The organism is Streptomyces iakyrus (assembly GCF_000717055.1).
Taxonomy (GTDB): domain Bacteria; phylum Actinomycetota; class Actinomycetes; order Streptomycetales; family Streptomycetaceae; genus Streptomyces; species Streptomyces iakyrus.
On sequence record NZ_JNXI01000022.1, the window covers coordinates 1 to 115,343 of the forward strand.

At 71.4% G+C, this 115,343-nt stretch carries 96 protein-coding genes and 1 pseudogene (1 of these 97 running past the window's edge); 39 read left to right on the top strand and 58 right to left on the bottom strand.

Translation table 11 applies throughout. The features are described 5' to 3' along the window. Positions 1-324 precede the first annotated feature (324 nt). On the bottom strand, positions 325-702 hold the full coding sequence (locus tag OO68_RS46385; RefSeq protein WP_157852768.1) for a hypothetical protein: 378 nt from the start codon (positions 700-702) through the stop codon (positions 325-327). 752 nt (positions 703-1,454) lie between these two features. Between OO68_RS46385 and OO68_RS31175 the strand changes: the two genes are divergently transcribed. Then, positions 1,455-2,417 carry a hypothetical protein gene (locus OO68_RS31175; protein ID WP_033312540.1) on the top strand — a complete coding sequence of 321 codons (963 nt, stop codon included), beginning with the start codon at positions 1,455-1,457 and terminating at the stop codon, positions 2,415-2,417. A gap of 186 nt (positions 2,418-2,603) precedes the next feature. On the opposite strand, the gene OO68_RS31180 is transcribed toward OO68_RS31175, so the two are convergent. From OO68_RS31180 to OO68_RS31190, 3 genes are all read right to left on the bottom strand, one after another. Continuing rightward, complete coding sequence (locus OO68_RS31180; RefSeq protein ID WP_033312541.1) at positions 2,604-3,374, bottom strand: IS5/IS1182 family transposase; 771 nt, start codon at positions 3,372-3,374, stop codon at positions 2,604-2,606. Further along, on the bottom strand, positions 3,362-3,652 hold the full coding sequence (locus OO68_RS31185) for a hypothetical protein (protein ID WP_033312542.1): 291 nt from the start codon (positions 3,650-3,652) through the stop codon (positions 3,362-3,364). The genes OO68_RS31180 and OO68_RS31185 overlap by 13 nt, the downstream gene beginning before the upstream one ends. A 990-nt stretch (positions 3,653-4,642) precedes the next feature. After that, positions 4,643-5,455: a site-2 protease family protein gene (locus tag OO68_RS31190; RefSeq protein WP_051814877.1), complete on the bottom strand. Its 813-nt coding sequence runs from the start codon at positions 5,453-5,455 to the stop codon at positions 4,643-4,645. A gap of 104 nt (positions 5,456-5,559) precedes the next feature. Here OO68_RS31190 and OO68_RS31195 point away from each other — a divergent pair, with 104 nt between their 5' ends. After that, positions 5,560-6,315 carry a DUF6578 domain-containing protein gene (locus OO68_RS31195; protein ID WP_245237235.1) on the top strand — a complete coding sequence of 252 codons (756 nt, stop codon included), beginning with the start codon at positions 5,560-5,562 and terminating at the stop codon, positions 6,313-6,315. A gap of 783 nt (positions 6,316-7,098) precedes the next feature. Further along, on the top strand, positions 7,099-10,362 hold the full coding sequence (locus OO68_RS31200; protein WP_245237237.1) for an ATP-binding protein: 3,264 nt from the start codon (positions 7,099-7,101) through the stop codon (positions 10,360-10,362). Positions 10,363-10,394: 32 nt separating this feature from the next. Here OO68_RS31200 and OO68_RS31205 read toward each other — a convergent pair whose 3' ends face one another. From OO68_RS31205 to panB, 3 genes are all read right to left on the bottom strand, one after another. Beyond that, positions 10,395-11,210 carry an ABC transporter permease gene (locus tag OO68_RS31205; RefSeq protein ID WP_033312544.1) on the bottom strand — a complete coding sequence of 272 codons (816 nt, stop codon included), beginning with the start codon at positions 11,208-11,210 and terminating at the stop codon, positions 10,395-10,397. Beyond that, positions 11,207-12,226: an ATP-binding cassette domain-containing protein gene (locus OO68_RS31210; protein WP_033312545.1), complete on the bottom strand. Its 1,020-nt coding sequence runs from the start codon at positions 12,224-12,226 to the stop codon at positions 11,207-11,209. The genes OO68_RS31205 and OO68_RS31210 overlap by 4 nt, the downstream gene beginning before the upstream one ends. 145 nt (positions 12,227-12,371) lie before the next feature. Then, positions 12,372-13,247 carry a 3-methyl-2-oxobutanoate hydroxymethyltransferase gene (gene panB, locus OO68_RS31215; protein WP_033312546.1) on the bottom strand — a complete coding sequence of 292 codons (876 nt, stop codon included), beginning with the start codon at positions 13,245-13,247 and terminating at the stop codon, positions 12,372-12,374. 212 nt (positions 13,248-13,459) lie between these two features. Between panB and OO68_RS31220 the strand changes: the two genes are divergently transcribed. From OO68_RS31220 to OO68_RS31235, 4 genes are all read left to right on the top strand, one after another. After that, the gene (locus OO68_RS31220) at positions 13,460-15,061 is read left to right on the top strand and encodes an MFS transporter (RefSeq protein WP_033312547.1); all 1,602 of its coding nucleotides are present in this window, start codon (positions 13,460-13,462) and stop codon (positions 15,059-15,061) included. A 70-nt stretch (positions 15,062-15,131) separates the two neighbouring features. Beyond that, complete coding sequence (locus OO68_RS31225; protein WP_033312548.1) at positions 15,132-15,770, top strand: TetR/AcrR family transcriptional regulator; 639 nt, start codon at positions 15,132-15,134, stop codon at positions 15,768-15,770. A 179-nt stretch (positions 15,771-15,949) separates the two neighbouring features. Then, the gene (locus OO68_RS31230; RefSeq protein ID WP_033312549.1) at positions 15,950-17,002 is read left to right on the top strand and encodes an endonuclease/exonuclease/phosphatase family protein; all 1,053 of its coding nucleotides are present in this window, start codon (positions 15,950-15,952) and stop codon (positions 17,000-17,002) included. A 136-nt stretch (positions 17,003-17,138) separates the two neighbouring features. Then, positions 17,139-18,356 (top strand): MFS transporter, encoded by a 1,218-nt coding sequence (locus OO68_RS31235; RefSeq protein WP_033312550.1) that lies wholly within the window; start codon positions 17,139-17,141, stop codon positions 18,354-18,356. 111 nt (positions 18,357-18,467) lie between these two features. Here the strand turns inward: OO68_RS31235 and OO68_RS31240 are convergent, their stop codons facing one another. The 7 genes from OO68_RS31240 to OO68_RS31270 form a co-directional block, all read right to left on the bottom strand. Then, positions 18,468-19,178, bottom strand: a complete 711-nt coding sequence (locus OO68_RS31240; protein ID WP_078625567.1) for an HAD-IA family hydrolase — start codon at positions 19,176-19,178, stop codon at positions 18,468-18,470. A 73-nt stretch (positions 19,179-19,251) separates the two neighbouring features. Next, positions 19,252-19,662, bottom strand: coding sequence for a VOC family protein (locus OO68_RS31245; protein WP_033312551.1), 411 nt, complete (start codon positions 19,660-19,662; stop codon positions 19,252-19,254). Continuing rightward, positions 19,659-19,961 (bottom strand): ArsR/SmtB family transcription factor, encoded by a 303-nt coding sequence (locus OO68_RS31250; RefSeq protein ID WP_033312552.1) that lies wholly within the window; start codon positions 19,959-19,961, stop codon positions 19,659-19,661. The genes OO68_RS31245 and OO68_RS31250 overlap by 4 nt, the downstream gene beginning before the upstream one ends. Positions 19,962-20,016: 55 nt before the next feature. Further along, on the bottom strand, positions 20,017-21,771 hold the full coding sequence (locus tag OO68_RS31255) for an NAD+ synthase (RefSeq protein WP_033312553.1): 1,755 nt from the start codon (positions 21,769-21,771) through the stop codon (positions 20,017-20,019). 79 nt (positions 21,772-21,850) lie between these two features. Then, a complete protein-coding gene (locus tag OO68_RS31260) occupies positions 21,851-23,794 on the bottom strand; it encodes a S53 family peptidase (RefSeq protein WP_033312554.1) in 1,944 nt (647 codons plus the stop codon). 168 nt (positions 23,795-23,962) lie between these two features. Next, a complete protein-coding gene (locus OO68_RS31265; protein WP_033312555.1) occupies positions 23,963-24,583 on the bottom strand; it encodes a DUF305 domain-containing protein in 621 nt (206 codons plus the stop codon). Further along, on the bottom strand, positions 24,580-25,248 hold the full coding sequence (locus OO68_RS31270) for a thioredoxin-like domain-containing protein (RefSeq protein WP_033312556.1): 669 nt from the start codon (positions 25,246-25,248) through the stop codon (positions 24,580-24,582). Before OO68_RS31270 ends, OO68_RS31265 begins: the two co-directional genes overlap by 4 nt. A gap of 196 nt (positions 25,249-25,444) precedes the next feature. On the opposite strand from OO68_RS31270, the gene OO68_RS31275 reads away from it, so the two are divergent. Further along, positions 25,445-25,912: an RrF2 family transcriptional regulator gene (locus OO68_RS31275; protein WP_033312557.1), complete on the top strand. Its 468-nt coding sequence runs from the start codon at positions 25,445-25,447 to the stop codon at positions 25,910-25,912. Here the strand turns inward: OO68_RS31275 and OO68_RS31280 are convergent. Then, a complete protein-coding gene (locus OO68_RS31280) occupies positions 25,909-27,096 on the bottom strand; it encodes a globin domain-containing protein (protein ID WP_033312558.1) in 1,188 nt (395 codons plus the stop codon). The genes OO68_RS31275 and OO68_RS31280 overlap by 4 nt on opposite strands. Before the next feature lie 296 nt (positions 27,097-27,392). On the opposite strand from OO68_RS31280, the gene glnA2 reads away from it, so the two are divergent. Further along, positions 27,393-28,754 carry a gamma-glutamylpolyamine synthetase GlnA2 gene (gene glnA2 / locus OO68_RS31285; RefSeq protein WP_033312643.1) on the top strand — a complete coding sequence of 454 codons (1,362 nt, stop codon included), beginning with the start codon at positions 27,393-27,395 and terminating at the stop codon, positions 28,752-28,754. Between the two features lie 905 nt (positions 28,755-29,659). Here the strand turns inward: glnA2 and OO68_RS31290 are convergent. Next, positions 29,660-30,283 (bottom strand): SMI1/KNR4 family protein, encoded by a 624-nt coding sequence (locus tag OO68_RS31290; RefSeq protein WP_245237238.1) that lies wholly within the window; start codon positions 30,281-30,283, stop codon positions 29,660-29,662. Positions 30,284-30,447: 164 nt separating this feature from the next. Between OO68_RS31290 and OO68_RS47855 the strand changes: the two are divergent. Next, positions 30,448-30,635: pseudogene (locus tag OO68_RS47855) on the top strand (transposase family protein); the annotation flags it as partial. A gap of 206 nt (positions 30,636-30,841) precedes the next feature. Here OO68_RS47855 and OO68_RS31295 read toward each other — a convergent pair. Both OO68_RS31295 and OO68_RS31300 read right to left on the bottom strand, forming a co-directional pair. Further along, a complete protein-coding gene (locus OO68_RS31295) occupies positions 30,842-31,465 on the bottom strand; it encodes a VOC family protein (protein ID WP_033312559.1) in 624 nt (207 codons plus the stop codon). A gap of 66 nt (positions 31,466-31,531) precedes the next feature. Next, complete coding sequence (locus tag OO68_RS31300) at positions 31,532-31,978, bottom strand: VOC family protein (protein WP_033312645.1); 447 nt, start codon at positions 31,976-31,978, stop codon at positions 31,532-31,534. Between the two features lie 336 nt (positions 31,979-32,314). Here OO68_RS31300 and OO68_RS31305 point away from each other — a divergent pair, with 336 nt between their 5' ends. Next, a complete protein-coding gene (locus tag OO68_RS31305) occupies positions 32,315-35,323 on the top strand; it encodes a bifunctional [glutamine synthetase] adenylyltransferase/[glutamine synthetase]-adenylyl-L-tyrosine phosphorylase (protein WP_033312560.1) in 3,009 nt (1,002 codons plus the stop codon). Here OO68_RS31305 and OO68_RS31310 read toward each other — a convergent pair. Both OO68_RS31310 and OO68_RS31315 read right to left on the bottom strand, forming a co-directional pair. After that, complete coding sequence (locus OO68_RS31310) at positions 35,302-36,201, bottom strand: phosphatase PAP2 family protein (protein ID WP_033312561.1); 900 nt, start codon at positions 36,199-36,201, stop codon at positions 35,302-35,304. The two genes, OO68_RS31305 and OO68_RS31310, sit on opposite strands and share 22 nt — an antisense overlap. Positions 36,202-36,294: 93 nt before the next feature. Further along, positions 36,295-37,329, bottom strand: coding sequence for a LacI family DNA-binding transcriptional regulator (locus OO68_RS31315; protein ID WP_033312562.1), 1,035 nt, complete (start codon positions 37,327-37,329; stop codon positions 36,295-36,297). Positions 37,330-37,719: 390 nt separating this feature from the next. On the opposite strand from OO68_RS31315, the gene OO68_RS31320 reads away from it, so the two are divergent. The 8 genes from OO68_RS31320 (at position 37,720) to OO68_RS31355 (ending at position 52,100) form a co-directional block, all read left to right on the top strand. Further along, positions 37,720-38,988, top strand: a complete 1,269-nt coding sequence (locus OO68_RS31320; RefSeq protein WP_033312563.1) for an extracellular solute-binding protein — start codon at positions 37,720-37,722, stop codon at positions 38,986-38,988. A 125-nt stretch (positions 38,989-39,113) separates the two neighbouring features. Continuing rightward, entirely contained in the window at positions 39,114-40,118 is a 1,005-nt protein-coding gene (locus OO68_RS31325; protein WP_033312564.1) for a carbohydrate ABC transporter permease, read from the top strand. Positions 40,119-40,132: 14 nt separating this feature from the next. Continuing rightward, the gene (locus tag OO68_RS31330) at positions 40,133-41,041 is read left to right on the top strand and encodes a sugar ABC transporter permease (RefSeq protein ID WP_033312565.1); all 909 of its coding nucleotides are present in this window, start codon (positions 40,133-40,135) and stop codon (positions 41,039-41,041) included. 217 nt (positions 41,042-41,258) lie between these two features. Further along, positions 41,259-42,959 (top strand): glycoside hydrolase family 13 protein, encoded by a 1,701-nt coding sequence (locus tag OO68_RS31335; protein ID WP_033312566.1) that lies wholly within the window; start codon positions 41,259-41,261, stop codon positions 42,957-42,959. Positions 42,960-43,078: 119 nt separating this feature from the next. After that, on the top strand, positions 43,079-44,452 hold the full coding sequence (locus OO68_RS31340; RefSeq protein WP_033312567.1) for an alpha-amylase: 1,374 nt from the start codon (positions 43,079-43,081) through the stop codon (positions 44,450-44,452). Positions 44,453-44,632: 180 nt separating this feature from the next. Continuing rightward, positions 44,633-50,029 carry a pullulanase-type alpha-1,6-glucosidase gene (gene pulA / locus OO68_RS31345; protein ID WP_033312568.1) on the top strand — a complete coding sequence of 1,799 codons (5,397 nt, stop codon included), beginning with the start codon at positions 44,633-44,635 and terminating at the stop codon, positions 50,027-50,029. Positions 50,030-50,108: 79 nt separating this feature from the next. Beyond that, positions 50,109-51,713 carry a fused response regulator/phosphatase gene (locus OO68_RS31350; protein ID WP_033312569.1) on the top strand — a complete coding sequence of 535 codons (1,605 nt, stop codon included), beginning with the start codon at positions 50,109-50,111 and terminating at the stop codon, positions 51,711-51,713. A 30-nt stretch (positions 51,714-51,743) separates the two neighbouring features. Beyond that, positions 51,744-52,100, top strand: a complete 357-nt coding sequence (locus tag OO68_RS31355; RefSeq protein WP_033312570.1) for a 5-carboxymethyl-2-hydroxymuconate Delta-isomerase — start codon at positions 51,744-51,746, stop codon at positions 52,098-52,100. Positions 52,101-52,106: 6 nt separating this feature from the next. Here the strand turns inward: OO68_RS31355 and OO68_RS31360 are convergent, their stop codons facing one another. The 3 genes from OO68_RS31360 to OO68_RS31370 form a co-directional block, all read right to left on the bottom strand. Next, complete coding sequence (locus OO68_RS31360; protein WP_078625568.1) at positions 52,107-52,796, bottom strand: TetR/AcrR family transcriptional regulator; 690 nt, start codon at positions 52,794-52,796, stop codon at positions 52,107-52,109. A 94-nt stretch (positions 52,797-52,890) separates the two neighbouring features. Continuing rightward, entirely contained in the window at positions 52,891-54,813 is a 1,923-nt protein-coding gene (locus OO68_RS31365; protein WP_033312572.1) for a hypothetical protein, read from the bottom strand. A 48-nt stretch (positions 54,814-54,861) separates the two neighbouring features. Beyond that, positions 54,862-55,389 (bottom strand): tetratricopeptide repeat protein, encoded by a 528-nt coding sequence (locus OO68_RS31370; RefSeq protein ID WP_033312573.1) that lies wholly within the window; start codon positions 55,387-55,389, stop codon positions 54,862-54,864. A 161-nt stretch (positions 55,390-55,550) separates the two neighbouring features. Between OO68_RS31370 and OO68_RS31375 the strand changes: the two genes are divergently transcribed. Beyond that, the gene (locus tag OO68_RS31375; protein WP_078625570.1) at positions 55,551-56,006 is read left to right on the top strand and encodes a hypothetical protein; all 456 of its coding nucleotides are present in this window, start codon (positions 55,551-55,553) and stop codon (positions 56,004-56,006) included. 75 nt (positions 56,007-56,081) lie between these two features. Here OO68_RS31375 and OO68_RS31380 read toward each other — a convergent pair whose 3' ends face one another. The 8 genes from OO68_RS31380 to OO68_RS31415 form a co-directional block, all read right to left on the bottom strand. Further along, positions 56,082-57,638 carry a DUF1996 domain-containing protein gene (locus tag OO68_RS31380; RefSeq protein WP_033312574.1) on the bottom strand — a complete coding sequence of 519 codons (1,557 nt, stop codon included), beginning with the start codon at positions 57,636-57,638 and terminating at the stop codon, positions 56,082-56,084. A 203-nt stretch (positions 57,639-57,841) separates the two neighbouring features. Next, on the bottom strand, positions 57,842-58,495 hold the full coding sequence (locus OO68_RS31385) for a LuxR C-terminal-related transcriptional regulator (protein ID WP_033312575.1): 654 nt from the start codon (positions 58,493-58,495) through the stop codon (positions 57,842-57,844). Continuing rightward, on the bottom strand, positions 58,486-59,745 hold the full coding sequence (locus OO68_RS31390; protein ID WP_033312576.1) for a sensor histidine kinase: 1,260 nt from the start codon (positions 59,743-59,745) through the stop codon (positions 58,486-58,488). The genes OO68_RS31385 and OO68_RS31390 overlap by 10 nt, the downstream gene beginning before the upstream one ends. 89 nt (positions 59,746-59,834) lie before the next feature. Further along, positions 59,835-60,845, bottom strand: a complete 1,011-nt coding sequence (locus OO68_RS31395; RefSeq protein WP_033312577.1) for an NAD-dependent epimerase/dehydratase family protein — start codon at positions 60,843-60,845, stop codon at positions 59,835-59,837. Positions 60,846-60,928: 83 nt separating this feature from the next. Beyond that, the gene (locus OO68_RS31400) at positions 60,929-61,528 is read right to left on the bottom strand and encodes a winged helix-turn-helix domain-containing protein (protein WP_033312578.1); all 600 of its coding nucleotides are present in this window, start codon (positions 61,526-61,528) and stop codon (positions 60,929-60,931) included. Positions 61,529-61,938: 410 nt separating this feature from the next. Beyond that, positions 61,939-62,970 (bottom strand): glutamine synthetase, encoded by a 1,032-nt coding sequence (gene glnII, locus OO68_RS31405; protein WP_033312579.1) that lies wholly within the window; start codon positions 62,968-62,970, stop codon positions 61,939-61,941. Between the two features lie 302 nt (positions 62,971-63,272). Continuing rightward, on the bottom strand, positions 63,273-63,959 hold the full coding sequence (locus OO68_RS31410) for an SCO2207 family protein (protein WP_033312580.1): 687 nt from the start codon (positions 63,957-63,959) through the stop codon (positions 63,273-63,275). Between the two features lie 118 nt (positions 63,960-64,077). Next, positions 64,078-64,437: an arsenate reductase family protein gene (locus OO68_RS31415; protein WP_033312581.1), complete on the bottom strand. Its 360-nt coding sequence runs from the start codon at positions 64,435-64,437 to the stop codon at positions 64,078-64,080. 227 nt (positions 64,438-64,664) lie between these two features. Between OO68_RS31415 and OO68_RS31420 the strand changes: the two genes are divergently transcribed. Then, entirely contained in the window at positions 64,665-64,979 is a 315-nt protein-coding gene (locus tag OO68_RS31420; protein WP_033312582.1) for a hypothetical protein, read from the top strand. 281 nt (positions 64,980-65,260) lie between these two features. Here the strand turns inward: OO68_RS31420 and OO68_RS31425 are convergent, their stop codons facing one another. The 6 genes from OO68_RS31425 to glnA all read right to left on the bottom strand — a co-directional run bounded on the left by OO68_RS31425 (position 65,261) and on the right by glnA (position 70,742). Beyond that, positions 65,261-66,883 carry an alpha/beta fold hydrolase gene (locus OO68_RS31425; RefSeq protein ID WP_033312583.1) on the bottom strand — a complete coding sequence of 541 codons (1,623 nt, stop codon included), beginning with the start codon at positions 66,881-66,883 and terminating at the stop codon, positions 65,261-65,263. 56 nt (positions 66,884-66,939) lie between these two features. Beyond that, positions 66,940-67,524 (bottom strand): PspA-associated protein PspAB, encoded by a 585-nt coding sequence (pspAB, locus tag OO68_RS31430; RefSeq protein ID WP_033312584.1) that lies wholly within the window; start codon positions 67,522-67,524, stop codon positions 66,940-66,942. Between the two features lie 7 nt (positions 67,525-67,531). Then, positions 67,532-68,449, bottom strand: a complete 918-nt coding sequence (gene htpX / locus OO68_RS31435; RefSeq protein WP_033312585.1) for a zinc metalloprotease HtpX — start codon at positions 68,447-68,449, stop codon at positions 67,532-67,534. A gap of 97 nt (positions 68,450-68,546) precedes the next feature. Continuing rightward, on the bottom strand, positions 68,547-68,918 hold the full coding sequence (locus OO68_RS43205; RefSeq protein WP_033312586.1) for a cupin domain-containing protein: 372 nt from the start codon (positions 68,916-68,918) through the stop codon (positions 68,547-68,549). 40 nt (positions 68,919-68,958) lie between these two features. Further along, positions 68,959-69,222 carry an SCO2583/SCO2584 N-terminal domain-containing protein gene (locus tag OO68_RS31445; RefSeq protein ID WP_033312587.1) on the bottom strand — a complete coding sequence of 88 codons (264 nt, stop codon included), beginning with the start codon at positions 69,220-69,222 and terminating at the stop codon, positions 68,959-68,961. Positions 69,223-69,332: 110 nt separating this feature from the next. Further along, a complete protein-coding gene (gene glnA / locus OO68_RS31450) occupies positions 69,333-70,742 on the bottom strand; it encodes a type I glutamate--ammonia ligase (protein WP_033312588.1) in 1,410 nt (469 codons plus the stop codon). A 210-nt stretch (positions 70,743-70,952) separates the two neighbouring features. Here glnA and OO68_RS31455 point away from each other — a divergent pair, with 210 nt between their 5' ends. After that, positions 70,953-71,420: an RDD family protein gene (locus OO68_RS31455; RefSeq protein WP_033312589.1), complete on the top strand. Its 468-nt coding sequence runs from the start codon at positions 70,953-70,955 to the stop codon at positions 71,418-71,420. Positions 71,421-71,499: 79 nt separating this feature from the next. Here OO68_RS31455 and OO68_RS31460 read toward each other — a convergent pair whose 3' ends face one another. From OO68_RS31460 to lipB, 4 genes are all read right to left on the bottom strand, one after another. Beyond that, entirely contained in the window at positions 71,500-72,201 is a 702-nt protein-coding gene (locus OO68_RS31460; protein ID WP_033312590.1) for a DUF4191 domain-containing protein, read from the bottom strand. Between the two features lie 75 nt (positions 72,202-72,276). Beyond that, the gene (locus OO68_RS31465) at positions 72,277-72,480 is read right to left on the bottom strand and encodes an SCO2195 family GlnR-regulated protein (protein WP_030837456.1); all 204 of its coding nucleotides are present in this window, start codon (positions 72,478-72,480) and stop codon (positions 72,277-72,279) included. Between the two features lie 262 nt (positions 72,481-72,742). Next, complete coding sequence (gene lipA / locus OO68_RS31470; protein WP_033312591.1) at positions 72,743-73,732, bottom strand: lipoyl synthase; 990 nt, start codon at positions 73,730-73,732, stop codon at positions 72,743-72,745. A gap of 101 nt (positions 73,733-73,833) precedes the next feature. Next, positions 73,834-74,634 carry a lipoyl(octanoyl) transferase LipB gene (lipB, locus tag OO68_RS31475; RefSeq protein WP_033312592.1) on the bottom strand — a complete coding sequence of 267 codons (801 nt, stop codon included), beginning with the start codon at positions 74,632-74,634 and terminating at the stop codon, positions 73,834-73,836. Positions 74,635-74,872: 238 nt separating this feature from the next. On the opposite strand from lipB, the gene OO68_RS31480 reads away from it, so the two are divergent. After that, positions 74,873-76,351 (top strand): NsdA family TPR-like regulatory protein, encoded by a 1,479-nt coding sequence (locus OO68_RS31480; RefSeq protein WP_033312593.1) that lies wholly within the window; start codon positions 74,873-74,875, stop codon positions 76,349-76,351. An 88-nt stretch (positions 76,352-76,439) separates the two neighbouring features. Here the strand turns inward: OO68_RS31480 and OO68_RS31485 are convergent, their stop codons facing one another. Together OO68_RS31485 and OO68_RS31490 are read right to left on the bottom strand one after the other, a co-directional pair. After that, positions 76,440-77,846 (bottom strand): NAD(P)/FAD-dependent oxidoreductase, encoded by a 1,407-nt coding sequence (locus tag OO68_RS31485; RefSeq protein WP_033312594.1) that lies wholly within the window; start codon positions 77,844-77,846, stop codon positions 76,440-76,442. Positions 77,847-78,160: 314 nt separating this feature from the next. Beyond that, the gene (locus OO68_RS31490) at positions 78,161-79,063 is read right to left on the bottom strand and encodes a TIGR01777 family oxidoreductase (RefSeq protein WP_078625571.1); all 903 of its coding nucleotides are present in this window, start codon (positions 79,061-79,063) and stop codon (positions 78,161-78,163) included. Between the two features lie 71 nt (positions 79,064-79,134). On the opposite strand from OO68_RS31490, the gene OO68_RS31495 reads away from it, so the two are divergent. Next, entirely contained in the window at positions 79,135-79,632 is a 498-nt protein-coding gene (locus OO68_RS31495; RefSeq protein ID WP_033312596.1) for a GNAT family N-acetyltransferase, read from the top strand. A 7-nt stretch (positions 79,633-79,639) separates the two neighbouring features. Here OO68_RS31495 and OO68_RS31500 read toward each other — a convergent pair whose 3' ends face one another. Beyond that, positions 79,640-80,824, bottom strand: coding sequence for a MarP family serine protease (locus tag OO68_RS31500; RefSeq protein ID WP_033312597.1), 1,185 nt, complete (start codon positions 80,822-80,824; stop codon positions 79,640-79,642). 191 nt (positions 80,825-81,015) lie between these two features. Here OO68_RS31500 and OO68_RS31505 point away from each other — a divergent pair, with 191 nt between their 5' ends. Beyond that, positions 81,016-81,879 (top strand): peptidoglycan recognition protein family protein, encoded by an 864-nt coding sequence (locus OO68_RS31505; protein ID WP_245237241.1) that lies wholly within the window; start codon positions 81,016-81,018, stop codon positions 81,877-81,879. A gap of 17 nt (positions 81,880-81,896) precedes the next feature. Here the strand turns inward: OO68_RS31505 and OO68_RS31510 are convergent, their stop codons facing one another. From OO68_RS31510 to OO68_RS31540, 7 genes are all read right to left on the bottom strand, one after another. Beyond that, complete coding sequence (locus OO68_RS31510) at positions 81,897-82,418, bottom strand: DUF4240 domain-containing protein (protein WP_209442640.1); 522 nt, start codon at positions 82,416-82,418, stop codon at positions 81,897-81,899. A 53-nt stretch (positions 82,419-82,471) separates the two neighbouring features. Next, on the bottom strand, positions 82,472-83,458 hold the full coding sequence (locus OO68_RS31515; RefSeq protein ID WP_033312599.1) for a helix-turn-helix transcriptional regulator: 987 nt from the start codon (positions 83,456-83,458) through the stop codon (positions 82,472-82,474). A 54-nt stretch (positions 83,459-83,512) separates the two neighbouring features. Then, entirely contained in the window at positions 83,513-86,215 is a 2,703-nt protein-coding gene (aceE, locus tag OO68_RS31520; RefSeq protein WP_033312600.1) for a pyruvate dehydrogenase (acetyl-transferring), homodimeric type, read from the bottom strand. A gap of 267 nt (positions 86,216-86,482) precedes the next feature. Beyond that, positions 86,483-87,106 carry a GntR family transcriptional regulator gene (locus tag OO68_RS31525; protein WP_033312601.1) on the bottom strand — a complete coding sequence of 208 codons (624 nt, stop codon included), beginning with the start codon at positions 87,104-87,106 and terminating at the stop codon, positions 86,483-86,485. A 375-nt stretch (positions 87,107-87,481) separates the two neighbouring features. Then, entirely contained in the window at positions 87,482-89,278 is a 1,797-nt protein-coding gene (sucB, locus tag OO68_RS31530) for a 2-oxoglutarate dehydrogenase, E2 component, dihydrolipoamide succinyltransferase (protein WP_033312602.1), read from the bottom strand. A gap of 63 nt (positions 89,279-89,341) precedes the next feature. Continuing rightward, on the bottom strand, positions 89,342-90,730 hold the full coding sequence (gene lpdA / locus OO68_RS31535; protein ID WP_033312603.1) for a dihydrolipoyl dehydrogenase: 1,389 nt from the start codon (positions 90,728-90,730) through the stop codon (positions 89,342-89,344). Positions 90,731-91,011: 281 nt separating this feature from the next. Beyond that, positions 91,012-92,538, bottom strand: coding sequence for a leucyl aminopeptidase (locus OO68_RS31540; RefSeq protein ID WP_033312604.1), 1,527 nt, complete (start codon positions 92,536-92,538; stop codon positions 91,012-91,014). Positions 92,539-93,096: 558 nt separating this feature from the next. Between OO68_RS31540 and OO68_RS31545 the strand changes: the two genes are divergently transcribed. The 5 genes from OO68_RS31545 to OO68_RS31565 all read left to right on the top strand — a co-directional run bounded on the left by OO68_RS31545 (position 93,097) and on the right by OO68_RS31565 (position 99,724). Further along, positions 93,097-95,130, top strand: a complete 2,034-nt coding sequence (locus OO68_RS31545) for a hypothetical protein (RefSeq protein WP_033312605.1) — start codon at positions 93,097-93,099, stop codon at positions 95,128-95,130. 109 nt (positions 95,131-95,239) lie between these two features. Further along, the gene (gene pelF / locus OO68_RS31550) at positions 95,240-96,790 is read left to right on the top strand and encodes a GT4 family glycosyltransferase PelF (protein WP_051814879.1); all 1,551 of its coding nucleotides are present in this window, start codon (positions 95,240-95,242) and stop codon (positions 96,788-96,790) included. Beyond that, the gene (locus OO68_RS47215; protein ID WP_033312607.1) at positions 96,787-98,301 is read left to right on the top strand and encodes a hypothetical protein; all 1,515 of its coding nucleotides are present in this window, start codon (positions 96,787-96,789) and stop codon (positions 98,299-98,301) included. The genes pelF and OO68_RS47215 overlap by 4 nt, the downstream gene beginning before the upstream one ends. Next, complete coding sequence (locus OO68_RS31560) at positions 98,298-98,948, top strand: spherulation-specific family 4 protein (protein WP_033312608.1); 651 nt, start codon at positions 98,298-98,300, stop codon at positions 98,946-98,948. Before OO68_RS47215 ends, OO68_RS31560 begins: the two co-directional genes overlap by 4 nt. Then, positions 98,945-99,724, top strand: coding sequence for an endo alpha-1,4 polygalactosaminidase (locus tag OO68_RS31565; protein WP_033312609.1), 780 nt, complete (start codon positions 98,945-98,947; stop codon positions 99,722-99,724). The genes OO68_RS31560 and OO68_RS31565 overlap by 4 nt, the downstream gene beginning before the upstream one ends. Here the strand turns inward: OO68_RS31565 and OO68_RS31570 are convergent. Together OO68_RS31570 and OO68_RS31575 are read right to left on the bottom strand one after the other, a co-directional pair. Then, positions 99,684-100,295, bottom strand: coding sequence for an RDD family protein (locus OO68_RS31570; RefSeq protein ID WP_033312610.1), 612 nt, complete (start codon positions 100,293-100,295; stop codon positions 99,684-99,686). The two genes, OO68_RS31565 and OO68_RS31570, sit on opposite strands and share 41 nt — an antisense overlap. Before the next feature lie 81 nt (positions 100,296-100,376). Beyond that, entirely contained in the window at positions 100,377-101,159 is a 783-nt protein-coding gene (locus OO68_RS31575) for an adenosylcobinamide-GDP ribazoletransferase (protein WP_033312611.1), read from the bottom strand. A 60-nt stretch (positions 101,160-101,219) separates the two neighbouring features. On the opposite strand from OO68_RS31575, the gene OO68_RS31580 reads away from it, so the two are divergent. Continuing rightward, positions 101,220-101,981 (top strand): hypothetical protein, encoded by a 762-nt coding sequence (locus OO68_RS31580; protein WP_033312612.1) that lies wholly within the window; start codon positions 101,220-101,222, stop codon positions 101,979-101,981. On the opposite strand, the gene OO68_RS47220 is transcribed toward OO68_RS31580, so the two are convergent. Together OO68_RS47220 and cobT are read right to left on the bottom strand one after the other, a co-directional pair. Further along, a complete protein-coding gene (locus OO68_RS47220; protein WP_033312613.1) occupies positions 101,921-102,619 on the bottom strand; it encodes a hypothetical protein in 699 nt (232 codons plus the stop codon). The genes OO68_RS31580 and OO68_RS47220 overlap by 61 nt on opposite strands. Before the next feature lie 134 nt (positions 102,620-102,753). After that, a complete protein-coding gene (cobT, locus tag OO68_RS31590; RefSeq protein WP_033312614.1) occupies positions 102,754-103,854 on the bottom strand; it encodes a nicotinate-nucleotide--dimethylbenzimidazole phosphoribosyltransferase in 1,101 nt (366 codons plus the stop codon). Between the two features lie 184 nt (positions 103,855-104,038). On the opposite strand from cobT, the gene OO68_RS31595 reads away from it, so the two are divergent. Further along, a complete protein-coding gene (locus tag OO68_RS31595; RefSeq protein ID WP_033312615.1) occupies positions 104,039-105,085 on the top strand; it encodes a class I SAM-dependent methyltransferase in 1,047 nt (348 codons plus the stop codon). A 187-nt stretch (positions 105,086-105,272) separates the two neighbouring features. Here OO68_RS31595 and OO68_RS31600 read toward each other — a convergent pair whose 3' ends face one another. Further along, a complete protein-coding gene (locus tag OO68_RS31600; RefSeq protein WP_033312616.1) occupies positions 105,273-106,472 on the bottom strand; it encodes a bifunctional adenosylcobinamide kinase/adenosylcobinamide-phosphate guanylyltransferase in 1,200 nt (399 codons plus the stop codon). A gap of 226 nt (positions 106,473-106,698) precedes the next feature. Here OO68_RS31600 and OO68_RS31605 point away from each other — a divergent pair, with 226 nt between their 5' ends. Further along, positions 106,699-106,911 (top strand): hypothetical protein, encoded by a 213-nt coding sequence (locus tag OO68_RS31605; RefSeq protein ID WP_033312617.1) that lies wholly within the window; start codon positions 106,699-106,701, stop codon positions 106,909-106,911. Positions 106,912-106,956: 45 nt separating this feature from the next. On the opposite strand, the gene OO68_RS31610 is transcribed toward OO68_RS31605, so the two are convergent. Together OO68_RS31610 and OO68_RS31615 are read right to left on the bottom strand one after the other, a co-directional pair. Beyond that, positions 106,957-107,658, bottom strand: a complete 702-nt coding sequence (locus OO68_RS31610) for a class I SAM-dependent methyltransferase (protein ID WP_033312618.1) — start codon at positions 107,656-107,658, stop codon at positions 106,957-106,959. Positions 107,659-107,741: 83 nt separating this feature from the next. After that, positions 107,742-108,341 (bottom strand): DUF3043 domain-containing protein, encoded by a 600-nt coding sequence (locus OO68_RS31615; RefSeq protein WP_033312619.1) that lies wholly within the window; start codon positions 108,339-108,341, stop codon positions 107,742-107,744. Positions 108,342-108,658: 317 nt separating this feature from the next. Here OO68_RS31615 and OO68_RS31620 point away from each other — a divergent pair, with 317 nt between their 5' ends. The 6 genes from OO68_RS31620 to OO68_RS31645 form a co-directional block, all read left to right on the top strand. Further along, positions 108,659-109,444, top strand: a complete 786-nt coding sequence (locus OO68_RS31620) for a PspA/IM30 family protein (protein WP_268839730.1) — start codon at positions 108,659-108,661, stop codon at positions 109,442-109,444. Positions 109,445-109,467: 23 nt separating this feature from the next. Further along, positions 109,468-109,746 carry a PspA-associated protein PspAA gene (pspAA, locus tag OO68_RS31625; protein ID WP_033312620.1) on the top strand — a complete coding sequence of 93 codons (279 nt, stop codon included), beginning with the start codon at positions 109,468-109,470 and terminating at the stop codon, positions 109,744-109,746. 94 nt (positions 109,747-109,840) lie between these two features. Beyond that, positions 109,841-111,058, top strand: coding sequence for a sensor histidine kinase (locus tag OO68_RS31630; protein ID WP_033312621.1), 1,218 nt, complete (start codon positions 109,841-109,843; stop codon positions 111,056-111,058). Continuing rightward, positions 111,055-111,738: a response regulator gene (locus OO68_RS31635; protein WP_033312622.1), complete on the top strand. Its 684-nt coding sequence runs from the start codon at positions 111,055-111,057 to the stop codon at positions 111,736-111,738. The genes OO68_RS31630 and OO68_RS31635 overlap by 4 nt, the downstream gene beginning before the upstream one ends. 160 nt (positions 111,739-111,898) lie before the next feature. Beyond that, positions 111,899-115,018: an efflux RND transporter permease subunit gene (locus tag OO68_RS31640; RefSeq protein ID WP_033312623.1), complete on the top strand. Its 3,120-nt coding sequence runs from the start codon at positions 111,899-111,901 to the stop codon at positions 115,016-115,018. Positions 115,019-115,284: 266 nt separating this feature from the next. After that, on the top strand, positions 115,285-115,343 hold the beginning of the coding sequence (locus OO68_RS31645) for a cytochrome P450 (protein ID WP_051814880.1). 1,177 nt of this gene lie beyond the right edge of the window; 59 of the gene's 1,236 nt are visible here — the first part of the coding sequence; it begins with the start codon at positions 115,285-115,287; the stop codon falls past the right edge of the window.

A 115,343-nucleotide genomic window follows, 5' to 3' on the forward strand; every position in this document is an offset into this window, starting at 1 on the left:
CCGCTGAAACAGTTCCCACAGCCCGTCCGGAACCAGACGTCCCACCCACTCCATCACGGCAGACAGCCTAGTGATCAAGCCAGTTGAGACGACCTCTAAATGGGACCGATAGCCCGCCCGGAGCGATTAGCACCGTCCCAGCACCAGTGCGATGACCAGCATGGAGAAGGACGTCGCCACGCTCCGGGCGCTCGATGCCGCCGGCGATGACGGTCATGACCCACCCGATCCTCTGCTCATCGACAGCATTTACGGAGCAGGTCAGCCCGCGAACTGATGCCCCCACCGCACAGTCGCAGGTGAGTCAGGCACCTCAGCGCGCGGCTATATCCAGAACAGACTGACCCTCACGGGGAGGGGGGTATTCCACTGAATGTGGCCGACTACGATCGCTTCACCGTTGCGTGGAACGACGTTCGATACGTGCATAGTCGGACCACCCCATGTCGGGGTTCCGGCTGCATTGACCTGGGTGATCGATGCAAAGCACCTGCTGCCCGGGTTGAGGGAAGCGTCGCCCTGGATGGTGCGCACATAGATGCCATGAGCTGAGAAGAATCCCACACTGGCCCCTTGGAGGGAAATGGCCCCTGCCTCAGGTCCGCCGGAATCCGCCGGTTCAGGGTTCATCACGAACTCTTCGGTTGCTTGCGTTGGAATGTCATTCCCCGCATTCTCGAAGGCCGTCAACTTCCTGGTCACGTCGGCAGTTCTCGTTCACACGACAGCAGTTGAGCTGCCCTCGGTGTCGGGCACGGAGGCATGCATCCGGAAGTTGATGCGTATATCGGATGGTTGACGCGGCAAATATTGTGTCGCGTCCGAGAGAACTCTTTCATCCTACGCTCGGCCTTAACGGCCTGCAAAACTTGGACTCGCACCTAGGAATGTCTACTAAAGCAACCATCATGCTTGCGTGGGGAAGTCGTGGGCTTCAGAGCAAGTGGATCACCCGGAAACCAGGGGTCGAATTCCGTAGCGCGCCCTACCGACGCTTCCCCCCGAAGGGGACTGCATCTAAGGCATGTCCAGTAACTGATCTTCAGGTCGGCTGGGCGCGTTCTGTGATGTCTCCTCCACCCGTCGTACATCTCTTGCATCCGCTCCCGGTAGTAGTCCCCGTGGAGACGAAGCGGCCAGGAAGGCTCCTCAGCTTCATTCCCTGCTATCGAGGACATGCACGGGCGACGGCGTGCCCTCGTCGTAGCCAACCCAACAATAGAACGTACAACAATGTCTTGTTCAACATACCCAGCATCTGCACCGCCCGCGAGTGACCTGCCGAGTAACAGACCCTCAGCACATGCGGAAGGCAACGGAACTGCCTAGACTTGGAATTGCGACGCCTTCAGGAATCCTCGCCTTACGACCTCCGTATCTACGGTTGCCGCATCAAGAGGCGCACTCGCATCGGGGGGGGGCATTCAACGCCTCAGTTTAAGGAAGTACGTGCCATGGACACGCACGTTAGCCGGATCACCAACGCGCACCACCCCATCCCTGCAGAGGTCATCGAAGGGATGGACCGCTACCACGAGCAGCGGGAACTGGAAGATCGGCAGCAGCAGGAACTTGTCGAACTGGCCCGCCCTCAGAAGGATGAGATGGAGTACAGCGCAAGCGTTACCGCCGCTGCACTCCAAGCCCTCGGGATTGACCCGAGGGACCATCAAGAGAAAACCGAGGAGTGGAACGCCAGGCGGCGCAATGCCCTGGAGGAACACTTCGCATCGGAGGAGTCGCCGGAGTTTGGTCCTTGGCATCCCGGTGTCGTGTTCGCGAGCCCTCAGCCGCATGCCGCGGATCATTACTTCTGGGAGGCCACCGGATGGTTGTGGGCAAACCCTCCGTTCGGCGGCGAATGGCAAGCAAATGGGGGGCACTTCCGTGGTAAGTACACATATGACGGCGCCTCAATGGTCAACCGCTGGTACGGGGCGAGGTGGCTTCTGGAACTCCACTCCAACAGGATCCCGGCGTCCTCGATCGGGAAATGGAGGTCCAGCCCCTATGTAGGACTCCACGGAAACCTGCTGGGATACGTGGGAAACGGAACCATCTTCTCGGGAGACCGCTGGTCGAAGTGCTGGTTGCACACACGGCAGACTCTCTTCCACTTCCCGTTCGGGCCGCAAGTGAACGACCGTCGTATCATCGTCGAGAGGAAGGACGTTCAGAATCTGATCTTCATTGAACGATCTCTCGCCGATCCCGGATACCTCTACACCAAAACACTCCCGGGAACGCTGTACATGCCTTCCCTCGAGTTCTACAAGAGCCAACTGTTCCTGGGTTACAGCATCTGGGCGGAACTTGAAGTCCTCTTCCACGTACAGTTGGAAGGTGACAGCCTGTTCTGGATCAACAACGGCGATGTTCTGCTGCAAACCTTCCAATGGCCTCTGATGCCCTTGTGATCCTGGCAGCGCGACACTTCCCCCATCGCGCCAAAAGTCGCCGATCAGGCCGGGCTGGTGCCGGGCTTGAGACAAGGCCGGGCCGCGGGTTTTACGGTCGGTGAGTTCTACGCCGGCGGCGCTCGCCAAGGTCGTCTTCGACGACGAAGCCGGCCTTCGTGATCAGCTGCTGTCCGTTCTCCTTGCCTATCGGCCGAGTACGAGGTTGTGCAGGTGGGCGATCCCGCTCATGGCGTGATGAACGCCGTCGCCCTTCAATCGGCAGTCACGGAGGATCTTCCAGGTCTTCATGCCGGCCAAGGTGTGCTCGACACGGGCGCGGACCTGGCGGTGGGGAGTGTTGTCCTCTTCCTTCCATGCCGGCAGTTCGCGGTGCCCGAGTTCGCGGCGGTGCGGGATGACCAGGCCGGTGTCCCGGTAGCCGCCGTCGGCGATCACGGTGGTCCGGCCGACGGCGTCCTTGGCTCCGGACAGTGCCCACGCCTTGCAGTCGTTGCGGTTGCCGGGCAACGGTCGCCCGACCATGACGACGCGTCGGGTGTCGGCGTCGATGACGACCTGGTGGTTGGTGGAGTATCGGTAGTTCTTCGACCGCTCGGCGACCGTGTGGTCGCGGGTGGGGACCAGGGTTCCGTCCACGATGAGCACGGTGTCCCTGCGGAACCGTCTGCGGGGCTTGAGCGCGAGCAGAGGGCCGAGATGGCTGATGATGCGGTCGGCCGCCGACTTCGAGACGCCGAACAGTGGTGCGAGCTGCCGTAGCGTCAAGTTGGTGCGCCAGTATGCCGTGACCAGCAGCACCCGGTCCTCCAGCGGCAGGCTCCACGGCCGGCCCCTGCGGACCGCATCAGCTCCTTCACGCCGCAACTGTGTCACCAACGTGCCAAAACAGCGGGGGCTCAGGCCAGTGAACGGGGCTATCCAGGAAGGCTCCGACGCCGTAATCACACCAGACACCGCAAGATCTTTTCACGGGCCGCAGCGCGGCCTGCGGGCAGTCGGGATGGATATCGTCGCGGTTCCACAGCCCTGAGCAGGGACTCGCGGTCGTCCACGCTGATCAGTCCGTCCGGAAGGGTTCCCTCCTCCAGCAACGCGCGCAGGTCGAAAGCGTGTGCGGCGAAGGCGGCCCTGCACCACTCGCGTTCCGGGTGATCGCAGTCTTTCCCGAACAGCAGCACCTGGCGTTCATCGTCGGCCTCGACGGGCAGAGACAGATCCGCGGCGAGGACCAAGAGTGCTATCGGACCGCACCGCGATGTCAGGGATAGCTGCCAGGCGGATCAGGAAGGGCGGGACGGTCGGCATCACGGCGCTGACGTGGAAGACGCTGTTCATCAGGACGTTCTCCAGTACGGGCAGAGCCACGGGGCCGGCTACCTCATCCAGAAGACCACGGAGCATGACCGGGATCCCGGCAGGGCACCCGGGAATCCGCTACCAGTCGACATCCGTGCAGCCCAGCAGCGCGGGGTGGCCGCATGCAGATCGCTCCATCTGTGGATATTCGCGGAGGAACCGGGCAACGGCAGCCTCCTTGACTGCCGCGTCCATCACACACATCTCTCTGCCCTGCTCCCACGACTTCGCCCCGAACGGCGTCCGCGAAACTGTTCCCGGGGCGGGCGCCGAACGCAAGTACCAGGCCAGTAGCCGCCACTTCCCGCCCTGGGGTAGTGGCGCCCCAGCCCAGCACTGATTCCGGGACAGCCCTTAGGCGGGCGCGCTCATGAGTGACGAGCTCGACGAACAAGTCGGTATGTGCGGCATCACCACGAAGTTACCGGCGGGACCCAGGTGCCCAGGGTCGGGTGCCGACCGATCCGGCACCGTCGTGACGTGTTTTGAGGAGCCCCACGGCGACGAGGACGAGCACGTAGGACTCGTCGCCAACAACGGGTCGCCGGTTGGCGTGTACTGCTGGTGATACCCCCATAGACCCGCGGACCGGGCGCCCGTGCGCGCGGCTCGCGGAGGGCGCGGCGGGGGTTGGGTGTGCCGGTGAGGTCGGCCGAGCTCAGCCCCCGCTAGCGTCCGGAACTCCTCGTCCCCGGACCGTCGCAGAGACGGGGACGAGGCGCCGCCCGACTCGTCACTTCCATTCGCCGGAAGTGCGGGCGGCACTCCCCATCCTTCGGTGTCCCCGCGCCGGATGGGGGAACAGCCCCGCTCACCTCCCGGCCCCCGTGGAGGAGAGCGGGGCTTCTTCGTTTTCGCAGGTCAGGTCAGGGTGTGCAGCCGATGTTAGGGCCGCCATCGCGCAGGAAGCTGAATACATAGTTGTATAGGTACTGACCGCAGTACGTCTCGAAGTCGCTGATGCCGAGGGACTTCAGGATCGTGTCGATCACGTCGAAGAAGACGCCGTTCACCGCCGGGAGCCACAGCAGCGCGAACACGAACAGCAGGCCGAACGGCGCGAACGGCTCCACCTGGCGCCGGATGCCGTACGACAGCCAGGGCTCGATGACGCCGTAGCCGTCCAGGCCCGGCACCGGAAGGAAGTTCAGCAGCGCCGCCGTCACCTGGAGCAGCGCGAGGAAGGCGAGGGCGAACCGGAAGTCGCTCGGCACGCCGTCCAGGGCGTCCAGCCAGAACGGGGCGGTGCAGACGACGGCGAACAGCACGTTCGTCAGCGGGCCCGCCGCCGAGATCAGACTGTGCTTCCAGCGCCCCTGGATCCGACCCCGCTCGATGAACACGGCGCCGCCCGGCAGGCCGATGCCGCCCATGATCACGAAGATCACCGGGAGCACGATGCTGAGCAGGGCGTGCGTGTACTTCAGCGGGTTGAGGGTCAGATAGCCCTTCTCGCCGATGGAGATGTCGCCGCTGTGCAGGGCGGTGCGGGCGTGCGCGTACTCGTGCAGGCACAGCGAGACGATCCACGCCGCCGTCACGAACAGGAACACGGCGACGCCGGGCTGCTCGGCGAACCCGGTCCAGGTCGCCCATCCCGTGACCGCCGTCACGGCGACGATCCCGACGAACACGGGACTGGTCCGCCGCTCGCTGTGGCGGGTAGTGGCGGTGGTCATGGGGCTCCCTGCACTCGTCGACACCGGGTGGGACGGCCCGACGGTACCGGGCACAGGTGAAAAACGTCTCGCGCGGGGCGGTCGGTTCCGGGGAGGGTGGGGGCATGGGGCTGTGGCACGTGGTCTACGAGGACTGGCAGATGGAGTGCTGCGGCACGCCGTTCTCGGTCGGGGACGAGGTGAGCTGGCCGCTGCTGCTCCTGGATGCGGACACCGTGCTGGGCGGCGGCTGGCACGACCAGCTCACCGAGGTCGCCGGGCCCGTGGAGGACGTGGGCGGCGTGCGGGTGCTGCGGGAGGGGGCGGGCCTCCCGGCTGCCCCGGGGACGGATCTCGACACCGGGCAGGACCGGCGCCCGGAGCCGGGGGGCCGGACCCGGTCGGCCGGGCTGCTCTCCGTCGAGCGGCACGGCGCGCGGTGGCCCGAGGCCGGCGGGACGGTACGGGCCGTGCAGGTGCTCACCCAGACCTGGACGGAGACCGCGCCCGGGTCGCGCTCCTACGAGCCCGTGGCGGGAGAGCGCCGGCTACGACTGGTCGACCGGTGCCCGAAGCGGTTCAGGGAGACCGAGGCGGAGCGGGCGGCCGACGGGCGGGGACGGCGCTCGCGCGAGTCGGGGGTGCTGGTGACCCTGGACGTGCCGGGCACGGACTCCCGCCTCTCCCACGCCGTCCGCGAGGCCCGGGGCCTGCCCCGGCAGGGGGCCGAGCCGGGCGCGGAGACCCGGGGCATCCCGGCGGCGGATCTGACGGTCCTGCTGGAGAGCCTGAGCACCCCCCGGAAACGAACCCGCTCTGCCGCCGGCCGGCCGAAGGCCCCGAACCCCGTCACACGAGCCGGACCGGACGAGGACCGGTGACGCGCCGCTGTTCCACACCCGTCGCCCGGCCCGGAGCCCGCCGCTCCGACCGGGTCCGTCTCCGTCTGCCATCCCGGCCGACGGTGCGGGGTACCGCCGATGGGCCCGGCGCCCTTGTGCCGGGTTCCGGGGGGCCGTGTCGGGTGGGGGTTGGTGGGCCGGGCGGTTCTGTGCCGGGTTCTGGGTGTCCTGGTCGGTCGTGGCGGGTGCGGCTTGATGGCCTCGGCGGCTCTGTGCAGGTTCCCGGGCGTCTTGGTCGGTCGTGCCGGGTGTGGCCTGATGGCCCCGGCGTCCTCGTGCCGTTCTCCGGGCGCGCTGGTCAGTCATGTCCTGTACGGCCTGGCGTCCACGCGCCGGACGCCGGACGCCCCTGGTCGGTCGTGCGCCTGGTGCCGCTCGACGGCCCCGGCGTCTTCGTGCCGGCCCCTGGGCGTCCCGGCCGGTCGTGTCCGGTGCGGCCCGGCGTCCTCGTGCCGGACGCCGGAGGCCCCCGGCCGGCTGTCCGCCCGGTGCCGCCCGATCCCTGCGCCTCTGTGGCGGGCTCGGGGCGGCCTGGTCGGCCGTGCGGCGCGGCAGACGCCCCGGTGCCCCCGTGGCGGGCTCTGCGTGCCCTGGTCCGCGTGCGGCGCGTCCGTGCCGGTCCCCGGATGTCCGGTCCTCGGACGTCCCAGCCCGCCGTGTCACGCCGCCCGTGACCCCGGCGGCCCCGCGCCGGCCCCCCGACGCCCCGCCGCGCCGTCAACCGCCGTGACCCGCCCCCGTGACACCGGAGACAATGAGCCCGTGCACTACCGCATCCTCGGCACCACGCAGGCGCTCCGCAGTGACGGGTCGGTCGTTCCGGTCGGTGGGGCGCGGTTGCGTGCGTTGCTGACCGTGCTCGCGCTGCGGGCCGGGCGGACCGTGCCCGTGGGGCTGCTCGTCGACGAGGTGTGGTGCGGGCAGCCGCCCGCCGACGCGCCGGGGGCGTTGCAGGCGCTGGTCGGGCGGTTGCGGCGGGCGCTCGGGGCGGGCGCTGTCGCCTCCGTCGAGGGCGGGTACCGGCTCGCGGCCACGCCCGACGACGTTGACCTGCACCGGTTCGAGCGGCTGGCGGGCGAAGGGCTGCGGGCGCTGGCCGACGGCGATCCCGCCAAGGCCGCCGTGGTCCTCGACGACGCCCTCGCCCTGTGGCGCGGCCCCGCTCTCGCCGACCTGCCCGACCGCGTCGCCGAGGCGGCCCGCCTGGACACCCGCCGCCTGGACGTGCTCCGGGCCCGGCACGCGGCCGCCCTCGCCCTGGGCCAGGCCGAGCAGTCCCTGCCGGAGCTGACCGCCCTGTGCGACGGCCACCCCCTGGACGAGCCCCTCCAGGCCCTGCGTCTGCGCGCCCTGCGGGACGCCGGCCGTGCGGCGGAGGCGCTGGACGCCTTCGAGGAGGTCCGGCGCCTGCTCGCCGACCGCCTCGGCGCCGACCCGGGGCCGGAACTTCGGTCCCTGCACGCGGAGTTGCTGCGACTGGACGACACGCCCGTGCCCGTGCCGGCCCGGCTCGCCGGCAACCTCCGGGCCCGCCTCACCTCCTTCATCGGCCGGGAGACCGACATCGAGACCATTCGCGGGGATCTCGCGGAGGCCCGGCTGGTCACCCTGCTCGGCCCCGGCGGCGCCGGGAAGACCAGGCTGTCGCAGGAGACCGCGGAGACCGTGCGCGAGGCCATGCCCGGCGGCGTGTGGCTGGCCGAACTCGCCCCCGTCGACGACCCGGACGCCGTACCGGAGGCCGTGCTCACCGCCGTCGGCGCCCGGGAGACCGTGCTGTACGGCGCCGGCGCCGAGGGCATCCGAGCCGCCGTCGCCGACCGGCTCGACGACCCGGTCGAGCGGCTCGCCGAGCACTGCTCCCGGCCCCGCATGCTGCTGATCCTCGACAACTGCGAGCACGTCGTCGACGCCGCCGCCCGGCTCACCGAGGAGCTGCTGGCGCGCTGCCCGGACCTCACCGTCCTGGCCACCAGCCGTGAACCCCTCGGCGTCCCGGGCGAGTTGCTGCGGCCGGTGGAGCCGCTGCCCGAGCCGGTGGCGCTGCGGCTGCTGGCCGACCGGGGCGCGGCGGCCCGGCCCGGCTTCCGGATCGAGGACGACCCAAGGGCGTGCGCCGAGATCTGCCGGCGCCTCGACGGCCTGCCGCTGGCCATCGAACTGGCCGCCGCCCGGCTGCGGATGCTCACCCCCCGCCAGATCGCCGACCGGCTGGACGACCGCTTCCGTCTCCTCACCTCCGGCAGCCGCACCGTCCTGCCCCGCCAGCAGACCCTCAGAGCGGTCGTCGACTGGTCCTGGGACCTGCTCGACGAGGAGGAACGCGACGTCCTGCGGCGGCTGTCGGTGTTCGCCGGCGGCTGCGACCTGCCCGCCGCCGAGGCCGTGTGCGGACCGGCCGCCCTGGAGGCCCTCGGCTCCCTCGTCGACCGCTCCCTGGTCGTGGCCGCCCCGCCGGACGGGTCCGCCGACGGGGAGATGCGCTACCGGCTGCTGGAGACCGTCGCCGAGTACGCCGCCGAGCGGCTGGACGAGTCCGGGAGGCGCGCCGAGACCGAGCGGGCCCATCTGACGTACTTTCGTGAACTGGCCCGCGTCACCGACCCGTTGCTGCGCGGGCCCGGCCAGCTCGCCGCCATCCACCGGCTGGAGCGCGAGTACGAGAATGTGCGCACCGCGCTGCGGCACGCCGTCGCCCTGCGCGACGAGCAGGAGGCGCTGTGCCTGGCCCTGTCCCTCGTCTGGTACTGGCAGATGCGCGACCTGCGCATCGAGGCGCGCAACTGGTGCCGTGAGGTGATGGTGCTCGGCCCGGACCCCTTCAGCGAGCCCGTCCGCCCCGCCACCGCGGTGTGGCAGCGCTGCACCGACGCCCCGCCCCCGATGACCGGCGAGGTTCTGTGGGAGGCCCGGCGCGGTATCCACCTCGCCCATCTCGCCTGCATGGACACCGAGCTGGACGCCTGGCAGAACCCGGACTCCCAGCGGAAGCTGCGGGCCATCGCCGCGACGTACGAGCCCGGTCTGCCGCAGAACTGCCGGCTCCCCGGCCTGCTCTGGTTCTTCGCCGTGATGCTGACCGGCGACATGGACCGGCTGCGCGTCATCATCGACGCGTCCATCCGCACCTGCCGCCAGACCCCGGGTTTCGACTGGGAGCTCGCCTCCGGCCTGCAGATGCGGGCCAACTTCCTCGCCAACCGCACCGACTGGGCCGGTGACGCCGCCCACGACGCCGACGAGTCGCTGGAGATCTACCGGCGCCTCGGTGACGCCTGGGGCACCGCCGAGGCCCTCTCCGCCCGCGCCGAGGCCCACGAGCGCAAGGGCCACTACGCCCTGGCGGCCGCCGACTACGAGGCGGCCATCGCCCACGCCGAACACCTCGGCGCCCGCGCCCAGGCGGCGGTGCTCAGCGCCCGGCTGGGCAGCGCGCTGCTGGAGGCGGGCGACGGCGAACGCGGCGAGCGGCTGCTGCGCGAGGTGATCGCCCAGCGCGAGGACTCGCACAGCGAGGCCATGCCCGCCGCCCGTCTGTTCCTCGCCGGCTGGCTCGGCCTGACGGGCCGTACCGCGGAGGCACGCGAGCAACTGAGCCGGCTGCGGCAGGACTTCCGTATCGCCCACTTCATCGTCTTCGACGCCTTCATCCTCGGTGCGGAGGCCTGGCTGGACGCCGCCGACGGCCGGTACGAGGAGTGCCTGCACCTGATCCGCAAGGCACTGGAGCGGGCCGCCGATCCGCTGTCCACGGCCATCGCGCCGTACATGCGCTCGGGGTACCTGATCATCGGCGCCTGGGCCCTGGCCGGTCTCGACGGCGGAGGGCGCGCCGAGGACGCGGCCCGCTGTCTGGGCGCTTTCGACGCCCTGCTGCCGCCCGGGCACACCCCCCAGCGGCAGGAGCGCGAGACCCGCGAGCGCACCGAGCGGCAGGCCCGGGCGCTGCTCGGCGACCCGGCCTACGAGGCCGCGTACGCGGCGGGCGGTGGCCTCTCCCTCGACGAGGCCACCGCCCTGCTCTGAAAGGACCCGTGAGGCGAGATCCGCCCGCCCGGTCAGTTCTTCGTGCGGAACTTGTGGATCGCGACGGGCGCCATCACGGCCGTGATCGCCACCGACCAGCCGAGCGTCACCCACAGGTCGTGCGCGACCGGCCCGCCCACCATCAGCCCGCGTGCGGCGTCCGCGAGGGTCGACAGCGGGTTGTAGTCGGTGAACGCCTGGAGCCAGCCCGGCATCGACGTGGTCGGCGCGAAGATCGACGAGCCGAACTGCAGCGGGAACAGCACCAGGAAGCCCATCGCCTGCACGGACTGCGCGTTCTTCAGGATCACGCCGAGGGTGAGGAACACCCACATGATCGACGAGGCGAACGCCGTGGACAGGGCCACGGTCGCGAACAGTCCCGGCCAGTTCGTGATCTCGAACCCGACGGCCACGGCGACGATCATCAGCACGGCGGTCGCGAACAGCATCCGCAGCAGTTCCACCGAGATCTTCGCGAACAGCACCGAGCCGCGCCCGATCGGCAGGGACCGGAAACGGTCCATGACGCCGGAGTTGAAGTCCTGGCTGAAGCCGGTGCCCACGCCCTGGGACAGCGTCATGCTCATCATCGCGATCATGCCCGGGATCACGTACTGCACGTACCGGTCCTGCCCGCCGCCCAGCGCCTGCCCGATCGAGCCGCCGAAGACGAACACGAACAGCAGGGTGAAGATGACCGGCATCAGCAGCGCGTCGGCCATCGACTCCGGGTCCTTGCGGATCCACAGCAGGTTGCGGCGGATCAGGGCCCCGGTGTGGCGCAGATGGCCGCGCAGCGGGATACGGGCGTCCGTGGCGGCGTCGTTGACGGTGACGGCGCTCATACGGCGGCCTCCTGAAGGTCTTCGGCGGGCATGGCGTCCTGCGGGGCACTGGCACGGTGGCCGGTGAGGGACAGGAACACCTCGTCCAGGCTGGGCAGTTCGGTGGTGATGGAGGAGAGCGTGATGCCGCGCGCGGTGACCGCGCCGACCACCGCCGTCAGCTGCTCGTCGCTGAGGATCGGCACGAGGACGTCGCCCCGGTCGCTGTCGACGGTGGTGGTGGCGAGCCCGGTGATCCCCAGCTCGTCCAGCGTGCCGGCGAGGGGCCGCAGCTGGGTGGGATCGGCCGGGCGGATCCGCAGCGCACGGCCGCCGACCTTCGCCTTCAGCGCCTCGATCGCGCCCCCGGCGATGACCTGGCCGCGGTCGACGACCGTCAGCTCGGAGGCGAGCTGCTCGGCCTCCTCCATGTACTGGGTGGTGAGCAGCACGGTGACCCCGTCGCCGACCATGCGCTTGACCTCGTCCCACACCTCGTTGCGGGTGCGGGGGTCGAGGCCGGTGGTCGGCTCGTCGAGGAAGAGCACGGCCGGCCGGCCGATCATCGACGCGGCCAGGTCCAGCCGGCGCCGCATGCCCCCGGAGTACGTCGCCGCCGGCCGCTTGGCCGCCTCGGTCAGCGAGAAGCGCTCCAGCAGCCCGTCGGCACGGGCCCGGGCCTCCTTGCGGGGCAGATCGAGCAGCCGCCCGATCATGTACAGGTTCTCCCAGCCCGAGAGCTTCTCGTCCACGGACGCGTACTGGCCCGTGAGCCCGATCACCCGCCGCAGCTGCCGGGGCTGCCGTACGACGTCGTACCCGGCCACGGTGGCCTGCCCCGAGTCGGCCTGCAGCAGGGTGGACAGGATCCGCACCAGGGTGGTCTTCCCGGCCCCGTTCGGTCCGAGGACCCCCATCACGGTGCCCTCCCGCACCTCCAGGTCGACCCCGTCCAGTGCCTTGGTCTCCCCGTAGTGCTTCACCAGCCCCCGCACGGTGACAGCGGCGCCGCTGGTCTGTGTGTCGATTCGCGTCATGGGACAGACGGTTCCAGGACCCACCGACAAACCACCGACAGGCCGCCGACACCGGCTGTCGGTGGTCCCGGCGAAAGGGGACAGCCCGTCGACTGGGGGAGATCGACGGGCTGTCCGTGGTACCGCTGTGGCTCTCTGTGATGTCCTAGTGGACGGAGTTCTCCTCCTGCGGGAACGTTCCGCCGACCACGTCCTCGGCGAACGCCTTCACCGCGTCGCCCATGACCTCACGCAGGTTCGCGTACTGCTTCACGAACTTCGGCACCCGCCCGCCGGTCAGACCCAGCATGTCCGTCCACACCAGCACCTGCGCGTCGGTCTCGGGGCCCGCCCCGATCCCGACGGTCGGGATGTGCAGCACCCGCGTCACCTCGGCGGCCAGCTCCGCGGGGACCAGCTCCAGCACCACCGCGAACGCGCCCGCGTCCTGCACGGCCTTCGCGTCCCGCAGCAGCTGCTGGGCCGCCTCCTCGCCGCGGCCCTGCACGCGGTAGCCCATGGCGTTGACCGACTGCGGGGTCAGGCCGATGTGCGCCATCACCGGGATGCCGGACTCGACGAGCAGCCGGATCTGGTCGTGCGACCGCTCGCCCCCCTCCAGCTTCACGGCCTGCACGCCCGCCTCCTTCACCAGCCGGGTCGCCGAGCGCAGCGCCTGCACCGGACCCTCCTGGTAGGAGCCGAAGGGCAGGTCGCCGACGATCAGGGCGCGCGAGGTGCCCCGTACGACCGCCGCCGACAGCATCGTCATCTCGTCGAGGGTGACGGGCACGGTCGTCTCGTACCCGAGGTGGCAGTTGCCCGCCGAGTCGCCGACGAGCATCACCGGGATGCCGGCCTCGTCGAAGACGGACGCGGTCATCGCGTCGTAGGCGGTGAGCATCGGCCACTTCTCGCCGCGCTCCTTGGCGGCGGCGATGTCCCGCACGGTGATACGGCGGGTGCCCTTGCCCCCGTACAGCGCCCTGCCGCTGCCGGAGGGCTTCATCTGAGCAGTCTGGGCAGCCGGAAGCTGCGTCATGGCACGGCTCCTAACACGTCATCTCGAGGCGCCCTGACGGCGTCCCCGGACCACGTCCATGGTGGCACCTCGTGCCATCGAGGGCTAGGGGAGCCCCTGTGAGTTCCGTCCGCGCGTCCGCGAGGGCCCGGAGGCGGATGCCGCGTAAGATCCCGGTAAGAGAATTCCAATACGAGACGGTCTCGTATCGAAATGCTTCTAGGCTCGGTGCCATGACTACTCCTGCCGAACCGGCCGCCCCCACCGGCCCGCGCGTGCCCGAAGCGGTGCACCGGCGCCGCTGGGCGATCCTCGGCGTGCTGATGCTGAGCCTGCTGATCGTCGTGCTCGACAACTCGATCCTGAACGTCGCCATCAAGACGATCTCCACCCCGGCCCCCACCGGCCTCGGCGCCACGCAGAGCCAACTGGAGTGGGCGATCAACGCCTACACCCTCGTCTTCGCCGGCCTGCTGTTCACCGCCGGACTGCTCGGCGACCGGCTGGGCCGCAAGAAGGTGCTGCTCGGCGGTCTCGCCGTGTTCGGCATCGGCTCGGCGCTCGCCGCGTTCTCCGGCTCGCCGGGCCAGCTGATCACCTTCCGGGCCGTGATGGGCCTGGGCGCCGCGTTCGTGATGCCCGCCACCCTGGCCGTCCTCATGAACGTCTTCGAGCGTGAGGAGCAGCCCAAGGCCATCGGCATCTGGGCGGGCGGCGTCGGCCTCGCCGTCGCCATCGGCCCGATCACCGGCGGTGTCCTGCTGGACCACTTCTGGTGGGGCTCGGTCTTCCTCGTCAACGTGCCGATCGTGCTGCTCGGGCTTGCGCTGATGCTCTGGCTGGTGCCCGACTCGCGCGATCCGAACCCGGGCCGGGTGGACCCCGTCGGTGTCGTGCTGTCCGTCGTCGGCCTGGTCCTGCTCGTCTACGGCATCATCAAGGGCGGCCAGCTCGCCGACTTCACCGACGCGACCGTCCTCGCGACCATCGGCGCCGGCCTCGCCGTGCTCGTCGCCTTCGTCGTGTTCGAGAAGCGCAGCGACCATCCGTCGATAGACGTCACGTACTTCAAGAGCAAGGTCTTCTCGGCCGCCATCGCCGCCGTCGCGCTGGTCTTCTTCGCTCTGATGGGCGTGACCTTCTTCTCCGTCTTCTACACGCAGAGCGTGCGCGGCTACTCGCCGCTGCAGACCGGTCTGCTGATGCTGCCGCTGGCCGCCGCCCAGTTGATCTTTGCGCCGCGCGCCCGGCTGGTCGTCGACCGCTTCGGCAACCGGGTGACGACCACGGCCGGCATGGCCGTCATCGCCGCCATGCTGGCCGCCTTCGCCACCCTGGACGGGGACACGCCCATCTGGATCCTGGAAGTGATCTTCTTCCTCATGGGTGCCGGCATGGCGCACATCATGACGCCGGTCAGCGTCGTCATCATGCAGGCCCTGCCCCGCGAGAAGGCCGGCTCCGCCTCCGCGCTCAGCAACACCTTCCGGCAGGTCGGCGGCGCCCTCGGCATCGCCGTCCTCGGTTCGGTGCTGTCCACGGCGTACCGCACGGGCATCGAGGACAAGCTCGGCGTCCTGCCCCCGGGGCTGCGGCACACCGCCGGGGAGTCCATCGAGGCCACCCTCGGCGTCGCGGGCAAGCTGGGCCCGCGGGGCGAGTCCCTCGTCGCCCCGGCCTACGACGCGTTCCTGCACGCGATGCACGTCACCGCCCTGTGGGGCGCGGGGGTCGCCCTGATCGGCGCGGTCGTCGTGGCGCTGTTCCTGCCGGGCAGGCCGCCGTCGCCCCAGCGGGCGCAGGGGGACAAGGAGTTGTCGCACACGGGTTCGTAGACCTGCGGGAGAATTCACTCCCCGCGCAGCCGGGAACGGTCTCCACCCCCGTCAGGAAGGACGCAGCGACGTGAGCCTCGCCGAACGGCACACCCCGCCCGACGGTCCCGCGAGGGGCCGCCCCAGAAGCGAGGCCGTCGAGCGCGCCATCATCGAGGGCGTGATGAGGCTCCTGGAGGAGGGCGTGCCCCTCGCGGAGCTGTCCATCGAGCGCATCGCCCGTACCGCGGGCGTCGGCAAGGCCACCATCTACCGCCGCTGGAGCGGCAAGGAGGAACTCTTCGTCGACGTCGTACGCGCCGCCGAACCCCCCGACCCGCCGCTCCCCGGCACCTCCATGCGCGACGACCTCGTCGTCCTGCTGGAACAGGTGCGCCGGCGCGGCCTGGCCAACCGCTCCTCGGCGATCCTGCACAGCGTGCAGGCCCAGATGAAGAGCAGCCCGAAACTCTGGGCGGCATACCACGCCACCGTCGTCGCCCCGCGCCGCCGGCTCGGCCTGGAAGTCCTGCGCCGCGGCCAGGAGAACGGCGAACTGCGCACGGACCTCGACCTCGAACTGCTGAACGACATATTCGTCGGCCCGATGCTCCTGCGCGCCGTGCTGCACACCGACGCCGACCTCCCCGACGACCTCGCCGACCAGGTCGTCGACACCCTCCTCGAAGGCCTACGCCCCGTCAGTTCCCAGTCCCAGCGGCCCGGGTGAGTGTGCGCGTTTCGTCACAGACGGCGCTTTCGGCGGGCGGGACCGGAACTCTCCTCGGGGGCTCGGACGTCATCGCCCCCGTACGGCCGTCGCAGGACGGCGGGAACGGAACGGATCATCCCCTAGGGTCGTAAGGACACGGGGGCGATGGTGTGCACGGCAGGCAGTGAGGCGACGGTATGGCGCAGCAGGCGTACATGACGGAGACGGACAACGGCGGCTCGGGGCCCGAGCACCGGGGAACCCGGCTTCGGCGCCTGTTCGACCGGCTGGCGGGCCCCTGGCGGGGCGACCCGCGGATCTGGCGGCGCGGACTGGTGGTCGCGGCGTGCGCGGTCCTGCTGGCCCTGGTCATGGTGCTGCACTCGCGCATCCCGAACACCATCGGCAACCTGGGCAGTCTCACCGAGACGTTCCTGCCCTGGCTGGGGCTCCTCGTCCCGGTGCTGCTCGTCCTCGCCCTGGTCCGCAAGTCCGCGACCGCGCTGATCGCGGTGGTGCTGCCGTCCGTGGTCTGGCTGAACCTCTTCGGCGGCCAGCTCAGCGACAAGACCGCGACCGGCGGCGACCTCACGGTGGTCACGCACAACGTCAACGCCGACAACCCCGACCCGGCCGGCACCGCCCGTGACGTGGCCGCCTCCGGCGCGGACGTGCTGGCCCTGGAGGAGCTGACGCCCACCGCCGTCCCGACGTACGAGAAGGCGCTGGCGCCGACGTACCGCTACCACTCCGTGCAGGGCACGGTCGGCGTGTGGAGCAAGTACCCGCTGAGCGGCGTGCGGGACGTCGACCTCGACATGGGCTGGACACGCGCGATGCGCGCCACCGTGACCGCACCGTCCGGGCAGGTCGCGGTCTACGTCGCCCATCTGCCGTCGGTGCGCGTGAAGATGGAGGCCGGCTTCACGGCCCGCCAGCGCGACCGGAGCGCCGACTACCTCGGCGAGGCCATCGCCCACGAACCGCTGAAGAACGTCGTCCTGCTCGGTGACCTGAACGGCACGATGAACGACCGAGCGCTCAACGCCGTCACCTCCCAGATGCGTTCCACGCAGGGCGCGGCCGGCAACGGGTTCGGCTTCAGCTGGCCGGCGTCGTTCCCGATGGCGCGCATCGACCAGATCATGGTGCGGGGCCTGAAGCCGGAGAGCTCGTGGACCCTCCCGCAGACGGGCAGCGACCATCTCCCGGTCGCGGCTCGTGTGAGGGTCACCACAAGCGGTTCCTGAAACCCGCTGGTCAGGACAGTTCCGTCAGAAATCCGCAACCTCGGCGTCACCGCGCGGAATAGTGCGCCTGCGAGACTTTGTTCCATACTTGAACATACGCGTACGGATCTCCAAGCAAGTCTCGAAAGGCTCCTTCATGCCCCTGGCCCTGCTCGCCCTTGCCGTGGGCGCCTTCGGCATCGGTACGACCGAGTTCGTGATGATGGGTCTGCTGCCCGACGTCGCGGACGACCTGAACATCTCGATACCCAGCGCCGGCCACCTGGTGTCGGCGTACGCGCTGGGCGTCGTCATCGGCGCCCCGCTGCTGGCCGCGGTCACCGCCAGGATGTCCCGGCGCACGGTCCTGATCGGCCTGATGGGACTGTTCGTCGTGGGCAACGCCCTGTCGGCCCTCGCGCCCGACAACGGCTGGCTGCTGGCCGCCCGTTTCCTGAGCGGTCTGCCGCACGGCGCCTTCTTCGGCGTGGGCGCCGTCGTCGCGACGAACATGGTCGCCCCCGAACGCAAGGCGCGTTCGGTCTCCCTGATGTTCCTCGGCCTGACGGTCGCGAACGTCGCGGGCGTGCCGGTCGCGACCCTGATGGGCCAGCACCTCGGCTGGAGGGCGACCTTCCTCGGCGTCAGCGCCATCGGCCTGGCGGCGATCGCCGCGCTCGCGTTCCTCATCCCGCACGACCACGAGCACACCACCGCCAAGGGCCTGCGCGGTGAACTCGCCGCCCTGCGCTCCCTGCCGGTCTGGCTGTCGCTCGGCACGACCGTCGCGGGTTTCGGTGCGCTCTTCGCCGCCTACAGCTACATCACGCCGATGCTCACGGACGCCGCCGGCTACGCCGACGCCAGCGTCACCCTGCTGCTGGCGCTGTTCGGCGTCGGCGCGACCGCCGGCAACCTGCTGGGCGGCCGCCTGGCCGACCACTCCCTGCGCGGCACGCTGTTCGGCGGCCTCACCGCGCTGGTTGCGGTCCTGGCGCTGTTCCCGCTGCTGATGCGCACGGAGCTCACGGCCGCCGTGGCCGTGACCCTGCTCGGCATGGCGGCCTTCGCCACCGGCTCCCCGCTCCAGCTGATGGTCATGGAGAAGGCCTCCTCGGCCCCCTCCCTGGCCTCCTCGGCCAACCAGGCCGCCTTCAACCTGGCCAACGCCGGCGGCGCCTGGATCGGCGGCCTCGCGCTGGCCGCGGGCTTCGGCGTCACCTCCCCGGCCCTGGCCGGTGTGGCCCTGGCCGTCCTCGGCCTGGCCGTGGCGTCGCTGGCCTACGCGGTGGACCGGCGCCGGGCTCCGGTCGCCGGGCGCGAGCGGATCGTGGCGAGCCACGTCCCGCAGGAGGCCGAAGCGGTGCACCTCTGACGGCTCCCGGCACACGGCGGCCCGCGGGACCCGGTCCCGCGGGCCGCCGTTCGTTTTGACCGGGGCGCGAGGCGGGCGCGCTACCCGAACCCTTGCCCAGTGCTCCACCCTTCAGGGTGGGGGTGTAGGGCATCCTCGCTCCAGAGGCCCGGAGGGCCTCAGATCCATGGCACGATCGCCTTGTCCGGCAACGTAGTTGTCGGACCTACCGCCCGACTGGCGGGACGTCAAGCCTGTGGAGACCACGTAAGACCACCCCTCACCGGGCGGCAGAGGCCGATGAAGCAGGAACCCAAGGGGGCACCGCGATGGGCCGGCGCTGTCGAGGGCGAGCCGGTAGACCTCGGGCGCCGGCTTGTAGGCCGCGACGGCCTCTGCCGACAGCGCCCGGTGCCAGCGCAGCCCGGCATGCGCGTTGAGGTGCAGCAGGGCCGTCCGGCCGGCGTTGGACAGCCCCATCACGGGGTACCGCCGCGAGAGCCGCTCCAGCCCGGCGACGGAGTCGCCCCACGCGGGCAGCCGCCGCCCCGCCGTGGCGAGACGCGCGACGGCCCCCGGGTCGGTCACCCCCGCGTGCCGGGCCACCAGCCGGGCGGCCTCGGCGTCGAGCACCTCCGTGCTCGCGTAGGGGCGTTGCCCCTGCTGGACGCGTTCCTGCTCCCGCTCGCAGTGCCGCCGCCACAGGGCGACGAGCTCGTCGGTGGCCGTCGGGCCGGACGGGCCGGTCGCTTCCCGTACCGCCGATCGAAGTCCGCCGGGTTCGTCGACCATGGTGCCCAGGACGTCGAAGACGACGACCTCGATGTCGCGGATCGCCGCCATGTGTTCTCCCGTGCCGGCCAGATGTGTCACCACGTGAGCAGGTGACGATGGTGGCATCGGGAGTCGTCACCGGTCAAGATGGTGACGACATCTCCTCCGGCTGGGTCGCGATCTGGATCAGGTTGCCGCAGGTGTCGTCGAAGACGGCCGTGGTGACGGGGCCCATCTCCAGGGGCTCCTGGGTGAAGCGGACGCCGAGGCCGCTCAGGCGCTCGTACTCGGCCCGGACGTCGCTGACGGCGAACTGGGCGAGCGGAATGCCGTCGGCGGCGAGCGCGTCGCGGTAGGGCTTGACGGCCGGGTGGCCGGCGGGCTCCAGGAGCAGTTCCGTGCCGCCGGGCTCCTCGGGGGAGACGACGGTCAGCCACCGGTCCGTCTCGCCGACGGGGACGTCGTACTTCTTCACGAAGCCGAGGACCTCGGTGTAGAAGCGCAGGGCTTTGGCCTGGTCGTCGACGAAGACGCTGGTCAGATGGATCCTCATGACGGGCTCTCTTCCGGTCCGGAGGGGGCGGGCGCCGGCCACCGCTCGGTGATCTGCCGGAGTGGGGCCGTGTTCAGGTCGTGGAACTTGTAGCGGCCCTCCCGCCTCGTCTCCACGAGCCCGGCGGCCTCCAGCACCGCGAGGTGCTGGGAGACCCCCTGGCGTGAGATGCCGAGCCGGTGCTTCATGCTCAGCCGCGAGCAGATCTCGAACAGTGTCTGCCCGGACTGCTCCGCGAGCTCGTCGAGGATGGTGCGACGGGTGGGGTCGGCCAAGGCTTTGAAGAGGTCGTCGGCCACGACCTCAGGATAGGCAAGTGTCCGCTTGCCTATCAAGCCCTCCGGACCCCGACCGTCAGAGCGACTCCCGCCACCCGTTCGTGATCGGCAGCCGCCGGTCCTTCCCGAAGCCCTTCGGGGAGATCTTCGTGCCCGGCGGGTACTGGCGCCGCTTGTACTCGGCCGTGTCGACCATGCGCAGCGTCTTCGCGACCAGCGCCGCGTCGAACCCGGCCGCCACGATCTCGTCGGCTCCCCGGTCCCGGTCGACGTACAGCTCCAGGATCGCGTCGAGCACCGGGTAGTCGGGCAGCGAGTCCGTGTCCACCTGGCCCGGGCGCAGTTCCGCGCTCGGGGGCTTGCTGATGGAGTTCTCGGGGATGGGCGGGGTCTGGCCGCGTTCCCGGGCGGCCCGGTTGCGCCACTCGGCGAGGCGGAAGACCGACGTCTTGTAGACGTCCTTGATCGGGCCGTACGCCCCGACCGAGTCGCCGTAGAGCGTCGAGTAGCCGACCGCCAGCTCCGACTTGTTGCCGGGGGCCAGGACGATGTGGCCCTCCTGGTTGGAGATCGCCATGAGCAGCGTGCCGCGCAGGCGCGACTGGAGGTTCTCCTCGGCCAGGCCCGTGAGCCCCAGCGAGCCCATGTAGGCGTCGAACATCGGCTCGATCGCGACCGTGCGGTAGTTCAGACCCGTGCGGCGGGCCAGTTCGGCCGCGTCGCCCTTGGAGTGCTCCGAGGAGTACTTCGACGGCATCGACACGCCGTACACGTTCTGCGCGCCCACCGCGTCGCACGCGATCGCCGCGACCAGCGCCGAGTCGATACCGCCCGACAGGCCGATCAGGACCGAGGTGAAGCCGTTCTTCGCGACGTACGCCCGCAGGCCGACGACCAGCGCGGAGTAGACCTCCTCGTCGTCCTCCAGACGGTCCGCGTAGCCCCCCGTGAGCTCGGGCTCGTACGCGGGCAGCGGCTCCTCGGAGAGCACCACGCGGTCGATGCGCAGACCGTCGTCGACCACGCCCGTCGGCGCGTCCGCCGACGCCGCCGGCAGGTCCAGGTCGAGGACCACGCAGCCCTCGGAGAACTGCGGCGCCCGCGCCACGACCTCGCCGTCCTTGTCGACGACGATCGAGTCGCCGTCGAACACCAGCTCGTCCTGGCCGCCGATCATCGCCAGGTACGCCGTGGTGCAGCCGGCTTCCTGGGCCCGCTTGCGGACCAGCTCCAGGCGCGTGTCGTCCTTGTTGCGCTCATAGGGGGAGGCGTTGATCGAGACCAGCAGGCCCGCCTTGGCCGAACGGGCGGCGGGCACGCGGCCGCCGTCCTGCCAGAGGTCCTCACAGATGGCCAGGGCGACATCCACGCCGTGCACCCGCAGCACCGGCATGCTGTCGCCGGGCACGAAGTAGCGGAACTCGTCGAACACGCCGTAGTTCGGCAGGTGGTGCTTGGCGAAGTTCAGGACCACCTCGCCGCGGTGCAGCACCGCACCCGCGTTCTGCGGCGCGCCGGCCGGCTGGCCGTACTTCGGCTGGGCGGTCGCACTGCGGTCGAGGTAGCCGACGATCACCGGCAGCTCTCCGAGGCCCTCCTCGGCCAGGCGCGCGGCGAGGGAACGCAGCGCCGCGCGGGAGGCCTCCACGAAGGACGACCTGAGCGCCAGGTCCTCGACGGGATACCCGGTCAGCACCATCTCGGGGAACGCCACGAGATGCGCTCCCTGTTCGGCGGAGTGCCGGGTCCAGCGGACGATCGACTCGGTGTTCCCGGCGAGGTCGCCGACGCCGGCGTCGATCTGGTTCAGGGCGAGACGTAGTTGAGGCACGCCGCCCAGTGTAATCGTCAGTGCGACACAATGGGGTGGTGTGAGTCACCCCACACCACCCCATGTGCCCTTGCGGAGGTCAGCCGCGCCGGTACGACTCGACGTAGCCCTTCGCGGGTGAGCCCACGCCGGTGACGTCGTCGTAGCCCTTCACGGCCGCGAGCGAGCTGTCCTTGCCGAGGCTGCGCACGGACGTGGACAGACCACCGGTGGCGTCGTAGCCGTTCACGAAGTCGACCCGGGCCACGGCGAGGCCGGAGCCCGTCGGGTCGTCGGTGACGTCGTGGTAGACCTTCGAGCCGGCCTTGGCGTAGATCGCGGGGTTGGCGAAGCCGATCGCCTTGCCGCCGCGGGCCTCCTGCGCCAGCGCCTGGATGGCCGCGATCGTCGGAGCCGCGAGCGAGGTGCCGCCGATGCGGTACTCGCTGTACGCCTGGGTCTTGCCGTCCGGTGAGGTCTGCGTCTGCCCGACCAGGAAGCCGGTGTTCGGGTCGGCGATCGCCGCGATGTCCGGGACGACCCGGTTGCCGTCCGCGCTGTTGGCCTTGGCCAGCGCGTCCGGTACCACGCCCCGCTGGTAGGAGGGCTCGGCGACGGTCTTGCTGGTGCCGCCGCCCGCGCCGGAGGTGAAGGCGCCCGGGAAGTCCGTCCAGCTCTTGCCGTCGGCCGACAGGTTCGCCTTCTCGGTGCCCCAGCCGGTCTCCCACAGGTGCGTGTTGTCCTTGCCGACGGCCAGCGAGGTGCCGCCGACGGCGGTGACCCACGCCGAGTTGGCCGGGGAGTCGACCTGCTTCGTCCCGGAGCTCGCGACCTCGTCGCCGTCGTCGCCGGAGGAGAAGTAGAAGCCGATGCCCTCGACCGCGCCCAGCTGGAAGACCTGGTCGTAGGCGGCCGCGAGGTCCGGGGTCTGCGCGGCCTCCACCTCGCCCCAGGAGTTGGAGACGATGTCGGCCAGGTGGCTGTCGACGACCTTGCCCAGCGCGTCGAGCAGATCGCCGTCCGTGCAGGAGGCGGCGCCGACGTACGTGACGTCCGCGGCCGGGGCGACCGCGTGCACCGCCTCGACGTCCAGGGTCTCCTCGCCGTACCAGCCGGAGGCCGAGCAGTCCTTGGTGTTCGTGTACTTCTTCGGCAGCACCTGGTGCAGCTGGCCGGTCTTCCACGCCGCGTCGCCGTTGCGCTTGGCGTAGGTGCCGGCGTCGTAGGCGATCGTCGGGGAGGCGTACGCGTCCGTGATGGCGACCCGGACACCCTTGCCGGTGCGCGTGCCCGCGCCGTAGGCGGCCCGCAGCTGCTTGCCCGTGTAGCCCTTCACGGCGTACGGGATCTTCTTGCCGTACGCCTCCGGGAGCGTGCTCGCGGTGTTCGAGCCGTAGTACGAGGAGAACGGCCCGGCGTTGCGGAACACGGTGTCCGGCGGCGGCAGTTGATCGTCGTGCGTGGCCATGTGCGGCGCGTTGTCCAGCCCGGTCACGGTCAGGACGGCGTCGGCCAGGCTCTCCGGTACGGAGGCGGTGCTCGCCGGGGCGCGGTACGTCTTCAAGCCCTTGGCGAAGTTGTGCAGCTGCGTGCCGAACGCCTTCTCGGCGGCGGCCACGTCACCGCTGACGGAGACGTAGTGCCGGGTGACGCCGGTGACCTTCAGGCCCGACGCCGTCAGCCAGGACTTCACGGCCGCCACCTGGGCCCTGGTGGCACCGTAGCGGGCCTGCGCCTGCTTGGCCGTCAGGTACTTGCCGTAGGAGGCCGAGCTCGGGTCGGAGACGGCCTTGGCGTAGGCGGCGAGCCCGGCGGCGTCCTTGCCGGCGAGGTAGACCCGGGCCGACACCTGGGCGCCGTCGGAGGTGGCGCCCCTGTCCGCGCGGGCCGTGGCCCACGGGGGGCGGGTCCCGGACAGCAGGTCACGGAGCGGGTGGTCGGCGGCGTGCGCCGCGGGTATGCCGAGCGCCAGCGCACCGGCGAGCATCGGCAGTGTCGCTGCCATGCTCACCCCGGCGCGCACCGAGGCGCGGTTGGATCTCATGGAACCCCCTGTGCGGTTCGTCGCGAGTGGATCACTCGACGGTCGCCACTCTCGCGATGAACCGTTCATGCAAGGGAATTGCGCAGCCCAAGAAGCGCCCTACGCAGACCAAGAAGAGCCCAAGAGGCCGCCAGGCGGGGCGATTTGAGGCTTACGTGCCCAGCGCTGCTAGGACCGCGGTGCGGCGCCGCGCTCCTTGAGCATGTCCGCCATCAGCCGGATCTCCGACTGCTGCGCGTCCACCATGCCTTGCGCGAGCCGCTTCTCGACACCGACCACGCACCGGTCCACGCAGCCCTCGGCCATGTGCACGCCGCCCTGGTGATGGTCCGTCATCAGCTGGAGGTAGAAGACCTCCGCCTGCTTCCCGCTGAGCTCTCCGAGCTTCTTCATCTCGGAGTTGGTCGCCATGCCGGGCATCAGCGCGCCGTCCTTGGCGGAGGCCATGCCGCCCATGTCCATCCAGGTCATCGGCGGTTTGGACGACACCTTGGGCAGGCCCCACAGGTCGAGCCAGCCGAGCAGCATGCCGCGTTGGTTGGCCTGCGTCTGCGCGATGTCGTAGGCCAGCCGCCGGACCTCCTCGTCCTCGGTGCGGTCGCGCACGACGTACGACATCTCCACGGCCTGCTGGTGGTGCACCGCCATGTCCCGCGCGAACCCGGCGTCCGCGGAGTCGGCCGAGGGCGTCCTGCCGCTGCCGTCGTCCCCCGCGACGGCGTAGGTGATCGCACCGGCCGCGACGAGCGCCGTCGCCGCGGCCCCGGCGATCAGTCCGGCATGCCTCACTTGGACAGCCCGTTCGTGCAGGCGGCACCCGGCTCGGGGGTCTGCTCGCCCTGGACGAACTTCTCGAAGAACTTGTCCACGTTCGGGTCGCTCGCGCCCGTCACCGTGCGCTGGTGACCCCACGCCGAGAGCATGATCGGGTCCTTCTGGTCGTCCATCGGGCTCATCAGCGTGTACGGCGTCTTCTTCACCTTCGCCGCGAGCGCGTCGACGTCGGACTTCTTCGCGGCGGCGTTGTACGTCACCCACACCGCGCCGTGCTCCAGCGAGTGCACGGCGTTGGTGTTCTTCACCGGCTCGGTGTAGACGTCGCCGTTGCAGTTCATCCAGACCGGGTTGTGGTCGCCGCCGACCGGCGGTTCGGAGGCGTACTTCACGGCCTTGGTGACGTGGTTGCGGGCCAGCTTCCCCTCCCACGTCTTCACGCCGTCCTTGCCCGTCACGAACTTGCCCTTGCCGGAGGAGTCGCTCGCCGCCGCGGTGTCACTGGCCCCGTCGTCCTGGGACCGCACGAGCACGACGCCGCCGACGACCAGTCCGGTCACGATCACGAGGCTGGCCGCGATGGTGAGGATCCGGTTGCGGCGCTCACGGGCCTGCTCGGCGCGCCGCATCTCCTCTATTCGAGCCTTGCGTGACGTGCTGGCCTTCTTGGCGGCGCCCATGGGGTGTCCTTCGTGGGAAAAGTGACGGTCGGGTCCGCTGATCGTAATGGGGGAGGCGGGGCGCCTCGTAGAGCGGCCGCGGGAATGGGCCGAATCGATACGGCACCGACAGCAGGACGACAGCTTCACCGCTCCCGGCGCCGCCTTCCCCGCCGGAAAATTTGAACCGCGGATTCCCATTACCTACGCTGCCCGCATGCGGCTGCTGCGCTCCACCGACCTCGCCCTGCGGGTCCTGATGCGCCTCGCCGTCGCGGGCGGGTCGAGTCCGACGACCCGGGACGTCGCGGACGGCATGGAGGTGCCGTACACCCACCTGGCGAAGGTCGTCGCCGAGCTCCAGCACATGGGCCTGCTCCAGGCCCGCCGCGGCCGGGGCGGCGGCCTCACCCTCACCGAGCAGGGCCGTACGGCCTCGGTCGGTGCCGTGGTCCGCGCCTTCGAGGGCGGGGGCGACGTCGTCGACTGCGAGGGCCCCACCCCGTGCCCCCTCAACTCCGCCTGCCGTCTGCGCGGCGCCCTGCGCCGGGCCCAGGAGGCGTTCTTCACCTCCCTGGACCCGGTCACGGTGGAGGACATCGTGGCGGAGCCGACGGGCGCGCTGCTGCTGGGCATCTCGCGGGGCCCCGGCCCCGGCCCCGGACCCGACCCGGGTGACGTCTAGGCCTGCCCGGCCAGCCACAGATCCGGGCCGAACACCTCGTAGTGGATGTCGGCCGGGGCCACGCCCTTGGCGATCAGCTGGGTCCGCACCGCCCGCATGAACGGGAGCGGGCCGCACAGGTACGCGCGCGTGCCCGGGGCGAGTGCGACGCCGGTGAGGTCGGCCAGGCCGGTGCGGGCGCCTGCGGGGGCGTCCTGCTCGTACCAGAGGTGGACGGCCGCGTCCGGGAGCTTGGCCGCCCAGGCCTCGTGCTCGGCGCGCAGGGCGTGGGTCCCGGGGGAGCGGTCGGCGTGCACGACGGTGACCGGGGCGCGGTGCCCCGAGCCGGCGAGGTGCGCCAGCATCGCGGTCATCGGGGTCACGCCGATGCCCGCCGAGGCCAGCAGCAGGGGCGTGTCGGGGCCGGCGTCCAGGACCAGGTCGCCGTACGGCTCGGACAGCTCCAGGACGTCGCCCGCCCGCACGCGCGCGTGCAGGTGGCCGGAGACCTCGCCGTCGGGGGCACCGGTCTCGCGCACGCGTTTCACGCTGATCTGCCGCAGGTCCGGGCCGGGCGCCCCGGAGAGGCTGTACTGCCGTATCTGCCGGGCGCCGTCGGCGAGGGCGACGCGGACGGAGACGTACTGGCCGGCCAGGAAGTCCCGCACCGGGCCGCCGTCGGCCGGCCGCAGCCGGAACGTGGCGACGTCCGCGGTCTCGGCGACGCGCTCGACGACCTCCCAGGTCCGCCAGGTGTGGCCGCCGCGCTCCTCGCGCAGCCGCCGCTCCACGGCGATCAGCGCGTTCGCCATCAGCCAGTAGACCTCGTCCCACGCGGCGGCGACATCGGGCGTGACCGCGTCGCCCAGCACCTCGGCGATGGCGGCGAACAGGTGCTCGTGGACGATGCCGTACTGCTCCGGCGTGACGCCGAGCGAGGCGTGCTTGTGGGCGATGCGGTGCAGGATCGCGTCCGGCCGCTGCTCGGGGTGGTCCAGCAGGTGCGTGGCGAAGGCGGCGACGGAACCGGCCAGCGCCTGCCGCTGGGTGCCGGAGGCCTGGTTGCCCCGGTTGAACAGGTCACGCAACAGCTCCGGGTGGGCCGCGAACAGCCCGGCGTAGAAGCGCTCGGTGATCGTGCCGAGTGCCGCGCCGACGGCGGGGAGTGTGGCGCGGACGGTGGCGGCGGACTGCTCGGACAGCATCGGGGGCTCCTCGGGGCTCGACTGTACGCACGCTATTTAAAGTTGCATATGAGATGCAAGTTAAGCGCGTGGCGCAGCGCAGGGAACCGGCCGTTACGGATGCCGGTGCGAGCAGGCACTATGGGCGTCAGAGCAGTCCACCTGCCGTACGTGAGGCGTTCGACCCCGGGCCGGCCGGGCGATCATGGTCCGCAACGCGTACGAAATGGAGGTGTGGTGGGATGCTCAGGTGCCCGACCGCCTCCCGTGGTACGGAACAGAAGGCGGCCTGACCAGCAAGGATGGGGAAGCGGAAGATGGACAAGCAGCAGGAGTTCGTGCTCCGGACGTTGGAGGAGCGCGACATCCGGTTCGTACGCCTGTGGTTCACGGACGTGCTGGGCTTCCTCAAGTCCGTCGCCGTGGCCCCGGCCGAACTGGAGCAGGCCTTCGACGAGGGCATCGGCTTCGACGGCTCCGCGATCGAGGGCTTCGCCCGGGTCTACGAGTCCGACATGATCGCCAAGCCGGACCCGTCGACCTTCCAGATCCTGCCGTGGCGTGCGGAGGCCCCGGGCACGGCCCGCATGTTCTGCGACATCCTCATGCCGGACGGCTCCCCGTCCTTCGCGGACCCGCGGTACGTGCTCAAGCGCGCCCTGGCCCGCACCTCCGACCTGGGCTTCACCTTCTACACCCACCCGGAGATCGAGTTCTTCCTGCTGAAGGACCGCCCGCTGGACGGCTCCCGCCCCACCCCGGCCGACAACTCCGGCTACTTCGACCACACCCCCACCAACGTCGGCATGGACTTCCGCCGTCAGGCGATCACGATGCTGGAGTCCATGGGCATCTCGGTGGAGTTCTCCCACCACGAGGGCGCGCCGGGCCAGCAGGAGATCGACCTCCGCTACGCCGACGCGCTGTCCACGGCCGACAACGTCATGACCTTCCGCCTGGTCATGAAGCAGGTGGCCCTGGAGCAGGGCGTGCACGCGACGTTCATGCCGAAGCCGTTCTCGGAGCACCCGGGCTCCGGCATGCACACCCACCTCTCCCTCTTCGAGGGCGACCGCAACGCGTTCTACGAGTCGGGCTCGGAGTACCAGCTCTCCAAGGTCGGCCGCTCCTTCATCGCGGGCCTGCTGCGGCACGCGGCGGAGATCTCCGCGGTCACCAACCAGTGGGTGAACTCCTACAAGCGCATCTGGGGCGGCGCGGAGCGCACGGCCGGCGCGGGCGGCGAGGCTCCCTCGTACATCTGCTGGGGCCACAACAACCGCTCGGCGCTGGTCCGGGTCCCGATGTACAAGCCCGGCAAGACGGGCTCGGCCCGGGTGGAGGTCCGCTCCCTCGACTCCGGCGCGAACCCGTACCTGGCGTACGCGCTGCTGCTGGCCGCCGGCCTCAAGGGCATCGAGGAGGGCTACGAACTCCCGCCGGGCGCCGAGGACGACGTCTGGGCCCTCTCCGACGCGGAGCGCCGCGCGATGGGCATCGAGCCGCTGCCCCAGAACCTGGGCGAGGCCCTGACCCTGATGGAACGCAGCGACCTCGTCGCCGAGACCCTCGGCGAGCACGTCTTCGACTTCTTCCTGCGCAACAAGCGGCAGGAGTGGGAGGAGTACCGGAGCGAGGTCACGGCGTTCGAGCTGCGGAAGAACCTGCCGGCGCTGTAGGGGCAGGCCACGTGGCCTTCTGGCCCGTACGGCGTGTGGGGTCGACGTCGCTGAAGCGTCGACCCCGAAGGGGCTTGTGCAAGCTCTGGGCTGTGTGCGGGCCGCCAATTCTTCGGTTCGCCCCGATCGCCACCCCCGGGCACGTTGGGGTGCCCCCCATTGACGCTGTCGACCCTCATGTCATGGACATGAAAAATATGTCCTTGATCATCGCCCCTTTTTGCATCCCATGTCGTATATGCCTTGTGGGATCTGCTGCATTTTGATCTTGTGGCTTGTGGTGGCGGAACAAGGGCGCACGGGAGAGTCCCCGCCTACTGTTGGACTAGGTGGCGGACTGGGCCAACAGGCCGCCACCTAGGGTGTGCTCTGGTTACCTGCTGATCAGCAGGTAGGCGATCAGGGCCATAGCCCCCATCGTGAAGAGAATCACGATAAGGCGGACGGTCCGGTTGTCTTCGTCAATGGCCTTCTGGACCGTTCGCCAAAATTCGCCGCCCATGAGCAACACCTCCCTTCTATAAGGAGGTTCCTCAATCCTCGGGCTGCGCGCAGTCGGTCGGGGCATGTGGACAGACACCAAGTCCGGCCAACAAGTTTGTCACGAGGTTCCAATGACGAAACGTGGCCGTTACCCCATTGGCCCCTGGGAGACCGCATCGAGGCCCACGCCTTGGCGTCGATCCACGGATGCTGCGATCTGTGAGGTCAGCTGGCCTCATCGCCCAGCACCGGGGGGCTTGCCTGCTCGGCACGCACGGCCGTGGGCGCCGGCGTGAAGGGCCGCACCTCCGCCTCGGGGGCCGGCGCAGGCTCATGAGTGCGTCGCACGGCCGGAAGGTTGAGCCGAGGATTTTGCGACCGGGCCGCCGGATCGGCTCCGCCCGGTGTCGGCCCGGCCGCGTTCACCAGGTGACCAGATTCATGGACCCTCGAGCGAGCCAGTCCATGAACGACACGGGCTGACCGCCCAGGTTCAGAGGAAGGATCTGGTCGCAGGTGGCCCGGCCGTCGAACCACAGTGAGCCCCGGTGCGGACCGGTGACAACGAGCAGGGTCGAGAAGCCACAGCCGTTCTCCTGGATGAATACAGCGCCGGACGTCTTGCGCTCCTGGAGCACCCCGTACTCGGCGTCCCACTGCTCCCATGCCGCCCGGTAGGCGTTGGGGTCCGGGAAGTCCTGCGCCAGCGGCTCACGCGCGTCCAGCTCATCCTCGTAAGCACGGTAGGAGTCGGGGTGCGGGAAGTCGGTGGTGAGCAAGTCGTAGTTGGTGCTCGAGTCCCCATACCAGCCCCAGCCTGCCGCGGATCGGTACAGGCGGTTCACCGCGCCGCCGGCGCTCTGCCGGAGCAAGTACTCCCGGTACTGGTCCGGGAACGCGATGCCCAACTCCGCTTCTGCCTTGCAGATCTCCGCTTCGGACAGCGGCGGCGGGGAGGCGACCTGCCTCGCAGGTGGACGGCTGAGCTCATCCACACGCCGCCCCCGCGCCACGCGTTCGTATTCGGCCATCCAATCGGTCGTCATAGCGGTGAGGGTAGACGCGAGCAATCCATCACCACCCTGCCGGGAGACGGATGCGTCCCGCTCGGTTCTTGAGGCGTGAAGATCAAGCAGGCTCGTGCCGCCGTATCGCACCGTGCGCTCTGCGGCATCTCGGCTCGTCAGTCGGGAGAGCTGCTCGCCGACCACTCGGAGTGATCTACGAGGTGGATCCTTCCACCGTCGGGCGGGCGATCAGCAAGATCCGTCCGCTGCCGGCCGCGCGTGGATCCGCGGTACCGGACCGGCCGGGCCTCCGGCTACGATCCGCGGCCCGCAGGCGCACCGCCCCGGGCGCCGGGCCTTCGTCTCTGGCAAGCGCAGGCAGAACACGATCGATGGCCGGCCGGCACGAACCGACTGCTGAACTCGTGCTCGTCCGCACGACGCCCAGCTGAATCACCCACCAGCCGAACGACAAGGCCAGCGCGGCCCGACATCCATCGCGGGGGCTGTATGGGCCTGGCCCGCGAAGGAGCCCGTCGACACCTGTCGAAGACACTGCAGGTCAGGTCCGCCGGGCTCGGCGGACCTCCCGCGCGCTCACACCGACGCGTTCTCCGACGCCGTCGTCCACGCGAATCCGTCCGGGTCGGTGAACGGCCCGGCGTCGCCGGTGATGGTCAGGCGGTGGGAGCCCGTGCCGTCGGGGGAGACGCCGGCGACCTTGGCGAGGCCGCTGCGCTTGTACAGGGCCAGCTTCACGGGGCCTCCGGTGGCGAACTCGACGTACTTGCCGCCGAAGCTCTTCCCCACGGCCAGACCGTGCTCGACGTAGAACTGCTTGCTGGCCTTCACGTCCTCGACGCCGAGCAGCAGGACGAACTCGTCGACCTGCCGGGTCGCCGGGCCGGTGTTCTTCTTCGACGAGGACGCGAGCTGCCAGATCGTCCCGTCGGGGGCCTGGACGACGCCTCCGTAGCCCCAGAGCGACTTGGCCGCGGGCTTCAGCGTCGTCGCACCGGCCTGCACGGCCGCGTCGAGGAGGGCGTCCACATCGGCCGGCTGGGCGACCACGAGCGACAGTGTGAACCCGCGGAAGCCGGAGGTCGGTGCCTCCGACGCCCGCAGGCGCAGCCGGTCGCCCAGACCGAAGGCGGTGGCGTAGAAGCGTTCGGCGGCGGCGGGGTCGGCCACCTCGAGGGTGACGGATGCGATGGAAGTCATGACAACGACGCTAATCGCGCTCCGGCACCCGTGCTTCTCGATTCCTGACCGGTTCCTCCGGGGGCTTCAGGCCTGCTTCCGCTTCAGGTCCGCCAGCAGCTGGTGCAGCGGCTCGGTGGCCCGGCGCCGGTACTCCTGGACCGCCCACCCGTTGCCGTCCGGGTCCTGGAAGTGCATGAACGTGGCGCCGTCGTCCGGGGAGTACTGGACCGGTTCGGAGACGTCGAGGCCGCGGGCGACCAGCTCCGCGTGGGCCGCCTTGATGTCGGCGACGCACAGCTGAAGGCCCTGGTAGGAGCCCGGGGCCGGGGTCGGGCCGGGCGTCATCTCCCAGATGGACTCGCCCAGGGCGATCGAACAGCCGGAACCCGGAGGGGTCAGCTGGACGATCCGCATCCCGGGCATGACCTCCTGGTCGATGTCCACGTGGAAGCCGACCTTGTCCCGGTAGAAGTCCCGGGCGCGGTCGATGTCGAACACGGGCAGCGGAATGACTTCCAGGGTGATGTCCACGGGCATGACTCCTTCGTCCGGCCTTACGGGAACCGATCACCGGGTCCGGCTGAAGCCGGCTGAACGGCTCTTCCTCACCGAAGCCGAAAACGCGGGGCGGCGCCACCGAGGGGACGGCCACCGGACGCGTGCGGGGGCGCAAATGGCCCTCCCGTCTCCCGGAACGCCATCAGCCGCCGTACCGCGCATGCCCCCGCACGGCCAGTCCACCTGGCCACGCGCGCACTCCGTCCGCCTGCCGAACTCCCCGGCGCTTCCCCCGGCCCGTGCTATTAGGCTCGAGCCGTACGACCTTGATCCGATGCATGTCCGAGGAACAGTGCGAGGGAGGCCCGGATGACGGCGGCGCCGGGGCGCAGGAGCAGTACCTTCACGCGGCTGCTGCGGCACGGATTCACCGACGCCTCCGCCGCCGAGCGGCTCCTGGACAGCCCGGAGCTCGCGCCCCTGCGCGACGACCCCGTGCTGCTGGAGGCGCTGGGCGCCACCGCCGACCCCGATCTCGCGCTGCTCGGCCTCGTCCGGCTGCTGGAGGCCCAGCCGAGCCCCGGCGGCCGCCGGGAACTGCTCGACACGCTGATCGCGGCCAAGCCCCTGCGCGACCGCCTCCTCGGCGTCCTCGGCGCCTCCACCGCCCTGGCCGACCACCTCACCCGGCACCCGGGCGACTGGCAGGCGCTCGTCATGTACGAGGCGTACGACCTGCACCCGGGGGTGGAGGAGTTCGAGGCCGGACTCGCGGAGGCCACCGACCCGGTCTCCCTGCGGGTCGCCTACCGGCGCTGTCTGCTGTCCATCGCCGCCCGCGACGTCTGCGGCACCACCGGCGTCGCCGAGTCCGCCGCCGAGCTCGCCGACCTCGCCACCGCCACCCTGCGCGCCGCCCTCGCCATCGCCGAGGCGGCCGCGCCCGAGGACGCCGAGCAGTGCCGGCTCGCGGTCATCGCGATGGGCAAGTGCGGCGGCCACGAGCTGAACTACGTCTCCGACGTGGACGTCGTCTTCGTCGGGGAGGCCGCCGAGGGCACCGACGAGACCAAGGCCGTGCGCGCCGCGACCCGGCTCGCCTCGCACATGATGCGGATCTGCTCGGAGACGACCGTCGAGGGCTCCATCTGGCCCGTCGACGCCAACCTGCGGCCCGAGGGCAGGAACGGCCCCCTCGTGCGGACCCTCTCCAGCCACCTCGCCTACTACCAGCGCTGGGCCAAGACCTGGGAGTTCCAGGCCCTGCTGAAGGCCCGCCCGGTGGCCGGCGACCTCGATCTCGGCGAGGAGTACGTGGCCGCCGTCCAGCCCCTGGTGTGGAAGGCCGCCGAGCGCGAGAACTTCGTCCCCGACGTGCAGAAGATGCGCCGCCGGGTCGTGGAGAACATCCCCGTCGCCGAGGTCGAGCGCCAGCTGAAGCTCGGCCCGGGCGGCCTGAGGGACGTCGAGTTCGCCGTGCAGCTGCTCCAGCTGGTGCACGGCCGGGCCGACACCTCCCTGCGCAGCGGTACGACCCTGGACGCGCTGGGGGCCCTCGCCGCCGGCGGCTACGTCGGCCGGTCCGACGCGGCCCAGCTCGACGACGCCTACCGCTTCCTGCGCTCCATGGAGCACCGCATCCAGCTGTTCCGGCTGCGGCGCACCCACCTCGTCCCCGAGGACGAGGCCGAGCTGCGCCGCATCGGCCGCTCCCTCGGCCTGCGCACGGACCCGGTCGCCGACCTGCACCGCGAGTGGCGGCGGCACGCGGGCGTCGTACGCCGGCTGCACGAGAAGCTCTTCTACCGGCCGCTGCTCGACGCGGTCGCCCAGCTCGCCACCGGCGAGGCCCGGCTCAGCACCGAGGCGGCCCGCGAACGCATGGTCGCCCTCGGCTACGCCGACCCGGCCGCCGCCCTGCGCCACCTGGAGGCGCTGGCCTCCGGCGTCACCCGCAAGGCCGCCATCCAGCGCACCCTGCTGCCCGTGCTGCTGGGCTGGTTCGCCGACTCGGCCGACCCGGACGCGGGGCTGCTCAACTTCCGCAAAGTGTCCGACGCGCTCGGCAAGACCCCCTGGTACCTGCGGCTGCTGCGGGACGAGGGCGCCGCCGCACAGAACCTCGCCCGGGTGCTGTCCGCCGGCCGCCTCGCGCCCGATCTGCTGATGCGCGCCCCGGAGGCGGTCGCGCTGCTCGGCGACGGGGACGGCGGCGGCCTGGAACCCCGGCCGCGGGCTCACCTGGAGCAGGAGATACTCGCCGCCGTGAAACGGGCCGACGGCGCCGCCCAGGCGGTCACGGCGGCTCGCGGGGTGCGCCGCCGGGAGCTGTTCCGCACGGCCGCCGCCGACATCGTCGGCTCCTACGGCACCGAGGAGCAGCCCGCCGAGGCCGATCAGGGCGCCCTGGTGGACCTGGTCGGCGGCGCCGTGTCGGACCTGACCGCCGCGACCCTGGCCGGCACGCTCCGCGCGGTCGTGCGGGACAACTGGGGGGACGACCTGCCCACCCGGTTCGCGATCATCGGCATGGGCCGGTTCGGCGGCCACGAACTGGGCTACGGCTCCGACGCGGACGTGGTGTTCGTGCACGAGCCGCGCGACGGCGTCGACGAGCGAACAGCGGCCCAGGCGGCCAACAAGGTGGTCTCCGAGATGCGCCGCCTGCTCCAGATCCCGAGCGCCGACCCGCCCCTGCTCATCGACGCCGACCTGCGCCCGGAGGGCAAGTCCGGGCCGCTGGTGCGCACCCTCACGTCGTACGCCGCGTATTACCGCCGCTGGTCCCTGACCTGGGAGTCGCACGCGCTGCTGCGGGCCGAGCCCGTCGCGGGCGACGCCGATCTGGGCCGACGCTTCATCGAGCTGATCGACCCGCTGCGCTACCCGGCGGACGGGCTCGCCGACGAGGCCGTGCGCGAGATCCGGCGGCTGAAGGCCCGTATGGAGTCCGAGCGGCTGCCGCGTGGCGCCGACCCCAAGCTGCACGCCAAGCTCGGTCCGGGCGGCCTGTCCGACGTGGAGTGGACCGTGCAGCTCATGCAGCTGCGGCACGGCTCGGCGGTGCCGGGCCTGCGCACCACCCGCACCCGTGAGGCCCTGGCCGCGGCCTGCGCCGCCGGGCTGATCACCGACGAGGACGCGGCGACCCTCGACGAGGCCTGGGTCCTCGCGACCCGTGTCCGCAACGCGGTGATGCTGGTCCGCGGCCGGGCCGGCGACACCTTCCCCTCCGACCCCCGGGAACTGGCGGCCGTGGGACGCTATTTGGGCTACGGCCCCGGCCACGTCGGCGACATGCTCGACGGCTACCGGCGGACCGCGCGCCGGGCGCGGGGCGTGATGGAGGAACTCTTCTACGGGGCCGCCGAGCGCTGAGGCCTGCCGGTGCGCGCCCCGGGCCCGTCATCGGCCCGGGCGGCGCCCCGCCTGCGGGCCGGGACCGTCCGGGGCAGTGCGTACGGCTGCCTTCCGTACCAGAGCCGGGCCACCGTGAACCCGAAGGCCAGGCACAGCACGCCACCGACCGCATCCAGCCAGAAGTGGTTGGCCGTGGCGACGATGACCACCAGTGTCAGCGCCGGGTACAGCAGGCCCAGCACCCGCGCCCAGGGGACACTCGCCAGGGCGAAGATCGTCAGGCCGCACCACACAGACCAGCCGATGTGCATCGACGGCATCGCGGCGTACTGGTTGGACATGTGTTTCAGGTCGCCGGACGCCATCGAACCCCAGGTCTGGTGGACCATGACCGTGTCGATGAAGCCGCCGCCCCTCATCAGTCGCGGGGGCGCCAGCGGATACAGGTAGTAACCGACCAGGGCGACGGCCGTGGTCGCGAACAGCACCAGCCGGGTTGCCGCGTAACGGCCGGGATGGCGACGGTAGAGCCACACCAGGACACCCAGCGTGACGATGAAGTGCAGCGTCGCGTAGTAGTAGTTCATCCCGACGATGAGCCAATGCACCGAGTTCACGGCGTGGTTGACCGACTCCTCGACGGCGATGCCCACGTGGTGCTCGGCGCGCCAGATCCAGTCGGCGTTGCGCAGCGCCTCGGCCTTCTGCTCCGGCACGGCGTTGCGGACGAGCGAGTACGTCCAGTAACTCACCGCGATGAGCAGGATCTCGAACCAGAACCGGGGCCGCTGGGGGGTGCGCAGCCGGCGCAGCGGACCAGGCCCCGGATCGGCCGCAACAGGGTCCGGGAGAGCCGCTTCCAGGCTCTCCGGCTTCGTTACGGTCGTTTCACCCATAGGCGCAAAGTCTGCCAGAAAAGGACTTCCCCACCGATCATCCCGCGGCCTCGTACGAGCCGCATGTTCTACAGCGAAATCAGGCCGAAGGCCTCAGGAGCGACCGCGTTCCCCCGGGGCCGAAGCGGTCGAACCGCGCACCACCAGCTCCGGCATGAACACGAATTCGCTGTGCGGCGCGGGCGTCCCGCCGATCTCCTCCAGCAGCGTGCGCACGGCGGCCTGCCCCATCGCCGGGACCGGCTTGCGGACCGTGGTCAGGGGCGGGTCGGTGAAGGCGATCAGCGGGGAGTCGTCGAAGCCGACCACGGAGATGTCCTTCGGCACGTCCAGGCCGAGCTGCCGGGCCGCCCGGATCGCGCCCAGCGCCATCATGTCGCTGGCGCACACCACGGCCGTGCAGTTCCGCCCGATCAACGCCGTGGCCGCCGCCTGACCACCCTCCAGGGTGTACAGGGAGTGCTGCACCAGCTCCGACTCGACGGTCTCGGCGCCCAGCCCCAACTGGTCCTGCACCGTGCGCACGAACCCCTCGATCTTGCGCTGCACCGGCACGAACCGCTTCGGTCCGAGGGCCAGGCCGATCCGGGTGTGCCCCAGGGACACCAGGTGCGTGACCGCGAGGCTCATCGCCGCCCGGTCGTCGGGGGAGATGAACGGCGCCTGCACCTTCGGCGAGAAGCCGTCGACCAGCACGTAGGGTACGCCCTGGGCGCGCAGCCGGTCGTAGCGCTGCATGTCGGCGGTGGTGTCCGCGTGCAGTCCGGAGACGTAGATGATGCCGGCGACCCCGCGGTCCACGAGCATCTCCGTGAGCTCGTCCTCCGTCGAGCCGCCCGGAGTCTGGGTGGCCAGCACCGGGGTGTAGCCCTGCCGTGTCAGCGCCTGGCCGATGACCTGCGCCAGGGCCGGGAAGATCGGGTTCTCCAGCTCCGGGGTGATCAGCCCCACCAGCCCCTCGCTGCGCTGGCGCAGGCGCACCGGGCGTTCGTAGCCGAGCACGTCGAGAGCGGCCAGCACGGACTGGCGGGTGGTGGCGGCGACGCCCGGCTTCCCGTTGAGGACGCGGCTGACGGTCGCTTCGCTCACCCCCGCCTGCACAGCGATGTCGGCAAGCCGTGTGGTCACAGCACTGGACTGTAGCGGCCGGGGTTCTCCTTGCACACCGACGGGACGCCTGGTGCGCGCCGTCGCACGGCCCGCTGCGGGTGGCTTGGTCATCGCGGTCCTCGAAACTCGTGGTCGGCGTCCGATCCGCAACGGATGATTCCCCCGGCGGAGACGGATGGCAAGTGCTTGCAGAGTCTTGCACAGCTGTCCGACTCCCCGTCGATCAGCGCTAACTCCGGGCTTCAGGGCGATCGAGGTGAGGTCACGGCGGGATAACCATCCGCACCGCTTGCAAGTTTTTGCTGCAAGGTCTTTCGCAAGTCCTTCCAGCGCGGCTAATCTCACCGACGCCCGGCCGCCAACGGCGCAGTCGGCAGCACGAACGGGCTTCACCCTCAAGGAGAACTCATGCGGCGTGGCATAGCGGCCACCGCGCTGGTGGCGTCCCTCGCCCTGGCGGCGACGGCCTGCGGCGGAAGCGACAGCGGCGACGAGGCCGGCGGCCCGGTCACCATCACCTGGTGGGACACCTCCAACGCGACCAATGAGGCGCCGACGTACCAGGCCCTGGTCAAGGAGTTCGAGGCCGCCAACAAGGACATCAAGGTCAAGTACGTCAACGTCCCCTTCGACCAGGCGCAGAACAAGTTCGACACCGCCGCCGGTTCCAAGGGCGCCCCCGACGTGCTGCGTTCCGAGGTCGGCTGGACCCCCGCCTTCGCCAAGAAGGGCTTCTTCGCGCCGCTGGACGGCACCGAGGCCCTCGCCGAGCAGGACAAGTTCCAGCCCAGCCTGATCGAGCAGGCCAAGTACGAGGGCAAGACCTACGGTGTCCCCTTCACCACGGACACCCTCGCCCTCGTCTACAACAAGGCCCTGTTCAAGAAGGCCGGCATCGAGGCGCCCAAGACCTGGGACGACCTGAAGAAGGCCGCCGCCACCATCAAGGACAAGACCGGCGTCGACGGCTACTGGGGCTCCACCCAGGCCTACTACGCCCAGTCCTTCCTCTACGGCGAGGGCACCGACACCGTCGACGCCGACGCCAAGAAGATCACCGTCACCTCGCCCGAGGCGAAGAAGGCCTACGGCACCTGGCAGGGCCTGTTCAAGGGCAAGGGCCTGCACAAGGCCGACACCACCGCCGACGCCTACGCCCACATCCAGGAGGCGTTCGTCAGCGGCAAGGTCGCCTCGATCGTCCAGGGCCCGTGGGAGATCACGAACTTCTACAAGGGCTCGGCCTTCAAGGACAAGAACAACCTCGGCATCGCCACCGTCCCGGCCGGCTCCACCGGCAAGGCGGGCGCCCCGACCGGCGGCCACAACCTCTCCGTGTACGCGGGCTCGGACAAGGCCCACCAGGAGGCCTCGCTGAAGTTCGTGAAGTTCATGACCTCGGCCAAGGCCCAGGAGACCATCGCGCTGAAGAACAACACGCTCCCCACGCGCGAGGACGCCTACACCGCCGAGGTCAAGGCCGACCCGGGCATCGCCGGCTACCAGAGCGTGCTCTCCGCCGCCCAGCCGCGCCCGGCCCTGCCCGAGTACAGCTCCCTGTGGGGCCCCCTCGACGACGAGCTGATCAAGATCGCGGGCGGCAAGGTGTCCCTGGACAAGGGCCTCGGCAACGCCGAGACGGCCATCGCCAAGCTGGTGCCGGACTTCACCAAGTGAGTGCCGGGTGGCCGCCGGATCCCCCTGTCATGGGGGAGGGGATCCGGCGGCCACCGGCCCGCGCCTGCGCCTCGACCCGGGCAGCTCCCCTCCGAACTCCTTGAACTTCCAGAAGGTGTCGAACCATGACAGTCGCCATCGACCGAGCGACCGGCAAGCGGCGCGGTGAGCGGGAACCACGGCCCGGACCGGTGCAGCGGCTGAAGAACGGCCTCCACAAGCACTGGTACGCCTACGCGATGATCGCCCCGGTGGCGATCGTCCTCGCCGTGCTCGTGCTGTACCCGCTGGGCTACGGCCTGTACCTGACCCTCACCGACGCCACCAGCCTGAACACCGCCCGCACGATCGGCGTCAACGAGATCGACGCCACCTACAAGTTCATCGGCCTGGACAACTACGCCGACATCCTGTGGGGCCCGACGGCGTACGACCGCTTCTGGTCGCACTTCCTGTGGACGATCTTCTGGACAGCGGCCTGTGTCGCCCTGCACTACGGCATCGGCCTCGGCCTCGCCCTGCTGCTCAACCAGAAGCTGCGGGGACGCACCCTCTACCGGATGATCCTGGTGCTGCCCTGGGCCGTGCCGACCTTCGTCACCGTGTTCGGCTGGCGGTTCATGCTCGCCGACGGCGGCATCATCAACTCCGGCCTGGAACTGCTGCACCTGCCGACGCCGTCGTGGCTGGAGGACACCTTCTGGCAGCGCTTCTCGGCGATCATGGTCAACACCTGGTGCGGTGTGCCGTTCATGATGGTCTCGCTCCTCGGCGGCCTGCAGTCGATCGACGCGAGCCTGTACGAGGCCTCGGAGATGGACGGTGCGAACGCCTGGCAGCGCTTCCGCTACGTCACCCTGCCCGGCCTCCGGTCCGTCAGCACCACGGTCGTCCTGCTCGGTGTGATCTGGACGTTCAACCAGTTCGCCATCATCTTCCTGCTGTTCGGCAACACCGCCCCGGACGCCCAGATCCTCGTGACCTGGGCCTACCAGCTGGGCTTCGGGCAGCAGCCGCGCGACTACGCCCAGTCCGCCGCCTACGGGATCCTGCTGCTGTCCATCCTGATCGTCTTCACCTCCTTCTACCGCCGCTGGCTGAACCGCAACGAGCAGCAGCTCGCGATCTGAGGCAGGAGTCCGAAATGAGTACGACCACCGTCGAGACCCCCGCCCCCGCGGGCGAGCGGCGCCCCGCGGGCGCCCCCGGCAGGACCCGCCGGCGCGGAGAGCAGAGCCGCGCGGCCTCCCTCGCCTCGCACGCCGTGCTGATCGTGGCGAGCCTGACCGCGCTCTTCCCGGTCGCCTGGCTGTTCTTCCTGTCCCTCGGACCGGACAAGGACGACTACCTCCACCCCGGGCGCATCTGGGGCAAGATCACGCTCGACAACTACGCGTTCGTCCTGCAGGACACCGGCTTCTTCGACTGGCTGAAGAGCACGCTGATCGTCGTGCTGGGCACGACGCTGATCGGTGTCGTCGTCGCCGCCTCCACCGGCTACGCGGTCTCCCGCATGCGCTTCCCGGGCTACCGCAAGCTGATGTGGGTGCTGCTGGTCACCCAGATGTTCCCCATTGCGGTACTGATCGTGCCGATGTACCAGATCCTCTCGGATCTGCAGCTCATCGACAGCTACCTTGGTCTCATCCTTGTCAACTGCACCACGATCGTGCCGTACTGCGCCTGGCTGATGAAGGGCTATTTCGACACCATCCCGTTCGAGATCGACGAGGCGGGGCGCGTCGACGGGCTGACCCCCTTCGGCACGTTCGCGCGGCTCATCCTGCCGCTCGCCAAGCCCGGGCTCGCGGTCGCGGCCTTCTACAGCTTCCTCACGGCCTTCGGTGAGGTCGCGTTCGCCTCGACGTTCATGCTGAGCGACGACAAGTACACGTTCGCCGTCGGTCTGCAGACGTTCGTCAGCGAACACGACGCGCAGCGCAACCTGATGGCCGCGACGGCCGTGCTGATCGCGATACCGGCCGCCGTCTTCTTCTACCTCGTGCAGAAGAACCTGGTGACCGGGCTGACCGCCGGCGGCACGAAGGGGTGACGCACGCTCCGCTGGTGGAGCCGAGACGGGCCGTCGCCGGGCTACGGCGCCATCGTGGCTGGTCGCGCAGTTCTCCGTGCCCCTCGGGATGCTGCCGATCCGCCCTCAAGAAGCCCGAGGTGGCCGCGGTGCCCATCCGACCCCGCTGTGCCGCGGCCACCTCGTCATCCCACCCAGAACCGACATGACCACACCTCTGTTACGCATCAAGGACGACATGAGCCAGCACTCAGCTGCACCTGCCCCCACCCCCACGTCCGCCACGGCCGTCGCCAAGCGCCGCGACTGGTGGCGGGACGCGGTGATCTACCAGGTGTACCCGCGCAGCTTCGCCGACAGCAACGGCGACGGCATGGGCGACCTGGAGGGTGTCCGCACCCGGCTGCCGTACCTGCGCGACCTCGGCGTGGACGCCGTGTGGCTCAGCCCCTTCTACGCCTCGCCGCAGGCCGACGCCGGCTACGACGTCGCCGACTACCGCGCCGTCGACCCCATGTTCGGCAACCTCCTGGACGCCGACGCGCTGATCCGCGACGCCCACACGCTGGGCCTGCGCATCATCGTCGACCTGGTGCCCAACCACTCCTCCGACCAGCACGAGTGGTTCAAGCGGGCCGTCGCCGAGGGCCCGGGCTCCTCGCTGCGGGACCGTTACCACTTCCGCCCCGGCAAGGGCGAGAACGGCGAACTGCCGCCCAACGACTGGGAGTCGATCTTCGGCGGCCCGGCCTGGACCCGCGTCACCGAACCCGACGGCACGCCCGGCGAGTGGTACCTGCACCTCTTCGCCCCCGAGCAGCCGGACTTCAACTGGGAGCACCCGGCGGTCGGCGACGAGTTCCGCTCCATCCTGCGCTTCTGGCTGGACATGGGCGTCGACGGCTTCCGCATCGACGTCGCCCACGGCCTGGTGAAGGCCGAGGGGCTGCCCGACCTTGGATCCCACGACCAGGTGAAACTGCTGGGCAACGATGTCATGCCGTTCTTCGACCAGGAGGGCGTGCACGAGATCTACCGCCAGTGGCGGCTCATCCTCGACGAGTACGCGGGGGAGCGCATCTTCGTCGCCGAGGCCTGGACGCCGACGATCGAGCGCACCGCCCACTACGTCCGCCCCGACGAGCTGCACCAGGCCTTCAACTTCCAGTACCTCAGCACCCACTGGAACGCCGAGGAGATGCGCGAGGTCATCGACCGCACCCTGGAGGCCATGCGCCCGGTCGGCGCCCCAGCCACCTGGGTGCTGTCCAACCACGACGTCACCCGGCACGCCACCCGCTTCGCCAACCCGGCAGGGCTCGGCACCCAGATCCGCCTGGCCGGCGACCGCGCACTCGGGCTGCGCAGGGCCCGGGCCGCGAGCCTGCTGATGCTGGCGCTGCCCGGCTCGGCCTACGTCTACCAGGGCGAGGAGCTCGGGCTGCCCGACGTCGTCGACCTGCCGGACGAGGTGCGCCAGGACCCGGCGTACTTCCGGGGCGCGGGCCAGGACGGCTTCCGCGACGGCTGCCGGGTTCCGATCCCGTGGACCCGGACGGGATCCTCGTACGGCTTCGGCGACGGCGGCAGCTGGCTGCCGCAGCCCGACGGGTGGGGTGAGCTGAGCGTCGAGGCGCAGACCGGCGTGCCCGGTTCGACGCTGGAGCTGTACCGGGCCGCGCTCCGTGTGCGGCGCGAGCAGCCCGACCTCGGCGCCGGCACGTCCGTGGAGTGGCTGCGGGCGCCCGAGGGCGTGCTGGCCTTCCGGCGCGGGGAGTTCGTGTGCGTCGCCAACACCACCGGCGAGTCGGTGGCGATGCCGGCGTACGGCCGGGTGCTGGTGGCGAGCGGAGAGATCGTCGAGGTCGACGACGAGGCGAAGGTGCCGGCCGACACCACGGTGTGGTGGACCACCGCGACCGCGGGGGACCGCGCCTGATTTTCCTTTGAATTTCGTACGGCCCGCTGCCCTTTCGGGCGGCGGGCCCTTACTATCTGCGTCACCGCAAGGTTTCTGAACCTTGCTGCAAGAACCTTCAACGAAGAAGGAAACCCCACATGGCACGCAGATACCTCGCTTCCGCCGTCGCGCTCGCCGCGGCTGCGGTTGTCATGACCCCGACTGCTGCACAGGCCTCCCCACCTGGCACCAAGGACGTCACCGCCGTCCTCTTCGAGTGGAACTTCGCCTCGGTGGCCCGCGAGTGCACCACCACCCTCGGGCCCGCCGGATACGGCTACGTCCAGGTCTCCCCGCCCGCCGAGCACATACAGGGCCCGCAGTGGTGGACCTCGTACCAGCCGGTCAGCTACAAGATCGCCGGCCGGCTCGGCGACCGCACGGCCTTCCAGAACATGGTGAACACGTGTCACGCGGCCGGTGTGAAGGTCGTCGTGGACACCGTCATCAACCACATGGCGGCCGGCGGCGGCACCGGCACCGGTGGCTCGTCGTACTCGAAGTACACCTACCCCGGCCTGTACTCGGCGCCCGACTTCGACGACTGCACGGGCCAGATCACCGACTACCGAGACCGCTGGAACGTCCAGCACTGCGAACTGGTCGGCCTCTCCGACCTCGACACGGGCGAGAACTACGTCCGCGGCGCGATCGCCGGCTACATGAACGACCTGCTCTCCCTCGGCGTCGACGGCTTCCGCGTCGACGCGGCCAAGCACATGGACGCCGCCGACCTGGCGAACATCAAGTCCCGGCTGAGCAGCCCGTCGGTGTACTGGAAGCAGGAGGTCATCCACGGCTCCGGCGAGGCGGTCCAGCCCACCGAATACACGAGTAACGGCGACGTCCAGGAGTTCCGCTACGCCTACGACCTCAAGCGCGTCTTCAACAACGAGAACCTCGCCTACCTGAAGAACTACGGCGAGGGCTGGGGCTACATGAGCAGCGGTGTCTCCGGCGTCTTCGTCGACAACCACGACACCGAGCGCAACGGCTCGACCCTCAGCTACAAGGACAACGCCAACTACACCCTGGCCAACGTCTTCATGCTGGCCTGGCCCTACGGCGCCCCGGACATCAACTCCGGCTACGAGTTCTCCGACCACGACGCCGGCCCGCCGAACGGCGGCCAGGTGAAGGCCTGCTGGCAGGACGGCTGGAAGTGCCAGCACAACTGGCCGGAGATCAAGTCCATGGTCGGCTTCCGCAACGCCACCCGGGGCCAGGCCGTCACCAACTGGTGGGACAACGGCGGCGATGCGATCGCGTTCGGGCGCGGTAGCAAGGGCTTCGTGGCGATCAACCACGAGCCGGGTTCGCTGAGCCGGACCTACCAGACCTCACTGCCCGCGGGCACGTACTGCAACGTGCAGAACAACACGGCGGTGACGGTGAATTCGAGCGGCCAGTTCACGGCGACCCTCGGTTCGAACACGGCTCTGGCGATCTACGCGGGCAAGTCCGGCTGCTGAAGTCGGGCGCCGTACGCGGCCCCGGCCGTCCTGTGCCGACCGGGGCCGCTCCTCCGGCTCAAGTCCGGTGGTTGAAAGTTCTTTCCAATGGTTTCAAGACTCTTGCTGTAAGCGTTTCGGCGGCGATACGGTCGCGCGGGGTCGGACCCGAGAGAGCCGCGATGCAAGGAGTCCACGTCAGTGATACCGAGATGGCGTGCGCCCGCAAGGCGCCGAACTGCCCGTACCGGACGGGTCGCCGCGGTCACCGCCACCGCGCTGGCCGCAGCGCTCGTCCAGCCGCTCGCCGCCGGGGCGGCCACCCCACCGGCGCCCCCGTCCGACGCCAAGCTCGCCGCCGAGCCCGCCCGGCACGACGCCACCCGTGAGCAGTTCTACTTCGTCCTGCCGGACCGTTTCGCCAACGGCGACCCGCGCAACGACAAGGGCGGCCTGACCGGCTCCCGCCTCGCCACCGGCTACGACCCCACCGACAAGGGCTTCTACCAGGGCGGCGACCTCAAGGGCCTGACGAAGAAGCTCGACTACATCAAGGGCCTCGGCACCACAGCCCTGTGGATGGCCCCGATCTTCAAGAACCGGCCCGTGCAGGGCACCGGGGCCAACGCCTCGGCCGGCTACCACGGTTACTGGATCACGGACTTCACCCAGGTCGACCCGCACTTCGGCACCAACAAGGACCTGGAAACCCTCATCGACAAGGCCCACGCCAAGGGCATGAAGGTCTTCTTCGACGTCATCACCAACCACACCGCGGACGTCGTCGACTACGAGGAGAAGTCCTACGACTACCTGTCCAAGAGCGCGTTCCCGTACCTGACGAAGGACGGCAGGCCCTTCGACGACGCGGACTACGCGGACGGGAAGCGGGACTTCCCGGAGGTCGACGACGACTCGTTCCCGCGCACGCCGAAGGTCACCAGGAACGACAAGGTCCCCTCGTGGCTCAACGACCCGACCATGTACCACAACCGCGGCGACTCCACCTTCGCCGGTGAGAGCTCCGCCCACGGTGACTTCTCCGGGCTCGACGACCTGTGGACCGAGCGGCCCGAGGTCGTGCGCGGCATGGAGAAGATCTACCAGCGCTGGGTACGGGACTTCGACGTCGACGGCTTCCGGATCGACACCGTGAAGCACGTCAACATGGAGTTCTGGACCCAGTGGGCCACGGCCCTCGACGCCTACGCGGCCAAGCAGGGCCGGGACGACTTCTTCATGTTCGGCGAGGTGTACTCGGCCGACACGAACGTCACCTCCCCGTACGTCACCCAGGGCCGCCTCGACGCCACGCTCGACTTCCCCTTCCAGGAGGCCGCCCGCCAGTACGCCTCGCAGGGCGCGAGCGCGCAGAAGCTCGCCGGTGTCTTCGGCGACGACTACAAGTACACGACCGGCAAGGCCAACGCGTACGAGCAGGTCACCTTCCTCGGCAACCACGACATGGGCCGGATCGGGTCCTTCCTGAAGCAGGACGACCCGAAGGCCACCGACGCCGAGCTCCTCGCCAAGGACAAGCTCGCCAACGAGCTGATGTTCCTCAGTCGCGGCAACCCCGTCGTCTACTACGGCGACGAGCAGGGCTTCACCGGCCCGGGCGGCGACAAGGACGCCCGGCAGACCATGTTCGCCTCGCGCACCGCCGACTACCTCGACGACGACCGCATCGGCACCGACCGCACCCACGCCGAGGACGCCTACGACACCAAGGCGCCGCTCTACCGGCAGATCAGCGCCCTCGCGGCGCTCCGCAAGGCAAACCCCGCGCTCACCGACGGCGTCCAGCAGCAGCGGTACGCGGCCGACGGGCCGGGCGTCTACGCCTTCTCCCGCACCGACGCGAAGACCGGCACCGAGTACGTCGTCGCCTTCAACAACGCCGGCGAGAAGAAGACCGTGACCTTCCCGGCCGGCTCGGCCGGCATGACCTTCAAGGGCATCCACGGCACCAGCGCCTCCCCGAAGAGCGACGGCGACAAGAAGCTCACGGTCACCGTCCCGGCCGGCTCGGCGATCGTCCTCAAGGCGGCCGGAAAGCTCGCCAAGCCCGCCACCGCGCCCGCCATCACCCTCAAGGCCCCGGCCGCGGGTGCCACGGGCACCGTCGAGGTCACGGCCGACGTGGACGGCGGACAGCTGAACCGCGTCGTCTTCGCCGCCCAGACCGGCACCGGCAAGTGGCGGGTCCTCGGCTCCGCCGACCACGCCCCCTACAAGGTCACCCACACCATCGGCAAGAACGTGGCACCGGGCACGGCCCTGCGCTACAAGGCCGTCGTGGTGGACTCGGCCGGCCGCACCGCGAGCGCCCTGGCCGCCTCCACCACCGGCACCCCGCCGGCGCCCGAGCCGCCCACCGCCTCCTCCCGCGACTACGCGATCGTCCACTACAAGCGCGCGGACGGCGACTACGCCGACTGGGGCCTGTACGCCTGGGGCGACCTCGCCGAGGGCGAGGCCACCGAATGGCCGAAGAGCCACCCCTTCACCGGCCGGGACGCCTACGGCGCCTTCGCCTGGGTCAAGCTCAAGCCCGGCGCCTCGAACGTCGGCTTCCTCGTCATCGACAAGGACGGCACCAAGGACGTCTCCACCGACCGCACGATCGACGTCACCAAGACCGGTGAGATCTGGATCGAGCAGGGCAAGGACACCGTCACCACCGAACGGCCGGAGTACCCGGCACCCGACAAGGGCAAGGCCGTCCTGCACTACCACCGGGCCGACGGGAACTACGACGGCTGGGGCCTGCACGTCTGGACCGGCGCCGCCAACCCCACCGAGTGGTCGAAACCCCTCCAACCGGTCAAGACTGATTCCTATGGCGCAGTCTTCGAGGTACCGCTCACCGACGGAGCCACCAGCCTCAGCTACATCCTGCACAAGGGCGACGAGAAGGACCTGCCCAGCGACCAGTCCCTCGACCTCAAGGCGGGTGGCCACGAGGTGTGGCTGGTGAGCGGCCAGGAGAAGTACCTGCTCCCGCAGCCCGCGGGCAGTGCGGCCGCCCTCGACCTGACCACCTCCAAGGCCGTCTGGATCGACCGCGACACCCTCGCCTGGAACGGCTCCGACGCCGCCGCCTCCACCCAGCTGCTGTACTCCCGCGACGGCTCGATCGCGGTGAAGGACGGCGCCCTGACCGGTGACGCCAAGTGGCTGCGCCTGTCGAAGAGCGAGCTGACCGACGCCCAGAAGGCGAAGTTCCCGCACCTGAAGGAGTACGACGCCTGGACCGTCGACCCGCGCGACCGCGACCGGGTCCGTGAGGCCCTGCGCGGGCAGGTCGTCGCCACCCGGCACGCGGTGAACGGAGCGGTGCTCGCGGCGACCGGCGTCCAGCTCGCCGGTGTCCTCGACGACCTGTACTCCGGTGCGACCGAGGCCGACCTCGGGCCCACGTTCGACAAGGGCCGCCCCACGCTGTCCGTGTGGGCGCCGACCGCCCAGCAGGTGTCCCTGGAGATCGGTGACTCCACCACCGCGATGCGGCGCGACGCCGGCACCGGCGTCTGGTCCGTCACCGGCCCGAAGTCCTGGAAGGGCAAGCCCTACCGCTACGTCGTGAAGGTCTGGGCCCCCAGCGTCCGCAAGGTCGTCACCAACAAGGTCACCGACCCCTACGCCCTGGCTCTCACCGCCGACTCGAAGCGCAGCCTCGTCGTCGACCTGGACGACAAGGCGCTCAAGCCCTCCGGCTGGTCGGCGTACACCAAGCCGAAGGCCGTGCCGCTGCGGGACGCGCAGATCCAGGAACTGCACATCCGCGACTTCTCCGTCGAGGACCGCACGGCGAAGCACCCCGGCACCTATCTGGCCTTCACCGACAAGGCCAGTGACGGCAGCAAGCACCTGCGCGAACTGGCGAAGGCGGGCACCTCGTACGTCCACCTGCTGCCCGCGTTCGACATCGCCACCATCCCGGAGAGGAAGGCCGACCAGGCGAAGACCGACTGCGACCTGGCCTCCTTCCCCGCCGACTCCGACCAGCAGCAGGAGTGCGTCGGGAAGATCGCCGCGAAGGACGCCTACAACTGGGGCTACGACCCGTTCCACTACACGGTCCCCGAAGGCTCCTACGCCACCGACCCGGACGGCACCGCCCGCACGGTCGAGTTCCGCAAGATGGTGAGGGCCCTCAACGACGACGGGCTGCGGGTCGTCATGGACGTCGTCTACAACCACACCGCGGCGAGCGGCCAGGCGGACACCTCCGTCCTGGACCGCATCGTGCCCGGCTACTACCAGCGGCTCCTCGCCGACGGCTCGGTCGCGAACAGCACCTGCTGCGCCAACACCGCCACCGAGAACGCCATGATGGGCAAACTCGTCGTCGACTCGGTCGTCACCTGGGCCAAGGAGTACAAGGTCGACGGCTTCCGCTTCGACCTCATGGGCCACCACCCGAAGGCCAACATCCTCGCGGTCCGGAGGGCCCTCGACGCGCTGACCCTCGCGAAGGACGGCGTCGACGGCAAGAAGATCATCCTCTACGGGGAGGGCTGGAACTTCGGCGAGATCGCCGACGACGCCCGGTTCACCCAGGCCACACAGAAGAACATGGCCGGCACCGGCATCGCCACCTTCTCCGACCGGGCCCGTGACGCCGTCCGCGGCGGCGGCCCCTTCGACGAGGACCCCGGCGTCCAGGGCTTCGCGTCCGGTCTGTACACCGACCCGAACTCCTCGAAGAACAACGGCACCGAGGCCGAGCAGAAGGCCCGCCTGCTGCACTACCAGGACCTCATCAAGGTCGGCCTGTCCGGCAACCTCGCCGGCTACCGCTTCACCGACACCGCGGGCAAGGAGGTCAAGGGCTCCGAGGTCGACTACAACGGCGCCCCCGCCGGGTACGCCGACGCCCCCGGAGACGCCCTCGCCTACGCCGACGCCCACGACAACGAGTCCCTGTTCGACGCGCTCGCCTTCAAGCTGCCCGCTTCGACGAGCGCGGCCGACCGGGCCCGGATGCAGGTCCTGGCCATGGCGACGGCCACCCTCTCGCAGGGCCCGGCCCTCTCGCAGGCGGGCACCGACCTGCTGCGCTCCAAGTCCCTGGACCGCAACTCCTACGACAGCGGCGACTGGTTCAACGCCGTCCACTGGAGGTGCGAGGACGGCAACGGCTTCGGCCGCGGCCTGCCCATGGCGGCGGACAACACCGACAAGTGGCCGTACGCCAAGCCCTTGCTGACCAAGGTCACGGTGGGCTGCGAGCAGATCGAGGGCACCTCGGCCGCCTACCGTGACCTGCTGCGGATCCGGAGCACCGAGAAGGACTTCTCCCTCGGCACGGCCGCACAGGTGCAGTCCCGGCTGTCCTTCCCGCTGTCCGGCACGGACGAGACGCCGGGCGTGATCACCATGCGGCTCGGTGACCTCGTCGTCGTCTTCAACGCCACGCCGGAGAAGCAGGAGCAGCGCGTGCCCGCACTGGCCGAGGCGGGGTACCGGCTGCATCCGGTCCAGGCGGCGGGGGCGGACTCTACCGTCAAGTCCGCCTCCTACGCTGCCGGATCGGGAACCTTCGCCGTTCCGGGGCGCACGGTCGCCGTCTTCACCCGGGCCGCCGGATAGCGCACTACGTTGGGTGGGGCGGACCGTGATCCACGGCCCGCCCCACCCCCGTACGCGCCCCGAGAGGCACGCCAGCGGCATGCAGCACAGCTCCGGCACCACCGTGCTGGTCGTGGACGACGTCGCGGCCAGCCGCTACGCCATGGGCGCGGTGCTGCAACGGGCCGGCCACCGGGTCGTGCCCGTCGCCAGCGGCAGCGAGGCACTCGTCGAACTCGACGTACGGCTGCGGGACGGCACCCTGCCCGACGTGGCCCTCGTCGACGTGGGCCTGCCCGACATGAGCGGCTTCGAACTGTGCCGCCGGGTCCGGGCCCAGCCGCCCATGGCCGCACTGCCCGTCGTGCACTTCTCGGCCGCCGCGACCGCACCCGGCGACCGGTGCCGGGGGCTCGACGCCGGCGGGGACGCCTACCTGACCGTGCCCGCCGAACCACGGGAGATCCAGGCCGTCGTCCGGGCCGCCGTACGCGGGGCCCGGCGCGCCACGGGCGCCGAGTCCGCCGTGCACCGGCTGACGCTGCTGGCCGAGGCCGTCATCACCGTGCAGGCGGCCCGCTGCCCGCGGGAACTGGCCACCGCGGCCGCCGAGGGCACCGCACGCCTCACCGCCTCACCCACCGTGGTGTTCGTCGTCGGCCCGGACGGGGAGCCGTACCGCGGCACGGCCCGGGGCCGCCCCGCGGACGCGGACGGCGACGCCCACCAGGCGGCGGCACGGCTGGTCACCCGGCTCGCGGAGGGCCGCACGGGCGTGCACACCACCGTCGTGCCCGCGCCGCTGTGGCCGGCCGGGGTCTTCCGGCCGGGCGTCGAGGAGGACGCCCGCGTGACCGTGGCGACGGCCCAGGACGGCCGGACGACGGTGTGCCTCGCCACGCCCGTGCGGCGCACGGCGGTCGGCGACCCCGCCGACGACGGGCTGCGCGCCCGCCTCGCCCAGGCCACCGCGCTCGCCGCCGAACCGCTGCTGATGTACCGGGTGGAGCGGCACGTCGCCCTCACCCTCCAGCGCAGCTTCCTGCCCCGGCCGCACAAGCTGCCGCACCTGCCCGGCGTCGACATCGTCGTCCGGTACGTGCCCGCCTCCGAGCAGACCGAGATCGGCGGCGACTTCTACGCCGCCCTGCGCACCCGCGAGGGGATCCTCACCGCCGTCGGGGACGTCGTCGGGCACTCGCTGGACGCGGCCACCGTCATGGTCGAGATCCGCCACGCCCTGCGCGCCTACTGCGTCGACGAGAGCAACCCGGTCGTGCTGGCCACGCGGCTCGACCGGATGCTCCAGGAGTACCACCCCGACGTCACGGCCACCGTGTGCCTGGCCCTGGTCGACCCCGGCAGCGGGCGGGTACGCATCGCCAACGCCGGCCACATCCCGCCGCTGATCCTGCGCGCGGGAGGCGACGCCCGGTACGCCGACGCCTGCGGTCCGCTGCTCGGACTGGGCCTGGAGCGGCCCCCGGCGACGGAGTGCCGTCTGCACCGGACCGACCGCCTGCTCATGGTCACCGACGGCCTCATCGAGACCCGCGGCATCCCCGTCACGACCTCCATGGACCAGCTCCGCACGGCCGCCGCCGACGCCCCGCCCGGCCTCGACACCCTCTGCGACGTGCTGCTGGGCTGCTTCGGCCGCGACCCCGAGGACGACATCGCGATGCTGGCCCTGCGGCTAGGGTGAGCCCGTTGGCCGCCCAGAACAGGAGTACTGATGCCGCAGATCACCGTCGACTATTCCGCCGACCTCGCCGACGACTTCGACCGGCCCGGTTTCGCGAAGGCGCTGCACGAGGCGACGGTCGAGATCGCGGCCGCCAAGCCGGCGGCGTGCAAGAGCCGGTTCCGTCCGACCGAGGACATCGTGGTCGGCCCCGAGGCCGAGGGGCACGCCCATGTGCACGTCCACATCGCGCTCCTCGCCGGCCGCACCGACGAGACCAAGGAGCGGCTCACCCAGGCCGCGCTGGAACTGCTGCGGACCCACCTCAAGCCCGCCGGGGGGCGCGCGCTGCACGCCTCCGCCGAGGTCCGCGACCTGGACCCGTCATACGCGAAGTTCGAGAGCTGAGCCGGCTCAGCTCGCCAGGGCGATGAGCCGGCCGGCCAGGTGCGCGAACGGGCCGTCGGCCGGCTCGTCCTTGACGATGTCGCGCAGCAGCGCGGCCATCTCCTCGTCGTAGGCGGCGCTGACCGCGGCGAGCGCCGCGAAGTCGTTGACGAGCTGGGGCTCCAGCTCCTCGCGCGGGATGCGCCGGCCGTCCAGCCAGAGCAGCGCCGTCGACTCGGCGAGCGAGATCCAGGAACGGACGACCAGTTCGAGGCGCGCGGGCGGATCGGTCACGCCCAGGTGCGAAAGGATCTGGACATACGCGGCCTGCCGTACGGAGTCGACGAGCGCGTTGGTCGTCGAGGAGCCGACCGCCGGACCGCCGCGCATCAGGGCGGAGAAACCGGGCCCGTGCTCGTCCACGAAGTCGAAGTAGCGGTGCATCACGCGCAGCAGTCGCGCCCCCAGCGGACCCTCGTGCGGCTCCACGAAACGGGCCGCCAGATCGTCCGAGGCCCGCTGCAACGCGGCCTCGTACAGGCTGAGTTTGCCGGGGAAGTAGTGGTAGACCAACGGGCGTGAAATGCCCGCGGCCGACGCTATCTCGTCGATGGAGACCTCGTCGGGCGAGCGGCGGCTGAACAGTTCGAGGGCGACGCCGATCAACTGCTGCCGCCGCTCCTCGACTCCCATTCTGCGGCGAACCCCGATAGTCATGCGAACACCTTACCGATCGATTCCGGCCTCGAACGGGCCGGATCGATCACGGGGCTTCCCCGGCCTCACCGCACGGGCCCGGAAACCGCCGGTGTCAGCGCAGCCCGCGCAGCGAACGCCCGTCCTTCAGGGTGCCCTTGAGCTGAGCCTGCGCTCCCTGCTCGGCCGGCACGGTCAGCAGACTGCCCTGCTGTACTCCGTTCACGCCGCCCGTCGCCCGGATCGACGCGGTCTCCCGCCCTCCCGCCGCCAGCAGGTACCAGTCGCCGGCCTTCGACTTCCACAGCACCCCGGCCAGCACGTGCGGGTCACGCTCCCCGCACGCCGGGACGTTCTCGGCCTTCGCCGCCGCGGCCCCGTACGCCGCGCCCGGTGTGTGGAACTGCGCCAGCACCCGCGCCCCGCCGCCCCGCCAGGTCTCGGCCCGGGTGCACACCCACGCCGCCGAGCCGCTCGCGTCGGGCAGCGGCTGCTCGTTGAACGCCCAGGCGTTGACGCTCCGCACCCCCGCCGAGCGCACCGTGCCCAGCGAGCAGGCGAACGGCTGCCAGGTGCGCAGCGCCGCGGCGCCGGAAACCTCGCGCGGTGAGCCCGGCCGCCCGGTGGTGAGCCGCGCCGGGACGAGTTCGCCGAGGTCGGTCAGCAGCCGCGTCCTGGCGCCGTCGGTCACCTGCAGCACGTTCCACGAGGTGCAGGGGCCGGACCGCAGGGCCGGGCCGGCCAGGGGCGTGGTCACACCGTCGGTGAGCGTGAGGTCCATCGCGCCGGAGCGCGGCTTCATCAGGTCCCGCTCGGCGGCCTTCTTCACCCAAGGGGCCGTCAGATAGCGGACGTTGCCGTCGGAGCGGCCCAGGACCACCGCGCCCGCCTCGGCCCGGCCGGCCCCGTCGACCCGGGCGAAGTCGAGGGCGGCGCCCTGCGTGCCGTCCTTCGGCTCGGCGTACCGGGCGATGCGCAGACCGTCGTAGAGGATCACCACGCGCGCCGCGTCGACCGTCCCCGCGTACAGCAGCTGGGGCGGTCCGGCCGGGCCGCCGGAGAGGGTGCCGGGGGTCACCGACACCTGGACCGTCTCACCCGGGCGGGCCCACACGGCCAGGGCGCGCCGTAGCAGGGCCTCGTCGCCGGTCAGGTCGCCGCGGGCCGGCCACACGGAGAAGTCGGTGCGCGCCGAGCTGCGCCAGGCGGCCGGGGGCATCCGGGTCAGCTTCGAGGGGTCCAGGGCGGCCTGCGCGGCCGGGTTGCGCGCGTACGGCGGTGCCGCGGCGCCCTCGGGGCCCCAGCCGTCACCGGGCAGGCCGAGCAGCGCCCCGCACACCAGCAGGGCGGCACCGGCGGCCAGCGCGGCCTTCAGGTGCTGGCGGCGGCGCATCAGGTCGGTGGGGCGGGCCTGGAGCGAGCACGGGTCGAACTCGGGTGAGTCCAGCAGCCCGTACTGGGCGGGGATCCCGTCGGCCTCCAGCACCGCGCCCTCCGGGTCGGCGACCCCCACCTCGGCGAGGACCTTGCACACCCCGTCGTCCGTGAGCCGCTCCAGACCGCGCAGCGCGTAGACGGCCCGGGCCGGTCCCGACAGGGTGGACAACCGTTGGTCCAGGGCGAGTTCGTCGGCGCCGCCGGAGCGCGGGAACAGCTTCAGGCCCCACACGTGCGGCAGCAGCGGCGGCAGCTGGGACCGCTTGGGCCACGCCTTCGCCGTCAGTGGCAGCCCCGCCTCCAGTGCCGCGCGCAGCACCTGGAGACGGATCAGGGCGTAGCAGGGGTCACCGTCCCGGCCGGTGGACTGGGCGGGGATCACCGGGGCCGGTGTGCGGTTGCGGGGGAGGGCCCGCTGGGTGAGGGCGTGTGCGGTCAGGACGCGGCGACTGCGGCCAAGCCGGGGCGGCAGCACCAGGTAGGCCAGCCGGACGAGCCGCGGGTAGTGCTCGACGAGCGCGGCCTCGGCCTGCTCGACGTCCACGACCAGACCGGTGGGGGAGGGAGGAGCGGGGCGCTGGGCGACATCCTGTGACTGCACGTTCAGCAGAACGAGCGAATCGGGGGATGGTCACCTGGAAGCGGAGCGTCACGCCCCCGGGTGCTGCCCGGGCTCCACGAGCAGCCGGGCGTAGTTCGCCATCGACCGCCGGTAGCGCGGCAGATGCGGGGCCAGGGCGCCCAGGGCCAGCGCCAGGGCCTCCCGGTCGCGGCCGAGGTTCGACAGGCACAGGGCGAGACAGGCGCGTACGGCGTCGTCCAGCTCGTCGGACGGCGCGACCAGTTCGGGCGTCAGCAGGGCGACGCCCTCCTCGGCCCGGCCGATGTTCCGCAGGGAGCTGGCCAGCTGGATCTTCGTCCGGCGGGCCTTGTAGGGGCTCACGTCGGCGAGGCCGAGCTCCAGCGCCTCCCGGTACAGAGGGACCGCCTTGTCGGAGCGGCCCGTGGAGTCCCAGGCGCAGGCCTGCTCGAACGGGGCGTGCGGACTGCCTTCGGGCAGCTCGGCGACGAGGGCGTCGACGTCGGCGCGGAAGCGGGCCTCGTCCTCCTCCGTCTCGGCGTAGTCGTCGAAACGGTCCCAGAGGGCGGCCACACGGTCTTCCCAGTCCTGATCCACCGGGACACCCTCGCACACGCGTGCACACCGGGGCAGCGGGATTTTGAGCACGGCGGGCGCCGCAGCCGTATCGAAAGCGAGAGCCTCTTGCCGGGGCTCCGTGCGGCATGCGTCCGGATCGTGCCGTGGCAGGACCGTGCCGATGAGGACCGGAGGAACAGATGAGGGTGACCCGACCGATGCTCGCGCTGAGCGGCGCGGTGGCGATACTGGCGCTGACCGGCTGCGGCGGATCCGGCGGCAAGGACGAGGCTGCCGTTCCCAAAGAGGTGAGCGGCAGCCTGGAGCACATCGCGGCCGAGGCCGACTGCGAGCCGGACATGCAGACCGACGCCGACACCATCCGCCAGGCCCTGTGCAAGAAGGGCAAGGACAAGTACGTCCTCGCCACCTTCGCCACCGACCGCGGCCAGCGCGAGTGGCTCAACAGCGCCAAGGACTACGGCGGCTACTACCTCGTCGGACGCAAGTGGGTCGCCGTCGGCCAGCAGAAGACGGTCACCGCGCTCCAGGGCACCCTCGGCGGCACGATGGAGGAGGGTTCCGAGCACATGAACCCCGGCGGCAGCCACAACAAGGGCGGCGGTCACGGCGGCGGCAGCAGCCACCACGGCTGATCGCCCCGGGGCGGAAAAGCCGAAAGCCGGCGGTGGGAATTCCCACCGCCGGCTTTCGGCTTTGTCGGACCAGGACTACTGGCAGTCCTCGCCGTTGTTGATGCACTGGACCATCTCGTTCATCACGTTCTCGTCGAAGAAGTTGATGAAGTCGTTGTGGTCGGTGATCGCCTTGTGCAGCTGCTCCGGGAAGGAGTCGACCGCGAAGGCGTTCTGCACCTGTCCGTTGTTGATCTGCGGCGCCTGTACGTCGTAGACCAGGCGGACCTGGAGCTGGGGGATGGCCTTGAAGCCGTTCGAGCAGCTGCCGTCCGCCTCCACGAAGTCCACGTGGGTGCGGTGGTTGGCGCTGTCGATGTTCTGGCCGTCCCAGCAGCTCTGGAAGTTGGACGTCCGGACCACGGAGCTGCCCTCGGGGCAGAGCGGGTACTTGTCCGTGACCTGGCGGTCCTCGAAGCCGGTGCAGCTCCAGGAGGTGTTGGCGTTGTTCAGGCCGTTGGTGAAGGACTTGGCGTCACCGGTGATGATGCGCAGGGCCTTCGGCATCGCCACGACGTCGCTGGTGCGGTTGCCGACGAACTTCAGCTGCGCCTCGGCCGGCTCGACGATCTTGCCGACGTTGCCGTCCTGGCCACCGCCGGGCTGACCGGCGTCGATGTCGTCCGAACCGTCCTGGATCCGCAGGACCGGCCAGAAGTACGAGGACTTGTCGCCCTGGTTCTGGCAGGTGGTCTGGGCGTTCGCCAGGTCCTCGTCGCTCGCGAAGGCGTTGTTGCTCTGGTTGCCGACGTAGTCGTGCTGGTGCTGCGCGCCGTTGGAGACACCCGGCGCCACGATCACGTTGTCCGAGTTGCGGTTCTCGTTCTCGTTGGTGCCGCAGTTCGTGGTGAACGTGCCCGTGGAACCGCCGTCGCCGTTCGCGGCGAGGCCGTTCGGCAGGTTGCGGGAGTTGGGCTGGACGTCCTGGATGTTGATGAAGTCGTCCGCCACGGGGCCGTTGTCGGCCTGGCCGCCGTTGCCGCCCTGGTCCTGCCCGTTGTCCTGGCCGCCGTTGTCCTGACCCTGGTCCTGACCGCCCTGGTCCTGACCGCCCTGGTCCTGGCCGTCATTGTTCTGGCCGTCGTTGTTCTGGTCACCGCCGGCCTGGCCGTCGTTGGTGTTGGCCTCGGCGGCCATGCCCTTGCAGGCGGCCAGCTGCTCGAGGTTGCCCGGGGCCTGTCCGCCCACCCGCCGGATGTTGATGCCGATCCGGTCGATGACCGCGACGCGCTTCGACTTCAGCGGGCCGAGGATGGCGTTGTCGACGAAGCCAGCGTCACCGGCCTGGGCCTGACGCGTGGAGGCGAGCCGGGTGTAGGCCTCGCTGATCTGCTTGTCGAGGTTGGCCAGCTCCTTGTCCACCCCCTGGCGGGCACCGTCCGGCACATCGGTCAGCTTCTGTCCGACGTCCGGGCACTGGATCGTGGCGATCTGTGCGCCCGCGGACTTCGTCTGGTTCGCCGAGTTCTCCTCGTGCGCCGAGGCGTAGAAGTTTGCCCAGATCAGCCCGCCCCCACCGAGCGCTAGGGCCGCCGATGCGGCAATGGCCTTGGTGGCCAGCGGCGTACGGCGTTTTCTTGTGTTGCGTCCCATGGAACTCCTCTGACTTCCTTTTTCGGGGGCATCGAGGCGCCCGACAGGAGTGAAGCGGCTCCCTTCCATACGGAGGGCGTCCCAGAGGTGTTCAGAGGTCTCGGAAATTGATGCGAGATTCGTGAGGACTCTGTGCCCTCAACAGCCCCTTTGGCACCGGGAGTTGTGAATCATCCACGGTGGGTGAGGCGGCCCGTCCGGTTTCATCGCCCGTGGTCGAGATACGCGAGAACCGCCAGCACGCGCCGGTTGTCGTCGTCCGAGACCTCAAGCCCCAGTTTGGCGAAGATGTTGGCGGTGTGCTTGGCGATCGCCCGTTCCGTCACGACCAGCTTCCCGGCGATCGCCGCGTTGGACCGGCCCTGCGCCATCAGCTCCAGCACCTCCAGCTCCCGGGGCGTCAGCCGCGCCAGCGGCCGGTCGTCGCCCGAACGGCGGGCCAGCAGTTGCTGGATGACCTGCGGGTCCATCGCCGTGCCCCCGGCGGCGACCCGCCGTACGGCGTCCACGAACTGCTCGGCGTCGAACACCCGGTCCTTCAGCAGATAGCCGACCCCGCCGGTGCCGTCGGCGAGCAGCTCACGCGCGTACAGCTGCTCCACGTGCTGGGAGAGCACCAGCACCGGCAGCCCGGGCCGCTGCCGGCGGGCGTCGAGCGCGCACTGCAGGCCCTCGTCGGTGTGCGTGGGCGGCAGGCGTACGTCGACGACGGCGACGTCCGGGTCCAGTTCGGCCAGCGCGGCGGCCAGTTCGGGACCGGACTCGACGGCCGCAGCGATCTCGAAGCCGTGCGCCTGGAGCAGCCGGACGAGTCCGTCGCGCAGCAGGAAGAGGTCTTCGGCCAGGACTACGCGCAAGGGATCTCCATGGTGACCATGGTGGGGCCGCCCGCGGGACTGCTGACGGCCAGGACGCCGTCGAATGTACCCAGTCGCCGCTCGATCCCGGCCAGCCCCGAACCGGCCCCGATCACCGCGCCGCCCTTGCCGTTGTCGGTGACGGTCGCCCGCAGCATGCCGTCCGCCCGGTGCAGGTCGATCCAGATCCGGTCGGCGCCCGAGTGCTTCACGGCGTTGGCGAGCAGCTCGCTCACGGCGAAGTACGCGGCCGACTCCACCGGCGCCTGGGCCCGCCCGGGCAGGTCCACGCTCACCTCGGTGGCCACCGGCAGCCGCAGCGCCAGCGCCCGTACCGCGTCGCCCAGGCCCCGCTCGGCGAGGACCGGCGGGTGAATGCCGCGCACCAGCTCGCGCAGCTCGGCCAGCGCCTCCACCGAGGACTTCCGCGCCTGCGCGATCAACTCCTTGGCCTGGGCGGGGTCTTTGTCGAGGAGCGCCTCGATGGTGCCCAGGTCCATGCCGACCGCGACCAGCCGCGCCTGGGCCCCGTCGTGCAGGTCCCGCTCGATGCGCCGCAGTTCGGCCGCGGAGGCGTCGACCGCGTCCCGCCGGGTCTCGGTCAGGACCCGTACCCGCTCGGCCAGTTCCCGCTGGTTACCGCCGAGCACGGCCCGGGTGAGCCGGAAGTGGACGGCCAGCAGGCGCGGGGTGAGGAAGTGCGCGAGGAACAGCAGCACGAGGCCCAGGGCCGCCGCACCGAACGCGGAGGCCTGCCCGGTGACCGGCACGAACCCGTACCAGTACCCGTCGGGGAAGACCCGCCACAGCCCGATCGCGAGCGCGAACCCCTCCAGCGGATAGAGGAGCAGAGCCGCCGGCAGCAGCGCCGTGACGAATCCGGCGGTCATGTCGACCGGCAGCCACCGCAGGTCCCGCCAGGTCGCCGGGTCGCGCAGCATCCCGAAGGTGCGCGACCAGGGGTTGGCGTCCTTCGGCAGCGGCCGGTACGCCGGAGGGATCCGCACCCCGCCCCACTCCGCCGCGAGCACCCGCCGCCAGTCGGCGAACGCCCGCACCCCCGTCAGCACGTACGGCGTGGTGACGAGCCCGACCCCGATCGGGATGAGCGCGATCGAGACCAGGGACAGGCAGAAGCACAGCACCGCCCCCGGCAGGGAGACGAGGGCCAGCGCCAGCCCCCGCACCGCGGCGAGCCCGATGCCCCGCCCTGTCGTCCGCCCGTCGCCGTTCATCGTGTCCGTGGTCATGGCGTCAGTCTCGTCGAGCGCGCGCGCCTGGTCACGGGGCCGGGACACCCGGCCCGGGGGTGGTGCTACGTACACCCCGGCCGGGTTGTTCAGGCACCGGCGCCGGACGCGAGAACCTTCGCCTCCACCTCCGCGTCGAGGCCCGAGCGCGGCCGGTCCGGGCGCTGGGGCGCCACGCCCCCGAGGTCCTGGAGCCACTGCCAGGTGTCCGCCACGGTCTCCTCGACGGGCCGGCAGACCAGCCCGGCCCCGACCGCCCGGGAGACGTCCGCGCTGTGCAGGGCGTCGTGCAGGTCGCTGCCCGGCGGCACCCACACCGGCAGCTCGGTCCACGGCTCGATGCCCGCCTCCAGGATCACCCCGGGTTCGGTCCAGCGGAGCTCGGCGGTGCCGCCGGTGACTCGCGCGCAGGCGTCGAGCAGCGCGCCCATGGTGGCGTGCCCTTGCGGACTGACCAGGTTGTACGGCCCGCTCAGCTCCTGCTCGGCCGCGTGCAGGATCCACCCGGCGAGGTCGCGGACGTCCACGTACTGGAGGGGCAGTTCACGCGGGCCGGGCGCCAGCACCGGGCCGCCGCGCGCCGTGCGGCCCAGCCACCAGGGCAGCCGGCCGATGTTCTCGTACGGGCCGAGGATCAGCCCGGATCGTACGAGCACCGACCGGTCCGCGCCGAAGGCGTCCAGCACGGCCAGTTCACCGCCCCGCTTGTCCTGCGGGTACGCGGTCTGCTCCGCGTCGGCCGACGCCCCCTCCACCACGGGCGCGTCCTCGCCGTACCCGGCGGGCGGGGCCCACGCGTACACCGAGCAGCTCGACACGTACACGTACCGGCCGGCGCGGCCCCGCAGCAGCCGCGCCGTGTCCCGCACCGCGCTCGGCGCAGCCGACCAGGTGTCGACGACGACGTCCCACTCGCCCGGGTGTTCGGCCAGGGCGGACAGCCCGCCGGGCGCGGTGCGGTCGCCGAGCAGCGACCGTGCGCCCGGCGGGGCCTCGTGCCGCCCCCGGTGGAAGACGGTCACGTCCCAGCCCCGTCCCAGCGCCGCCTCCACGACGGCCCGCCCCACGAACTCCGTACCGCCCAGCATCAGAAGCCTCATGCCGGTGACTCTGCCCGGCCGGGCGAGGGGGCGGAACAGGGATCTGCTGTCAGCAGACGGAGCACGCCCGGTCGCCCGGGACGTCAGTGTCCCGTCGGGGGCACGTACTTGTAGCCGACGCGGCGCACCGTCCGGATCGTGTCGCGGTGCTCCGCACCCAGCTTGCGGCGCAGCCGGGCGACGTGGACGTCGACCGTGCGGCCGTCACCCACGTGCCCGTAACCCCACACCGTGCCGACCAGCTGGTCGCGGGTGTGCACCCGGCCCGGGTGCGCCACCAGGTGCGCCAGCAGCTCGAACTCCAGATACGTGAGGTCCAGGGGCCGCCCGGCCACCTGGGCGGTGCGCTGCACGGTGTCGACGCGGATCAGCGGCTCCCCGCCCGGCTCGGCAGCGGGCTCGGCAGCGGGCTCCGGCCCGGCGGCCCGCGGCAGGTCGGGCACCGCCACCGGGAACGGCGGCTGCTGGTCGGCAGGGACGAGCACCAGGTAGCCGACCATCGGCGGCTGCCCCGGCAGCGTGGGCAGGGTGTGCGGCGGCGCCGGCAGCCAGGTGGCACCCGGCAGCAGGTCCGCGACCGTTACCACCTCGTCCCGGTCGACGGCACGCAGCCGGTGCCGGGGGCCGTGCGGCGCGGGGGCGTTGAGAGGGGCGGCGGTGGACAGAGAACGAGTGGTCGCCATGAGAGGTCAGCTCTTTCGCGCGAGGAGTTCGTCGGGGAGGTCGACGGCCGCGATTCGTGGTCGGGCTCGCCGAGGGACGTACGCGGTTCGCGCTGGCCGAAGGCCGGGGTGTACGGCTTTAGAGGGCCGGCGCGTTCATCGCGCGGCAACACACCCGGTCGAAGTCGTCGTGCTGACGGGACGGCCAGAAGGGCTCAAGGTCGTGACGACCCGTCGCGATGCACTTCTGGTGGCTGGCCATGACTCCATTGAAGCAGAGCTGATCCGTCACGGGGACCCTCCTCTCACTGCTTGGACAACCGCGCCCGTCAGGGGCGCGGGGAACCGCGCGACAGGTCACGACGCCGCGGCCAGACGAACCGAGGCGCCCACCACGAACGGTGAGCGCCTCGGGGAGCTTGCGGGACAGGTCAGACCTGGCCGGCCTTCTCCAGCGCCGAGCAGCAGGTGTCGACGAGCAGCCGCGTCACCACGTACGGGTCGACGTTGGCGTTGGGACGGCGGTCCTCGATGTAGCCCTTGCCGTCCTTCTCGACCTGCCACGGGATGCGGACCGAGGCGCCGCGGTCGGAGACGCCGTAGGAGTACTTGTCCCACGGGGCGGTCTCGTGCAGGCCGGTGAGGCGGTCGTCGATGCCGGCGCCGTAGTTCTTGACGTGGTCGAGCGGCTTGGAGCCCTCGCCGAGCGACTCGGCCGCGGTGATGATCGCGTCGTAGCTCTCGCGCATCGCCTTGGTGGAGAAGTTGGTGTGCGCACCGGCGCCGTTCCAGTCGCCCTTGACCGGCTTGGGGTCGAGGGTGGCGGCGATGTCGAAGTCCTCGGCGGTGCGGTAGAGCAGCCAGCGGGCCACCCACAGGTGGTCGGAGACCTCCAGCGGGGAGACCGGACCGACCTGGAACTCCCACTGGCCGGGCATGACCTCGGCGTTGATGCCGGAGATGGCGAGACCGGCCTTCAGGCAGTTGTCCAGGTGCGCCTCGACGACGTCACGGCCGAAGATCTCGTCCGCGCCGACACCGCAGTAGTAGCCGCCCTGCGGGGCCGGGAAGCCGCCCTTGGGGAAGCCGAGCGGGTAGCCGTCCTTGAAGAACGTGTACTCCTGCTCGATGCCGAAGATCGGCTCCTGCGCCGCGAACTTCTCCGCGACCTCGGCCAGCGCCGCGCGGGTGTTGCTGGCGTGCGGGGTGAGGTCGATGTTCAGGACCTCGCACAGCACCAGGATGTCGTCGCCGCCGCGGATCGGGTCCGGGCAGGAGAAGACCGGCTTGAGGACGCAGTCCGAGGAGTGGCCCTCGGCCTGGTTGGTGGAGGACCCGTCGAAGCCCCAGATCGGCAGCGCGTCCAGACCGGCGGGGGCGCCCGTGATGATCTTGGTCTTGGAACGCAGCTTGGCCGTCGGCTCGGTGCCGTCGATCCAGATGTACTCAGCCTTGAAGGTCACGGGCCTCATCCTCGGGTGTGTCCGGGCGCGTATCGCGGGTGCTGTGCGGCGCTGCGGCACCGGGGCGCCGCGTCTGCTGCCCGGCAGCCTGGCAACAGGCGATTTCCCGGCCATTGCTCGCATGTGAACCCCGTGTTACCGGGTGACGCTGTGCCGCCCGTCACGCCGAGAGGCCGCGCCGCGCGGGCCCGCATACGCCGGTCCTGCCGCCCCTGGCCGGGGGCGGCAGGACCGGTGACACGTACGAGGTGGGCGGCCGAGGGGGTGGCCGCCGCCTCATCGGTTCACTGGGTCGTACGGCGTCACCCCACCTTCTCGATCAGGGCCCGGCGGATCAGGAACTTGCCGGGCTCACGGACCTGTTCGAAGGCCGCGTTGTTGAGCAGCGCACAGCTGCCGGAGACCGAAGTGACCTCCACCGTCGTGGACTTGTTGTTGTCCAGGTTGGTGACCTTCAGCTTCGTGCCGGCCGGGAACTGGTTGCTGGACGCGGCAGGCGCACCGCCCTCGCCGGAGAGCGTGACCGTGGAGCCGTTGCATACCTGCTGCCCGGAGGCGGCGGCACCGCCGCCGGTGTTTCCGGCCGGGGCCGACGCGGCGGGTTGCGACGGCTGCGCCGATGCCGCGGGCGGCTGTGCCGACTGGGCGGGCTGCGACGGCTGTGCGGTCTGGGAGTCCTGAGCCGACTCCCCGACGGCGCACCCCGACGCCTCCTGCTTCCGCTTGATCTCCGCGACGACCGCCTCGCGGTTGGCGATCCGCGCCTCGGACTGGGCGTCCAGGTTGGCCCGCTGGTCCGCGATGAACTTCTGGTTGTTGCCGAGGGCGGTGGCGAGACCCAGGCAGACCGTCGACTCCGACGCCGACTTGGGGGTCGGCGCGGCGTTCGACGTGCTCGCCATGACGAAGGCCCCGCCTCCCGCCACCGTCGCCGCGCTCACCAGCAGCGCGATCTTCTTCTTCGTACCGAGAGTTCTCCTGCGCGACATGCGCGCCTCCTGAGAGGTAGGGGAGCGTACGCCGCTATGTACGAGATACCGAACGAGGTTACTCAGCGGTTACAGGAGTCACTCAAGTGACCTGCGCCACACGGGCAAGAGTGGCTGGTCAACGCGACAGGGCGTCCCGTACGGCCTCGTCGGTGCGGCCGACCACCGCCGTTCCGTCGTCCGCGGTGATGATGGGCCGCTGGATCAGCTTCGGATGCTCGGCGAGCGCCGTGATCCAGCGGTCGCGCGAACCGGCGTCCCGCGGCCACTCCTTGAGCCCGAGATCCTTGGCGTCGGCCTCCTGGGTGCGGGTGATGTCCCAGGGTTCGAGACCGAGGCGGTCGAGCACGCCCCGGATCTCGTCCTCGCTCGGCACGTCCTCCAGGTAGCGGCGGACGGTGTAGTCGGCGCCCTCGGCGTCGAGCAGCGTCAGGGCGCTGCGGCACTTCGAACACGCGGGGTTGATCCAGATTTCCATGCGCACACGGTACGCGCCGACCGTCTTGTTCGAATTTCTGGCGCCTCACCCGCACCTCGCGGATCTGCCGTGACGTGACGCCAATTCCCTTTCCCACCTGGTGTTTTGCGGCTCCTTGCGGACTCCCCGTTGTCAGTGCCGGGCGGTAAACTGTGAGCAGTGTTCGAGGGTGGCGCCGGGGATGCCGACGTCTTCGGTGAGCCGCCCGACGCGACAGGAGGATGCCCGTGCCCGCTGCCGCCCTGAAGTCCAAGCCGTTGCCCACCCAGTCCACCGCGAAGCGTCCCGTCCTGCTCGACCTGCCGTACGCGCCCGTGGAGAAGCGGCCGCTGCCGCCGGGCCGGCCCCGCCAGTGGTACGTGACGCACAACCGCCGGCTCAAGGCGATGCGCCTGGCCATCGCCCTGCTCGACTCGGGCGTCTACATGCCGAACCAGGCCCGCAACGAGACGATCCGCGACACGGCGGAGCAGATCGGCGTCCACCCGCCGTCGGACACGACGTGCCACATGGTGCGGGCCTTCATGCGCTACGCCCGCTGACCCGCTCCGCTCCGAGCGCCGGGCGCCCCGAATCGCGGGGCGCCCGGCGCTCGTTCATGCCGCCCGGCCTGGTGCGGGGATCACCGGCGGGATCAGAGAGCACGCGTGACGGGCGGGTGGGCGCGGCAGCGAGCCCTGCCTCAGCCCGATCACCGGCGGGTGACGGAAAGCGCGCGCGTGACGGGTGGTGAGGCGCGGCAGCAGAGCCTGCCTCAGCCCGTCGTCAGCTCCTTCTCCAGCGGTGTGCGGAAGCGCGGCGTGATCCTGACCGGCCCGCCCCCTCAGGCGTACCGCTCCATCAGCCCCTCCACATACGCCTCCAGCCGCTCGCTCAGCACCCGCGGCGTCAGATCGGTCCGGCCCAGCTCCCGCCACGGCCCCGCCAGCTTCGCCGCGTCGGGGACGTAGGCCAGAGCGTCGAGCAGCCGCCAGTAGAGATGCTCGGGGCCGTCGGCCAGGCGCCGCCCGCCCAGGGCCTCGTAGCGCTCCCGGAAACCGAGGCCGTACTCGGGGCCGGACAGCAGCGCCAGGGCCGTCGAGCAGTGGGCGACGTCCAGGTCGGCGGGCCCCCACGACGTCTCCACCCAGTCGACGACACCGCTGATCCGCAGACCGGCCCCCGACCCCGTGAACAGGACGTTCCCGGGGTGGAAGTCCCGGTGCAGGAAGCAGCCCTCGTACGGCGGGGGATCGCGGCGGATGACGTCCACGGCCCGCTCCCACCCGGCCGGGACCGTCGCCGGAGACGTCCACGCCTGGTAGGCACGCGGACGCTTCCGGGGGACGATCCGGTGGATCCGGGCCAGCTGACCCGCCAGCAGGTCCACCCGCGGGCCGGCATCCTCCTCGTCGACCCGGACCCGCCCCGGCAGCACCGACATCAGCAGGGACGGATGGTCGCAGTGCTCGCCGGTCGCGTCGACACCGATCAGCTCGGCGGCCGGCACGCCCTCCTGCTCCGCCAGCAGCGTGAGGATCTCCGCCTCGCGGGCCAGCAGCCCGGGCGCGTGCCGCCGGAAGAAGGGCTTCACGAAGGTCCGCAGCGCCAGCTCGGTGCCGTCGTCGAGGGTGAGCCGCCGCATCTGGGCGCTCCAGCCGCCGGTCAGAAAGGCCGACTTGTCGACCGTACGGTCCTCGGGGAGCTGCTTGGCCACCCACGCGCGGGTCGCCGTCCAGCCCTGCTCGCCGAGCCCGGTCAGCACGGCGGTGACGAACTCCCGCCGGTCGCCGGGGTGGTCGCGGAACCACAGGCCCAACCGATGCTCGGCGTCCGGGAGTTCCCAGTGGGTGAACTGGGCCCGCCGGGCCAGCGCCTCGGAGAACGCCTCCGTCACGGCGGGCGGGATCACCTCGTCCGTGCCCGGCACCACGAGCACCGCCCGCCCCTCGAACGCCCGCAGGACGTCGAGCGCCGGGGCCGCGCGCCAGCTCCCGGGCCTGCGGATGATCTCGCTGAACCGCCCGTCACCGGCGCCGAACGGCACGTCCCACGCCTCGGCCCCGTACACCGCCGGAGCGCACAGCCCCAGGGCCGCCACCCGGTCCCCGTAATGCCCCACGAGGTCCGCCACCGTCTGGCCGCTCATGCTGAACCCGACCAGGACCAGCGGCGCGTCCCCGCGCACGTGTGCGTCGATGACGGAGACGGCCTGTTCGAAGCGGCGGCGCAGGCTCAGCTCCCGCAGCAGGCCGGTGCTCTCCCCGTGCCCCGAGAAGTCGAAGGCGAGGGCGTGACAGCCGTGCGCGGCGAACTCCGTCAGCAGCGGCATCAGCCGTTCCTTGCTCCCGGTGCCGGCGCCGTGCAGCAGGACGACCGTGGCCCGGGCCGGCCCGCCACCACCGGTGGCCAGTCCGCTGAGCCGTTCGCCGCCGACGGCGTGATGGAAAGGGATCAGCTCACTCATACGGCCATTCACTCACGCGGCCATTCACTCACGCGGCCCCGGCCCATGAGGGGCGTTCACAGCCCGGGAGCCCCCCACACCGGGAACCAGCGGCCCAGGTCCGGCTCCAGGGGCAGATCACCGGAGAGCGCGGCCCGCACCTGGAGTTCGAGTGGGTTGTCGCGCCGCTCCGTGCCGTCCGGCAGGGGCGCGAAGGGGTAGAACGTGCCGCGTTTGTAGAGGTAGACCAGCGCGAGCCGCCGGCCGGAGTGATCCTCGAACCCGGCCAGGGAGCACAGCAGTTGGGGACCGAACCCGTTGACCTCCAGCTGGCTGTTCACGGCGTGCAGGTCGTTCACGAGTGCGGAGAGCCGGTCGGGGGAGCGGCGCGAGACCAGCCACGAATAGCCGTAGTCGTCCTGCCGCAGTTCCACCGGCGGGCCCTCGCGGTCGGTGTCGGCGTCCAGCAGGGCCTGTACCTCGCGGTGGGACTGCTCGAAGGCCGCGCCCTCGACGGTGGCGAAGCACACCGCGCCCCGCCCGGTCGGCGTGAAGCCCGCAGCGGCCTCCAGCGTCACGGCCGCCGAGGGCAGCGCGAAGAGCCGGTCGAGATCCGCCCCGACCGGTTTCGTCCGGCCGAGCAGGATGTCCAGCAGTCCCATGAGTCGGTCACATCCCTCCGGGGGCCGCCGCCTCGCCCAGCTCGGCGGAGATCCGGCCCAGCTGGTCGAGCCGCTGCTCCAGGCTCGGGTGGGTCGAGAAGAGCCGCGCGATCCCGGGCTCACGGCCCAGCGCCGGCGTGAAGTAGAAGGCGTTGAAGGCCTGGGCCGTGCGCAGGTCCTTGGCGGGGATGCGGGCGATGTCGCCGGAGACCTTGGTGAGCGCGGAGGCCAGTGCCGAGGGCCGGCCGGTGAGCAGCGCGGCCGCCCGGTCCGCGGCCAGTTCGCGGTACCGGGACAGGGCCCGGATCAGCAGGAAGCTGATCGCGTAGACGGCCGCCGACACACCCATCACGGCGGCGAAGACGGCGGCCGTGTTCTGGTCCCTGCGGCCCCCGCCGAACAGCTGCGAGTAGAAGGCGAACCGCACGATCAGCCCCGCGATCACCCCGAGGAACGACGCGACGGTGATCACGGCGACGTCCTTGTGCGCCACGTGCGACAGCTCGTGCGCGAGCACACCCTCCAGCTCGGCCGGCTCCAGCCGCCGCAGCAGCCCGGTCGTCACACACACCACCGCGTGATCCGGATTGCGCCCCGTCGCGAACGCGTTCGGCATGTCCATCGCGGACACGGCGACCACCGGCGCCGGCATGTCGGCCAGGGCGCACAGCCGGTCGATCACCGCGTAGAGCTCGGGATACTCCTCCCGCTGCACGACCCGCCCGCGCATGGCGTACAGGGCGATCCGGTCGGAGAACCAGTACTGGGCGCCGAGCAGCGCCGCCGCGACCACCACGACCAGCACCCACGATCTCAGCAGCACGATCAACGCGGCGACGAACCCCACGTACAACAATCCGAGCAGGAACAGCGTGATCCCCATCCGGGTGGTCAACCGCCGGTCGCTCCGGAAGCGGCTGTGCATCTGCCTCACCCCGCAGTCACGGACTCGTCCCACCGCCAGTCTGCACCCGGGCCCTGCCATGAAGGGGTCGTGATCACCCCCAGGACCGGCAAAGCCGTCAGCCGCCGGCGGTCACCGCGTAGCCGGCCACGGACGGCCACCGCACCGTCAGCACGACCGACTCCTCCTCGGCACGCCACGAGTGATCGACACCAGCCCCCCACACCACGTAGTCCCCCTGCCGCTCCAGCAGCACGCTCCGCCCGGGCAGTTCGACCCGGAACCGCCCGCTGACCAGGACCAGGAGCGCCGTCCGCTTCTCACCCCTCACCCACTGCGGGCGCTCGTCGCCGGGCGGGTGCACACCCCACTTGATCTCCACGGCCTCGCTGTGCCGTGGATCCCCGGCGTCCTTGAAGTGCCCGAGCAGCCACCCCCGGTCCAGCGCCGCGTCCCGGCCGGCGTTGCCCACATACACGCTGTCGCTCACGGGGCCGGACGCTAGCATCAGCCGCTCGCGCGGACAGGCCCTAGTACGGCGCCCTGAAGTCGATGTACCCCAGCAGCACGATCACCGCCGCCACGCAGCCCAGCACCAGCGCGGTCGAGATCCAGGAGGAGCGACGCCGGGACAGGTGCTCCGGCTCGGGGCGGAAGGGCACGGGCCCGGGCGGGTTGTGCTTCCAGCGCGCGGCGAGCATGCGGGCCCGGGCCGAGGGCTCCTTGTGCTCGGCTCCGTCCGCCCATCTGAGGTCGAACTCGCGCTGCTCGTCGTCCTGTTCGTGCTCGGGCATTCCCGCTCCACCCCCGTGTGGTCCTTGACCCAAGAATAGAACAAACGCCCGCGCCCCCACCGTCGGAAACGACAGCGGGGGCGCGGGCGCGAGCCTTGATCAGGCGACGATCACACGTCGAAGTACAGCTCGAACTCGTGCGGGTGCGGACGCAGCTGCAGCGGCGCGATCTCGTTCGTGCGCTTGTAGTCGATCCACGTCTCGATCAGGTCCGGGGTGAACACGTCACCCTGGAGCAGGAACTCGTGGTCGGCCTCCAGGCGGTCGAGGACGGCCGGGAGGGAGGTCGGCACCTGCGCGACGCTGGCGTGCTCCTCGGGAGCCAGCTCGTAGAGGTCCTTGTCGATCGGCTCGGCCGGCTCGATCTTGTTCTTGATGCCGTCGAGGCCCGCGAGGAGGAGGGCCGAGAAGGCGAGGTACGGGTTGCCGGAGGAGTCGGGCGCACGGAACTCGACGCGCTTGGCCTTCGGGTTGGAGCCCGTGATCGGGATACGCATGGCCGCGGAGCGGTTGCGCTGCGAGTACACCAGGTTGATCGGCGCCTCGAAGCCCGGGACCAGACGGTGGTAGGAGTTCACCGTCGGGTTGGTGAAGGCCAGCAGCGACGGGGCGTGCTTGAGGATGCCGCCGATGTAGTAGCGGGCGGTGTCGGACAGGCCCGCGTAGCCGGCCTCGTCGTAGAAGAGCGGCTGGCCGCCGGTCCACAGCGACTGGTGGACGTGCATGCCCGAGCCGTTGTCACCGAAGATCGGCTTCGGCATGAAGGTCGCGGTCTTGCCGTTCTGCCAGGCCACGTTCTTCACGATGTACTTGAAGAGCTGGAGGTCGTCGGCCGCGGCGAGCAGCGTGTTGAACTTGTAGTTGATCTCCGCCTGGCCGGCGGTGCCCACCTCGTGGTGCTGGCGCTCGACCTGGAGGCCGGAGGCGGCCAGCTGGAGGGAGATCTCGGCACGCAGGTCGGCGAAGTGGTCGACCGGCGGGGTCGGGAAGTAGCCGCCCTTGTAGCGGACCTTGTAACCGCGGTTGTTCTCGACCGCACCGGTGTTCCAGGCGCCGGCCTCGGAGTCGATGTGGTAGAAGCTCTCGTTCGCCGAGGTGGAGAAGCGGACCGAGTCGAAGACGTAGAACTCGGCCTCGGGGCCGAAGTACGCGGTGTCCGCGATACCGGTCGACGCCAGGTAGGCCTCGGCCTTCTTCGCCACGTTGCGCGGGTCACGGGAGTACTGCTCGCCCGTGATCGGGTCGTGGATGAAGAAGTTGATGTTGACGGTCTTGTCGCGGCGGAACGGGTCGACCCGGGCGGTCGACAGGTCCGCGCGGAGCGCCATGTCGGACTCGTGGATGGCCTGGAAGCCGCGGATCGAGGAGCCGTCGAAGGCGAGCTCCTCGGCCGGGTCGAAGGCCTCGGCGGGGATCGTGAAGTGCTGCATCACGCCCGGCAGGTCGCAGAAGCGGACGTCGATGAACTTGACGTCCTCGTCCGCGATGAACTTCTTGGCCTCGTCGGCGTTCTGGAACATCCAGCTCCTCCTACTCCCGACCGTCCCGCCGGGGTGGTAGTTCGTTCGTGCGGCCAGTGCGGGTGGCACACGCTGACCTCGACCCTAGGGACGGGTGGTTTCTCGGGCGTGACTCATTTGTTTCGCACAAGTTAACCGGCTCACCCTCCACCGTAGCCCGGACACACCCCGCCGTGCGCTGGTCATTCAGGGGCGCAGTACCGTGGACGGGTGGACAACAGGCAAGCACTCGGATCGTGGCTTTCCGGGCCCCGCGCGGCCGCGGAAGAGGCCGGTGTCGACTTCGGATACCGGGGTGAGCAGCTTGGTCTGCCCGAGGAGGGGCCCGGCTCGATCGCCCGCCCCGGCCGCCGGCTCGTCGCCCTCGCGGTCGACTGGGGTCTGTGCCTCCTGATCGCATACGGTCTCATCACCCAGAGCTACAACGAGGCGGCCCAGATCTGGGCGCCGCTCATCATGTTCGCGCTGATGGTCCTCACGGTCGGTTCGGTCGGCTTCACTCCGGGCAAGCGCCTGCTCGGCCTGCGGGTGCTCGCCCTGGACACCGGCCGGGTCAGCCCGTGGCGCGCCGCACTGCGCACGGTCCTGCTCTTCCTCGCGATCCCCGCCCTGATCTGGGACCGCGACGGCCGCGGCCTGCACGACCGCCTCGCCGGCACGGTCGAGGTCCGCATCTGACCCGGGAACGAACCGACCGACATGAGCGAGGGGCGCCCGGTCACACCGGGCGCCCCTCGCTCATGTCGTGTGCGGGGTGTCAGCGAGCCTTCGGCCCGCCCTTCGGCAGCCGCATGCCCTTCGGCATCGGCCCCTTCGGCAGCGGCATGTTGCTCATCAGGTCACCGAGGGCGCGCAGCCGGTCGTTGGTGGCCGTGACCTGCGGGCCGGTCAGGACGCGCGGGAGCTTCAGCATGGTCGTCCGCAGCTTCTTCAGCTCGACCTGGCCCTCGCCCGTGCCCACGACCAGGTCGTGCACGGGGACGTCCGCGACGATGCGGTTCATCTTCCGCTTCTCGGCGGCCAGCAGGGTCTTCACCCGGTTCGGGTTGCCCTCGGCGACCAGCACGATGCCGGCCTTGCCGACCGCGCGGTGCACCACGTCCTGGTTGCGGTTCATCGCCACCGCGGGGGTCGTCGTCCAGCCCCGGCCGATGTTGTCGAGCACCGCCGCCGCGGCGCCGGGCTGTCCCTCCATCTGCCCGAAGGCGGCCCGCTCGGCCCGGCGCCCGAACACGATCGCCGACGCGAGGAAGGCGAGCAGGAGGCCCAGGATGCCGAGATAGATGGGGTGACCGATCAAGAAACCGATCGCGAGGAAGACACCGAAGGTGACGATTCCGACTGCCGCGAGTACAAGACCGATCTTCTTGTCGGCCCTGCGGGTCATCTTGTAGGTCAGGGCGATCTGCTTCAGTCGCCCGGGGTTCGCAGCGTCCGCTGCAGGTTCCTTCCTCGCCATGCCACGAAGTCTACGTGGCCCCACAAGCGCCGACGACGGCAGTGCCCGCGGGGGCTCCTGGGGGAGGGCCGGGAGTCAGGGGCGGACGGACAGGGACTGCTCGATGACGCGCTGCGTCTCGACGCGGTCCTTGGCGCGACGGCGGTCCTCCAGCACGGAGGTCCACGCGTTGCGGCGGGCGGTGCGCTGACCGCTGCTCATCAGCAGCGACTCGACGGCACGCAGTGCGGTCGTGAAGGACGGGATCGCGGTGGCGCGGACGGGCGGCGCGGCCTGCATGGGTGAGGTCCCCCTCGGGTGACGGGTGTACGTGCTGTGAGTTCAGCGTCACTGATTGGTGTTACCAGGGCGTGACCGGCCGGTCAAACACCCATGAAGCCCCGGCGGGAAGCGGTGGAACGCCGACGCGGTCCTGACATGCGCCCTCATCTGCGAGGACGGTCAGGACCGCGTCAAATCGGTCACTACCGGCGAGTAATCTCTTGTGCGCGAATTCACACGCTTGTCCCGCCCTGTGGTGGGCAGAGGTGGTGACGGTGTGTCAGACGGCCTGTGCCGCGACGTACCCGTCGCCCTGCCGCGGAGCGGCCGAATCACGCTGCTCCATGGCCATCTGGTAGAGCCGTCCGGCGCGGTACGAGGAGCGCACCAGCGGCCCGGACATCACGCCGGAGAAGCCGATCTGCTCGGCCTCCTCCTTCAGCTCTACGAACTCGTGCGGCTTCACCCAGCGCTCGACGGGGTGGTGGCGCACCGAGGGCCGCAGGTACTGCGTGATGGTGACCAGCTCGCAGCCCGCGTCGTGCAGCTGCTTCAGCGCGTCGCTGACCTCCTCGCGGGTCTCGCCCATGCCGAGGATGAGGTTCGACTTGGTGACCAGGCCGTAGTCGCGCGCCTCGGTGATGACCTTCAGGGAGCGCTCGTAGCGGAAGCCGGGGCGGATGCGCTTGAAGATCCGCGGGACCGTCTCGACGTTGTGCGCGAAGACCTCGGGCCGGGAGGAGAAGACCTCCGCCAGCTGCTCGGGGACCGCGTTGAAGTCGGGGGCCAGCAGCTCGACCTTCGTACGTCCGGCCTCACGCCCCTCGGTCTGCTGGTGGATCTGGCGCACGGTCTCGGCGTACAGCCAGGCGCCGCCGTCCTCCAGGTCGTCGCGGGCGACGCCGGTGATCGTGGCGTAGTTCAGGTCCATCGTGACGACGGACTCACCGACCCGGCGGGGCTCGTCACGGTCGAGCGCCTCGGGCTTGCCGGTGTCGATCTGGCAGAAGTCACAGCGCCGGGTGCACTGGTCGCCGCCGATCAGGAAGGTCGCCTCGCGGTCCTCCCAGCACTCGTAGATGTTCGGGCAGCCGGCTTCCTGGCAGACCGTGTGCAGCCCCTCGCTCTTCACGAGCTTCTGCATCGCGGTGTACTCGGGACCCATTTTCGCCCGGGTCTTGATCCACTCGGGCTTGCGCTCGATGGGGGTCTGGCTGTTGCGGACCTCCAGGCGCAGCATCTTGCGTCCGTCGGGTGCGACTGCGGACACGACCGGCTCCCTAGCGATTGATTCTTCGGCGTCCTCAAGGGTACGCCCGTTGATTTGAATGCCTGTGTGGTGCTACCCCTCCAGCTCCGCCACGGGCCGATTTATGCCGCCGGCGTCTTCTCGACCTCCCGCGGCTTCAGCTCCGCGTTCTCCAGGACGTCCCGCAGATGCCGCTCGACGACCGGCAGGACCTCCTCGATCGTCACGTCCCGGCCCAGCTCGCCGGCCAGCGAGGCGACGCCCGCGTCGCGGATGCCGCACGGGATGATCCGGTCGAACCACTTGTTGTCGGGGTTCACGTTGAGCGCGAAGCCGTGCATGGTGACGCCCTTGGCCACGCGGATGCCGATCGCGGCGATCTTGCGGTCCTCCCGGCGCTGGCCCGCGTTGGACGGCGCGTACTCCGGGCCGTTCATCCGCGGGTCGAACTCCTCGTCGTGCAGCCGGGGGTCGAAGTCCAGCGCGAGGCCGCCCGGCGCGGGGCGCTGCTCGACCGGGTCGCCCAGGATCCACACGCCGCTGCGGCCCTCGACCCGGCTGGTCTCCAGGCCGAAGTCCGCGCAGGTACGGATCAGGGCCTCTTCGAGGCGGCGCACGTGCGCCACGACGTCCACCGGGCGCGGGAGCTTCTGGATGGGGTAGCCCACCAGCTGGCCGGGACCGTGCCAGGTGATCTTGCCGCCGCGGTCGACGTCGATGACGGGCGTGCCGTCGAGGGGCCGCTCGTTGTCCGCCGTGCGCCGTCCGGCCGTGTAGACCGGGGGGTGCTCCAGGAGCAGCACGGTGTCGGGGATCTCGTCGGCGAAGCGCGCCGCGTGCACCCGGCGCTGCTCGTCCCACGCCTCCTGGTACTCGACGGCCTCGTCACCGAACCCCATGCGGACGAACCGCAACTCACTCACGGCAAGCGCCTCCCTCGGACGGGTGTATCAGGCACGTAGCGCGCCCAAGCCACTGTACGTCCGGCCCGGACACGTCAGTCCCGGGGTCAATCCTCACACGATCGGATGAATGTCCGGGAAAATGTGTGATGGGGTGCTTACTCTCCGCTACATTCGCGCCGTTCAGCAAGCCAAAAGGCCTGCTCACAGGCAATCCGGCACGTCACCGACACCGGAAGGCAGGAGACCGCACCGCACCATGACGGAACGACCCGCGCAGCGCACCCCCAACCGACAGCTCGCCGCGCTCATCGCAGAAGCGGGGTTCTCCAACGCGGGACTCGCCCGTCGCGTGGACCAGCTCGGTCTCGAACACGGGCTTGATCTGAGATACGACAAGACCTCCGTCACCCGGTGGCTGCGCGGTCAGCAGCCCAGGGGCACCACGCCCGCCCTCATCGCCGAGGTCTTCACCCGGCGCCTCGGCCGCCGCCTCACCGCCCAGGACCTCGGCCTGGACGCCTGCGCCCCGGTCTACGCGGGGCTGGAGTTCGCGGCCACCCCCGAGGAGGCCGTCGACATCGTCAGCGGGCTGTGGCGCAAGGACTCCGGCAGCCACGCCGAGCTCCGCAAGATCGCCTTCACCCCGGCGGGGCTCGTCGTGCCCAGCCGCGACTGGCTGATCGGCCGGGCCGACGAGAAGGTGGCCCGGGGCGAGCCGGCCGCCGCCCGCATCCCGGTCCAGGGCCGCCCGGCCCTGCGCCCCACGGCCACGCCCGAGCAGGGCGTGTCCCCCCTGCCCCGCCAGCGCGGCCAGGCCGAACGCGGACCCGGCCAGAAGGTCACCGCCGGCGACATCGCCGCCCTGCGCTCGGTCGGCGAGCTGTTCCGCACCCTCGACGACGCCTACGGCGGCGGTCACGCCCGCCAGGCCCTCGTGCGCTACCTGGAGCACGAGTGCGAGCCCATGCTGCGCGGCACGTACGGCGAGCAGACCGGCCGCCGGCTGTTCGCGGCCGCCGCGGACCTGACCCGGCTCGCGGGCTGGACGTCGTACGACATCGCCGCGCACGGACTCGCCCAGCGCTACTTCGTGCAGGCGCTGCGGCTCGCCCAGGCGGCCGGGGACCGGACGTACGGGTCCTACGTGCTGGTCACCATGAGCCGCCAGGCCGTCTACCTCGGGCACGGGCGGGAGGCCGTCCAGCTCGCCCGGGTGGCTCAGCAGGGCGTCGGCACCTCCGGGCCGCCCGTCGTCCAGGCCCTGCTGCACGCCTCGGAGGCGCGCGGGCACGGGGTGCTCGGCGAGGTCCGGGCCTGCACCGCCGCCCTGGTCCGCGCCGAACGCGCCCTGGAGACGGCCCGGCCCGGGGACGACGTCCCGCACTGGGCGAAGTTCTTCGACGAGGCCCAGCTCGCCGACGAGTTCGGCCACTGCCACCGCGACCTTCAGCAGTTCCGCGCCGCCGCCCAGCACGCGGAACGCTCACTCCAGCTGCGGGCCCCCTCCTTCGCCCGCAGCCGCCTCTTCTGCCGCGTGGTCCTCGCCACCGCCCGCCTGGGCCTCGGTGAACTCGACCAGGCCTGCCAGCTCGCCGCGGAGGCCGCCGGCCAGGCAGCGGAGATGCGCTCGGTGCGGGCGGTGGAGTACGTGAGGGACTTCGAGCGCCGCCTGGAGCCCTACAAGGACGCGGCGCCGGTGCGTACTTACCGCGACAAGGTAGCGGCCCTTGGGTGACGTTCCTCAGGGGCGCGGGGCTGTGTCGATGTGCGGCTCCGCCGCGTGGGCGCGACAAGCCACAGCGCACCCGCACCCGAGAGATCACCTACGCAGCCCGAGGCACAGTCGGCAGCGGATCGGCAACATGCATCGACCGCCCCGCCCCCAAGTCCGTCAGAATCGCCGCCGACGCCCGATGCCCCGAGTGCAGAGCACCCTGGACCGTACTGGTGTCCCGGTGATCCCCGCACACATACAGCCCCGCGATCAACCGCACCGGCCGCCGCAGATCATGCGGCGGCCGCATCGCGGGCACCGCCTCCGGTGTCGTGTGCACGGCCAGCGTCTCCCACCGCGCCGTCGACACCCCGTACAACCGCGCCAGGTGCATTCGCACCGCCGTGTCGACATCGCCCGGCGGCCGTCCCAGGACCGTCGACGACACCAGCGCCCGTCCGGCCGGAGCCCGGGTCGGATCGACGAGACTGACCACCGCCGTGTGCGCGACCGGCCCGCCCAGATCCGCGTCGAGCAGCAGCGACGCCCCCGTCGCCGGCGGCTCGTCGGTTGTGTGGTGCACCACCGTCACCGGATGGAACTCCGGCACCCGCAAGCCGGGCAGCAGCTCGGCCGCGGCCCGCGCGCCCGTCGCCACCAGGACCGCCCGGCACCGGATCTCACCGTGCTCGGCGGTGGTCACCGAGGTCGTCGCCACGGAGGTGACGCGGACGCCGGTGTGCACCGTGCCCGGCGGCAGCGTGCGCGCCAGCAGGTCCGGCAGGGCGTCGGCACCGCCCTCCGGCAGACACAGCCGGCCCCGGGCGAAGGCGCGCAGCGCGAGGTCGGCGCACCGGCTGGACGTCGTCAGACCCGGGTCGCACAGCAGCGCGGCGAGCAGCGGACGCAGGAAACCGTCGATCGTACGGGCGGGCAGCCCACGCGCCGCCAGGGCCTCACCGGCGGGCAACTCCGGGCGGGACAGCAGCCGTTCGGCCGGGGTTCCCGCCAGGCGGGAGAGGGCGGCACCCAGCCGGGCCTGGTCGACGGCCGTACCGAGCGGGGCGCCGGAGCGGCTCCGGGGGGCGGAGACCTGCCGGCCGGGCACGGCCACCGGCCTCCTCGGCGGCCTCGGCGCGGACGGCGGCCGGGGAGCACTCGCCAGCGCTCGTACGGCGTGCAATGCGCCCCGTGCGCCCCCTGCGCCCGGCTGGACGCCGGCGCGGTGATGGCGTCCGTCGCCGTGCAGCAGGACGCCGGGCGTGAAGGGCCGCAGCACCAGCCCGTCCAGACCGGGTGTCAGCCGTAGTTCCGGATACGCCGTGGACAGCAACTGGCCGATCCGGTCGAGCCGGAAGCCGTCGACCTTTTCCGTCGCCATGCGGCCGCCGACCCCGTGGGCGGCCTCCAGGACCATGGTGGTCACTCCTGCGCTGGTCAGCCGGTGCGCGGCCGAGAGTCCGGCGACCCCGGCCCCCACGACGACCACGTCCGCCTGGTACGCGGGCTCAAGCACGTGCCCCTCCTCGAGGTTGCGCGGGCGCTGGAGACGTCATGCCCTCAACAGGCCGCAGGAATACGCGAGTTCTGGTCGAGGGTAGGACCGTGATCGGTCAGCGGGAGTCGCGCATCGGCAGGGCACGGTCGCACGGCGGTCGCATACGGACGCCTCGTGGGCATGAAGTGGTCGCAGGAGGCTGGTGTGCGGCGCGAACGAGCTGTCTCGGAAAGGCCGGTCGGATCCCGGACACACGGCCGGTCCGTGCCGCTGCCGCCGTCGGCCCGCACGTCCGGACGCCGCCGGGGCCGGACCCGCGGCCCGGGGAGCCGTCACAACGCCGCCCGGATCGCTCCCTCGATCTCCGGGAAGGCGAACCGGAAGCCCGACTCCAGCAGCCGCGTCGGCAGCACCCGGGCGCTGCCGAGGACGTCCCCGGCCATCTCGCCGAGCACCGTCCGCAGGACGGCCGCGGGCACCGGGAACAGCGTCGGGCGGTGCAGCACCCGCCCCATCGCCGCCGTGATCTCACGGTTCGTCACCGGATTCGGGGCGGTGACGTTGAACGGCCCGGACAGACCGTCGGTGTCGATCAGGTGCCGGATCGCGGCGACTTCGTCGTGCAGCGCGATGAACGACCAGTACTGGCTCCCGTCGCCCATCCGCCCGCCCGCCCCCGCCCGGAACAGCGGGAACAGCCGGGCCCAGGCGCCGCCCTCGCGGGACACGACCAGACCGGTCCGGGTGAACACCGTGCGCACACCGGCCTCCTGGGCCGGCGCCGTGGCCCCCTCCCACTCCACGCACAGCTCGGGCAGGAAACCCTCTCCCGGGGGTGTGCTCTCGTCGGCCGGGTGCTCGCCGGTTTCGCCGTAGTAGCCGATGGCGCTGCCGTTGACGAAGACCCGCGGCCGCTCCTCCGCGTCCAGCGAGGCCACCGCCCCGGCGAGGGCCGCCGTGCCCTTCACGCGGCTGTCGCGGATCCGCTGCTTGTAGGCGTCCGTCCAGCGCCGGTCGCCGACGCCGGCCCCCGCCAGATTGACCACCGCGTGGCACCCGGCGAGCCCGGCCGCGTCCACCCGCCCGCCCTCGGGGTCCCAGCGGACCTCCCCGGCCGCCCGGGGCGTGCCGCGCACCAGACGGCGCACCTCGTGCCCGTCGGCGGCCAGGGACCGTGCCAGGGCACCGCCGATGAGACCGGACGCACCGGCCACCGCGATTCTTGAACGCTCCATGAAACCATCCTGCCGCGCGGCTCCGTAAAACCCTTGCAAGGCCTTGATCCGCTCGCCGTAGGGTGACGCCCATGCCCGAGCTCCCAGCACCGCACATCCGCACCGCCCGGCCCGACGACGACGGCGAGCTGGCCCTGCTCGACCGGCTCGCCTGGTCGCACCTGCACGCGGTGACGCCCGAGCCCCAGCCGCCCTACGCTCCCTTCTTCAGTGAGCGGCACACCCCCGAGAACTGCCTCGTCGCCGAACTCGACGGCCGTCTCGCGGGCTATGTCCACCTCGGTTTCCCCACCCCGCTCGACTCGAACCGGCACGTCCACCAGATCCAGGGCCTCGCTGTCGCCGAGGAGGCGCGCGGCCGCGGGGTCGGCCGGGCGCTGGTCCGGGCCGCCGTCGACGCGTCCCGCCGGCGCGGCGCCCGCCGCATCACCCTGCGGGTCCTCGGGCACAACACCGCGGCCCGGGCGCTCTACGAGGCCGAGGGGTTCGTGGTCGAGGGCGTCCTGCCCGAGGAGTTCCTGCTGGACGGGGCGTACGTCGACGACGTGTTCATGGGGCGCTTCCTGTGAGCCGGAGCTACGACGCGGCCGGCTCGCCCGTGTCCACCGGGGCCGTCGCGCCCGCGGCCTCGCGCGCGTCGGAGGCGACCTCGTCCGCCGTCAGGACGTAGCCCGTCTCGGCGTCCGTGGTGGAGCGGGCGAAGACCACGCCGAACACCCGGCCGTCCGTGGTGAGCAGCGGGCCGCCGGAGTTGCCCGGGCGGACGGTGGAGCGGATCGAGTAGATCTCCCGGGTGGCCGTCCCGTCGTTGTAGATGTTCTGGCCCGTCGCCCGCACCCGGTTCGCGACCGTGGCCGCCTGGAGGTTCAGGTCGCCGTCCTCCGGATAGCCCGCGACCACCGCCGAGTCGCCCCGCCCGGCGTCGTCGTCGAAGCGCAGCACGGGCGCCTTCAGACCCGGCACGTACAGCACGGCCACGTCCTTCTGCGGGTCGAAGAGCACCACCCGCGCCTCGTACGTCCGCCCGACCCCGCCGATCTGCACGGTCGGCTCGTCGATGCCCGCCACCACGTGGGCGTTGGTCATCACGCGCTCGCGCGCGTAGACGAACCCGCTGCCCTCACGGCCCTGCGTGCCCGCCACGCCCTCGACCTTCACCGTGCTCCGCTTGGCGGCGTCGGTCGCGGCGGCCGTGACACTGTCGCCGGTGGGCTCGGCGACCTCGGCCGTCGACTCGTTCTCGAAGGGGTTGAAGACCTGCGGGAAGCCCGCCTGCGTCAAGGCGGACGTGGCCCCCGAGAACCAGGCCGGTGTCGTGTCCGGCATCGTCCGCTGCACGGCGCCGAGCAGGCGTGAGTCCCGGATGGCCGAGGTGACCAGCGGCGACGAGGACGCGCCCAGGACGCTCGCGGCCACCCACGCCACGATCAGCACCGCCACCGCGTTGGCCACCGCCCCGCCGATCCCGTCCGCAACTCTGAGCGGCCCCCGGTCCAGCTCCCGCCGCAGCCGCAGCGCGAGGCGCCCCGCCAGCTCGTGCCCCACGACCGCCGGGAGCAGCACCGTGAACACCGCCGCCAGCGTCGCCCGCGTCGTCCCCGGCTCCACCAGGTCCATCACCCACGGCAGGACCCACACGCCGACGACCGCACCGCCCACGAAGCCCGCCAGCGACACACAGCCGGCCACCAGCCCGCGCCGGTACCCGGACGCCGCGTAGGCCAGAACGACCAGCAACAGCAGGATGTCGAGCAGGTCCACGCACGCCGCCTTTCTCTCGGAACCCCTTAATACGCGGGGGGAGGGCCCGGTGATCAGTCACACGCGCACGCGATGATCGGAACCGGCCACGCGGGCGTGCATCCGGAAAAACGTCGCGGACCGTGACGATGGTTCCACCGGGTGGCACATCACACATCGCGGACGGACGGGATCGGGCCGACAGTGGGACCATGCGTGTCTTCCGAAGACGGCGGGGCACACGCAGGCACTCCGCCGACGGGACACCCGGCTCAGCCGGTCTGCCGCGCACGGCCCGGGTCCTCCTCGGCTGCCTGCCGGGCGTCGCCGCCGTCGTGGCGCTGGTCCTGTGCGCCCACGGCGTCGAGAACGCCGCCGAGACCGGCTCCCGCGCCGCCCCGCCCCGCTCCGAAGCCACGCCCTTCAGCGCCCCGCGTCCGCCCGTCGTGCCGAGGGCGCAGTGGCTGGGCGACGCCGCCCGCGCGCAGCCCCGCCCGCGCTACGACGACCGGGTCCTCGCCGTCTTCGTCCACCACACCGACTCGCCCAACGGCTACGACTGCGCCGACGCGCCCCGCATCATCCGGGACCTCTACACCGGCCAGACCGGCACCCGCGACTGGGACGACATCGGCTACAACTTCGTCGTCGACCGCTGCGGCACCATCTACGAGGGCCGCGCCGGGGGCGTGGAGCGCGCCGTCACCGGCGCCCACACCCAGGGCTTCAACCACCGCACCTCGGGCATCGCCGCCCTCGGCACCTTCACCGAGGGCATGCCCGTCCCCCGGCCCATGCTCCGTGCGATCGCCGCGCTGTCCGCCTGGAAGCTGGGCCTGACCGGCACCGACCCGCGCGCGGACGTCCGCCTCGTCTCCAGCAACGGCCTGAGCCGGTACGCGGCCGGCTCCACCGCCCGGCTGCCCGCCCTCGCCGGCCACAACGACGGCTACATGACCAGCTGCCCGGGCGCCGCCCTGCACGCCCGCCTGCCCGAGATCAGACAGCTCGCGGCCCGTCTCCAGGGCCGGCCGGACGGTCCACAGCGAGGCCACAGCGAACGCGCAGCGTCCTGAAATCTGGGACCGCCTGATCAGCCCCTGAAACGCTCCCACAGCCGGGGGTAGCGCTCGGCGAGCAGCGCCTCGTTCTCGAAGTCGAGCGGCGTGCCCTCCGGCTCCGGGGGCGCCGGCGCGATCTCCAGATCGGGCGCGACCACCCCGGTGAGCTGCTCGTAGGCCTCGTCCGCCGCGTAGCCGAGCTCTTCGCCGTCGCCGTCGATCTCCTGGTCGAAGTCGTCCAGCAGACCGGCGAGCGCGTCCGGGTCGTGCACGGCGCCCTCGAACACCTCGCGCCCCTGGCCGATCAGCCAGCACCGGAAGAAGTCGAAGGCGTCGTCGCTCGCCCCGTCGAGCAGCACCCAGGCGGCGCCCCACAGGTCCCAGCGGTAGGCGCGGTTGTAGCGGGACTCGAAGTGCCGGGCGAAGTCCAGGACCGAGTCCGGGTCCAGCTGGGCGAGCCGGTCCACCAGCAGGTCGGCCTGCTCCTCCGGGTCGCCTTCGGCGGCCTCCCGGGCCTCGTCCACCAGCTCCCAGAACTCCGTCTCGTCCATCACGGGTCAAGCATCGGCCCTGGCGCACAGCGGCGCACCCGGAGTGCGCGGGATCGTTATGCGCCGCGCCCGGGCCGGTAGAGCCGGGCCAGCCGCTCCGCGTCGGCGGCGAACCGCTCGCGCAGACCCGCCGGCTCCAGCACCTCCGCCTCCGGGCCCAGCGCCGCCAGCTGGGTGTGCGCGACCTCCTCGGACTCCACCGGCAGGTCCACCGTCACCCAGCCGCCCTCATCCGGGGCGCCCGCCTCCGCCAGGGCCTCCCGGGCGGTCAGCGCGTCCAGGGCGTACGGCAGTGCTCGCACGCCGCCGGGGGACAGCCGCACCACGACCCGGGTCTTCAGGATGGACCGGGCGAACTGCTCCGACCGCTCCTCCCAGAAGGCGGGCAGGTCGAAGTCCGGTTCCCGCTCGAAGCGCTCACCGTCCGCGTCCACCGCCGTGAACCGGTCGATGCGGTACACCCGGAAGGACCCGCCCCCGGCCACCCGCGCACACAGGTACCAGACACCCGCCTTCAGCACGAGCCCGTACGGCTCCAGCTCCCGGACGACCTCGTCCTCCCCGCGCCGGTAGCGGGCGCCGATCCGCCGGTCGTCCCACACCGCGTCGGCGACGGCGGGCAGCAGGGCCGGCGTCTTCGGCTCCTTGAACCAGTTCGGCGCGTCCAGATGGAACCGCTGGGCGGCCGTCCTGGAAGCGTCCCTGAGGGACGGCAGCAGCGCCGCCGACACCTTCAGCCGGGCCGCCGAGGCCGCGTCCTCCAGGCCCATCTCCCGCAGCGCCCCCGGCACCCCGGACAGGAACAGCGCCTCGGCCTCACCGCGGTGCAGCCCGGTCAGCCGCGTCCGGTACCCGCCGACCAGCCGGTACCCGCCGGCCCGCCCCCGGTCCGCGTACACCGGCACGCCCGCCTCCGACAGCGCCTGGGCGTCCCGGGTGACCGTCCGCTCCGACACTTCCAGCTCCCGGGCGAGTTCGGCGGCGGTCATGGAGGGGCGGGACTGGAGGAGCAGCACCATCTTGATCAGCCGGGCAGCACGCATGGCCACATCATGCAGCAGGCCCCCGCCGGAGCGGGGGCCTGCTGGTCAGGGTCCTTACAGACCGTACTTCTCGCGCGCTTCCTTCACGGACGCCGCCTTGACCTCGCCGCGCCCGGCGAGCTGGGCCAGGGCCGCGACGACGATCGACTCGGCGTCGACACCGAAGTGGCGGCGGGCCGCCTCACGGGTGTCCGACAGGCCGAAGCCGTCGGCGCCCAGCGAGGACCAGTCCTGCTCGACCCACTGCGCGATCTGGTCCGGGACCTGGCGCATGTAGTCGGAGACCGCCAGCACCGGGCCCTCGGCACCCTGGAGCGCCTGCCGGACGAACGGCACCCGCTCCTCGCCGCGCAGCAGCGCCTCGTCCGCCTCCAGGGCGTCCCGGCGCAGCTCGCTCCAGGACGTCGCCGACCACACGTCGGCCGCCACGCCCCACTCCTCGGCGAGCAGCCGCTGCGCCTTGAGCGCCCAGTGGATGGCCGTGCCGGAGCCGAGCAGCTGGATGCGCGGGGCGTTCGCCGGGGGCGTGATACCCGCCGACTCCGCCGTGTTGAAGCGGTAGAGGCCCTTGACGATGCCCTCGTCGATGCCGTCGACGGACGGCTTCGCGGGCTGCGGCAGCGGCTCGTTGTAGACCGTCAGGTAGTAGAAGACGTTCTGGTCCTCACCCGGGGCGGCCTCGCCGTACATCCGGCGCAGACCTTCCTTGACGATCGTCGCGACCTCGTAGGCGAACGCCGGGTCGTACGACAGTGCCGCCGGGTTCGTCGCCGCGATCACGGGGGAGTGGCCGTCGGCGTGCTGCAGGCCCTCGCCCGTCAGCGTCGTGCGGCCGGCCGTGGCGCCGACGAGGAAGCCGCGGCCGAGCTGGTCGCCGAGCTGCCACATCTGGTCGGCCGTGCGCTGCCAGCCGAACATCGAGTAGAAGATGTAGAACGGGATCATCGCCTCGCCGTGCGTCGCGTACGACGTCGAAGCGGCGATGAAGTCGGCCATCGAACCGGCCTCGGTGATCCCCTCGTTGAGGATCTGGCCGTTCTGGGCCTCCTTGTAGTACATCAGCTGGTCGCGGTCGACCGGCTCGTACGTCTGGCCCTTGGGCGAGTAGATGCCGAGCGACGGGAACAGCGACTCCATGCCGAAGGTGCGCGCCTCGTCCGGGACGATCGGCACCCAGCGCTTGCCCGTCTCCTTGTCGCGGACCAGGTCCTTCACCAGGCGGACGAACGCCATGGTGGTGGCCACGTTCTGCGAGCCGGAGCCCTTGTCGAAGGACGCGAACGCCTTGTCCGCCGGGGCGGGCAGCGGCGCGACCGGGTGGACGCGGCGGGCCGGGGCCGGACCGCCGAGGGCGGCACGCCGCTCCTGGAGGTAGCGGACCTCGGGGGAGTCGGCGCCGGGGTGGCCGTAGGGAACCACGCCGTCGACGAAGTCGCTGTCCTTGATGGGCAGCTCCAGCAGGTCGCGCATGTTCTTGAACTCGTCCACCGAGAGCTTCTTCATCTGGTGGTTGGCGTTCTTCGACGCGAAGCCCTCGCCGAGGGTGTGGCCCTTGACCGTCTGGGCCAGGATCACGGTCGGCGCGCCCTTGTGCTCGACGGCCGCCTGGTACGCGGCGAAGACCTTGCGGGCCTCGTGACCACCGCGCGAGAGGTGGAAGCACTCCAGGATCTTGTCGTCGCTCAGCAGCTTCGCCATCTCCACGAGCGCCGGGTCGCCGCCGAAGAAGTCCTGGCGGATGTAGGCCGCGTCGCGGGTCTGGTACGTCTGGATCTGCGCGTCGGGCACCTGGCGCAGGCGGCGTACGAGCGCGCCCGTGGTGTCGAGCCGGAACAGCTCGTCCCAGGCCGTGCCCCAGAGCGTCTTGACGACGTTCCAGCCGGCACCGCGGAACTGGGCCTCCAGCTCCTGCACGATCTTGAAGTTGGCGCGGACCGGGCCGTCGAGGCGCTGGAGGTTGCAGTTGATGACGAACGTGAGGTTGTCGAGCTCCTCACGGGCCGCCAGCGCGAGGGCCGCCGTCGACTCGGGCTCGTCCATCTCGCCGTCGCCGAGGAACGCCCACACGTGCGAGGCGGAGGTGTCCTTGATGCCGCGGTTGGCCAGGTAGCGGTTGAAGCGGGCCTGGTAGATCGCCGACAGCGGGCCGAGGCCCATGGAGACCGTCGGGAACTCCCACAGCCAGGGCAGCCGGCGCGGGTGCGGGTAGGAGGGCAGGCCGTTGCCGCCCGCCTCCCGGCGGAAGTTGTCGAGCTGCTCCTCGTTCAGCCGGCCGTCGAGGAACGCGCGGGCGTAGATGCCGGGGGAGGCGTGGCCCTGGATGTAGAGCTGGTCGCCGGAGCCGTCCTGCTCTTTGCCCTTGAAGAAGTGGTTGAAGCCCGTCTCGTACAGCCAGGCGGCGGAGGCGAAGGTGGCGATGTGGCCGCCCACGCCGTACTTGCTGCCCCGGGTCACCATCGCGGCCGCGTTCCAGCGGTTCCACGCGGTGATCCGCTGCTCCAACGCCTCGTCACCGGGCACGGCCGGCTCGGCGGAGGTCGGGATGGAGTTGACGTAGTCGGTTTCGAGGAGCTTCGGCAGCGCGATGCCGGCGCCCTCGGCGCGCTCCAGCGTGCGGCGCATCAGGTATGCGGCACGGTGCGGCCCGGCAGCCTTGGTGACCGCGTCCAGGGAGGCCTGCCATTCGGCGGTCTCCTCCGGGTCCCGGTCGGGGAGCTGGTCGAGCTCGCTCGGCTGGATGGCGTTGGGGTCGGTCATGTCGCCGCCTTCCTCAGTCGAAGGGGGTTCCCTCACGTAAGGGGATCGGGGGTGCCCTTTGTCTTTGGCAGGACAGGGCGTGAGGCTCTGGTGGAAGCCCGTCGGCGACTGTAACCCGCTGATCGATGATCGATCAAAGGGTTGAGGGGCAAAACCTCTTGATCACGAGAAAGTAGGCACGGGGTGCCTTGGGCGGTGGCACGCGGTGACGGGTTGGTGAGCGGTTTTCGCAGGTCGGAGGCGTATGAGCGAGGGTGCGCTCGGGTGTCACGCCCGGGGCGCGCAGCCCAGCACATGGGCCTTCACGAGCTCGGCGATGCGCGGGTCGCGGCGCTTGAACGCGGCGACGAGCTCCTCGTGCTCCTCCGCGTACGACTGCTGCTGGGTGCCCAGCCAGCGGATCGACAGGGCCGTGAACACCTCGATGCCGAGGCCTTCCCAGGTGTGCAGCAGGACGGAATTGCCCGCGGCGCGCACGAGTTCGCGGTGGAAGGCGACGGTGTGGCGGACCTGGGCCGTGCCGTCGGAGACGCGGTCGGCCTCGTACAGAGCGCTGACGTGGGGCTCCAGAGCCGAGCAGTCCTCCGCGAGGCCCTGCGCGGCCAGCTCGGCGGCGATGGCCTCCAGACCGGCCCGGACCGGGTAGCTCTCCTCCAGGTCGGCGGCCGTCAGATTCCGCACGCGCACGCCCTTGTTCGGAGCGGACTCGATCAGGCGCAGCGACTCCAGCTCGCGCAGGGCCTCACGGACCGGGGTCTGGCTGACCTCCAGCTCGGTGGCGATCCGGCGCTCGACGATCCGCTCGCCCGGCTGCCAGCGTCCGCTGATGATCCCCTCCAGGATGTGCTCGCGGATCTGCTCGCGGAGCGAGTGGATGACGGGCGCGGTCATGAGGGCTCCTCAGTCGGGATTGACGTTTAGACAATACGGCCAGGACGCGTCGCCGGGTGAGCCGACGGGGGTGCTTTTGCGCAGGTGAGATCAGGCTTACACGGGGTGGGGTCTGAGGTGCCCAAAGAGCTCGGTGCGTGGGGTTGTCGGGCGGGTGCGGGTTGTGAGGGGCTCTTCGCGCAGTTCCCCGCGCCCCTGAGGTACGTGCAGCAGGCCCACCTCGGGGGCGCGGGGAACTGCGCGATCAGCACACGGCCACCCGCACCCGCCCGACGACAGATCCGACCGAGCTCTCAAGCGCCCCAAAAAGCCGTGGCCCCGTCCGGAGAAGTTCCGGACGGGGCCACGGCCGCGGGCTCAAAACCCTGGTGTTGCCTACAGGCCGAGCTCGACCTCGAACTCGCCTGCCTCCAGGATGGCCTTGACCGCCGTCAGGTAACGGGCGGCGTCGGCGCCGTCCACCAGACGGTGGTCGTAGGACAGGGTCAGGTACGTCATGTCGCGGACGCCGATGACCGTACCCTCCTCCGTCTCGATGACGGCGGGGCGCTTGACCGTCGCGCCGATCCCGAGGATCGCGACCTGGCCCGGCGGCACGATGATCGTGTCGAAGAGCGCGCCGCGCGACCCGGTGTTGGAAATGGTGAAGGTCGCGCCGGACAGCTCGTCCGGGGTGATCTTGTTGGCGCGGACCTTGCCCGCCAGGTCGGCCGTGGCCTTGGCGATACCGGCGAGGTTGAGGTCACCGGCGTTCTTGATGACCGGGGTCATCAGGCCCTTCTCGGAGTCCACCGCGATACCGATGTTCTCGGTGTCGAAGTAGGTGATGGTCCCCTCGGCCTCGTTGATCTTGGCGTTGATCGGCGCGTGCGCCTTCAGCGCCTGGGCCGCGGCCTTGACGAAGAACGGCATCGGGGAGAGCTTGACGCCCTCACGCGACGCGAACGCGTCCTTGGCACGGGCACGCAGCTTCATGAGACGCGTGACGTCGACCTCGACGACCGAGGACAGCTGGGCCTGCTCGTGCAGGGCCTTGACCATGTTGTCGCCGATGACCTTGCGGATCCGCGGCATCTTGACGGTCTGGCCGCGCAGCGGGGACGCCTCCAGCACCGGGGCCTTCTTCGAGGCAGCCGGAGCGGCCGCGGCCGGAGCCGGGGCGGCGGTGGCGGCCTTCGCGGCCTCGGCGGCGGCGACGACGTCCTGCTTGCGGATACGGCCGCCGACGCCGGTGCCCTTGACGGTCGCCAGGTCGACGCCCTGCTCGGCGGCGAGCTTGCGCACCAGCGGGGTGACGTAGGCGCCGTCGTCGGCCGGCTTGGCGGCGGCCGGAGCGGCCGGGGCCTGGGCCGGAGCCGGGGCGGGAGCAGGAGCGGCCGGGGCCGGCTCGGGAGCCGGGGTGACCTGCTGCTGCGGGGCCGGGGCCGACGGGGCCTGCGGGGCCGGGGCGGGCTGCGCCGGGGCCGGAGCCGTGGGCTCGGGCTGGGCCGGGGCGGCCGGGGCCTCCTGCGCCGGGGCCTCCTGAGCCGGGGCGGCGGCCGGAGCCGCACCCGCCTCGCCGATGACGGCGAGCTTGGCGCCGACCTCGGCGGTCTCGTCCTCGCCGACCACGATCTCCAGCAGCGTGCCGGAGGTGGGGGCGGGGATCTCGGTGTCGACCTTGTCCGTCGACACCTCCAGCAGCGGCTCGTCGGCCTCGACGGTGTCACCGACCGACTTCAGCCAGCGGGTGACGGTGCCCTCGGTGACGGACTCGCCGAGCGCGGGCAGGACGACGTCCGTGCCCTCGGCGGAGCCGCCGCCGGTGGCGGCGTCGGCGGTGGGAGCGGGCGCCGGGGCGGCCTGCTCGGTGGACGGGGCGGCCGGAGCCGGCTCGGGGGCCGGCTCGGCGACCTGCTCCGCGGCGGGGGCCGGGGCGGCGGCGGGCGCGCCGCTGCCGTCGTCGATCAGGGCCAGCTCGGCGCCGACCTCGACCGTCTCGTCCTCGGCGACCTTGATGGAGGCCAGGACACCGGCTGCGGGCGAAGGAATCTCGGTGTCGACCTTGTCGGTCGACACCTCGAGCAGCGGCTCGTCGGCCTCGACGCGCTCGCCCTCGGCCTTCAGCCAGCGGGTGACAGTGCCCTCGGTGACGCTCTCGCCGAGCGCCGGAAGGGTTACGGAAACCGCCATGGTTTCGGTTGCTCCTTACGGAAAGTGCGGAAGTCTGTGTCGTCGCGTGTGTCGACCGAGGGGTCAGTCGTGCGCGTGGAGGGGCTTGCCGGCCAGGGCCAGGTGGGCCTCGCCGAGCGCCTCGCTCTGGGTCGGGTGGGCGTGGATGAGCTGCGCGACCTCGGCGGGCAGCGCCTCCCAGTTGTAGATCAGCTGGGCTTCGCCGACCTGCTCGCCCATGCGGTCGCCGACCATGTGGACGCCGACGACGGCACCGTCCTTGACCTGGACGAGCTTGATCTCGCCCGCGGTGTTCAGGATCTTGCTCCTGCCGTTGCCCGCGAGGTTGTACTTGAGAGCGACGACCTTGTCCGCGCCGTAGATCTCCTTGGCCTTGGCCTCGGTGATACCGACGGAGGCGACCTCCGGGTGGCAGTACGTCACCCGCGGGACACCGTCGTAGTCGATCGGAACGGTCTTCAGACCGGCCAGGCGCTCCGCCACCAGGATGCCCTCGGCGAAGCCGACGTGCGCGAGCTGGAGGGTCGGGACGAGGTCACCGACGGCGGAGATGGTCGGCACGTTCGTGCGCATGTACTCGTCGACCAGGACGTAGCCGCGGTCCATCGCGACGCCCTGCTCCTCGTAGCCCAGGCCCTGGGAGACCGGGCCGCGGCCGATGGCGACCAGCAGGACCTCGGCCTCGAACTCCTTGCCGTCGGCGAGGGTGACCTTGACGCCGTCCTGGGTGTACTCGGCCTTCTGGAAGAAGGTGCCCAGGTTGAACTTGATGCCGCGCTTGCGGAACGCGCGCTCCAGGAGCTTGGAGGAGTTCTCGTCCTCGACCGGGACGAGGTGCTTCAGGCCCTCGACGATCGTGACCTCGGTGCCGAAGGACTTCCAGGCCGAGGCGAACTCGACGCCGATGACACCGCCGCCCAGGATGATCGCGGACTTCGGCACGCGGTCCAGGACGAGGGCGTGGTCGGAGGAGATGATCCGGTTGCCGTCGATGTCCAGGCCGGGCAGCGACTTCGGCACGGAGCCGGTCGCGAGCAGGATGTGGCGGCCCTCGACGCGGCGGCCGTTCACGTCGACGGACGTGGGGGAGGACAGCCGGCCCTCACCCTCGATGTACGTCACCTTCCGGGAGGCCACGAGCCCCTGCAGGCCCTTGTACAGGCCCGCGATCACGCCGTCCTTGTACTTGTGGACCCCGGCGATGTCGATGCCCTCGAAGGAGGCCTTCACACCGAACTGCTCGCTCTCGCGGGCCTGGTCGGCGATCTCGCCCGCGTGCAGCAGGGCCTTGGTGGGGATGCATCCCCGGTGCAGGCAGGTGCCGCCGACCTTGTCCTTCTCGATCAGGGCGACGTCCAGGCCCAGCTGCGCCCCGCGCAGGGCCGCGGCGTAACCACCGCTGCCACCGCCGAGGATCACTAGGTCGAAAACGGTGCTGGCGTCGTTCGCCACGTCACGTCCTCCATGCATGTGCGCCGTGAGCCGGTCTTCGGTGACCGGCAGGCGGCTGGTGTCCGGCCGCTCGTTCTTCGGCCCTTCGGTGGGGCCCTGTCCTGCCGAGCCCCATCTTCGCACTTGTCGACACACAAAGAGACGCCGGGCTGCTGTGTGAGACGCCCCACGTTCAGATGAGCCACGCCCCCGGAAGGGGAGGGGGCGCGGGGAACTGCGCGAACAGCCCCCACGCCCCCGCACCCGCCACACAACGGGCGAGACCGAGCCGAGAGGCGAACTCAGCCGAGGTCACCCGCGGCCGTCAGCTCGGCCAGCCGCACCAGCGTCCGCACAGCCGTGCCCGTGCCGCCCTTCGGCGTGTACCCGAACGGCCCGCCCTCGTTGAAGGCCGGCCCGGCGATGTCCAGGTGCGCCCAGGTGATGCCCTCGCCCACGAACTCGCGCAGGAAGAGACCGGCGACCAGGCCGCCGCCCATCCGCTCACCCATGTTCGCGATGTCGGCCGTGGGTGAGTCCATGCCCTTGCGCAGGTGCTCCGGCAGCGGCATCGGCCACGCCGGCTCCCCGACCTCCTCGGCGGCCTCGCACAGCGCGGCGCGGAACGCGTCGTCGTTGCCCATGATCCCGAACGTGCGGTTGCCGAGCGCCAGCACCATCGCCCCGGTCAGCGTCGCCACGTCCACGATCGCGTCCGGCTTCTCCTGCGACGCCGCCCACAGGGCGTCCGCGAGCACCAGCCGGCCCTCGGCGTCGGTGTTGAGCACCTCCACCGTCTTGCCGCTGTACATCCGCAGCACGTCACCCGGACGGGTGGCGGAGCCGGAGGGCATGTTCTCGGCCAGGGCGAGCCAGCCGGTGACGTTGACCTCCAGGCCGAGACGCGCGGCGGCGACGACCGCGGCGAACACCGAGGCCGCGCCGCTCATGTCGCACTTCATCGTCTCGTTGTGACCGGCCGGCTTCAGCGAGATGCCGCCCGAGTCGTAAGTGATGCCCTTGCCGACGAGGGCGAGGTGCTTCTTCGCCTTCGAGGAGGTGTAGGACAGCTTCACCAGGCGCGGTCCCGCCGCCGAACCGGCCCCGACGCCGAGGATGCCGCCGTAGCCGCCCTTGACCAGGGCCTTCTCGTCGAGCACCTGCACCTTGATGCCGTGCTCCTTGGCCGCGGCCTGGGCGATCGCGGCGAACGACTCGGGGTTCAGGTCGTTCGGCGGGGTGTTGACCAGGTCGCGGGCGCGGTTGAGCTCCTCGGACACGGCGACGGCACGTTCGAGCGCGGCCTTGTACGCCTTGTCGCGGGGCTTGCCGCCGAGCAGGGCGACCTCGGCGAGGGGAGCCTTGCCGTTCTTCGCCTTGGGGTCCTTGCCGTTGTCCTTGTAGGCGTCGAAGGAGTACGCGCCGAGCAGCGCGCCCTCTCCGATCGCGCCGGCGTCGGCGGCGTCACCCAGCGGCAGTGCGAAGGCGGCCTTCTTGGAGCCGGCCAGGGCGCGGGCGGCGACACCGGCGGCCCTGCGCAGGGCCTCGGTGCCGTACTCGGCGTCCTTGTCCGGGACCGGGCCCAGACCGACCGCCAGGACGAGCGGTGCCTTGAAGCCGGACGGCGCCGGCAGCTTCGTCACCTCGCCCTCGCCGCCGGAGGCGCCGAGCGTCTCCAGAACGCCGGCCAGCCTGCCGTCGTACGCCTTGTCCACGGCCTCGGCGCCCGGTGCGACGACCGGCCCCTTGGCACCCTTGGCGACACCGATCACGATCGCGTCGGCCCGCAGGCCGGGCGCCGCGGCGGTGCTGAGAGTGAGAGCAGTCACGGTGGTGAAATCTCGCTTCCGATGTGAAGTTGCTGTGGTCGAACGGTGTGGGTCGACCGGGCCCGACAGCCGACCCTAAGGGTCGGTCGGTGATCTCCCGCCTGCCCGGCGGGGTCTGGCACGCGCATCTGCGGCGTTGTCGTCGGTCACCGACTCCCCCACGCTCGGCTGCGCTCGCGCGGGAGGGACCCCCATCGCGTCGCCTCCCTCCTCCGCCTTGCAGCTGCACGCACCAGACCCCGCCGGGCCCGCCCTCCGGGCGGACGACGGGAGATCGCCGACCGACCCTATTCCGACCTCAGGGTCTGTGGTTCACGGGGCCTTCCCCGGTGCGGCGAACACTCGACGACGAGACTACGCGCGTGGCCCCGTTCGCTCATTCCTACGGGCGTTCACCTGTCGGTGGCGTAGTGGCCATTTCTTGATCCTCCATGTCGGTGAACTGAGTCACACTCGTCCCGATCCGGTGAGCGCCCTGCTCGCCGCTTTGCATGATTTCCACGGGTCCTCCTCTGTTCGAACGCAAGAGGATTCCTGGGATCTTCTGGGGGAGGAACCATGGCGCAGCGTGCGCGCGGGTGGAGAAGGACGGCCGCCGCGATGGCGGCGGCAGGCATGATCACGGCGGGGGCGACAGCACCCGGGGCGGCGGCCGCGGAGGCACCGCGCATCGATCTGAAGGTGCTGGTGGTGGACAACGGCGACAGCCCCGTGAAGGCCGTCACCGCCCAGCTCAGGAGCACGGGCATCCCGTACACGACCATCGACCTGAACGACTCCGGCCGGCCGAGGATCACGGCCGCGTTCCTGAGCGACACCGTGAACGGCCGGCCCCGCGCCAAGTACCAGGGCGTCGTCCTGCCCAACGAGGCCCCGTTCGGCACGGACTCCGCCGAGCAGACCGCGCTGGAGACCTACGAACGGACGTACGGCATCCCGCAGGTCGACGCCTACACCTGGGCGCACCCGGGAGTCGGCCTCGACTACACCAGCGAGGGTGGCTGGGCAGGCACTCTTGACGGCCGCGAGGCATCCGTCACCGCGGCCGGGAAGGCCGGCTCGTTCGGCTACCTCGACGGCGCGTTCCGCTTCGAGGACGGCGCCCCGGCCGTGCAGGAGAGCTACGGCTACGTCGCCCGGCCCCGCACCGGCTTCACCAGCTACGTCGACATCCCCGTGCCCGGCGGCACCGGCCGCGGCAGCCTCGTCGGCGAGTACGCCCACGACGGCCGCCGCGAACTGGTGGTGACCTTCGCCTACAACAACAACCAGCAGCAGTTCCGGTTGCTGGCCCGCGGCATCGTCGAGTGGCTCACCCAGGGCGTGCACCTGGGGCAGACCCGCAACTCCTTCGCGGTGCACGTCGACGACGTGTTCGCCCCGGACAGCCGCTGGAACACCGAACGCAACTGCACCCCGGGCGACTTCGACTGCGCGGGCGGCGACGGCGAGGGCACCGCACCGATCCGTATGACCGCGGACGACGCCGCCTACGCCGCCCAGTGGCAGCGCGAGCACGGCTTCACCATGGACATGGTCTTCAACGCCGGCTCCGGCGAGGAGTGGAAGGCCGAGCACGGCGGCACCGACGCCCTCACCACCCGGCTGCTCACCGACAAGGCGCAGTACCGCTGGGTCAACCACACCTACACGCACCCCTTCCTCGGCTGCGTGCAGGACACGTCCAGCGTGCCGTGGAGCTGCGCGAAGAACGCCGACGGCTCGACGAAGTACATGAGCCGCGCCGAGATCGCCGCGCAGATCCGGGACAACCACAACTGGGCCGTGAACAAGGGCCTGCCCGTCGACCGCACCGAGCTGGTCACCGGTGAGCACTCGGGCCTGAAGACCCTGCCGCAGCAGCCGGACGACAATCCCAACCTGGCCGGTGCCCTCGCCGACACCGGCGTCAAGTGGATCGCCTCGGACAACTCGCGCGAGCCGGAGCAGCGGAAGGTCGGCAACGCCCTGACCGTCCCGCGCCACCCGATGAACGTGTACTACAACGTGGGCACGGCGGCCGAGATGGCCGACGAGTACAACTGGGTCTACACCTCGCGCGCCGACGGCGGCAGCGGCGTCTGCGAGGACAACCCCACCTCGACGTGTCTGGACGAGCCGCTCGACCCCGCCACGGGTTACGCCGAGCACATCGTCCCGCAAGAGGCCCGCACCGCCCTCGGACACGCCCTCGCGGGCGACCCCCGGCCGCACTACGCGCACCAGTCCAACCTGGCCGAGGACCGGTTGCTCTACCCGGTCATGGAGAAGGTGCTCGCCGACTACCGGGCCCTGTTCGCCGACAACACCCCGCTGGAAAACCCCCGGCACAGCGCGATCGGCACCGAGGTGCAGCGCCGCGCCGCCTGGCAGACGGCCCTGGTGAACAACCGCGTGACGGCCTACCGCATCGGGAACACGGTCACGGTCACCGCCCCGTCGGGCACCCAGATCCCGGTGACCGCCCCGGAGGGCACGAAGAAGCAACTCGTCCTGGGCACCACCGCCTTCGGCACCCCGTACGCGGGAGCCCGCTCGGCCTGGACGACCCCGGCAGCACTCCAGTCGGCTCTGACCTTGAAATTGCCCTAGAGCCTTCAGGGGCGCGGGGAACTGCGCGACCAGCCCACCACGAGCCCGCACTCGGGATCCGGGCAGCAGTTCCCCGCACACCATCCGCACCACAGGGGGAAGACACCGCATGAGGCGAACAGGCCGTCATGTCACCATGCTCACGGAAGGCACCTACCCGCACGTCCACGGCGGCGTCAGCACCTGGTGCGACCAACTCGTCAAGGGCATGCCCGAGGTCGACTTCCACATCGTCTCGCTCACCGGCAACGGCAGGGAACCCGTCACCTGGGAACTGCCGCCCAACGTCTACGCGCACACCTCGGTCCCGACCTGGGGCCAGCGCCCCGGCCGCGCGAGACCCCCGTACGGCAGGGCCCGCCGCCGCTTCACCGAGAGCTACGAGCGCTTCCTGCTCTCCTTCCTGGACCCCGGCTCGCACGCCGACTTCGGCGAATCCCTGGACGAACTGGCCGGACTCGCCCGGGACGGACTGCTGCCGGCGGCGCTGCGCACCGAGTCGGCGCTGCGGTCCCTGATGTGGATATGGACGATGCCGCATCTGCCGACGGCCGCCGCCCGCCCCACCGTGCACGACGCGCTGACCGCGACCGACCTGCTGGAACACGCGCTGCGCCCGCTCGGTGTCCGCATCCCCGAGGACTCCGTCGCGCACGCCGTCAGCAGCGGCCTCGCCACCTTGCCCGCGCTCGCCGCCCGCCACCTGGACGGTGTGCCGTTCCTGCTCACCGAGCACGGCATCTACCTGCGCGAGCGCTACCTCGGCTACCGGCGCGACGCCCAGCGCTGGCCCGTGAAGGCCTTCATGCTGGGCTTCTACCGCGAGCTGAACTCCTACGGCTACCGTGCCGCCGACCTGATCACCCCCTGCAACCAGTACAACCGCCGCTGGGAAGAGCGCGGCGGCGCCGACGCGGGCAAGATCCGCACGGTCTACAACGGCGTCGACCCGGCCGCCTTCCCGCACGCGGGCCCCGAGCCCGAGGTCCCGACCCTGTCCTGGTGCGGCCGGATCGACCCCATCAAGGACCTGGAGACCCTGATCCGCGCCTACGCCATGGTGCGCGCCGAGATCCCGGCGGCCCGGCTCCGCCTCTTCGGCCCGGTCCCGCCCGGCGGCGAGGCCTACCGCACCCGGCTGGAGAAGCTCGCCGCCGAACTGGGCGTCACCGACGGCCTCACCTTCGAGGGCCGCATCACCGAGGTCTGGCGCGCCTACGCGGCCGGGCACCTCGTCATGCTGTCGTCGATCTCCGAGGGCTTCCCGTTCTCCATCATCGAGGCCATGTCCTGCGGCCGTACGACGGTGTCGACGGACGTCGGCGGGGTGCGCGAGGCCGTCGGCGACACGGGCCTGGTCGTCCCGCCGCGCGAGCCGGAGAAGATGGCCGCCGCCGCGCTGACCCTGCTCAAGGACGATCGACGACGCCTCGAACTGGGCGAGTTGTCACGTCAGCGCGTCATCGACCGGTTCACGCTGCGCCGCTCGGTGGACGCCTTCCGCACGATCTACAAGGAACTCGCGGGCGAGGACGAGGTGTACGAGCCGACGCTGGAGACCGTCGCCGACTGGACCCTGGAGCTGCGCGACCCCTGGTACGCGTCCACGGCGGTCTGGGGGTCCCCCCGGACGGAGTCCGGGGGAGGGGCCGGCTGGTGAGCGGAAGCGTCTGGCTGCCCCCGGGCTCCCGCCCGGACGCCCTGCCCGGCATCCCCCGGCAGCGGCAGCGCACCCCCAGCTGGGCCCAGCCCGATCCCGTCGACGAACTCACCGAGCGCCTCGACGACTTCATAGCCGCGGCGGTCCACCCCGACGAGATCGCGGCGCTCCTGGAGTCCGACGGCCTCTCCGACGACCAGATACGCGAGCGGTACGGCCTGAAGAACTCCTTCGCGCTCGCCGAGACCCTCTACGAACGCGTCGAACGCCGCTACCCCGAGCCCGACGGCCCCGCCCCCGACCCCTGGCAGACCGGCCTCCTCGGCTGCCTGCTGCGCGGCGTCGTCTTCGCCCTGCCCGGACTCGCCTACGTCCTCGGCGCGCCCCTGTTCACCGGCCCGGGCGACCACGGCCTGCCCGCGGGCACGGTCCCGCTGCTGGCGGGGGCCCTGTGCGGCTGGACCTGGAACCAGGGCCTCGCCCACCGCGCGTACGCGTGGCTGGGGCTCGGCGACCGGCCCGCCGCCCGGCGCGCCCTGCTGCTCGGCGCCCCGGCGGGCGCGCTGCTCGGCTCCCTGGTCGCCGTGTCGTTCGCGGGCGGCTCCGCCCCGGCGGTGGTCGCCTTCGCCGCCGGGCAGTCCTGCTACCTGGCCGCGGCGACCGTCCTGCTGGTGATGGGCCGTGAGCGGCTCCTGCTGCTCGCCCTCGCACCGATGGCGGCGGGCGCGGTCTGGTCACTCGCCGACCCGCTGCCCGAGACCGCGGGTCCGGCCCTGCTGCTGGGCTCGCTGGCGGCGGTCGCCGTGCTCGGGCTGCGCGAGGTGGCACCCGCCCTCAAGGGCGGGCAGGGCTGGACGTCAGGCCTCGTCGCCCTGCTCCCGTTCGGCGCGTTCGGCACCCTCCCCGCCCACCGGCGCCCCGCCGCACCCCGGCTCACGGGCTCCCTGCCGTACGCCCTGTTCGGGCTCGCCACCGGTGTGCTCGTGCTGTACGCGGCGCTCGGCGACGTCCTGGCCGGCGCGTCGGCCGGTGCGGTCGCCGCGCCCGCCGCTGTGGCGCTCACCCTCAGCATGGGGCCCGCCGAGTGGCTGCTGTACCGCTTCCGCAGCGGCAGCCTCGCCGGCCTGCGCTCCAGCAGCACCCCCCGCGACTTCCGGCGGACCACGGTCCGGACGGTCGTGCGGTGCCTGGCCGCTTACCTCGCCGTGCTGCTCGCGCTGAGCCTCACGGCCTCCGCCCTGTGGCCGCACGCCCCGCTGCCGGGCGGCGTCAGGGCGGCCGGGCTGCTCCTGCTGGGCGTGGTCCTGTGGACGGGCCTGCTGCTCCAGTCGTTCGGCGCGGTGACCGGCGCCACGGCGGTGTGCTGCGCCGCGGCCCTGGTGCAGACCCTGCTCCTCGTCACCCGCACCGGCGATCCGCACGTGGGAGCAGCGGTCGTGTACGGCACGGCGGCCGCCGTCCAGGCGGCCCTGGTGTGCCATCTGCTGGGAAGGGCAACCGCCCACCGATGAGCACTCTCCTGGTCCCGTACTACGAGCACCCGTCCGTCCGCCCCGCCGAATGGGACGCGATCGTCGCGGCGGCGCCCCGCCTGTACGGGGTCGTCCTCAACCCGGCCAGCGGCCCCGGCGACCGCCCCGACACGGCCTTCGCCGAGGTCGCCGCCCGGCTGCGGGCCGCGGGCGTGCGGGTCCTCGGGTACGCCGACACCGGCTACGGCCGCCGCGCCGCCACCGAGGTCGTCCGCGACCTCACCCGGCACCGCGACTGGTACGGCACCGACGGCGCCTTCCTCGACCAGGTGCCGTCCGGGCCGGAGGAGTTCGAGCACTACCAGAAGCTGGCGGTCGCGGCCTGGGGCGTCGGCTGCGCCACCCTCGTCCTCAACCACGGCACGGCACCGCACCCCTGCTACGCCCGCATCGCCGACGTGCTCGTCACCTTCGAGGGCCCCTGGGCCGCGTACCGCGCCCTGCCCCCGCAACCCCGGCCCGGCGGCACGGACGTACGGCTGTGCCACCTCGTCCACGGCGTGCCGCCCGGAGCCGACCCGGAGGGTCTGGCCCGGGCGCGGGGCGCGGCGGTGCACTGCGCGGTGCCCGGCACCGGAGATCATCCTTGGGGCACTCTGCCGCATACCTTGGAGAACCTTCCGTGAGACGCCCGCTGTTGCTCACCGCCCTGCTCGTCCTGCTGCTCGCGGGCTGCACCCCGCCCCCCGACGACAAGCCCGGCCCCCGCTGGCAGCCCCGCCCCGGCACCGCCTGGCAGTGGCAGCTCAGCGGACGCCTGGACACCTCCGTCGACGTGCCGGTCTACGACATCGACGGCTTCGACCACTCCGAGGAAACGGTCGCCCGGCTGCACCGCGAGGACCGCAAGGTCATCTGCTACCTCTCCACCGGCGCCTGGGAGGAGTTCCGCCCGGACGCCGGGAAGTTCCCGAAGGCCGTGCTCGGGCGCGGCAACGGCTGGAAGGGCGAGCGCTGGCTCGACATCCGCCGCACCGACGTCCTGGAACCACTCATGGCGGCCCGGATCGACATGTGCCGCGCCAAGGGCTTCGACGCGGTGGAGCCGGACAACATGGACGGCTACCGCAACGACACCGGTTTCCCGCTCACGGCCACCGACCAGCTCCGCTACAACCGCCTCATCGCCCGCCTGGCCCACGACCGGGGCCTGGCCGTCGGTCTGAAGAACGACCTGGACCAGATCCCGGAACTGGTCGGGGACTTCGACTTCGCGGTCAACGAGCAGTGCGCCCAGTACCGCGAGTGCGCGGCCCTCAAGCCGTTCGTCGAGTCCGGCAAGGCCGTCTTCCATGTCGAGTACGAGGTCCCCACCGGCCGCTTCTGCGCCGACTCCCGCCGCCTGAAGCTCAGTTCGCTGCTCAAAAAGTACGAACTGGGGGCGTGGCGACGGGCCTGCTGAACCCGATGCCGGTGACCGCCGTGCCCGCGACCCGGTCGGCGAGGGACCGGCGGCCGGGGGAGAGGACCGGCAGCGCGTTCACCAGGAACAGCACCACCGCGACCGCCCACACCAGGACGGACAGCACGATCTGCCCCTCGACGAGCAGCACGCAGGCCACGGCGTACACGGCGACGTCCGCGGCGGTGGTGACCGCGGCCCGCCGCGCCGCCCGGACCCGGGGCGGGAGGTTCGGGGTGACCTTGAGCCCGGTCAGGGCCTTGCCGACGGTGCGCCCGGCCAGGGCCAGGCACGCCCACTGGTAGAGGAACACCGTCAGCACCAGCAGCCCGAAGGCCTGCTCGACGTACAGCACCGACTTGTTCCACAGCGAGAGCCCCAGGTCCTGGGAGGCGTCGAGCACGTCGCCGCGCGAGGTCAGCAGGTCGAAACCGCCCCGGGTGGCCAGTTCGGGCACGTCGGTGACGAGTGCGGAGACCCGGTGGAAGGTGAGTACGGCGAGCGCCGAGGCCAGCGCCACCATCAACGCGAAATCGACCAGCCAGGCCGTGGCACGGCGCAGCTTCGGCATGAACGTCCCCCGATCACTTGTGTGTCGGGCAGGAAGCTAGCGGCTGGGCGGCCCGTGCAGGAGGGGGACGGGAAGATCGTTTCAGCCCGGTGACAGAACGATGAGCGCCGTGGTCGCCGCCGTCTCCGCCAGACCGCCGAAGACGTCCCCCGTGACCCCGCCGAAGCGGCGCGTGCAGTGGCGGAGCAGCGCCTCGGCGGCGGCCAGGGCGAGGACGACCGCGAGTACGGCGCGGACCGGTCCGTACGGCCCGAAGAGAGCACCGGCCGCCGCAGCGGCCCCCGCGACGGCCAGGGCGGCGAGCACCGCCCCCCGCAGCGGCACCACCCCCGCGACGGCCGCCCCCAGCCCCTCCGGCCGCGCCGCCGGCACGCCGGCCCGGGCCGCCAGGGTCAGGGCCAGCCGGGCGAGGGTCGCGGAGACGACGGCGGCGCACGCGCCCCGGGCCCAGGAGGCGTCGTACGCCTGGGTGAGCGCGGCGACCTGCGCGAGCAGAGTGAGGACGAGGGTGATCACCCCGAAGGGCCCGATGTCCGACTGCTTCATGATCCGCAGCGCGTCCTCGGCGGGCTTCCCGCTGCCCAGCCCGTCGGCGGTGTCCGCGAGCCCGTCGAGATGCAGCCCCCGGGTGAGGACGGCCGGGACGGCGACGGTCGCCACGGCGGCCAGCGGCGCACCCACGCCGAGGAACAGCAGCACCAGCCCGAGCCCGGCGGCGGCGGCGCCGACCGCAAGCCCCGCCAGCGGAGCGCACAGCATGCCGCCGCGGGCGGCCTCCCGGTCCCACCGCGTCACCCGGACCGGGATCACCGTGAGGGTGCCGAAGGCGAAGCGGAGGCCGTCGAGGGGCGAGGTTGCGGGCACCGGCGCAGGCTACCGGCCGGTCAGGAGAGCGAGCACGGCGCCCGAGGATAAAGTGCGCATATGGGATGGTTCGAGCGGAACATCATGGAACCTGGCAAGCTGCCGCTGCTCCTCGCTCTCATCTCCTTCGTCCTGACCTTCCTGATCACCCGGGTGATCACCCGCCTCATCCGGGCGGGCAAGGGCCCCTTCGGCAACGTCAGCAGCGGAGGCGTCCACGTCCACCACGTGGTCCCCGGCGTCATCCTGACGATCGTCGGCGGCTTCGGCGCGGTCGCCGGCGGCCAGTACGGTTTCGGCTCGGCGCTGGCCGCCGTCATCTTCGGCATCGGCGCGGGCCTCGTCCTGGACGAGTTCGCCCTGGTCCTGCACCTCGCCGACGTCTACTGGACGCCGGACGGCCGCAAGAGCGTGGAGATGGTCGTCCTCACCGCGTCCCTCGTCGGCCTGCTCCTGATCGGCTTCTCGCCGCTGGGCGTCAACGACCTCAATGAGGACCAGCAGCAGAATCGCGCCGTCGCCCTCGTGACCGTCCTGGCGAACTTCCTGTTCGCCCTCATCGCCCTGTTCAAGGGCAAGGTCCGGCTGGCCGTCCTCGGTGCGATCATCCCGCTCGTCGCCCTGGTCGCAGCCCTGCGGCTGGCCCGGCCCACCTCCCCGTGGGCCAAACGGTTCTACCGGAACCGCCCCCGCGCCCGGGCCAGGTCCGCCCTGCGCTCCTACCGCCACGACCGGCGCTGGGTGACCCCCTCGCGGGCTTTTCACGACTGGCTCGGCGGCGCGCCCGACCCCGAACCGGCCCGGTCCCTCGAACGCCGCTGACGCACCTCGCCCACCCCGCACAGCACCAGCACCGCCATGATCGCGGCGAGGTGCTCCTTGCCGGCGAGGTTCTCCTTCAGCACCACCTCGGCCACCATTGCCACGATCACCACCGAGGCCGTGACGTACGCCCGGTAGCGCCACCCGAGGAAGACGGCCAGCCCCACCACCGCCGCCGACGGCCCGGTGTCCACGACCCAGGCGTCCGAGGCGGGCAGGCCGAGCGGGGAGTGCGGGCCCAGCCGGATGCCCAGGCGTGCGTACAGCGTGCCCGCAAGCGTCGCCACGTAGGCGAGGGCCAGCGTCCGCCACCGGCCCAGGCACAGCTCGGCGATGCCGAACACCAGCAGGATCTGCACGAGCGCGCCCCAGACCGGCAGGTCCAGAGCGGGCACGAACAGCGACAGCGGGGTCCGCAGCAGCGTCGGCCACAACGGGTCCGCGGCCCGCACCCCGCCGGCGTTCTGCACGAACCGGTAGCCCCACGCCTGGCCGTGCACGAGGTGCAGTACGGCCGTGAGGCACACGGCCCCGACCGCCAGCGGCACGGCCCGCCACCGCCGCTCGGCCAGCGGCCCGCGCACCGCGGCGTACAGCCGTCCCCATTCGGCGCGGGCCCAGCGGGCGAGCGTGGTCATCCGGCGGTCGTCCTCGTCCGTACGCGGCGGTGTCTGAGGGTGTCTGCGACTCAGTCAAACCGACACCACGTTCCAGGACCGACCGGAACGGGACGAAGTTGAGCCAGGCGTGAGTGACCTGGATCTCGGGAGTGCTACTGCTCGGCGGGCGCCTCCGACGCCTCCGGCTCGGCCGGCGCCTCGGACTCCTTGGGCTTCTCGGGCAGCTCCGCCGCCAGCGCGGCCGAGGCCTGCACGAGTGGCAGTGCCAGCAGACCGCCCGCACCCTCGCCGACGGTCACCCCGTGGGCCAGCAGCGGCTCCAGGGCCATCCGGTCCAGCGCCTTCGCCTGCCCCGGCTCCCCGCTGTCGTGCGCGGCCAGCCACCAGTCCGGCGCCCGGAACGCGATCCGCTGCCCGACCAGCGCGCACGCGGCCGTCACGACCCCGTCGAGCACCACCGGCAGCTTGCGTACCGCGCTCTGCAGCAGGAAGCCCGTCATCGCGGCGAGGTCGGCGCCGCCCACCGTCGCCAGCAGCTGCAACTGGTCCCCTAGCACCGGCCGGGCCCTGCGCAGCGCGTCGCGGATCGCCGCGCACTTGCGCATCCACGCCAGGTCGTCGATCGCCAGCCCGCCGCGCCCGGTGACGACCGACGCGTCAACGCCGCACAACGCCGCGACCAGCACGCTCGCCGCCGTGGTCCCGCCGACGCTCACATCGCCGAGCACCACCAGGTCCGTGCCCGAGTCGGCCTCCTCGTCGGCCACCGCGATCCCCGCCCGGAACGCGGCCTCGGCGTGTTCAAGGGTCAGCGCGTCCTCGATGTCGATCCGCCCGCTGCCGCGCCGCACCCGGTGCCGTACGACGTCCTCGGGCAGCGTCTCGGGGTCGCAGTCCAGGGCCATGTCGACGACCCGCACCGGCACGCCCAGCCGCCGGGCCAGCACCGACACGGGCCGGCCGCCCTCCAGCACCTCGCGCACCAACTCCCCGGCGCTGCCCGCCGCGCGGGCCGAGACGCCCAGCTCGGCGATGCCGTGGTCACCGGCGAAGAGCACCACCCGCGGCCGTTCGACCGGCCGCACCGGCACGGCCGACTGCGCCGCCGCCAGCCACTCACCCAGTTCGTCGAGGCGGCCCAGCGACCCGGGCGGCACGATCTGTCGCTCCCGGCGCGCCTCGGCGTCACGGCGGATCCCGCCGTCCGGACGCTCGATCAGATCGGTGAAGTCGTCGAGATTAAGCGAGCTCATTCGCCGAACAGTACCGGCCCCGGTCGAACAGCACGGCGCCACATCACCACTCGGTCGGGGGGACGTCGTTGCACCGAAGATCGGCATCCCATACGTTCCGTTTTGCAGCGGATTGTCGTACGTGGTAGGTGCGACGTCCCCGCCGTACGTCCCCGCCGTACGCCGTCGCCCCCGGGAGCCGCCCATGCCCGCACATCCCGCCTCCTCCGCACCCCCCGCCCTCCAGACGACCGCACGGGTCCACGAACCGCGCCGCGAGGACTGCCCCTGGTGCGGCTCCGGCCGGCTGCGCAACCGGCTGCGCACCGGTGACCTGCGGCAGTACAAGCCGGGCGGCTTCACCGTCGACGCCTGCCGGGACTGCGGCCACACCTTCCAGAACCCCCGCCTCACCCTGGAAGGCCTGGCCCTCTACCACCGCACCGCACGCGAAGCGCCCAGGGACCCGGCGAGCGACGGCCTGCTCGCCCTGCGGAGCAGCCCGCGCCGCCACCGCTCGGCTGCCCGCGCCATGATCCGCTGCGGCGAACCGGAGAGCTGGCTCGACGTCGGGACGGGCCACGCCCGCTTCCCCTCCACGGCCCGGCAGTTCTTCCCGTACACGGCTTTCGACGGCCTGGACCCCACCCCGCGCGTGGTCCGCGCCCGGTCGGCCGAGCGCGTCGAGGAGGCCCACGTCGGCCGCCTGACGGACCCCGGCATCGCCGGCCCCTTGCGCGCCCGCTACGACGTGGTCAGCATGCTCCACCACCTGGAGGGCACGCCGGACCCCCGGGCGGAACTCCGGGCCGCCCTCGCCGTCCTGCGCCCGGGCGGCCACCTGCTCATCGAGACCCTCAGCCCCCGCAGCGTCTTCGCGGCCCTGCTGGGCCGCTGGTGGCTCCCCTACGACCAGCCGCGTCACCTCCACCTCCTGCCCCCGCAGAACGTCCGCGCGGATCTGGAGTCGGCCGGCTGCGAGATCCTGACGCTCGACCACCGCCCGGTCCACGTCCCCCACGACCTCGCGGGTGCCACGTCCCTGGCCCTCTCGCACGCCCTGCCGGCCCCGGACACCCCCTGGCGGGCCATCCCGCCGCCCCCCGTCCAGCGGCACGCCCGTACCGCGTTGCTCCGCGCCGGCCTGCCCCTGGTGGCCGTGGCGGCGCTGGCCGACCACCTCATCGCCCCGGTCGCTCGCCGCACGCGCTTCGCCAACACGTACCGGGTCATCGCCCGCAAAGCTCCGTAACCCGGCGCACGGGCGGCCGAGGGGCCCTGTCAGCCCCGCAGCACCACGGCCTGCCCCTGGTGGCCGTGGCCGCGCTGGCCGACCACCTCATCGCCCCGGTCGCCCGCCGCACGCGCTTCGCCAACACGTACCGGGTCATCGCCCGCAAAGCCCCGTAACCCGGCGCACGGGCGGCCGAGGGGCCCTGTCAGCCCCGCAGCACCACGGCCTGCCCCGCCACCACCAGCAGCACGTGCTCGCACTCGTCCGCGAACCCTGCGTTCAGCCGGCCGAGTTCGTCCCGGTAGCGCCGCCCCGACGCCGTCGACGGCACGATCCCCGACCCCACCTCGTTCGACACGGCGACCACGGTCCGCCGGGTGACCCGCACCGCCGCCGTGAGCTCCCGCACGCGCTCCCGCAGCACCTTCTCGCCCCGCTCCGCCCACACCGCGTCGTCCCACGCCCCGGCGGCGTCCATCGCGTCCGTCAGCCACAGCGACAGACAGTCGATGAGCAGGGGCGGCCCCTCCGCCTCCAGCAACGGCACCAGGTCGCAGGTCTCGACCGTCTGCCACGACCCCGGCCGCCGCTCCCGGTGGGCCGAGACCCGCGAGGACCACTCCGTGTCGCCGTTGCGCGACCCGCCCGTGGCCACGTACAGCACGTCGGGGAAGGCCTCCAGCCTCCGCTCGGCCTCCACCGACTTGCCCGACCGCGCCCCGCCCAGCACCAGCGTCCGCCGCGGCACGTCAGGCACCTCCTCGTACGCCCCCACCACCAGCGTCACCCCGTCCGGCACGGCCCGGGCCCCGGCCGCCGCGAGCCGCCGCCCCAGCTCCGGTCCGGGCGGCGCGTCGTGGTCCAGATGGACGGCGACCACGTCGGTCGTCGGCCCGACCGCCCCCACCGCCCGCAGCTTCGCCAGCGCGTCCGGCCGCCCCACGACGTCCGCCAGGACCATGTCGTACGACTCGGCCGGCCCCTCCAGGCCCGCCGGCGCCCCGCCCGGCGGCAGATACAGCAGCCGCTGCCCCTCCGGACCGGTCACCGCGTACCCCGTGCCCGGCGCGTCCAGCGCCACCGCCCGCACCCGGTGCCCTGTCAGCAGCGTCAACTCCCGCCCGTCCGGCACCCGTCCGGGCTGCGGAAGCCCCGCGGGCACCTCCACCGCCGGCCCGTCGTGCGGATGCGACAGCAGCACCTGCCGGACACCGGTCAGGGAACGGCCCGCCCGCGCCGCCGCGAACGCCGCGCCCGGCGTCAGGTCGAGCAGCAGCGTCCCGTCCAGGAGCAGCGCGGTGGCCGCCCGCGCGTCGGGGCCGAGGGCGGCCGCACAGGCCGCGCAGGGACAGTCGGGGCGGGGGAGCCCCGCGGGGGCGCCGGTGCCGAGCAGAGTGAGTTCCACGCCCCGATTCTCACCCGCGAGCATGGAACATGCGTGATGGAGACGCCCCTGGAGGGGCGCGGGGGAACTGCGCGAGCAACCCCCGCGAGCCGGCACCCGGCCGATGACCCGCACCCCCGCAAGCCCTGTAACGCCCCACCCGGCGGAGCGCTTACGCTCTGAGAGGGAGCCGGACCAAGATCCGGCTTTTCGCTGTGCAGTGTGCTCACACACATGGGAGGCGTACATGGCGGCATGGACGTGGCGGTTCGAGAAGACCGACGGGACGGAGGTCCAGCCCGCGGTGCCGCCGGAGGAGTTCCCCACCCAGGGGGACGCCGAGTCCTGGATCGGGGAGCACTGGAAGGCCCTCCAGGTGGGCGGCGCCGATCAGGTGCGGCTGTTCGAGGACGCCACGGAGATCTACGGGCCGATGAGTCTGCACGCCGCCGAGGCGTGAGCCCGGCGGGGCGGGGGCCGACGGTCCCCGCCCCTCCTCCGCGGGTCAGCCGCGCACGCCGCACAGATGCAGCAGCGCCGCCACCCCGCGGTACGGATCCGTCCGCCCGGCCTTCTCCTCCACCGCGAGCAGCGTCTCCACGTCGGCCGGGACCTCCGCGCCGTCCGCCGCCGTGTCGGTGAACACCCGCACCCCGTACCAGGCGTGCAGCGGCGCCCCGATCCCGGCGAGCGTCGACGTCAGGTCCTTCAGCCGGTCGGCGCGTACGTCCATCCCCAGCCGGTTCCGGTAGGAGACCGTGTCGAAGGCCGCCAGCGCCCCGGACCAGTCGCCGGACAGACCCGGCCGGATCGCGAGCGCGTCGCCGTTGCGCACGAGCAGCGACAGCAGCCCGCCGTGCGCCAGCATCCGGGCGAGGCCTGCCAGCAGCGGGTCGGGCTCCTCCACGTACATCAGGACGCCGTGGCACAGCACCACGTCGAAACTGCCCGGCAGGAAGTGCACACCGGTGTCCCGGCCGTCGCCCTCGATGATCCGCATCCGCTCCCGGATGCCCTCCGGCTCCCCGGCGAGGGACTTCCGGGCCGCGGCGACCATCGTCGCGTCCTGCTCCAGGCCGGTCACCTGGTGCCCGGCCCGGGCCAGCCGCAGCGCCTGCGTGCCCTGGCCCATCCCCACGTCGAGCACCCGCAGCCGCTGCCCGACCGGGAACCTGGCCACTATCTGCTCGTCCAGCTGGCGGGCCACCAGCTCCTGCCGGACGACATCGCGCAGCCCGCCCAGCTTGTCCAGCCAGGCATCCGCCGCACCCCCGGAGAACGGCGTCGTGGTCAGGGCCGTTCTCCACGCTTGACCTGCGGCTTCGGCAGCCGGAGCCGGCGCATCTGGAGAGAGCGCATCAGGGCGTAGGCGACGGCGCCGCGCTTGTTCTCACCCGCGAAGCGCTCGGCCAGCTGCTTCTTCAGACGGAAGCCCGTGACGAACGAGTCGAGCACGATCAGCACGATCACCACGAGCCACAGCAGCAGCGCGATGTTCTGCAGCGCCGCCACCCGCACCATGCTCAGCACGAGGATGACCACGGCCATCGGCAGGAAGAACTCCGCGATGTTGAACCGCGAGTCGATGAAGTCACGCGCGAACCGGCGGACCGGCCCCTTGTCACGGGCGGGCAGGTAGCGCTCGTCGCCGCTGGCCAGCGCCTGGCGCTGCCGCTCCAGCGCGCTGCGGCGCTCCTCACGCTGCCGCTTGGCGGCCTCCTTGCGCGTCATCGACGTGTTGGCCACGCTGCGGCGCTGGCTCTGGGCCTGGCTGCGCTTCGGCGTGGGGCGGCCCTTGGGGGCCTGGGGGTCGCGGGGCTGCTTGGAGAAGTTCACCGGCGCCTTGTCGGCGTCCTGGGCCTTCTCATCCTTCGCACGGCTACGGAACACAAAACCCAAGGGTAAGGGCTTCCGGGCATGGACCCCAGCCCGGTGGGGAACGATCCGGCAACACCAGTCGTCAGTAAGGGGACAGAGGGGACGTTGCGTACGCCTCCGGATGTTTCCCGGGGCGTACGGCTCCGGTAACCCCGGGGACCACCTACTCCCTACGCCGGAGCGGGAGCGCACGCAGTCGTCCTTGGGGATGAGCGCATCCGTCCCCGAACAGTGCGGTAATGGATGCAGGGCCCGTACTGTGGGTTCTGTCGCTGGAGCTGGAACCGGAGTCGGTCAGAAGGGGGCGCGCGAAGCCCATGAGCGGTGTCATGAAGCGTATGGGGATGATCTTCCGCGCGAAGGCGAACAAGGCCCTTGACCGGGCCGAGGACCCGCGCGAGACCCTCGATTACTCGTACCAGAAGCAGCTGGAGCTGCTCCAGAAGGTCCGCCGCGGCGTCGCCGACGTGGCGACCAGCCGCAAGCGCCTGGAACTCCAGCTGAACCAGCTGCAGTCGCAGTCCGGCAAGCTGGAGGACCAGGGCCGCAAGGCGCTCGCGCTGGGCCGTGAGGACCTGGCCCGCGAAGCGCTCTCCCGCCGGGCCGCGCTCCAGCAGCAGGTGACCGACCTGGAGACCCAGCACGCGACGCTCCAGGGCGAGGAGGAGAAGCTCACCCTCGCGGCCCAGCGGCTCCAGGCCAAGGTCGACGCCTTCCGCACCAAGAAGGAGACGATCAAGGCCACGTACACGGCGGCCCAGGCGCAGACCCGGATCGGCGAGGCCTTCTCCGGCATCTCCGAGGAGATGGGCGACGTCGGCCTGGCGATCCAGCGCGCCGAGGACAAGACGGCCCAGCTCCAGGCCCGCGCCGGCGCCATCGACGAGCTGCTCGCCTCCGGTGCCCTCGACGACCCCTCCGGCATGCACAAGGACGACATCCAGGCCGAGCTGGACCGGCTCTCCGGTGGTACGGATGTAGAGCTGGAACTGCAGCGCATGAAGGCCGAGCTGGCCGGAGGCTCCAGCAGCGGGCAGCAGGCCATCGAAGGCGGCTCGAACGGGCAGCAGTCTCAGCAGCAGCCGCAGGACACCCCGCGCTTCGACAAGCAGTAGGGGTCCACGCCTAGGAGGGCGACATGATCGTACGGATCATGGGGGAGGGCCAGGTGATCCTGGCCGACGGCCACCTCGCCGAGCTGAACAAGCTCGACGACGAACTCCTGGCGGAAATGGAGAACGGCGACGGCCCCGGCTTCCGCCGCACCCTCCAGGCCCTCCTCACGAGGGTCCGCGACCTCGGCGAACGTCTCCCGGACGACTCCCTGGAGCCGTCGGAACTGATCCTCCCGTCTCCCGACGCGACCTTGGAGGAAGTCCGGGAGCTCCTCAGCGACGACGGCCTGATTCCGGGGTGAACCGGCTGCGGGCATGGGGCCCACCCGACCTCGGGCCTGCCGCCGGGCACCTCACACCACACAGCCACAGCCGGTCCGGCTACCGTGAACACCCGTGAGCACCCTCGCGCGGGCCCGATGCCAGGCCAAAGCGCATCCCCTGGCGATGGACGCCGTCCTGGCCACCGCCGTCCTGGTCTGCATGGTCGCCGGTTCGTTCGTGGAACCCCGGCACCGGGACAGTGTCAGCTGGGCCCTGCGCACCCCTGACCCGCTCAGCCTCCTCCTCATGACCCTCGGCGCCGCGGCCCTGGTCTTCCGCCGCCGGGCCCCCATGACGGTCCTCGCCGTCACCGGCGCCCTCTCCGTCATCGAGTCCGTCACCGGCGACCCCCGCGCCCCCGTCGCGATGTCCGCCGTCATCGCCCTCTACACCGTCGCCTCCACCACCGACCGCCCCACCACCTGGCGCGTCGGCCTGCTCACCATGACCGTGCTGACCGGCGCCGCCATGGCGGCGGGCCCCCTGCCCTGGTACGCCCAGGAGAACCTCGGCATCTTCGCCTGGACCGGCATCGGCGCCACCGCCGGAGACGCCGTCCGCAGCCGCCGCGCATTCGTCCAGGCGATCAGGGAACGCGCCGAGAAGGCGGAACGCACCCGCGAGGAGGAGGCCCGCCGCCGGGTCGCCGAGGAACGCCTCCGCATCGCCCGGGACCTGCACGACGTCGTCGCCCACCACATCGCCCTGGTCAACGTGCAGGCCGGGGTCGCCGCCCATGTCATGGACAAGCGCCCCGACCAGGCCAAGGAGGCCCTCGCGCACGTCCGTGAGGCCAGCCGCTCCGCGCTCAACGAACTGCGCGCCACCGTCGGCCTGCTCCGGCAGTCCGGCGACCCGGAGGCCCCGACCGAACCGGCCCCGGGCCTCGACCGCCTCGACGAACTCACCGGTACTTTCCGCAGCGCCGGCCTGCACATCGAGGTCGCCCGCGCCGACCAGGGCACCAGCCTCCCGGCGGCGGTCGACCTGGCCGCCTACCGGATCATCCAGGAGGCCCTCACCAACGTGCAGAAGCACGCCGGGCCCCAGGCCAAGGCGGAGGTCAGCGTCGTACGCGTCGGACCGAACATCGAGATCACCGTGCTCGACGACGGCAGCGGCGAGCACGAGACCCAGGACGGCGGCGGCCACGGACTGCTCGGTATGCGCGAGCGCGTCACCGCCCTGCGCGGCACGCTCACCACCGGTCCCCGCTACGGCGGCGGCTTTCGCGTCCATGCCATCCTGCCGGTCAAGAACCGCACATCCACCGGGGAGGACCCCGCATGACCATCCGTGTCCTGCTCGCCGACGACCAGGCGCTCCTGCGCAGCGCCTTTCGCGTGCTCGTCGACTCCGAGCCCGACATGGAGGTGGTGGGCGAGGCCTCCGACGGCGCGGAAGCGGTCCGGCTGGCGAAGGAGCAGCAGGCCGACGTCGTCCTCATGGACATCCGCATGCCCGGCACCGACGGCCTCGCCGCGACCCGCATGATCAGCGCCGACCCGGATCTCGCCGACGTCCGGGTGGTCATCCTGACGACGTTCGAGGTGGACGACTACGTCGTGCAGTCGCTGCGCGCCGGCGCCTCCGGCTTCCTCGGCAAGGGCTCCGAACCCGAGGAACTGCTGACCGCCATCCGTACCGCGGCCGGCGGCCAGGCCCTGCTCTCCCCGGCGGCCACCACGGGTCTGATCGCCCGGTTCCTCGCCACGGACGACCCGGCCGACGGCGACCGCGACCCGGCGCGCGGCGAACGGCTCGACTCGCTCACCGTCCGGGAGCGCGAGGTGCTCGTCCAGGTCGCCGGCGGGCACTCCAACGACGAGATCGCCGAGCGCCTCGAAGTCAGCCCGCTGACCGTGAAGACGCACGTCAACCGGGCCATGGCCAAGCTGGGCGCCCGGGACCGGGCCCAGCTCGTGGTGACCGCGTACGAGTCGGGTCTGGTCCGCCCGAGGGTGGAGTGAGCCCTCCTCGGGCGTACTGCGGCCGGAGTATGCGCCGCATAAGGAAATGGACCTGGGGCCTACGAAACCCGGTTCCCCCATGGCCCAGGGTGTAGGGGCGGGCGCTCATCTGCGCGCCCGCTGCCGCTTCTGCCGCTAAACAGAAGAGAGATCCTCACCCATGTCCTGGCTGTCGAGATTCAGCCTCGCGCAACGGGCCCTGATAGGGCTGATGTCGATCATCGCGCTCGTCTTCGGGGCGATCGCGATACCCCAGCTCAAGCAGCAGCTGCTGCCCACCATCGAACTGCCCATGGTGTCCGTGCTGGCGCCCTACCAGGGCGCGTCCCCGGACGTGGTCGAGAAGCAGGTCGTCGAGCCCATCGAGGACGCCCTCGAAGCTGTCGACGGCATCAGCGGCGTCACCTCCACCGCCAGCGAGGGCAACGCCGTGATCATGGCGTCCTTCGACTACGGCAACGGCACCGAGCAACTGGTCGCCGACGTCCAGCAGGCCGTCAACCGGGCCCGCGTCCAGCTCCCCGACGACGTCGACCCGCAGGTCGTCGCCGGTTCCACGGACGACATCCCGACCGTCGTCCTCGCCGTCACCTCCGGCCGCGACCAGCAGGCCCTGGCCGACCAGCTGGACAAGACCGTCGTGCCGGATTTGAAGAGCATCGACGGCGTGGGCCAGGTCACCGTCGACGGTGTGCGCGACGTCCAGGTCACCGTCACGCCCGACGACGCCGAGCTCGCGAAGGCCGGTCTGACCTCGCAGTCCCTCTCCCAGGCGCTCCAGGCGGGCGGCGCGACCGTCCCGGCCGGCTCCTTCGACGAGGACGGCGCCAACCGCACCGTGCAGGTCGGCGGCGGCTTCACCTCGGTCGAGCAGATCAAGGACCTGATGGTCACGGGCGAGCCGGGCAAGGGCAAGCCGGTGCGCCTCGGCGACGTCGCCACGGTGAAGCAGCAGGAGGCCCCGGCCGACTCCATCACCCGCACCGACGGCAAGCCCAGCCTCTCCGTCGCCGTGACGATGGACCGCGACGGCAGCGCGGTCGCCATCTCCGACGCCGTCCAGGACAAGCTCCCGGACCTGCGTCAGGACCTCGGCTCCGGCGCGACCCTCACGGTCGTCAGCGACCAGGGCCCGGCCGTGTCCAAGTCCATCAAGGGCCTGACCACCGAGGGCGCGCTCGGTCTGCTCTTCGCGGTCCTGGTGATCCTGGTCTTCCTGGCCTCGATCCGCTCGACCCTCGTGACCGCGGTGTCCATCCCGCTGTCCGTCGTCCTCGCCCTGATCGTGCTGTGGACGCGCGACCTGTCGCTGAACGTCCTCACACTGGGCGCCCTGACCATCGCCATCGGCCGGGTCGTCGACGACTCGATCGTGGTCCTGGAGAACATCAAGCGCCACCTCGGCTACGGCGAGGAGCGCCACTCGGCGATCCTCCAGGCCGTGCGCGAGGTCGCCGGCGCGGTGACGTCCTCGACGCTCACCACGGTCGCGGTGTTCCTGCCGATCGGTCTGGTCGGCGGCATGGTGGGCGAGCTGTTCGGCTCGTTCAGCCTGACCGTGACGGCCGCGCTGCTGGCGTCCCTCCTCGTCTCCCTGACGGTCGTACCGGTGCTGTCGTACTGGTTCCTGCGGCCACCGAAGGGCACCCCCGAGGACGCGGACGAGGCGCGCCGCCTCGCCGAGGAGAAGGAGGCCAAGAGTCGCCTCCAGCGCGTCTACGTCCCGGTCCTGCGCTTCGCGACCCGCCGCCGCCTCACCAGCGTGGCCATCGCGATCGTCGTCCTGGTCGGCACGTTCGGCATGGCGCCGCTGCTGAAGACCAACTTCTTCGACCAGGGCGAGCAGGAAGTCCTCACCGTCAAGCAGGAGCTGAAGCCCGGCACCAGCCTGGCCGCCACCGACGCCCAGGCGAAGAAGGTCGAGCGGCTGCTCGCCGGCACCGAGGGCGTGAAGGACTACCAGGTCACGATCGGCTCGTCCGGCTTCATGGCGGCTTTCGGCGGCGGCACGGACAGCAACCAGGCCTCGTACCAGGTGATGCTGGACGACTCGGCGTCCCACGCGGACGTGCAGGACAGCATCGAGAAGGGCCTGGCCGGACTGAAGGGCATCGGCACGACCACCGTCGCCGCCGGTGACGGCTTCGCCAGCCAGGACCTCAGCGTGGTCGTGAAGGCCGCCGACGCGGGCGTGCTGCGCACGGCGTCCGAGGAGGTCCGCAAGACGGTCGCCTCCCTCGACGACGTCACGGACGTCACCAGCGACCTGGCGACCAGCGTGCCGCGCATCTCGGTCAAGGCCACCGACAAGGCGGCCGCGGCCGGTTTCGACGACCAGACGCTCGGCGCCGCCGTCGCCCAGGCCGTTCGCGGCACCACCGCGGCCAAGGCGATCCTGGACGACACCGAGCGCGACGTCGTCATCCGCTCGGCGAAGCCCGCCACGACCCTGAAGCAGCTCCAGGACCTGCGTCTGGGCGGCAAGGTGAAGCTCGGCGACATCGCCACGGTGAAGCTGGTCGACGGCCCGGTCTCGATGACCCGCATCGACGGCCAGCGCGCCGCCACCATCACGGCGAAGCCGACCGGCGACAACACCGGCGCGGTCAGCACCCAGCTCCAGTCCAAGATCGAGGCGCTGAAGCTTCCGGACGGCGCCACCGCGTCGATCGGCGGGGTCTCCGAGGACCAGGACGAGGCGTTCGCCAACCTGGGCCTGGCGATGCTGGCGGCCATCGCGATCGTGTTCATGCTGCTGGTCGGCACCTTCAAGTCCCTGGTCCAGCCGCTGATCCTGCTCGTCTCCATCCCGTTCGCGGCGACCGGCGCGATCGGCCTGCTGATCGCCACCGGCACCCCGATGGGCGTCCCGGCCATGATCGGCATGCTGATGCTGATCGGCATCGTGGTGACGAACGCGATCGTGCTGATCGACCTGATCAACCAGTACCGCAAGCAGGGATACGGCGTCGTCGAGGCCGTGATCGAGGGCGGCCGGCACCGGCTGCGCCCGATCCTCATGACCGCCCTGGCGACGATCTTCGCCCTGCTGCCCATGGCCCTCGGCATCACCGGCGAGGGCGGCTTCATCGCCCAGCCGCTGGCCGTGGTCGTGATCGGCGGCCTGGTCACGTCGACCCTGCTGACGCTGCTGCTGGTCCCGACGCTGTACGCGATGTTCGAACTCCGCAAGGAGCGCCGGGCGAAGAAGCGCGCGGCGAAGGCCGGGGACGCCTCCCGGCCCGCGGACTCGGAGCAGCCGGAACCCGCGGGGGTGTAGTCCGCCGAAGAGCGGCAACCTCCTGGGCCGGGTCAGCCGGCCCGCGCCGGGCGCCGTCCCCCACCGGGGACGGCGCCCGGCGGCGTTTCCTGGTCCGGGGGCCAGGAAACCGTCCTACCTCGCCTTTGGCCGGGTGTCCCGATCTGGCCTCTTGGCCGAAGACACCCGGTGAGCGCGTCGGTGATCCTTGAGCCCGATCGTGCGGGTGCGGCCCGCCGCCCTCCGGCGGCCGGTGACCGCCCGAAAGTAGGAGGCCAGCGCTCCCGATGTCATCCGACAATGCCGCGGCGGAACTCTTCGACCCGCTCTCCGTGGAGTACACCGA

Coding starts and splice junctions, on each gene's coding strand:
- OO68_RS31175 (WP_033312540.1), top strand. CDS start 1,455: ATGGACACGCACGTTAGCCGGATCACCAACGCGCACCACCCCATCCCT.
- OO68_RS31190 (WP_051814877.1), bottom strand. CDS start 5,455: ATGACCACCGCCACTACCCGCCACAGCGAGCGGCGGACCAGTCCCGTG.
- OO68_RS31195 (WP_245237235.1), top strand. CDS start 5,560: ATGGGGCTGTGGCACGTGGTCTACGAGGACTGGCAGATGGAGTGCTGC.
- OO68_RS31205 (WP_033312544.1), bottom strand. CDS start 11,210: ATGAGCGCCGTCACCGTCAACGACGCCGCCACGGACGCCCGTATCCCG.
- OO68_RS31210 (WP_033312545.1), bottom strand. CDS start 12,226: ATGACGCGAATCGACACACAGACCAGCGGCGCCGCTGTCACCGTGCGG.
- panB (WP_033312546.1), bottom strand. CDS start 13,247: ATGACGCAGCTTCCGGCTGCCCAGACTGCTCAGATGAAGCCCTCCGGC.
- OO68_RS31220 (WP_033312547.1), top strand. CDS start 13,460: ATGACTACTCCTGCCGAACCGGCCGCCCCCACCGGCCCGCGCGTGCCC.
- OO68_RS31230 (WP_033312549.1), top strand. CDS start 15,950: ATGGCGCAGCAGGCGTACATGACGGAGACGGACAACGGCGGCTCGGGG.
- OO68_RS31235 (WP_033312550.1), top strand. CDS start 17,139: ATGCCCCTGGCCCTGCTCGCCCTTGCCGTGGGCGCCTTCGGCATCGGT.
- OO68_RS31240 (WP_078625567.1), bottom strand. CDS start 19,178: ATGGCGGCGATCCGCGACATCGAGGTCGTCGTCTTCGACGTCCTGGGC.
- OO68_RS31245 (WP_033312551.1), bottom strand. CDS start 19,662: ATGAGGATCCATCTGACCAGCGTCTTCGTCGACGACCAGGCCAAAGCC.
- OO68_RS31260 (WP_033312554.1), bottom strand. CDS start 23,794: ATGAGATCCAACCGCGCCTCGGTGCGCGCCGGGGTGAGCATGGCAGCG.
- OO68_RS31270 (WP_033312556.1), bottom strand. CDS start 25,248: ATGGGCGCCGCCAAGAAGGCCAGCACGTCACGCAAGGCTCGAATAGAG.
- OO68_RS31275 (WP_033312557.1), top strand. CDS start 25,445: ATGCGGCTGCTGCGCTCCACCGACCTCGCCCTGCGGGTCCTGATGCGC.
- OO68_RS31280 (WP_033312558.1), bottom strand. CDS start 27,096: ATGCTGTCCGAGCAGTCCGCCGCCACCGTCCGCGCCACACTCCCCGCC.
- glnA2 (WP_033312643.1), top strand. CDS start 27,393: ATGGACAAGCAGCAGGAGTTCGTGCTCCGGACGTTGGAGGAGCGCGAC.
- OO68_RS31290 (WP_245237238.1), bottom strand. CDS start 30,283: ATGACGACCGATTGGATGGCCGAATACGAACGCGTGGCGCGGGGGCGG.
- OO68_RS31295 (WP_033312559.1), bottom strand. CDS start 31,465: ATGACTTCCATCGCATCCGTCACCCTCGAGGTGGCCGACCCCGCCGCC.
- OO68_RS31305 (WP_033312560.1), top strand. CDS start 32,315: ATGACGGCGGCGCCGGGGCGCAGGAGCAGTACCTTCACGCGGCTGCTG.
- OO68_RS31310 (WP_033312561.1), bottom strand. CDS start 36,201: ATGGGTGAAACGACCGTAACGAAGCCGGAGAGCCTGGAAGCGGCTCTC.
- OO68_RS31320 (WP_033312563.1), top strand. CDS start 37,720: ATGCGGCGTGGCATAGCGGCCACCGCGCTGGTGGCGTCCCTCGCCCTG.
- OO68_RS31325 (WP_033312564.1), top strand. CDS start 39,114: ATGACAGTCGCCATCGACCGAGCGACCGGCAAGCGGCGCGGTGAGCGG.
- OO68_RS31330 (WP_033312565.1), top strand. CDS start 40,133: ATGAGTACGACCACCGTCGAGACCCCCGCCCCCGCGGGCGAGCGGCGC.
- OO68_RS31335 (WP_033312566.1), top strand. CDS start 41,259: ATGAGCCAGCACTCAGCTGCACCTGCCCCCACCCCCACGTCCGCCACG.
- OO68_RS31340 (WP_033312567.1), top strand. CDS start 43,079: ATGGCACGCAGATACCTCGCTTCCGCCGTCGCGCTCGCCGCGGCTGCG.
- OO68_RS31350 (WP_033312569.1), top strand. CDS start 50,109: ATGCAGCACAGCTCCGGCACCACCGTGCTGGTCGTGGACGACGTCGCG.
- OO68_RS31355 (WP_033312570.1), top strand. CDS start 51,744: ATGCCGCAGATCACCGTCGACTATTCCGCCGACCTCGCCGACGACTTC.
- OO68_RS31360 (WP_078625568.1), bottom strand. CDS start 52,796: ATGACTATCGGGGTTCGCCGCAGAATGGGAGTCGAGGAGCGGCGGCAG.
- OO68_RS31375 (WP_078625570.1), top strand. CDS start 55,551: ATGAGGGTGACCCGACCGATGCTCGCGCTGAGCGGCGCGGTGGCGATA.
- OO68_RS31380 (WP_033312574.1), bottom strand. CDS start 57,638: ATGGGACGCAACACAAGAAAACGCCGTACGCCGCTGGCCACCAAGGCC.
- OO68_RS31390 (WP_033312576.1), bottom strand. CDS start 59,745: ATGACCACGGACACGATGAACGGCGACGGGCGGACGACAGGGCGGGGC.
- OO68_RS31395 (WP_033312577.1), bottom strand. CDS start 60,845: ATGAGGCTTCTGATGCTGGGCGGTACGGAGTTCGTGGGGCGGGCCGTC.
- OO68_RS31400 (WP_033312578.1), bottom strand. CDS start 61,528: ATGGCGACCACTCGTTCTCTGTCCACCGCCGCCCCTCTCAACGCCCCC.
- OO68_RS31410 (WP_033312580.1), bottom strand. CDS start 63,959: ATGTCGCGCAGGAGAACTCTCGGTACGAAGAAGAAGATCGCGCTGCTG.
- OO68_RS31415 (WP_033312581.1), bottom strand. CDS start 64,437: ATGGAAATCTGGATCAACCCCGCGTGTTCGAAGTGCCGCAGCGCCCTG.
- OO68_RS31425 (WP_033312583.1), bottom strand. CDS start 66,883: ATGAGTGAGCTGATCCCTTTCCATCACGCCGTCGGCGGCGAACGGCTC.
- pspAB (WP_033312584.1), bottom strand. CDS start 67,524: ATGGGACTGCTGGACATCCTGCTCGGCCGGACGAAACCGGTCGGGGCG.
- htpX (WP_033312585.1), bottom strand. CDS start 68,449: ATGCACAGCCGCTTCCGGAGCGACCGGCGGTTGACCACCCGGATGGGG.
- OO68_RS31445 (WP_033312587.1), bottom strand. CDS start 69,222: ATGCCCGAGCACGAACAGGACGACGAGCAGCGCGAGTTCGACCTCAGA.
- glnA (WP_033312588.1), bottom strand. CDS start 70,742: ATGTTCCAGAACGCCGACGAGGCCAAGAAGTTCATCGCGGACGAGGAC.
- OO68_RS31460 (WP_033312590.1), bottom strand. CDS start 72,201: ATGGCGAGGAAGGAACCTGCAGCGGACGCTGCGAACCCCGGGCGACTG.
- OO68_RS31465 (WP_030837456.1), bottom strand. CDS start 72,480: ATGCAGGCCGCGCCGCCCGTCCGCGCCACCGCGATCCCGTCCTTCACG.
- OO68_RS31480 (WP_033312593.1), top strand. CDS start 74,873: ATGACGGAACGACCCGCGCAGCGCACCCCCAACCGACAGCTCGCCGCG.
- OO68_RS31490 (WP_078625571.1), bottom strand. CDS start 79,063: ATGGAGCGTTCAAGAATCGCGGTGGCCGGTGCGTCCGGTCTCATCGGC.
- OO68_RS31495 (WP_033312596.1), top strand. CDS start 79,135: ATGCCCGAGCTCCCAGCACCGCACATCCGCACCGCCCGGCCCGACGAC.
- OO68_RS31505 (WP_245237241.1), top strand. CDS start 81,016: ATGCGTGTCTTCCGAAGACGGCGGGGCACACGCAGGCACTCCGCCGAC.
- OO68_RS31515 (WP_033312599.1), bottom strand. CDS start 83,458: ATGCGTGCTGCCCGGCTGATCAAGATGGTGCTGCTCCTCCAGTCCCGC.
- aceE (WP_033312600.1), bottom strand. CDS start 86,215: ATGACCGACCCCAACGCCATCCAGCCGAGCGAGCTCGACCAGCTCCCC.
- OO68_RS31525 (WP_033312601.1), bottom strand. CDS start 87,106: ATGACCGCGCCCGTCATCCACTCGCTCCGCGAGCAGATCCGCGAGCAC.
- sucB (WP_033312602.1), bottom strand. CDS start 89,278: ATGGCGGTTTCCGTAACCCTTCCGGCGCTCGGCGAGAGCGTCACCGAG.
- OO68_RS31545 (WP_033312605.1), top strand. CDS start 93,097: ATGGCGCAGCGTGCGCGCGGGTGGAGAAGGACGGCCGCCGCGATGGCG.
- pelF (WP_051814879.1), top strand. CDS start 95,240: ATGAGGCGAACAGGCCGTCATGTCACCATGCTCACGGAAGGCACCTAC.
- OO68_RS31560 (WP_033312608.1), top strand. CDS start 98,298: ATGAGCACTCTCCTGGTCCCGTACTACGAGCACCCGTCCGTCCGCCCC.
- OO68_RS31570 (WP_033312610.1), bottom strand. CDS start 100,295: ATGCCGAAGCTGCGCCGTGCCACGGCCTGGCTGGTCGATTTCGCGTTG.
- OO68_RS31580 (WP_033312612.1), top strand. CDS start 101,220: ATGGGATGGTTCGAGCGGAACATCATGGAACCTGGCAAGCTGCCGCTG.
- OO68_RS47220 (WP_033312613.1), bottom strand. CDS start 102,619: ATGACCACGCTCGCCCGCTGGGCCCGCGCCGAATGGGGACGGCTGTAC.
- cobT (WP_033312614.1), bottom strand. CDS start 103,854: ATGAGCTCGCTTAATCTCGACGACTTCACCGATCTGATCGAGCGTCCG.
- OO68_RS31595 (WP_033312615.1), top strand. CDS start 104,039: ATGCCCGCACATCCCGCCTCCTCCGCACCCCCCGCCCTCCAGACGACC.
- OO68_RS31605 (WP_033312617.1), top strand. CDS start 106,699: ATGGCGGCATGGACGTGGCGGTTCGAGAAGACCGACGGGACGGAGGTC.
- OO68_RS31620 (WP_268839730.1), top strand. CDS start 108,659: ATGAAGCGTATGGGGATGATCTTCCGCGCGAAGGCGAACAAGGCCCTT.
- pspAA (WP_033312620.1), top strand. CDS start 109,468: ATGATCGTACGGATCATGGGGGAGGGCCAGGTGATCCTGGCCGACGGC.
- OO68_RS31635 (WP_033312622.1), top strand. CDS start 111,055: ATGACCATCCGTGTCCTGCTCGCCGACGACCAGGCGCTCCTGCGCAGC.
- OO68_RS31640 (WP_033312623.1), top strand. CDS start 111,899: ATGTCCTGGCTGTCGAGATTCAGCCTCGCGCAACGGGCCCTGATAGGG.